Source organism: Chryseobacterium viscerum (assembly GCF_002899945.2).
GTDB classification, from domain to species: Bacteria; Bacteroidota; Bacteroidia; order Flavobacteriales; family Weeksellaceae; genus Chryseobacterium; species Chryseobacterium viscerum.
This window is the reverse complement of sequence record NZ_PPEG02000011.1, coordinates 91,407-206,749: the sequence shown is the minus strand read 5'-3', so window position 1 is coordinate 206,749 and position 115,343 is coordinate 91,407. Positions and strand designations below refer to the sequence as shown.

The following is a 115,343-nucleotide window of genomic DNA, read 5'->3' as shown; positions in this document are numbered from 1 at the left end:
CCGGTTACTTTTACCGTCCATTTTTCCTTAGCATTCGGCTCAAGCTTATCTCTGAAAGTTACCGTTTCAATTTTTAAAGGTTTTTCTGTGTCTTTTATTTTTAAAGAAACAGATTCTGTATTCACATCATTGAATGCTACCAGCTGAAACTGAAGGTTCAGATCTGATACACTTTTATCTTTAGGAATTTCAGCGGTATATTCTAATATTCCTTTTTTCATCTGATGAACTTCTGAAACAGTTTTTCCGGATCCATCCTGTACAAAAACATTGACCAACGCATCAGGAACTGCAGAAAACACATAGACTTTCGCCTTTTCTCCTCTTGACACTTCTTCTTTTGGAGCAATCACAGTAAGGAAAGTTTTTTGAGTAGGTTGTAAAGCTGTTTTATCCCAAACACTGAAATACTGAGAAGTTTTGATGGTATCTTTTCCTTCTATATTGAAAAGTTCCAGCTGATAATCTCCTGTTTCCAGTTTTCCTAAATCAAGATTGGTCGAAAGCTGAGTATTGTCAGTAGATGGCTGTTCTTGTCTTTCAACCAGTACTTTTTCCGTTTTCCAGTTTTTGATCTCATCATTTTTATCAAAAAGATCGTGTGGAAATTTGCTGATAAATTCTTCTTTTGAATATTTCGGAAGATTCTGAACATCAGATTTGAAATTATCTCTGAAAATCCTGTCTGAAGCGGTCAGTTTTGATAGTTTAACCTGATATGGCTTTTTAAGATTCTGTTCGTTATAGTTTTTAGTTTCTACCTTTAATTTTACATTTTCGTCTGTAAAAATATTGCTGATATTTTCTGCCTGAATATAATGAGAAACCGAAGCCACTTTCAATTGGGTATCCGCTGTCTGCGTTTCACCATTGATGTCTGTAACGGATGCATTGATGGCATAATTATCAATCTGTATTCCTTCCAGTTTTTCATCTTTTTTAAGCTCCAGACGGATAACAAACTCTCCTTTCTCATTGGTTTTTGCTTCTCCAAGAATTGAGTTTTCATTATCATTATTCTGTGGATACCAGCTGAAGTATCTCCATCTGATATTCTGTTTCTTGATTTCATAGTTCACTGTGCTATTGTTCAGTGGAACTCCGGAGAACATCACAGCTTTTCCTTTCAGTTCTATAGTCTGTCCGTATTTGTACTCCTCTTTTACAGGATCAAAAGTGACTTCAAACTTAGGTCTTTTGTATTCTTCTACTTTGAAATTTTTATATCCCTGGCTTTCTCCGTCTATTCTCAGATAAAAATTACCATTCAGCTTTCCTTTTGGAAGGATGAAACTTCCATGATAAGAACCAAATTCGTTGGTAGTGAGCTCCTGTGAAGAAACCTCTTCACTATTGGTATTTAATAAAGTTATTTTTTGTTTTAATCCAGAAAGAACTCCTTCAACTTCCTTATCGATTCTTGTATTAATAACTTTAAAATAAACAGTCTGTCCAGGACGATATATCCCTCTGTCTATGAAAATCTGAGCGGTTGAGCGGGTCTGTTTATTAGGATTATAGTCATCAGCATATCCTCTGTTTCCATACACCTGCATGATCTGGAAATCATTCGTCTTCGGCTGCTGGATCAGGAAAGTTCTGTAATACTCTTTACTTTCGGTTGATGGGAACTTAAATACTCCATTTTCATTGGTTTTACCTTCAATTTTAGTTAATGTCTTATTGGAAACAAATTCATAAAATCTAAGACCTTCATTGGCTGAAGGTTTACCATTTTCACTATTCACTAATTTCAACTCGTCTGCAAGAGGTTTTCTGTCTGTTTTAGACTGGTAGATGATCTTGTTTCCTGAAACCAAAAAGTAAAAATTCTGTCTGGAGTCGGTATCTTTCATATCAGCTCCAGCAACAGTAAATTCTGCTGCATAAGCTCCTGAAGGAAGTGGTTTCACCTCCAATGAAGTTTTATGGTTCTGATAATCCTTAGGGTCCGGAAGCTGGAAGGTTTCTTTCCTTACCAGATTCTTTTTCAGTTTTCCAAAGGTATTGGAATAAGAGTTCTCAGCATATTGAAGCAATGAAGTAAAATCGTCTTTCACTTCATAAATATTCAGGGTAAATTCTGATACATTCTGATATTCTGCCACAAAATGAATTGGCAGGTTATTCTGAGTCTGAGATTCGTATTTGAGAGTCAGATAAGGATTGACAATCTGAGCTTCTTTGCTTTTGATATTCTCGAGGAAAAGAGATTTTGGATATTCACTTTTAGCCTGAGCTGCCAGTGCAATAGCTTCTTTAGGTTTCTTCTGGGCAACAAGTTCATCCATAATATCACCCATGATCATCACTTTATAATCCCCTTCTACATTAGATTTCAAGAGATTTTGAAGCTGCTGAAGTTTATCTTTGCAATGATTGAAATTACAATTCTCAGTCAACTTTTCCTTCATGAAATACAGCTTTGAATTTCCGCTGTTCTGGTCGATCAGTTCATCATAGATGGCATTGACTATCGTATGGTTTGTTGCCAGCTCATTCTTGGTGAAAATATTGTTTTCAGATAAAAATGCTACTTTCTTTATTGCATACCAATCTGCCAATGTTGGAAAATAGGCTATGTCACTCGTTCCAGAAAATATATTCTTATACTTTTCCAGGGAAATCTTTTTCATTTCAGGCTTCTCCTGATCAAGTTCCTGGAAGTTTTTAGTCAAATAGTTTTTAAAATCAAGCTTACTCCAGGTTTCAATCTGTGAAACATCCTGAGAGTTGACATTGGTTCTTCCGTTTATTTTCCATGAGTTCTGGTCGTAATAATCCATGAAAAAACCATTCAGTAAGACTTTGTATACCAGTTTGCCTTCTCCGTTCACTTTCCCTTCTGCATCCTTAAGTTTTTTGAAAAATTGGGAAGCAGAATTGTTCTGGTCATCATCCACAGTTTGGTTTACAATACTGAACTCAGCTTTCAGAGATCGGATCAGTTCGAAGGCATTATTTTCTTTCATGGCTTGTTTTTGTATGTCTAAAATAATGGGAAGATTAGATTTATAAGCTCCTTTCGTACTGTTTTTAGCAATTTTTTTCCATTGGGTATCGTAGTATTTCTGTGCGGATACCGTTGAAAAGCTTAGCATTACAAGCAAAAGCAGAAAAATCTTGGAAAATCTTTTCATATATATTAATTTTGATAAATGAACATCTTAAAAATACTCAAAAAAACCATCATAGACAGCCAGATTTATGTCTCCCTTATGGGAACTCTTTTTGCAGTATTTTTCATGACAGAGCAAAACACATTCCGTTTCCCTACTTTTGCCCTTATTTTCATCACTTATTTCAGTGGTTATCTGTATACTAAATATCAATATACCAAGCATTTTTTCAAAATACTGGTTGTGAATGCACTCGCAGGAATCACCTGTGCTCTCCTGATCATTTATAATCATAATGAAATAAGACTATTGAAATGGTTCATCATTGTGGTGCTGGGATTACTTTACAACAGCTTTTTCCTTGATGTTTATATCCGAAAAATCCCTTTATTGAAAGTTTTTTATGTAGGATTGGTATGGGCTCTGGTCAATTGCTGGCTCACTCTGCCGGAATTCAGTATTCCAATTTTTCTGATCAGTTTTTTCTTTATCACGGCACTTGTCCTTCCTTTTGATATTCGGGATATGAATAGTGACACCGTAAAAACCTTTCCCATGCTGATAGGGGTACAAAATACCAAATATATTGCGTATGCCCTTGTTTTCATCAGCTGTATTATCGCTACCTTCTATCTTGAATTACATTATGCTTTGGCTTTTTTTATGGCAAGCATTACAACTTATATTTTCATCTATTTCTCTGATAACAAAAGAGATGACACTTATTATTCATTCGGGGTGGAAACTTGTTCGGCACTTCCTTTTTTATTTTTACTAATAATGGAGTATTTTTGACGAATGATTATCAAGAAGCTTTCCCTCTACAATTTCAAAAACCACTCAGAGAAAAAATTTGAATTTTCGCCACAGATAAATTGTTTTGTGGGAAATAACGGTGTGGGAAAGACTAATCTCCTGGACGCGCTGCATTATTTATCCGTAGGAAAAAGCTTCCTGGGAAATACTGATCTTAACAATATAAAAACAGAGGAAGATTTCTTCACCATTGATGCAGAAATTCAAAATGAGGACAGCGAAGACATCATTAGAATTACCCAGCCCAAGGAAGCTAAAAAGGTGATCAAGAAGAATGATAAAAGCTATGACAGGCTTGCGGACCATATCGGTTATCTTCCGAGTGTGATGATTTCTCCCTATGATTCCAATCTTATTTCAGATTCTGGGGAAAGTAGACGAAAGTTTCTGGATTCTATGATCTCTCAAACGGATTCAGAATATCTTTTTGACCTCATCCAATATCAGAAGACCATTCAGCAGCGAAATGCTTTGCTGAAATATTTTGCCAAAAACAGAACGTGGGATAGAGATTCACTGGAAATCTATGATGAGCCTATAACCCGATTCGGAACCAAAATTTTTAAGAAAAGAAAAGAGTTTGTAGAGCAGCTAAACCCTATTGTTCAGAATTTCTATGAGATTATTTCCGGTGGAAAAGAAACGGTATCTGTTATTTATGAATCTCATCTGCTGGAAGATTCTTTTGAAAAGCTTTTAAAAGATAGTATTGAAAGAGACCGCATGCTGACTTATACTTCAAAAGGAATTCATAAGGATGATCTGCTTTTTGAGATGGATCATGTTCTGATCAAAAAGATCGGGTCTCAGGGACAGCAAAAATCCTTTCTTATTTCGCTTAAACTTGCCCAAATGAGCCTTGTGAAGGAGTTAACAAAAAAGACCCCTATCCTATTGCTTGATGATATTTTTGATAAACTTGATGATACAAGAGTTTCACAATTGATAGAACTAGTAAATAAAGAAAGCTTCGGACAGATTTTCATTACGGATACTCACAGAGAACGTACGGAAAGCGTGGTGAAGAAAATCAATGAGGAAAGTATAATTTTTGAAGTTTAATGGTATAGAGGTACGAGATTCGGGTTTTTGAAATACGGGATGCTAAGTGTGGGATACGAGGTATGAGATGCGAGCTTTGGTATAAAGTGACCAATCATTTTCTTTATCATCAAAATGTTTTTTTATCTTAACTTACTCTCCTAAAACACAAATGATATGAGTTATAGAAATCTGGATATCTACAAAATAGCTTTTGAATTATTCTTGAAAACCCATAAAGCTTCCCTGCTTCTTCCTAAATATGAACTATTTGAATTAGGCAGCCAATTAAGAAGGTCTTCTGACTCAGTAATTACAAATATTGTTGAAGGCTACGGAAGATCATCCTATAAAAATGATTACATTCGCTTCCTGATTTACAGTCATGCAAGCAATGATGAAACAATTAATCATTTGGAAAAAATTATGATATTATATCCTAATTTTATCTCAGAATTTGAAACATTAAGAAATGAATACAACACATTAGGTGGAAAGCTCAATATTTATAAAAAATGGGTCATAGAAAATTGGAATAAAAATAAATTACAATAAAACTCAAAATACACAACCCAAAAACCTGATCCCGAAGCATGTAACTCGAGAATCTCGAAACTCCCAACCCCGAATCACGCACCCCGAAACCCAACTATGAAGAAGAAAAAACGTGAATATCAATCCTCTGAACTGGTAAAATCTTTTGCCAGAATCTATGGTTTTGAACATAAGCTTGTTGCTTTTGACATTAAAGATTTTCTTGAAGAGTATCTTGATGAAAGCCTTTTCAAGGAAATAAGAAGTGTCAATATTGAAAAAGAATGTATTATTATCAAAATTGATTCTCCTCTGCTGAAACATGATTTTAAAATGCGTAAAAGCTTTTATCTCAAAAAGTTTCAGGATAAATTCGGAGCGGAAAAATTTAAAGACCTTCAGATTTTATAGTAATTATAAGGTTAAATTCATATAAAATAATTCACCATCGGTGAAATTATTTAAATTATATCGAGTTTAATCTGTATCTTTAATACTCATTAAACAAACTATTTTTTACTATGAAAAAGATACTTACATCAAAGAAATTATCCCGAAAAAGTTTAAAAGCAGTGCAAGGTTCAGGTGGTCGAATGACATGCTGTGCGTTAAGCTGTCAGAACCTAAATGAATGTGGTTTTTGGGAGCAGCTTCCTGCAGAATGTCCGGAGCTTCCTTATTGTGTTTAAAAATAAATATCTATAGAAAAATGCTACCCTCGGGTAGCATTTTTTATTTTAAATACGATTAATGTTCTTCTGATTTATTAGAAATGGTACTGCTCATCAAATCATCTGCTTTTTTATCCAGTCCTGAGCTTAGTGGCAGGAAGAATTTCAGCGGATGCTTCGCAAAGTATCTGAAAATTTCTTTATAGATCTCACTTACCTGTCCGAAATTCATCTTTCTGGATCTGAATGCCAGAAACATCGATAAACTGAAACTTACCAGGAAGTTAAAGAAACCTATCAGGAATACAGTTATAAAAGACATCCAGAACGTATAGGAATCTACTGAAAAATCTTTCCCATACAGTCCCAATGCAAAGTTACCTGCCGCAAAGGTAATGTGTCTAATATCCAGATCCAGTCCAAAAAACATTCCTACCGGAGCTGTTGCTCCCAGAAAAACACCAAACCAGAAATTGGAAATGATTCCCGGCCAGTTTTTAGCATAATATTTTGAAAGCCCTTTCGCAAATTTTTTCCCAAAGAAGCTTCTTATCGAAAGGTTTTTAGCAATTCTTTCAGGAATCTGATAAAACACAGAATTGTTTCCGATATTCCCCGAAATAATTCCGGAAATGAAAAGATAGAACCCTGCAATACTTGCATGCAGAATTGCTTTTGATTTAAAAGGATCCAGATCTTTTAATAATTTATCAGAACGTTCTACGGCAAGGTTTTGTGAGAAAAATACATCCAGCCCGTAAATGATGGCGAGTGCTATCGGAAAGGCAAGCAATACATTTCCTACAAAGGCAATGAACTGACTTCTGAATAATTTAGAAACTAAATGGGCAAAATCCGTATTATTTCTTTTGGCATTTCCTTCTTCAGATAATACTTTTGTCATCGTAGCAGCCGTCATAGCCGGCTGTTTTGTAGCAAGAGTAAACCCCATCAGATAGATCATCACGAATCCCATCGCGTAGTTCATGGAATACAGAAAGGCATGTGAAAAATCACTCCCAGGAATGTATCCATATAACATTTTCAGAACACAAAGTGCTCCTACAATTATTCCACCACCACTCGCTTTGTAGAACATGGTCATATATTCTTTCCTTGTAGAAGTAATATAGTGGGTTCCGGCTTCTGCGGTATGATTGGTAATAAGATGGGAAATCAGCCTCGTACTGTCGTTGATGAGATCTGAAATATTATTTTTATGAGATTTATAATTTAGAATATTAAAGATCAACTGCTTAGACTTTATCAGAACGTCCTCGTCGGTATCAATAACCAAGAGCTGAACAATCTCATATATTCTTTCGGTCTGCTGACGAATCTTTAACAGGGACTGATTGATCTTTCCGGAAATACCATATTTGGCTGAGTTTTTAAAAGCAATATTAACGAACTCCTGGCATTGTTCTGCATAGATTTTTATCTGCTTATATCTGCTGTCCTTAGAATGCAGCTGCATTTCAGGATCTTTTACCAGATCTTCAGCTAATGTTTCCAGCTCATTCTGAAGGGCTAGAAACGGATTGTGTAAATTCCTGTACTGTGGAGCCATTCTCACCACTTCCACTTCCATAGCCATCCCTGTAACCCTCCATGAAAGGATATTCATAGAGAAAATAAGCTCTTTTTTCACGTTGGGCCGGATAATAAAATCCGAAGCACCTAGCATGTTTAAAAACTCATCAATCTCATTTTCAGGAAGATTGTGAAGATATTTTAAATCCTTATTGGGTCTAAGACTGACATTATCAATCATATACCACACCGTTTTTTCATTTTCAACGGGTGGTAAAACCTTGTTCAGAATTCTTTTTTTAAGTTCCGGAAAGAAGGCATTTTCTGAAAGAATATTAGCTTCCGTCAGTGAAAGATTGAATGGTCTTCCCCTAAAAATATTGTGAATATAATGTTTAAAGTTCTCGGCAAAATTAGGATTGCTTCTGAAAAAATTGAGCACATCTGTAAAGTCTGCTTCTTTGATCGTCTCTAAAAACTCTGCAAAGGGTTCTAAAGAAAGGGTTTCATTCTTAAAAGAAAAATATTTTTTAAGAACTGACTCAAAGTTTGTGCTGGAATTAAAGAATTTCATTAGTACAAAGATACTATTTCAAACTCACATTCCTCATCTGTCTCATAATCCAATTATGTTTCTTTCTCAAATAGGGAGATGGATTTTTAGGATCATATTTCTTTGGATTAGGCAATACAGCAGCAATCCAGGCTGCATCTGAAGCACTTAGATCTTTAGATGGTTTTCCAAAATAATATTGCGCAGCGGCTTCTACCCCAAATACTCCCTGCCCCATTTCAATGGAATTCAGGTATCTTTCAAGGATAATATCTTTGCTCCACACTTTTTCGATGATAAAAGTATAGACTGCTTCCAGTCCTTTTCTCACCCAGCTTCTTCCCTGCCAAAGAAAAACATTTTTAGCAGTCTGCTGGGAAATCGTGCTTCCCCCTCTTACTTTTTTGCCTTTCTCATTATATTTCATGGCTTTTTCGATGGCTGTATAATCGAAACCGTCATGATCAAAGAATTTCTGATCTTCAGAGGCTATCACAGCCTTTTTCACATTGCTTCCCATCTCGTCATAGGAAATATAATCTCTGTGTAGTTTTCCGTATTCAAAAAGCCCTCCTATCTGGGTAATCGTTATAGGAGGATTAAAAAATCTACCCCATATAATAAAAACAACATTCAGAACAAGAACGATGAAGATAAGCTGTTTAATTTTTTTCCACATAATCTATAAAAAGGAAAGGCAAAAATAAGCAAATAGTATGAGTTACTGCAATTCTTTCATATAAGTAAGCTGATAATCGGGTAAAAGCTCTGGATGGAAGATCTTAATGTAATCTTTAAGGATCAAATCTGCTCTTACCACGCCACTTTCGAAGAAATCATTCGCTTTCAGCTTCTCTTTTCCTGCAATAGTGTATATTTTTCCTTTATTGAAGACATCAAGCTTCCCATAGAAAGGATTCATGCCCAGCATTTCTTTTTTGGAAGTATGGCTTCCTGCATTCACCCAATACTGAACACCCCCTGCTTTTGCATAGACTTCCTCAAAGCTCATTGTCAAAGCTTTTTCATCTTTATTATCCTTCATGATATAATTGGCATTGGCATCAGAAATATAATGAGCAACGGAAGTATTTCCACCCGGAAGATACCACACATCTCCATACATTTCATTAGCCAGGACAACCGGTTTTTCTTTTGCTGTTGAAGCCAGTTTTTTCAGCTCACTATAGTTTTTCTCAACTTCCTGATATTTAGCTTCTGCCTCTTTTTCTTTTCCTAAAAATTCTCCAAAAAGTTTGATATAAGCCGTTTTTTCTAATGGCTGCTGTTCCATATATTCATCCAGGAATATAACCTGAATTCCGTTATTTTTCAACAGTTCATAAGTATTGTCAAAACTGGCAATATGATTGGTAAAAATAGCATCCGGTTTCATGGAGATGATCTTTTCCACATCATATTTCTGCTCGCTTCCTACATTCTGGATTTTCCCTTCTTTAAGCAGACTCAGTATTTTTTCCGAATAAATATATTCCGGACTTGAAACCCCTATGATCAAATTTTCCGCTCCCAACTCTGAAATATACCCAGCCATACTTGCATTCAGCAGAATTATTTTCTTAAAAGGAGTTTGATTTTGCTTAAAATTATAAGTGAAATTCCCGGATTTTAGCTCCAAGACTCCATCATGTTCCTTAAATTGGGTACGACCTGAGATATTTGTCCAATCTGAGGACGAAATTTTTGATTCTCTTTTACAGGCTATTAGCGAAAATACCGTAAATAAAAGTAAAATTTTCTGTTTCATCTTTCAAAGAACGGAAAAAAGTGCTATATTTGCAAACCTTTAAACAACAAGGTAACACAAGGCCTCGTGGCGCAACTGAATAGCGCATCTGATTACGGCTCAGAAGGTTACAGGTTTGAATCCTGTCGAGGTCACAAGACCGACATTTGAAGTTTTTTCACTTCTTTGTCGGTTTTTTTTATTTCCTAACTCTTTGTTAATCAAGGCGATATTGCCAGCTAAACTGTTGATTTTTGTGGTTTGAAAATACTCACCGTCGAAAGTTAACTTTTCAGGATATATCAAACCAACAATTGCGCGCTTGTCAATTGTACTTGCGTTATTATATCTTTCAGAGATGTTGACAATGGCATTTAATGCTTGAGTCATCTTCTTCTCAATATCATCAGTATGACCAGAATTTTTTAATGAATTTAATTTAAAGTTGATATCTTCAATTTCCACTTTATACTTCATTTTAATTCTCTTAAAATCTTCTTCATCCAATTTATCTTCAAGATACATATCTCTTGCTTTGTCAATTCTTCCTTCAATAGCATTAAGTTTATTTTGCAAAACCTTTCTCTCATCATTTAGACCATTTGAAGCTATTGAAAAGTTCTGTTCTAAAATTGTTTTCAATATTTTCTCAGCACCGATGCTGAATCTAAATTTTGATAATTCTTCGACAAAAAGATCATTAACTATTTCAGAATTATGCCTGAAACCACATGAGGTTGTACAATGGTAATAATAGTAATGCTTGCTTCTTCCCTTAGCACTACTGGCAGTAAGAGTTTTATTGCATTGTGGGCATAATAGTAATCCCCTCAAAGGATAACGTTCTTCATTTATTATCCTTCCTGCTGGTAAGAAAGCATCCTTATTACTTTTACGATGAAGAACCCTTTGAACTTTCATGAAAAGTTCTTCAGAGATCAGTGCTTCATGTTTTCCTTCAACAATTTTTTCCTCCTCATCGTTATATGCCTTTAGAAATAATTTTCCGCAGTACGCTATATTTCTCAAACCATCCATAAATGAATTTTTCGTCAGCTTTCTGCCTTCTCTCCTGTTCATTTCTTTTAAAATAACTGCTGTAGGCAGATGTCCTTTCGCCACCTGCTTAAAGGCCCATATCATGTTTGTTGCTTCAGGTTCTTTAACCGCTACATACTTACGGCCGTCCTGTGTACATCTGTTAATATAGCCATATGGAGCGATACCCATCATTCTACCCTCTTTAATCGCTCTTCTCATCCCATACGTCACATTCAATGCTCTCCTGTCATTTTCCACCTCAGGCGTTGATAAATATATTGCTAACAAAAGTTTATTTTCGGGTACACGTAAATCTAACGGTTGTTCAATAGCCTGAGGCGTAATACACAATTTATTAAGGTTGGATATCATCTGATAAGCCTCACTGGTATTACGGCTAAATCGATCCCATTTTGTGAAAAATAAGAATTTGTTTTGTCTAGAACCTCTTCCTTTTCTAATACTAAAAAGGTATTTTTTCCATTCAGGCCTCTCAAAAGTTTTGGCAGAATGATCTTCATAAATAATTTTGTCAATCGTTATGTTCAGAGAAGAACAATGTTTGCGTAAACGCTCTTCCTGATCACGTTGTGAATACCCTTTATCTGCTTGTTCGTCAGTTGACACGCGAATATATAAATCAGCAACTTTCATAATTTTTTATTTAAAAGTGAAATAAGAGAACCTTTACAAGAATAGAATAATGTAAGATTTAAATACTTTGTAGTCACTAAAGTACGAATTAATCTTCAGGTGATAAAAACTCCTTGATGGTAATTTTAACGAGTGTATGAAAAAATAGTAAAATTTCAGCAGCCTCGTCGTCTGAAACGATAGTGCCTGAATCCTTTAGCATTTTTATAGCTACATTTAATGGCAATTCTTGAAATTTCATAACCGACTCCAACTCAAATTTATTTGAGCTTTCAGTAATCGGATATTTTATTATTTCCCTTTTAGCCATTGTTAATCTTTACTACCTGAAATCTTTTAAACTCAATTTCAACTTACTACTATCACTGATGATTTATTAGTTTAAGAAATAGAATTGTCGGTGCTATTATTCAATAAAAATCTATAATATTTTTGAATAAAACTATATGGATTTGGTGCGGGAGGCTATTCAAGAGTAATCTAGATTATTAAAAATAGATAAACACTGATTTTGGGCTAAAAAGTATTTGTTTGGATTAAATAGTGAACGAATTGTGTTGTAACTATGTATTTATTTTAATCTTTTAAAATAGCTGCATTTAAGGCTAGGAGAAAGTGTTCTACAATCTGATATCATCTTAATTCCAAAAAGATTAGATAACAACGCGTTTTCTAATCTTTTGTAGTGGATAGCATGAACCTCATCATAGAAGTCTTTGCAAGTAAAATCTGCTCGGCAAGTAATCATTTTTGGTAAGACCTAACTATATTAGCTAATCAAAGGACAACTCAAAAATTATTAAAAACTTAGTTAACTTTTATCGCCTTTTACCTAAATATGAATTTTCATAATTTTCGCCTTCTCTCATTATATTTAAATAATTCAATAAATTCTCAGGTTTAGAAGATGTAATTGAAGCTTCATTATCTAATTTGAAAATCATTTTGTTTTCGGCTGCTCGTTCTGATTTGAAGTCAGTCTTCGAGTTGTTGGAATTATTCTGTTTTTCAATTTTATATTTTGCTATTAGATTCTCTTTCGTTTCGGGTAGTTCTTCCAACTTTTTATCCATTTCAGAAATCTTCTCTTCAGCAGCTTTAGTTTGCTTCGCAATTTCGGCAACATTAACCCCTTTTGCAGCGAGATTTTCAATTACTTCTTGAACTTGAGTTTTATGCAGATCGATTGTTTTTTGATAAGATTGCAATTGGGTTGCCCAATATTCAGAATTTCCATCGCCACTTTTTGAATAGCCTTCAATTCTATTATATGAATGCTCAGCTTTGGTCACCAGTTCCTTCACTTTCAAGAAGTCTTCATACTTTCTCAAAACAAAAGCACTATCGGCCAAATGTTTATTTTTCTCACTTTCAATCCTTTTTTTTATCAATTCGATTTCAATATTGGCTCTGGTTTCCGGATTTGTAATGATAGACGTTTTAAGCTCTTGTGTACTGATATCCGAAATATCCAAAACATCGGCTCCTTTTTTCATCGCTTCTAAATATCTGGCCTGTTTGGATTGCAGTTTTTGAAGCATAAAAACATCAATACTGTCATTCGTCAGCATAAAATTGATTCTCACATTTTCGTTTTTATTTCCTTGCCTCCACGCCCGTCCTTCCACCTGTCGCAAAGAAGTGAAATTGTAGGGTAATGTTAGCATATATACATCCGTTGTATTCTCCTGAAGGTTCATTCCTTCCTGAATGGCTTCACTACCAATAACTACTTTTATTTTTCCTTCATTAAAATCATTTTGAACAGCAATTCTTTGATTTTTACTGGTAGCTCCGGTAATAATTCCGATTTCTTCGGGTTTGTAACCAATTTCTGAAATGAGATATTCTTTTAATTTCGGAAATTGAGCTACCGCCAATTCAGAATAAATGATTTGTCCGGATTCTGGAAGATCTTTTTTATTCTGATAAATTAAATCCATCGTCTGTTTCAGCTTCGGAGAATTTTCTACAAATTCTTTTAGAGAAGGCTCTTCATCATCATAATATGGTGATAGATACGGCGAAATCGCAATTAATCTTGCATTAAGAATATGCGTTAGAATTGCTCCTTTTTCTGTTTCACTAAAATTTTCATTGAGTAAGTCATATTGTTCTTTTTTCAGATCATTCTGCTCAATTTTATACTCTTTGTTGATTTTGTTGGGACGAATCAATTCAGGATTATCTTCTTCTCCTTTTATATCAATGAATTCCGAAAGTAATTGCTGAAACAGCGAATTGTTTTTAAATCTCCGGACATTGGCTTTAAACTTCACATCTCCTTTTGCGTCAATTTCCATATCATTATCCGCTTCCATAAAGGTCTCGAAGAATGTATTAACGTTGAAATATCCCGATTCTTCCAAACGTTTATTTGCTATTAAAGAAAGAATGGAATAATATTCCAAAGGCTTGTTGGTAAAGGGTGTTGCGGAAAGTAGTGTTACATTTCTGCCATCATTTTTGTCTTGAATGTATTGCGCAGCCATCCATGTATTGATTCCTAATTTGGAGGTCTGTTGGTTTTGGCTTCTAAAATCTGAAGCAAATCTTCGGTCTTCAATTTTTACTTTTCCTACTATATGATTCGCATTGTGAACTTCATCGTAAGTCAAATGGTCGAATCCAAAATCTTCCCAATCATAGATCTTTCCACGCTTCATTTTTCCCTCAATCTCCTTTTCTTTCTGAAGTTCAATTTGGATGTCCCTTTCCGTATTGGTAACACCTTTCAGTTCGCTTGTAGAGATGTAGCTGAATTTTGAAGAAAGTTCTTCGGTTATTTCTGATGAAAACCCGATATTATTAAAACCTTCATAAGTAACGATCGTAATTTCTCCGTCTTTGTTGTCAAATTTTGAAAGATCATAATCTTTCCCCAAATTCCCTAAAACATTAACTTTAGCATTGGGAACGGTTTCAAAAATCGTTTCCAACCATTGTTTCAAAATACTGTCATTCGGGACAACAATGATTGGTCTTTTCGCATTTCCTCTCTCCATTGCTTCGTGCATTGAAAGGATTCCTGATAATGTTTTGCCAAAACCCACTTCGTGCGCTAAGAGGCCTACTCCTTTTGTAGTTTGTCTTCCGATTCCAGCTTTCTGAACTTCGGTCAAACGCAATTCCTGACCTTTAAAATGCAGATAGATTCTTGAAAACAATGGGAATTTAGAATAATCCGGAACGTGGATGTTATTGTAATTGCGGTTAAAATCTTTTACGAAACGAGTTCTAATATCATCGGAAAGTTCTTCCCTAACAAACTTGTAGAACAAGTCATTCGCAGCAGCTTTTCGTCTTTCTCTAACTAAAGCATTCCGCTCTTTATCGCTTCCTGTAACCGTTTCGTTATCTACAAAGCTTCGCACTTCCCAAGCTGAAGAACCCGCAAACGCTTCACTTGACAAAGTGCCTACAAAATCTTTGAATCTTTCGGCAAGATTGTAATCTACGATAACTGATTCGGTACGTTTTGTAACTTGATTATATTGGTCTTTTTCTACTTGACCTAACTCAAATTTGTGTACGAATTCGTGATTCGGGCTGATATAAATCTCATCCAGCGATTTCGTTTTTGGTAATGCTTTTTCTAGTAATGCTTTTTGTTTTTCGTATTGGTTTTCTGTTCCACCAACTGAATTCTTATCTGCGAAATCTCGCTCTAACTGTTCTAATTTTGCATAAACATTTCCTTCAGTGTAATAAAAATCGTGAACCCAGTTTCCATTAATGAAGTTCGCAAATTGATAATGCTTTCCAAGATTATTTAATATGCCGTGATAAGAGGTATCTCTGAATGCTTCAATTTGTTCTTTGGTAATATCAGAGCTATTTTGCAAGGAAGTATTGACAATTTCATCCTGTTTGGAGAACTGATATTTTAAAATACCTTTCTTTAGTCCCGGTTTTGTTTGAAGTTCATATTCCTTCCCGACTCTCGTATTGTGAATGGAAATTATTCTATCACTTTTTTCAATAAGATCCTTTAATTTTTCCTCCGAAAACGATGTTGGCTTTGTGATTAGATCTTCGCGTAGTTTTTGATACTTGCTAATTTCATTCGTAATTGCGGGAGATTTAAACTTGATGTTATTGAGTTTAGAAAGTACCAATTCAATTTTTTCTTGAATTTCCGTTACATTTACTTTATTTTTATTTTGGTTTTCAATCCTAGCAGAATCTTCGATTTCTGCATTTCCTTTTTGGGTTACAGGAACTTTGTTTTCAACTTTAGGTTCTTCCTCTAAAAACATATCTTCAAACAGATTTCCGATCCGCTGGGTTTCTTTCCTATTTTTAAACTGTTCAATCTTAAATAAAGCTTCATCTAAATTTCCGTGGATATAGTTTTCCAAACGCCCGAAACGGTTGGTTTTCTTTTGAGTTTCCCCCAAGATTCTTGCTGGGTTATTATCGAAATAATTAGAGATATCAGAAGAGATATTTTGAGTGTTTTTTCTTAGAATGATAATGTCGGTTCCTATTTGTGTTCCTGCAAAAGCACCGTTGGGCAAGCGGAAACCTTCCAAAATATTGGCATTTTTCAAATTGCTTTGTCGGTTGAGCCAACCTGATGGAAGAACCATAGCCAAAACGCCGTTGGGTTTCAAAGAATCTAATGACCGTTTAACAAAATAATCTTCATACTTTGAAATTTTCGGTTCTTCGCCCAATCCTTTGTAAAATCCCCGATGTTCGCCATAAGGCGGATTCCCAATGACCAAATCATACTTTTCTGAAAAATCTTTTGAGTCTTTTCTATTACCTCGATCATCAATAAATTCAGTTTCAAACGAACGAAGATTAATGTCAGCTTCGGGATGTAAAAGTTTAGCAATTTTTGCTGTGGTTTCGTTGATTTCAAAACCTGTAATTTTAGAATTTACAGATAATTCGTTAGTGGCATAGATGAAATTCCCAGTTCCTACGCTGGGTTCTAAAACCGAAATTTCATTGAGGGTTTTGAAATGGTCTTTGATTAAATTGCGGACTGCATCAACAATTTTATCCTGAGTATAATATTCATCTAAAATTCCTCGTCCTTCTTTAGCGGTTCCGCCACTTTGGAATTGGTTGCAGATCTCTTTTAAATCATCGGTAATTTTAAGGCTTTCTTTGAGATTAACCTTGTGATTTTCGGAAACAAAACAAGCTGCGGAAACCACTTCTGCAACTTGATCATTGGTCATTTTTTGACCTTTATATTTTGAAATTAAAGTATCTAATTCTACATTGTTTGTAGAATTTCCACTTATCTCGGAAGGTCTTCCTTCTGTAATTCTTCCATCGGATCTTCCTCTATCGGATACAATTCTCCCGGATACGATTCCGCCCAACGAATGTTCTCTTCCCTCATTTTTTTCATCATCGTTCTGTTGTGAGTCGCCATAGGATCCTCTTCCTCGGTCTCGTTTTCCCAAATTGCTCCGCTCTGTGCCTGCAAGTCCATTTCCAGCATTGTTGCTGCCCAATGCTTGTCCGCTTCCGTAACTTCCGTTTTGCCCGGATTGGATCTTAGGGCTAAGTTCTCCAGTGTTGTATTCAAGTGTTCCGTTTCCCACTTGCTGAGAATCGGATGTTGTTCCGGATTCAATTGCATTGCTTTCATTTTCAGAAATTTTTGGTTCAACTAAATTAGTATTTTTATCTTGACGATTGAGTTTATTGTCTAAATATTCGCTTAGGTCTTGATTCCCATTTTCAGAGATTTTATACAACGGACGAACGTCTTTGATATTTTTGCCATTAAATTCTGTAAGAATTTTTCTGGTTATTTCATTTCCCGTTCTATCCCCGGTAAGACAAAGAAACATTTTACCATCATAATTCTGGTATCTATTTACAAACTTTTTGGTATTTGAACCTGAATTGAGGGTAATCAATGTTCTATTATTGACTTGCTTGCTCAATTGAAGAAGCTCCAAGAATGAAAGCGTATCCTTACTGTTTGTGAAAACAATAAGTTCATTTTTATTTCCTTCAACTACAGAAATGTCATCATTTATCTCATAAAAAAAATCTTCATCTTTCACTTTTTTCTGTTTTTTATGAAGTGGTTAAATTCAAAAATTTCTTTGGCTTCACTGTCCCAGTTTTTTCTTGATATTAATTGAAGAGTCACGAATATGTCCGTCTTTTTATTGTAAGAATCAATCCTTTCTAGCCTTCCGTGGTAGTCCTTTTCCGCGTGTTTGTAAATAGAGTACGGTAAAATAGTATCCGTTGGATAAATGTAAAACCGGGTGTACATCCAAGGTGAGTTGATTTCAAATCGTTTGTATTTTTTCTTAAACAAAACCGTATCACTCAGATTTTTTCTGTTTCTATAATTGGGGATTTTTTCCTGAGAAAACAATGTTCCTCCTTTTTTCTTTTCAACCGAAACCGGCTTTTGTTTCTTTATGATGTCTGACAGAATAATTTTGCCGGGATTTTCATTTTCAATGGTATAGCACAATGAATCTTTAATGAAATAAATCTGTTGGGTTATTTCGGGAGCAACAGCATCCGGAATCCTTTCTATAATGGAATCTCCTGAATAACTAAGGCTTGACAAATGAAAACTTTGGATGTTGTTCAGATTTTTGGAAACATGAAAATAGACATTGGAGACAACATCGATTCCTCCTTTTTCGGATTTGATTTCTTTGCGGCAGGAAGTGCTTACAAAAAGAAAAAATAGACCGGGTAGTATTAAAATTTTTTTCATAAAAATAGAGTTTAAAAAAGCGGCAGCCTAATTAATTTGACTTACCGCTGGGAAATAAATGATTGGTTGTACGTGTTATCTATCGTTTAATACTTTGTTCCTTCACGTTATTTTTTTCGTGCTTGTTGTCTTGTTCCAAACCTTCTAAAGGCTTGTTGATATTGATTCTGTTCATATCCTGATCGTAAAGGCTTAGATTTTTATATTGAGGATTCAGAACTGCTTTACCTTCTATCACTTTATCATCCAATTCAAATTTTACCTTGACAATATTTCCTTTTTCCAAAGATTTTATGGTACTTTCCTTCCATTCAGGCTTATCGAATATCAGCTTGGATTTTTCTACGATCTGAGCCGTATCAACACCATAATTTTTGTAAAAATTCTGGAAATTATAATTTCCTTTTTCAGTTTTGGGTTCGCTAAAATTCAGTTTAGCAAATGCAGGTTCTATTTTTTCTGTTTTCGGATTGTGAAATTCTATTTTTACTGTACGCCCTTCTAAAAGATTGACTGCTTCTTTGGCAGTAAACGTATTTACCCTGTTAACCGGGAAATTATGAGATAAAATGTCTCCATTTTCTTTCGTTAGTTTAGCATTATAAAAATTCATAAAGACACTCCCATTTTCTAACTTATTAAATTTTAATGTGAATTCCATTTCATTTCCGGGCATCGTTTTGTCGGAAGTTGTTTTAATTTCAAACTCCTTCTCGGGAGCATTAATTCCATTTTCTAAATCTTTGTGCAGTTGTTCGCCTTCTCCGAAACCTAGATATTTTAATTGGAGTTTCGGATACTGAGCTGGATCATATTCGTTTTGTGTTTCCATAATGTTTGGGTTTTGATTGTTAATAATTAATTTAAGTTCATTTATTTCTCTGTCAATGAAAGCCATGCTATTCAAATCATCATTCTCTTGCTGTGCTTTAAACTCTTCTTCCTTTAAGTGTAATAAATGTTCTAATGCTTCAATGGGCAGCTTTATCAATTCATCTCTATTATAACCCTCAATTGTATTTTCTATATGAGGATTATTGATAATAAAAGCAGGTATTTTTTCAGAAATCAGTTTCTTAAGCTCATTAAAAAGAATTGCATTTTGTTCTTTACTAATATGGTTTTGTGTGAATTTTTCTTGTTCAGCACGAGATGAGGTAAATTTGATTTTAGAAGATTTATAATCAAAAATTTTCATAAAATCCTTTTCTTTATTTGTGAAAATTCTTTCACCATCTTGGAAAAAATTTTCAGGTGAAGAGTTTTTCATTTCGAATACAAAATCCTTATAAGCCTTCGTTCTCGGAACTATATTCTTATCAAACCAGGTAAGATTATCTTCCATTTTACTTACCTTCTAAACTTTCTTGATTTCTCCAGTTCTTCATCTTGCTCCTGGTCATCGTCTCTTCTTTGATTGGCATTCTGATACACATCCGGGTCGTTCACATTCAGTTGAATGTCGGAATCATCTGCTTTGGAGATTTGTTTGTGGTTGGTCGCTATGCTGTTTACGGTATTGATCTCTCTGGCAACGATGCTGAGATCATTCGTAATCTCCTTGGCTATTTCAGGATACTGGTCTATCTTGTCCAAAAGATAACTTTTCAGTTTCAGCAATTCATTTTTATAACGATTCAGCTCTTCTGTATCCTTTTTATCAGCAATGATGGCAGTAAGCTCCGTAGCGTTTTTGATGAAGTCAAACTCAACAACTTTGCTGGTTTCTTTGTCGAAAATGAAAGCTTTTTTTTCAAGCGCTGAAAACTCCGGCGACAGCTTGTCAGAGACCTTTTGAATATCGGTATATTCAACTCTGTTCATACTGTTGGTAAGAATTTCCGGTAGTTTTTTATCTCGCTCTAAAAAGATGACCTTCAGTTTGGTTTTATTGTCAGTTAGTTGAAAAGTCGCCCTGTTTTTGTCGTGGTCTGCAACGATGGTATATCCTTGCAGAAATTTCTGAACATCATCTGCATTCAGTTTTTTAGAGAATGACAGATCTTCATTGATAATTCCGTATTTTTTCAGTTCGTCCGTTGGTAATGTATTAGTGTTCATACTGGTTTGCTATTAAATTGTTTACTTTTATAAGGTCATTTAAAAAATGAGAAGGATTGATGTTTTGTCCGAATTCTTTTACCGAAAAATGCAGATGTGGTCCAGTGGAGTTTCCGGTATTCCCACTTTTTGCGATGATAAATCCGGCTTTTACAATTTCTCCAGCTCGATAATATATTTCTGAGAGATGTAGGTAAGAGGTTTCGAAACGGTCAAAATGTTTTACCTTTATAAAATTTCCACCGCCTTTAGAATCCCAGCCTGTTGCAGTAACAATTCCGTCCAAAACGGAATACACATTTTCGAATCTGGCTTTTAAGTCAATCCCATTATGCATTTTTTTTGTTCCGAAAATAGGATTTGTTCTTGTTGCATAAGAAGAGGTGACTGTAATTTTGTTATTGAGAGGCATCACGATTTTTGAAAAATATGCCGCCGGTTCATCAACAAAATCATACGTTGTGGAAGGTTTCTGTCTTTTTGAAGTCTGTTTTGTTTCTTCTACTCTATTGTGTGCTTGCAGCAGCAAAGAATCTTTGAGTTTTTCAAACTCATTTCTCTGTACTTCTTTTACACTTTTATAATCTTTAATCATCATTTTCAAAGAATCGGTTTGACTTATTAAATCTGATTTTGTGGTCATATTTAAAAGCTCTTTCCAAGATTTTCTATTCCTTTTTTGGTTGAGCGGTTCTTCGATATTAGATTTTTCAGAAGCTTTTTGATTTTCAGATTTTTTTGGCACTGCTGGTCTAAGTGTATTAAACTGTGCAAATGATAGGTAACTGAACAATAACAGCATCAAAGTAAATGTGTATTTTGATTGTATTTTTTTCATTTTATGCAGCGTTGATATTATCATTCACAATGAGTTCCACTTCTTTGTTGATCTTTCTAAAGTTGGTCATCAGCACTTCTTCTTTGCGGTTAGCTCCTTTTTTATCTACAAAAGAGTAATAAGTGGGCATTTTAACATAGTTTTTTTCTTCTTCCTCAATCGCTTTCATGTCTAAATTGATTTTACCGCTAACCGCAGAAGTTTTATATTCCTCAGCATCGTTTTCTTCTCCCTGCGCTATCATTCCAACCATTTCTCCGGTTTTCAAGGCTGCTATTTTACCTGCCGGAATCATATTGTCCATCTTTTCATTGATACTGGTGGTCGTTCCTTGCTGTGAAATGGATTGGGAATAAGATTTTTGTTTTATTTTTCCAAATAATTTTTCCAACCAATCCAATGTATTTTTGTCTCTAGCAGATCCTGAAAGAATATTTCCAACAATGGCAGAAATCGTATCAGCAACTTCTTTTTTATAGAACTGTCTGAGCTGCGGAATTTCCTGTAGTCCAAGCATAACAGCAACTTTATTGCTTCTTGCAGTAGCCACGATGTTATCAATTTTATGAATATAAATCGTTGGGAATTCATCAGCGATAATTCCTCCGGGTAAATTGTGTTTGGAATTGATCAATCTTAAAGTCCTGTTTAAAACCGAAGAATACAATGCAGAATTAATATCCTGTGTTCCCGGGTCTGATGCCAGAATAATGATGGAAGGATTATCTCTGTCAGTTATCTTCAATTCCACTTCATCGCCTGAAAACACCCAGAAACTTTCTTTAGTAGCCAATCTTGAAAGAAAAATTTTCAAGGTTCCGATTTGTCCTTCCAATTGGTCAAAAGCCTTATTGTCATAAGCCGTTTTGAAAGGTGAAAGCAAAGAGAAAATTTCTTCATTGGTAAAAAGAGTATCGAAAATTTCTTTGTAACTCCTGTTCATAAAGGAAAGAATGTGGGGCAGATCAGAATATTTTCCGTTTTCGAATGTTGCAAAAAAATAAATGCAGGACGACAGGAAATTTATCGCAGATTGGGTAAAGAAGGCTTCAGAACCACCTCCGGAACTGGAACCACCTTTTTGCAAAGATGAAACCATCGATTCTGCCATTTCCTGGGCTTCTGCTAAAGTTTGAATGTACTTTTTATGAAATGGATTTACTCTTTTTGATTTTTCCACCTCGTTCAGATTAATGACGTGGAAATTGTAATGATAATCTGATTCTTTACTTTTTTTCAACAAATAATGATAGTATGCAATCTGTGCCAAATCCGGAAACTTAAAATCATAAATACAAAGACAGAAATCTTTTGATATCATCTGTCTTATAGCAGGATTGATGACTCCGAAAGATTTTCCGCTTCCCGGTGTTCCGATGACCATTGTTCCCCTAAAGGGATTTATGTTCATCCAACCTTTATTGCTCTTGTTTTTGTAACGGAACAAATATGGGATATTGATTGTAACATCTGATGTTACCAATTCCTGATTTTGATCGAAAGATTCTTCCTCTACATTCCATCGGTCTTTTCCCATTTTCTGCTGCATCAGTTTTGAAATACTGTCTGCACCCATTTGAAGAATAACGGCTCCCAAAAAAGAAAGAACAGCATAAATTATCTGATAGAGATTTAAGCTGGGAAATACTTTCGGAAGTTTAGCATTTCCTGCCTCATTTTGCCAAACCAATGAAGAGAAAATCATCAGCAATCCCAATATCATAGGAGCAATAATCTCTTTATTAATATTAAGGTCTTTCTTTTTCTTGGCTTTTGTTCCGACAGCCACTAATCCGATTAGAATTAATGTTGCAAATTTGGCATTGATAGGTGGGTAAATAAAACTCAGCTTTGAAAAATTTTTCAACAAGTTGGATATTACCGGAACATCAGCATTAAAGTAGAAAAGCGAAGCACAATCGAGTGCAACGACTGCATAAACTGCTTTTTGTAAAAAGCCATAGATCTTGATTTGATGTTGTTGTTCTTGCATTATGAATAATTTTCGAAATATTGATTTAGTAATTTGTGTTCTTCTAATAGGTTACTGTGCAGCTTTTTTTGCTGTTCCTGCAATTTTTTCTGCTGTTCCTGTATTTCAATAAGATTGGAATTCAACAGATTCAATTGATTAATTAGTTCATTTGCTCTTTTTTCGACACTTTCGATAATGTATAAGCGACCTGCCTCTTCAGATATTTTCTCATACCAATCTTTAAGATTTAATAGCCTTTCATAGTCATTGATGAGCACTTTTCGCTTTTTATCGAAAATGATTATCATAACAGACTGGTAGGTAAATATTATTAGAATGAGTGCGAAGCACAGTATAATTGAAGAATTTTCCATTGTATTAATAATTAGAAGGTATCAGCTTTAAGAATTTCAGAATAGTTCACCTTCATTTCAATGGCGCGTCCAGAGAGTTGCTCTTCAATGAGACGAATCATCATTACTTTGCTATTTGGATAAGTGAATTTTTTGAAAACATAGATGTTCCTGAAATTTTTCCTGAAGTGTTTTTGAGGATTGAGTTCTAAAATGGGAGTCAGATCTACACTTTGGTTATTGGTTGCTTTGTGGATTTTCTTGTCTTCTAATGAGAATTTCAAATCCTCAATATCATAGCTCAGATTAGAATTGTTTTTGATAGTCATATCCAAAAAGATGTAATCGCTTATCACATATACATTATTGAGCTGAAAGCTGAGTTTTAAATTTTTCTCTTCTCTAATTGGATTTTTCTCAGATTTTTTTTGAATAATATCCATCGCAAATTTTCGCAGTTCAAGATTTGAGAAAACCATTTTATCAAATTCTATGGGCTGCATTGCTTCAGGCTGAATGTGGATGTTTGTAATCGTATTGAGATTGTCTTGATTTCTGTAAACGACTTTGTATTGAGCGATGAAAGACTGCGCAACAACGGTTATCACTCCGATTTTATCTCCATTAAAAAAAACGGAAGGTGTTTTGATTTTTCCTTTCTCATCAGAATCAGGATTGTCTGTGATCTTTATTCTGGCAATATTGGTAGCAGGCAAATCTCCAGTTAGTTTTTCTGTTGACAAATCGACATATTGAATTGGTTCCGGTGAAATAATATGAAGGTTGATACCTTCAGTAATTTCAATCTCCGGTAAATCGGAAATAATTTGTTCTTTGCTTGCAGTTTGCGCAGTGAGTAAGTTTGCTGCGAAAATTAAAAGGGTGTATAATAAAGTTTTCATTGTTTTATTTTTTTTGTCGGTTTTGTGAATCTTGCAATTGTTTTTCATCGATTAAAAAGACATAAGAATTGAATTTCAATTTTGCTTTGTTCTCTTTGATCAGGTTGGCAATAGATTTGGATGTTGATGTAAACAGGCTGGATCCAATGCTTGAGAAAAATCCTTTTCCGCCCATATCCATCTGAGTTCCTTGTACCGAGTTACTTCCCATTTCCCTCACCATATCTCTGAAAACACTTTGTGGAACATACAATCCCTTCATACCGTCAACATCATAAATCGAAAGATTGACAGGATAGATTTCTCCTTTCGTAAAGACCGATACAATGCTGAGATCGACCCGTTGCATTGAAAATCCTGAGATCTGCCCATACAATATCGAACCCTTTCCTATTTTTTTGTTTCCAACAAAGATGTCTTCCAACAAGCGGAACCTGATCCTGCTTCCTAAAAATCCTTTGTTGTTTTCGTCAATGACCGCTTTGATAAAACTATTTTCCTTTTCCTTATAGAAAGCATTAAAACTGCTGTTGATTCCGGCTTTGCTCACATTGAAAGTTGAATTGAGAAAATCTTCCATTTTGTCCTTGTTAGATTTCAATCTCTGTTCTGCTGCGAGTTTATTTTGGTATTCAGGATCACGGGATTTTTCTAAAGAATCCATTACCAGCATCTGCTCTTTCAGATATTTTACAGGATCTGGTTGGGCGGACTGAGGTTTTTCTTTTTGTGTATCAGAGTATTTGTTATTTTCATTTCCATACGATTTTTCATTTAGCATTTTGATGATCTCTGAAGACCTTTTATAATCTTTATCATCTTCTTGCTGTTGATTGGGATTGTAATATGAAGATTGATCTCTTTTTGCCTGATATCTATTCTGTCTTCCGTTGACCGCTTTTAATGAATCTATTTTTCTTTTTTGGTCTAATGATAATTGATCATCATAGCTTAGTAAACTGTCTGATTCCTTATCCAAACCTCCAAGCATTGTTCGGTTATCCTCTTTTTTAAAGAATTCATCGTAAGCATCGTTTTTGGTCATAATAGAATCCTGCGTTTCACCTAATGAAAGAGACAGTTCTTTGGGCTTATCCTTTGCAGAAGCATCTTCCTTCATAAACTGCGCTCCCACATAGCCGAAAAGAAAAAGAAACGGCAAAGCCAAAAGTGGCAAAACATATTTTTTTTCTTTAAAATTTATTTTTTTCATTTATTCTTGATTTTTATATAAATTGCCTCCGGTGCTACCGGCCATTTTTTAATTTTTGGTATTGGTTAAACAGGTAGTCGATTCGTAAGCTGTCTTGTTTTTGTAAAGAATTTTGGTCTCTTTTTACTTTTAAAGACTTGAGTTCATTCACTATTTTTTCCATTTTTTTATCATTGTTGACGGGCAAATCTTGACTCGTCTTATTGTTTGAATAAAGAACCGGAGGTCTTATTTTAAATGTTGTTTCGGAAGGGAAAAAGATACCTTGAATGAGAGACCCTATAAATGAAACCGACAGTAGAATCATTGAATACATGAAGAATTTCTTTGGATTTTGAACTGCCCACTGAAGCCATTTCTGACACTTTTGTTTTAATGTCGTATTCATTTTAGTAAGAGTTTTTGTTTTGATTGGATAGTTCTTCGTTATTGATGATTCGCCAGTTTTTAAGAATCACACCGTGAGGATTGTTGGGACTTCTAATGATGTCTTCAAAGAAACCTTCGGTGATGAGCTTTCTGGTAATGACAGAAGATTTTCTTGTGATCATTTGTTTCCCAAAAAAATGAAATTTCTTCTGTTCCATATTGAGTGCAATAGAATCGGTATGGATACTGACCATCGAACTGGACGCAATGATCTGATTGTAAAAACCTTTTTCCTTTAAGTTGGTATATTCTTTTTTTCCGCTGTCATCGATTAAGTATAATGACTTTTGGATATTATCCTTGATATAGGTATCATCTGGTGCGAGCGTGAAAAACAATCGGTGGAAAAGTTCTATTTGCGCTTTGTATTCAACAGGTCGATTCAGTAGTACGTCCGTTTGCTTGGCAAGAACCGGAACACCATTGTCTAAAATGTAAATTGATTTTCTGGAATCCTCGATCATTCTGTACGCAAAGAAAAATCCGGCAATGACAATGAAAACGGCAAAAACAATGGTTGAGATTGAAATGACCTTGTTGATTTTAATTCTTTGTTCTATATTTTTGATAAGCATTTTGTTTTGGTATTTTTTTGAGGTTATTTTCCATTTTTCATCGCTCCTTGAACTCTTCCCGATGCTGACCCTGCAGCTGCATTTTTTGCTGTGGCAGCTGCTACAGATGCACCACCTGTTTTAGCTGCCAATATTGCTGTCTTTGCACTGCTTGCCATTTTTCCTGCTGCACTTTTCATTTTGGTCATCGCCCCCGCCCCTCCAGCTGAAACAATACTGTCTGCAATTGTAGGGGTCATTAAAACTCCGATTCCAGTAACAACATAGGCAACACAGGTAAAGAGCTGGTTGTAGATCATTCCGGAATTTGAAACGTAAACCATTAAAGCATCTAAATTGGTAATCGTTCCGTTGGATAATAGGGTGTCATACCTTTCGATCTCCATTGTATAGCCCGATGCGATCAATTGCTGGCCGATATTGATGATGGTGTAGGCAACAAAAGTGTACAGATTGATATTGATGAACTTTGAAACCCAACTGTATAATGAATTTTCAAATCCTGGAATCAATGCCATTCCAACAGCTATCGGACCCAGAATAATTAAAATGTACGCCCATATTTTTTGGATGAAGAATATAAGATAGACACAAACCCGAAGGATGGAAAGGCAGCAAAATTCAATGAGTTCTGCTACTAATTTTTGCATTTGGAATTCCATTCTGATCGACCATTCTTTGATGGGCTGAATGAGTTTATCCAATCCCTCGCTGATGTCAAACCAAGAATCATCTGCGTCTTCAGTGGTATTTTCAATAACTTCCTGCTTGGCATCTTCTTCAGCTTTCAATTTGATGACTGCATCCAATAATTGCTGCTGCTTCTTAAATCTTTCGACCCTTAAGTCGTTGACTTCCGATTCTATTTCGCTGAAAATTGAGATTCCAGGTTCGGCAATGGCCTCAAATGGCGCCTGAATCATACTGACAAATCCACTCCAGTAAACAAGGGTAAATCCTATAAGAATTGGTTTCAGCATCGGTGTGATTTCCCATTCTCTATCTCCGGCTGCCATTTGCCAACCCATGTACCCGAGGTACATTAGAGCACCTAAACCGCCTATTGCTTTTCCAACCAAAGCAGAACCGGCAGCACTATCTTGTACACTGTTGTCTAATTTGGTAAAAACCTCCATAAACCATTTTTCAAAAGCGCCATCTCCTTTTAAAAATTGGAGTAGATTACTGTAATCGCCGTCTGTCTGGGCGAAACCCATTATAGGTAACAGAATTGCTAATAAGCAAAAAGTTAATGTTATCGTTTTATTCATTTTTAAAATCGGTGTTTATAGTGATTCATTATATTTTGAACTATTTGCTGGTCTGATGCAGGTGTCCACGCAGGTGGCAAAGCATAATTTGAATGGTTTTTCAGAATATTCTTGTAATCTGTAAGAAGTGTTGTCTTGTTGTTGTGCTTCCTTAATTCCGTTACAAATTTTCTCCATTTGATAAGGGTTTCGTGGTACATAATGAACCGTTTGCCTCTTGGCATATCCATACTTCTCGACATCGAATATTTTTCTTTGATGAGATCAAGTTCTTCCTGAAGTCTTTTTAATGTTCCTGTTGAGCTGAGCGTTTCAAAGGTTTGCTGGTCTTTCAGTCGCCACTCGATAAAATTTTGTGGTATATCAGGGAACTCGGTAATGGGTCTTAGCATTCGTTTGTAATACAAAAGCCAAAGAGGATCGGCATCAACAGTAGCGGACGTCCAATGGGCAAAATCCTGAACACTTCTTTTATGAATGGTATCTGAAGCTGCCTTTATTTTTTTTGCTTCTTCCTCCTGAAACTTCAATTGAGCGAATCTCTGATTTTGCACTCCGGTAGGTTTTAATGGTCGAATATCTTCACCGTCTTTATAATCCCTGTTGATCTTTGGAGCCCATATGCCCCAGACTGTTGCGTAGGCGAAATTGGTTTGGATTCCCAAAAAATATTTTGGATATGGTCTCCAATCTCCCCAATCTTGAAAGACCATTCTTTTATGTTGAGCAACAATGGAAGGGTCATTCAATCTCTTTACACTCAATTGTCCAAACACAGTGACTGCAATCAAGAGGAACTGAAATAGGCTAATTTTTTTTAGTAGATTTTTCATGATTTTTCAATTAAAGATGTGGTTGTATTTAGTAATGATATCGCCAACAATAGCTTTGTCGATATTGATGTAATTGCGGAGAACAGGAACCTGATACAGATAAAGGATTTTCTTGGCATTCTCTAACCGTAAATTGATGTACAGAATATTTCCGTTGATATTTCTGACACGGGTAAACATCTTTTCAATAAGCATTTCCCTATCCATAGCATCCATCAGAAAATCTTTGTCTTCATTGAGAATATCCTGGGTAACTTCCTGCTGAAGCTTCATTGTTTGCTTACCTATTTCAACATAATATTTTGAAATGAGTACGGAATATTCAGGATGTTGTGCGGATAGATCCAGCATTTTATTGGAGTTCGTCACTATTTTACCTAAATATTGATAGAGATAAATAAGTTTCTTGCTCTGGGTCAAGGCTGAATTAACATTTTTCAGTTGTTGATAGATATACTCCTGAATGGCTATGATCTGCGTTATTTTATTATTAATGTCATCATAGAGTTCTTTTTGCTTTTCATAGGAATCCAAAAAAGTTTGCTCACTTCCTAATCGAACACCGTGATTTACGGTGATCTGCGAAAGGAGTTTATCATTAATGACTATTTGCTGGCTTTTTACTGATGCAACAGAGAAGAATAAAACTCCGGAAAGAAATATTTTTTTCATTTTAGAAAGATTTGATGTTATCCATTATGCTTTCAACTACTTGCTTATCCCTATTGACATAATATTGAAAGGCTCTTTTGTTACGTTTTACTTTGGCTTTAATATCCCTTATCTTCAAAAGCATATGTGTGGAATTCTTGCTCAATGTTTTTACTTCGCCCAAAGCATAATCTAATAATACTTTACGTTCTGATTTTTCCATTTGATTGATGGCTCCGTAAGACAAAATGATCCCGGTTACCAGCCGTGTTACCATTTGCAGATCATCAACAAACTGAACCTGAGAAGGCAAAACGGCTATAATGGAATAGGGAGCATCGTTTATTTCATTGATAATAGCAGTCTGATTGTTTGTTATTTTGGTTATTTCCCTGCTCATTGCTATTCCGGTTGGTATCGCTTGAAGGGCAAATGAAACAATTCGCAATCTGTCCTGTATTTTGGTTACCTTGTCTTTGAATTGGTTCCATTGGGTTCTATTGGCTGTTTCTACGGTAGCATTGGCAATTTGCTTTTGCCGCATTTCTTTTTGTCGGTCATGTTCTTTCATCGTGGCATTAATTTCTATATCCATCATCGGAAATGAAACATTTTCCTTTTGCCATGCAGGGGTAGAACCACCACCGGAAGATGTCAACAGTAAATAAGCGGTCGGAATCAATAAGCTAAGAAGGACCTTCCTTTTGCCCCCACATAGTCGGCGAATCTCATTTTTCGATTTCATCATAGAAAAATTTAAAAATGCCGTCTGTACCTGTTCATTATATTTTCAACAATAGCTTTGTCGGTATTGATGTAGGCTGCAAATGGATTAATGGAATTCCAGAATCCTAATCGGTTCGCTTTTTCCAGTCTTAATTTAATCGCCAAAAGCCACAATTTCAGATTTTTCACATTACCGGAAATATTATGAAGAATTTTGTATCGGTCTCCTGCGGTAGCCAAATTCAGTTCCCCGGATGCGAGAATGTCAGAAACATCGGTCACGATCTTTAGACTTTGCTCATACGTTTTTTGTGAAGCTTTCACCCCAAAAATGGCATACTCAGGATGTTCTGATGCTAGTTGTACTACTTGTGAGGAATAAGCATAACATTTATTGAGTTCAGAGTAGATTTCCTGTGCCTGAATTCCATTTTGTAAAGTGCCGGAAACTTCTTTTAAACCTTTCAAAATTTTATTTTGAATGTCATTGGCTGCTACCATCTGGATTCCAACCCAGGTTTGTGCGTCCTTTAGTTTTGAAGTTTCTTCAATGACTTCATTCTGTTTGGCTTTTAGATTTTCAGAATAGAGAATCATAGCCGCCGTTACCGTTGGGTCGATGTAGGTATTTTGTGAATAGAGGAAACTTCCAAAGCCCAAAAATAAAATGCTATACTTTTTCATATTGCTGTTTATTTATTAATTCAGAAAAATTGATTTGACGGTCTTCTAATTCCTGTGAGATCATTTTGAAAACATTCTTCCCTTTGTGTTCTTTTTTCATCATTCTGTAAAAGGAATTGATTTTATCATCCAATGGATTTTGATATAAGTTCACGAGTGACACTAAGTTTTCGAGACTGTCTTCAAAGGTTTTGAGATCACCAACTATTTTGCGTAGTGCTTCATCATAGTCACCGTAACGGTGAAAATAATACTCCATTGCTGATTTCTCCGGTTTTTCTGTGGTATAGGTGAGATATTGCTCCAATGAAACCTCATTTCCATAGACTTCTCCTTTTGAACCTCTCTTTAAATAGAATTCTTTAAATCGGCTTCTCCCGAATTTGTTGTTGAGATTGTTGATGGTAAAAATCTTGTTTTGCTCTACTTTATTGAGCGATAGCAATGAAGCGATTTTATCAAAGTTGTCTTTGAACTTCGTCTGGTCAAGCAATATAAAAGTGTCCGAATTATTGATGATGGAATCTTTAACCACTGCATTTCCAATAATATCATCCAGCTCCTGCGTTACCACAACTGCTTCTCCCCAAAATTTCCTCACCGTTTTATATAAATAAAGAATGTATCCACCCATCAATTTACTAGCAATGGCCTTCCACGCTTCTTCGATTATTAAGGCTTTTCTGCGGTCTTTTCTGAGTCTCATTTTCTGAATAAAAGTGTCCATAATAATGAGCGTTACTATCGGAAACAATTTGGGATTGTCCTTTACGTTATCAATTTCAAAAACAATGAAAGATTCATCGAACAGCGTATTATCTGCATTTTCATTTAAAGTCGTTCCGTACCTTCCGCCTTTGTAAAAATCTTTCAGCACAAATAAAAAGGTGCGCAGATTGAATTCCTTCTCTATGATGTTGTGTTTTTTATTATTCAGGTAAATAGGAAGAAATTGATCGCAATAATCATAAAACCCATTGAAGGAAAGTTCTGTTACAACCAGCTTTTCTTCCAGTTCTTTTATTTTTCTGATAATGGCCTTTCTAAAGGATTCATTCCATTCTTCAGCTGATCTGGGTTGCCTGATGATGTCATTCGATTTGATTAAAATCAACTGCGTGTCATTGTATATTTTCCTTCTTTCTTCATCGTTCAGCGTATCATACGCTTCATAGACTTTATAGAAATTTTCGCTTTCATATTCCGGGTTATTGATGTTCTTATCGGGATGATAAAATTTCAACAATTTTCTTCCCGCTTCTTTTATTTCATCGGAACTGGCATCGAAAGTAATTCCCAAAATGTCATAGTAAGTATGCTGTCCTTTGGCTTCATTCTCATATTCAGAAAAAAGATCATCTTCGTGAATGTTATATTTACTCAGAAAGAGAATGAGTTCTTCAGAAGTTTTATTTTCATACCACTGTGTTCCCGAATTGAAATATTGATGGTAATATGACATCAACACATTATCTAAAATGGATTTTTGTGTTGATGACATCGTAGAATCCGGACCTTGCCAGATCAGGAAGATCAGGTTGGTCAAAAATTCGATTTTTTCTATATTAAATTCTTTCTTATCCATCAGAAAAGGATTCATAGTAATCGGCTTTTCTTCAGTGTATTGGATGTATCTTCCTCTCTTATATTTGCAGGTTCCCGAATAGGAATCTCCTGTATCAACAATGACCACATCATAATTGTAGGTCAAATACTGCTCGATAATATTGTTCATTAAAAAACTCTTGCCTGACCCACTAGGTCCGAGAACGAACTTATTTCTGTTATTAATTCTTCCTATTTTCATCGGTAAATCCGAAGGATCTACTTTTAGTGGAACGCCTTGTCTGTCTGTAAATCTCAGGTAGAAATTGGATTCTTCATTGACGGGGTAACTTTCTTTAAAAAAAAAACACAAGGCCGCTTCGCTTGTCGTCATAAATAAATCGTATTCCCTCAGTTCTGTTCCATTGCCGGGAATCGCTGACCGATAGAGTTCCAACTGGTTGTAGGCATTTTTAGAAACAATAATTCCTTTCGTGAAAAGCTTGTTTTCAATCATCGACTGAATGCTTTCCATTTTCTCCAGTGTGTGTGCTGAAAAAAGGATGGAAAAATGGGCATTCACAACGAGCTGTCCGTCAATGGCTATGTTATGAAGCAGGGTCTGAATTTCATCTGCTATAATAGCGTTGGATGGAGAATTGTTGGCTGCTCCTTCGTGCTTTTTCTTCTTTTTATCCAGCTCCCTTTGCTGTTGTGCCTGAAGCGGAATCGTAATGATCTGGTTATAGACAATCGTTTCGTAGTCTTCCAGTTCATTAATAAAACTAAAATTATCAACCGCCGTTTCAGCTGCCGCACCTTTACCGCCGAGAACAGAATAAGGTTCTATTTCTGAAGGCAGATCAATATTTTGTACATCCACGTAAGAGATGTTCTTCACGAATCGATTCCCAATCTGTAAAAATTCGTTGGTGCTTTTGATATTATCAAATGTTGGAGAGTCGGTAAACTGCATCGACAGAACTCCGGAAATAAAATATTCAAAATCTTTCTCAAACATAAATTGCGGTTCGCAGTCATTCTGCTTCAAAAGCATCAATACTTTCTGGCACTTATCCCTTAATTCTTTGTAGCTTTTATCCGAAAAATGATAATGCTTCATTTTCTTTTTCAGCTTATCATCTACAATATCAGTAAAGAGAAGTACGGTCTCAATAGTTTTGAAAAGTCTGCCGTCAAAATGCTGCGAATATTTTTGTTGGAGAAACTGATTGGACTGCTCTGCAATGTATTTTTTCTTAGAAAAAATATCGAGCTTCTGAACAATTCTTCCTTCTCCAATGATCGACACCACCTGATTTAACACCGTGTGGAAATTGAGATAGCTGTCAGGATCAGCCGAATATTGTTCGACAATATTTTTTATTTTGATCCCGATAATAGGGTTTCCGTATTGTCCGAAAAGAACATCAAAATCCCAATTGAAATCCTTTCCATAATCATAGCCGATAAATGGAATGCCAAATGCTTGTTTTTTTGTTTGTGCCATTCTTTAGAAGTTTATTACTGTCTAACCTTTTTGGAAAAATTAAAATCTGATTGAAATTTTTGGTTTTGTCATACAAACCATATTTGTCTTGTCTTTTGAAGATGAAATACACACCTCCTGCAGTGACTGCAAGACCCAACAAAGAGCCTAATAGACCGAACTTCGAGAGTATCAATGCTGAAATGACTCCGCCTCCGATGACGCCGACTGCGTAAAAGATGTATTTTCCTTTGAGTCCGAAGAAAACAAGAGGCTTTTTCAGCCCCTTGTAGAGATAGAATCCCATATTAAGCAAAGAATGCAGTTACAAATTCTGGAACGACAATCAAGAAGATCATTGCTCCTCCATAACCAAGGATCTCTTTGTTGACGTCCTGGTCACCATTCGTCCATTTATTATACACTCGGAGACCTCCGATGAAACCGACCAATCCTCCGACTGCTTTCAAGATCAGCTTGACCGGATCCCAATAATCAGTGATATCACTTGCTGCATTGGAAATAGCGGTTGCACCACCTTGGGCAAATGCGGGAGTTATCGCCATAATCGCCAAGGCCAGGGTTAGAACTTTTTTTGTTGTCGTGTTTTTTGTGAAAAAATTTTTCATCATAATTCAAAAATTTATAAAGGGTTAATAATCAATTGTGTGTTAAATTTTGGGCATAGAAGTCCCGGACAACGGATGGAAATCCGCTGTTAAGTCTAATAATCAGTACGTTAGATTTTGCTTAAGTTGGCTAACTACATAATGGATTGATAAACTTTGTATCCGTCGTAGTTCGCAACCATTTGAACTAGGGTCTCAGAAAGATTAAGCATCGCCTTCCAATCTTTTATTCTGGAAGTTTCCTGGTCTGCGTTGACTGTGATTGGGTTTTCGCTAATTACTTCGTTAGGTTTCTGATTTTCCTTTTCGATTGGTATTTTTTCCTTTTGTTCAAAATACGCTTCGCTTGATTCGGTTTTTTCAGGATAAGGTTGGTTTTCAATTTCGGTAAAATCCTTTTGTAATGGATTTTCAAATTCATCCAGATCCTGTTCAGATTCAAATATTTCCCTCAAATACTCCAGATTCTGTCTTTCTTCATTTGATTCAGTGATATCAGAATAGATTGGATTTTTATTAAAGGATTTAGGAGTGTTGAGATTTTCTACATCTTCAATCCCCACAGTTTTAGTAACATCTTCGTACTGCTCGGAAATTTCGGACAAGGAAAATTCCTCCGTTTCTTCTTTATAGGTTGCTATTTCTTTTTTGAGGAACAGGTCGTATAAAATATTACCGGCATAATATATCAAGTAAACAGCCAGAATAGTAAGTGAAATTTTTATCATTTTTTATTGATTTATTTATCAGTCAATCGTTGTCATTTGTTGGTATTGAATCTTTGATTTTTTCCTTCTTTTTTAATCACTCGTATTTTGATTTTTGAGGTTTCATTGATATATTTTATAAGTTCATCGAATGTATGTTCTACTGCATATTTTTGCTTGCCTATAAGACTTCTGGTATTAATAGTTTGTAGGCAGTTTCTTTTGAATACCGGACTTGGCAGCAGCATCCCATATTTTGCGAGCTCAATGTCCATTGCTTCCTGATTCAGATATTTGTAGCCTTTATCATACTTCGAACGGATAAATATTCTTTCGGCCTCACTTTCCAGTAGTCCCAACATATTGATGAAGACCAAAGTCGATTTTACAGAAACATCGGAATATTCAAAAGGTGTTATGATAAAATCGCTGTATATCAACAGATCACTATATTTTGCATCGAGCGTTCCCGCTAAATCAAAGAGGTTGATCTCATCGCTTTCTTTCAGATTAATGAGGGTTTCAAAGTCTGAAAATGGTTGTTCATCTTCTTCACCGATAATTTCAACATCATACAGCTTGGGAATGTCCAATAGCTCATCTTCTTTCCATTTATGATAGAATGATTTCTGATAATCAAAATCGAAGACATTGATTTTCCTATCTGATACTGCGGAAATGTAATTGGCAAAAGCGACGGCTAATGTCGTTTTTCCGGTTCCTCCTTTTTGTGTGGCAAATGTGATGATCATTTGTATTGTTGTTAGTTGATGGTTGACAGTTGATGATTTTTAGTTTTTTTATATTTAATTGGAAGCCGAACTTCGGCCAACCATCAACTCTATCTTCTTTTTTTTCTTCTTTTTTTGAGTTCGTTTTCAGCTGGGTCTTTTGCAGTTCCCGAACTTTTCGTCCATTCAAATAACATTTCGTTGACAGCTTTGCTTAATTCTGTTTTTTCTTTACTTTCATTATTTTCTGCTCGGATTTCATTCGCTTGAATTGGATTCAGAAATCTTTGATATTCCTTTTCTCCGATTAATGATTGTAGCGCTCCGATATAATGGAACCGCGTATGAACCGCATACATCTTTCCGTCCTCTCCTTTGGTAATTGAAATATTTTTTTCATCATTTGTGTTTTTGTTATTTCTAATAAAGTCCTTTACTTCAAACTGGACTTTTCGGTAGGTTTCCAAATCTTTCTTCCCTCGATTTTCAAAAAGCATAAAGTCCTTGATCTGTGTTTCCGGATTATTCTTCTTAAAAAATTCAAGCAGGATCTTTTTTGTTTCCTGGCTGCGAATATTATAATCCTTCAGGATTTCAAAAGTCTTCTTATCAAGCTTATCAGAAGTAAATTCAAACACCTCGTTCATTTTCATAATATCACTTCCTTTGTATACTTTTTCTGTTTTATGGTCGATTACGGTGTAGCCAAAAGGATTTTTATCGTCTTTTTGATGAAAAACAATATCGATCCCGAAAACATCTTTCAGCTTTTTTTGGAGCTCGCTTTCAAAGGCAATCTTCATATTTGAATCATTTTCTCGTAATTTTTCTTTTGGAAGCATAGATTCTTGATGTCTTTTATCTTCAACTTTAAAAACCTTATTGGAATACAATTCTTTGTATTTGTTTACTATGGCTTTGATCTGTTTTGCCCTTTTATCGTTTTTACTGTTATCAAAAACAATCTGATTTCCTGAAAGTTTTTGCTGTATTACCCCATTTTTAAAAATGTTAAAAGAATTTTCATCATTTGTGTTTTTGCCTATCTTATATCCATTTCTATTGAGTAGAGTTTCCAACTGATTAAGCGAACTTATTTTGTAGCTCAGCAGTTTTTCCAGTTCCTCTTCCTGTTTCAGACCATACAATTTTTCCATTGTAATGCTTAATGCTTTTTGTGCTTTAAGCCTTTCATAACTGTCATTGATCTTCTTTCCGGTCTGTTTATCAACTCTGGTAGAAACAATGTGTATGTGATTATTATCTGTATCCTTATGAAAAACCACGATAAATGGTTGCATTCCATATCCCATCTCTTCCATAAAATTTTCCGCCACTTTGGTCAATTCATCTTTGCTATGATTCTGAAACTTGGTTGAAATAACAGCGTGCAATTGCGGCTTTTTTACCTTCTCATTTTTTGATACTGATTTTAAATAATCCCTAACTTGCTGTTGATTGCTAGACTCATTAATGAACGAAGGAAAATTTTTCATCAACATCAATTCTCCTTTCCCATTCTCTACTTTTTTATCATTGTACTTTACGCCGTGGAAATCAGATCCAGATGAACCTAAAATTTTAATGATCATCAGCAATCAACGAATAGATTTTATAGAAAATTTCATTCTGTTGTACTTTTAAATTAGCTATTTCATTGAGCTGAATTGAAAAATAACTGAGTTCCTTTTCGCTGATAAACTTTTGCCCATTTGCTATTTTTGCAACTTGATTGACGTTGTTTTCAATCTTCCTGAAGATGTTGTCCTGCTTTTCAATGAACTGTAATATTGTTTTTCTTTCATCGTCAAAAATCCTGCTCTCAACTGAATCGATGATTAAAGTTGTTAAAGAAATTTTCTTTGTAAGACAGAGCTTTTTCCATTTTTCTTTACGACATTTTTGAATTCTTATGAAAATGCGGACTTCTTTTTCCATGGCACTTAAAAATGTTTTTACGGTAAATATGGTTTTACCCAATTCGAATAGCCTTGAACTTCTCCATAAGTGTAGTACGATGTGGACATGGCTGTTAACGAACTTTGAGGAATTTGAATAGCGTAGTTCTCAAGCAATGCAGGAAAAAATTGTGTTGAATTTTCTGTATGAAGTAGTACTACCTGATTTGGAATATAACCTATGTCACTGTATATGTCTGGAATATTTATAAAAGCATTACCGGTTATGGGATATGAATCATTTGACCTGTATATCTGAAACCTCACATTAACGACTCCATTAACTTTTCTGAATAGTACATATCCTTTTAAACCTCCGAAGTTTTTGGTACCGATTGTATAGTTTTTAGAAGATGTCAGATAAGCATTAGTATTTCCCCAATAATTTACCGGGATCGACCAATTGGACGTCGATGTAATTCCTGCGGTACTGTTATGGTCAAATGATAAGAAAATTACATATTCAACAGGTTGTTTTTCTTTTGAAAAATCTCTCCATGACATCCCATCAAAGAAATATAATCCAGATTCTACAATATATGCAACTTGTACTGAGTGAGTAGTCGGTGGAGACGTCACAAATACTATAGCTCCTTTTTTAGCATAGGAATACGTTTTTAAAGCGAGTTGGTTTCCTGTAATCTTTGGGGGAATTATACCGTCATAATGATTGATATCATTTGGTTTTCCCACGACCTCTAAAGTTGTTTCTGGAGTCTGGGTATTGATGCCGACCTGTCCCTCCATTGATATAGTGAATAACATCAACATTAAATAAATGAATCTTCTCATTTGTATTTTGATTAAAATTTCTGGGACAAAATTGAGTCATAAAACCCTCTAAAACAATAGCAACCAAAGGGTTTGGTCTAAAAACTAACAGTTTGGATTAAGCTGGAAATATTGAAGATTAAAAACGAATGATTTGGGTGAATCTGGAATCTTAATAAGAATTCTGATAAAAATAAAAAACAAGTTCCGCAGTTTTTTCACCCCTTTTGCAAAAAGGCAAGATCGTCTTTGTAGTAAAACTTGAAAAGTTTGTGCGTACAAAGACACATCTTGCAAAATAAAGTATTCAAATTTCATAGGTTTGAAAATTTCTATTTAGTAACATTTATTGCATAAAAAAAGATGCTTTAAAAGATAAAAAACAAAACAGTCGGACAAATTCTCGTAGTTGTATCTATTTTACACAGGTTAATATTATGGTTGTAACATATTGCACAGATGCATCCATCGACCTGTAGCTATTTTGCTCATCCTTTAGAATATAAGAGCATTCTATATATCATTATAACTTGTACTCATTTTACACAGGTCTTATGATTACCTTTAGTTATTTTACACACCTTAGCAAATTAATACGGTAGATTTTAAACAGGTTCAGATTGATGATGTAGAAATTGTTCTGTTTATAAATACTTTTATATTCTTTAAAACTACGAAGCCATTCTCTCATAAGAATTTCTTAATAATATTTTGAAATTAAAAAGACCAATAAAAAAATAAATCCGCAAGCTCTTTTCAAAAACATATAGGGAATTGAGAAGGCAATGATTTTTGAAATGTGCTTGCTCCGCTTTGGCAAAAATGCGATTTCGACCATAGGAAGAAATTGCATTTTTGCCGCCCGATTTTTGTCAGTCGACTTTGATCGGTTGGGATTGAAATGTTTTTAAATTGAGAAAAAAACCTTTGTTTTCAATAAATCCATTACGAAATAAACTCCACAGCAAAGATGATCCCATTTGAGCTAAAGTTGAATTGATGTACAAGTCCTGTCTTTCCAAAGCTTCCGCAAGACTGCAGCTTGGTGTATCATCTTGAGATTCTGAAATTTTCAGTAAATCACCGAATTCATCCGTTATGAACGGCAGACTTTCTACAGTGTCAAATTTTTCTGAATCAGGTTGCTTTATTTTACCAATTGTAGAAAGCAAAACCTGTCCCGACTGCTGACTGTTCCCGAAGTCTATCCAGTATCTGCCTTTACTTCTATAATAGCCTCCGAATTCTTTTAATTCGTTAAGGATTTCAGAAATGTTGAAGCGTGACTGTACACTATCAACACAGGAAATATAGATGATGGACTGCTTATTTCTATCAAAACCTCCTAAAATGTCTTTTTCAAAATTGCTTGTTTCAGCCTTCCAATTAGTCCCAAAAAATCTATTAGTCCTGTTAATCAAGGCGGTTGATTTGTATAATCCGGATTCACTTTCTGCAAACAATTGTCTCCCGAAATTAGCAGGTGTCACAACATCACGATCCCATAACCTCACCCAAAGACCAGGATGACCGAGTTCTGTCAAAGCTTGATTCATTCTTGCCAACGCAATCAGAACCTGAGAACCTGTACCACCAGCACCAATAAGATTTACGGTCACAGGATTTGGTGGATCAAGTAATTGGTTATCGATAAAATGAGCTTTTGGCTTTTGTATATTTATCATTGCAGGATATTTTTTAAAGTAAGATTTGTATCAATTAAAACATTTATGGGAAAAGGTTCGTTCGATTCAATCAGTCTCTTCCAGATATTAACGCAATTTCCTTTAACAGGATTATGATTCAGCATCAGATGGCTGAAATAAGAGTTAAAAAAGCAGTTCTCCCAATTCTCAATAAATTCTTCCAATGAGGCTGAGTTTTTTATCCTTGTTTCCACTGTGCCCATACAGACATTTCCATTTTGATAGACATTGAAAAATGGCGCAAAAAAAACATTAGTCTTTTCATCGGGTCTTTCATCTGACACCAAAGCGAAAATCTTCAATCCCTGTTTGTTGGCAATCCAAAGCAAAGGCGGAACATTTGCTTTACCGTTTGGAATTTCTAAATTTTCTACGAAAAAAAGTTCTTTTTGCTGTGCTTTGGTAAACCACACCACTTTACCTTTATCAGAGGAATCTATATAAAGAATGTTAGAGGACAATATTTTTTGGGGTTTCAAAAAGCTTCTTTCCTCATTACTTCTTACCGTTAGCATTTTAGAAAGTCTATTTGCTTCCCTCACTGATAATGGATGTGCATTGGAAAGATTTCCATTCTTATCCATATCGAAACTTTCTACATAAATATCAGAAGTAGAATTATCTGCCTGATAAAATATGAGTGCTGATTTTGGATGATAAAGGATTCCAAAATTGCCTGTCACATCATTAGATTGATTCATATTTTCCATTTTCTAATTCATTTGTTTATCCCAAAATATTTATCAGATCTGTCACTAGTTTAAAAAGACGATCTTCAAAATCAAGGCTGACATTATCGAGTGGTTTTCCATTAAAGGTTTTAATAATGGTGGGTTCCTGTAGTTCGCCATATTCATTAAATTCGTTATTGACACCATCAATAAGGTTTTGATAGATTGACCCGCAGTCATTGGCAAAAAAAGAAATGTATTTGTCCATTGTTATGACTTTCTCTTCATCATCCTCACTATCATAAAAAGTTTCTTTCTTTGACAGATTATTAAAATGGGCATTTCTGAAAATGCTTTCATTGGGATAATCAGAGTAAAGTTCGTAGGTGCTTTCTGCAATCTGAAAACATTTTCTTTCAAAATCATCAGTTGGCTTGAATGTGTTTATTCTCTCCATAAAAATTTCTAAATTTTTATTATTCGAAATTTTCTGCTCCATATAATCACCTATCATTTCAGCTTGCAGTAATTCTTTTCGGATAATGTGATTTTCATCTATTTCCTCATCATCATTTAGCCAATCGGAAAGTATTTCATAATTCCAATATAAATAAGAACCCTGTTGTCGGTAGTAAGGAATGTTGGCATTTCTGAACAGGTAGCAACAAACTGATAAAAGTAATTGTGCTGAGTTTTTTCTTCTTTTGTTTTTCAATAAATGATAAAGTGGAATTACAGGAATATAGAAAAGTGTGGTCGAAGTATTGTACCGTTCTTCGCTGATCAAGTAGGTTTCATCATTATCCTGCACCAATTGAAGGCTATTGAAATGAGGTTTGTTTTCTCTCAACATTTTAGCGGTATGCCATATGGAAAGTGATATATTATAAGGATATTTAAAATTCACGACAGGTAACGGATCAATGTTGTAGTGCTTTGTTAGCTGATTAAGGGATTTAAAAAAATCCCTTTCAATCGTTTTAGCATTCCTACTACTTTCACAAACCTCTATATTCTCATTATCCATTATTTTTGGTAAAAATCTTATTTTCAAAAAACCATTGGAAGATGTGATAGCGGAACTGACTGCCGTTTGTCCTTCCGAATCTCGGAACTGTCCTTTTCCTGCTTCATCCATTCTGAAAATGCTCCTAACTGTTGAAACAGTTTTTTTTGTTCTCTGTCTTCGGATGGTTTTAATTTTCCCGAAATAATTTCTTTTGACATTATTCATTTTGTTAAATTAATTGTTAATACTACCCTTTTGTACCCATCACACTTTCAAAATGATATTGGATGAAATCCTTTACTATTTTAGGTGCTGATACTTTTGCGGTAGTTAAAATCGGGTAAGCATTGCTGTAAAAATTCATTACAGCTTCGACACTCCATTTAGGTTCGGGGTCGGTTAGTTTTATTTCCTGTCCATTATCATTGATGATAAAGACTCTCTCTAATTGTGTTGCCAGTAACATTGATATACATTTTTAAAGTTAAGTTTGAGAATGATCTCCTGAAAAAAGGCTTGGGGCAAAATGTTTTTCATACTCGTCCTGTTTCTTTTGAATGATTTCAGCATATTCCGGAAATTCAGAAGCTTTCGGAAGTGCTGACCAAGCCTCTTTATATTTTTCCTCTTTTTCAAATTCCTCAGCTTTCAGCAAAGCATCTTTATACTTTTTATCCTTGGCATCCTTCTCCTTTTTCACTTTCTCGGCTTTTTCTTTTTCCATAACCGATTTCTTTTTAGCTTCTTCAAGTTGTTTCATAAAAGCTTCCATATCCACCATTAGTCCCGAAACAGTTTGTAACGGTGTTGTTACCGTTTCAAAAAAACCATTGTCTAATTCTTCTGCTGTTCCTCTGAGATTAAGAGGAGGAATTGACTTTCTTGCTTCGTCACCGCATTGCTCATTATTGAGCAATACGGAAAGAACGAAACTGTTTTCTGTGCTTTCTCGTAGGATAATCTGTAGATCCCCTTTGAGATTAAGCTTAGCAATCTGCCTGAAAAAATTGGTCTGCATAATTTTGTTTTATATGATTATCAAGTCAGTTCATTCAATGAAAATTCGCAAGTCCAGAATTCATCCCCTAAATTCTTTTCAAAGCAACTGTAAACGGCATTACCATTACTGAAAACCTGCATCTGATAACTGGACATTTTAAAATCAATGCCTTTCAGCATTTTCAATTCTTCTGTATTAGTTTCAATAAAAAGTGTATTATTTTCTGAAAGCCATTGTTGAATCTGGAATTGATTTTCATCGGAGTAGCGAAAAAAATCGACCGATTCATCTTTGTAATTGAGCCATTTAAAGGAATCATCATTTTTAAACGGGGTCACTGCAATCATCCTTTCTTTTTGTCTGACACGCCATTGAACGGCTGTATGAATGATCGCAAAATCACATAGTTCACATTCATTGAAAGCCTTTACTAAAAGATAATCGGTTGGTACGTTTGATATTTTCATTCTGTTGGTATTATAGGTTTGTTATTAAAATGGCAGATCATCATCATTTTCTCCCTCTGTAACAATTGCTTTCTTTTGTTTCGGATCATTTGTTACAACAGTTTCTGTTTTTTGACCACCACCGTGCAATTTGATGTTTGAAGTATGGAAATTGAGACCCGACTTAATTTCTCCGTCCTTTCCGATCCACGCATTGGAACTCACTCTTCCTGTTAATTCAACCAATGTTCCTTTGGTAAGGATGTTTGCCACCTTTGGACTGATCCAATAGGAGCAATTGTAGTAGGTTGCCTGTTCTACACGTTCACCTTGTTTGTTCTTATAGCTTTCATTGATTGCTACTGAGAAATTCACTACTTTTTTGTCACCTTTCAAAGTGTTGATCTCTGCGTTTTTTGTAATTCTGCCTACGATGTTCATAATGTTTGATTTAAAATGTTAATAATTATTTTTTGTTGATTGATAAATTTCGATTTGATTGATTTGGTTTCGAGGACACTCGGTTTTTTTCTTTTTTTGCTTATATCCAATTGGAAAAGCATAATTTTTATTTGTTTTATTTTATTTGTTTTTCCGTTGATGTCAAAGAGAGTCTGTTATTTAATTGATTCGTATAACTGAGGTTCCGGCTTTTTCTTTGCCGATGATCATAGGAAAGTATCAGACACACAAAACCCCAACGCTTCAAATTTTTTGAGGGGTTGGGGCTAGAAATATTTTTGTCCGAAGGATTCAGGAGTGTCTGAAAAAATTATTGGAGCTTGTGGAAAGAATTTTCACAGAAACCCAAAAATATTTTTTTGAGTGAATGATGCTGTCCTACATTTGCATTAGTAAAAAGCAAGACATCAGTTCGAATTGACTAAAACAGGCAAAACGACATTTCAGAAATCTCAAAAATTCAACATCAGAACAGATGCTTTTATGGAAAGTTTAAAAAATTAAATTCCTGAATTACATATAAACAGATTTGTTTATATTTTTATATATAGCAATATCTTTAAACTTAAAGGACAATGTTCTTTAACCAGTACAGATTATGGAATTGCTATAATATAACAAGAAATATAAACAAGACAGATTTCGACTGATAGACAAGATCCTTCATACATTTCAATCTTTTTTTAAGTACATTTATTATGTTTAAATTTTACTTTTTCGCTTTTATAGTATTTAACCAATTTTGATAAATTGGATACCACACTCTGTCGCTATTGGATCCGTTAGTCAGTATAACAATTCCGTTTTTAGTTGGAAGATCCAAAAAGAATGCAGCGCACCATCCGACATTCTCGCCGGTATGACCAATGGTTCGAAAACCTTCATAATTCATAAAACGATATCCTAGACCACTCTCGCCTTCAGTTGACTTGGGTAGAACTTGTGTTTCCATCAGCATTATTGTTTCAGGTTTCAAAACTCGGTTTAACTGTTTCGAATTTCTTGTTATTGATAATTCAGCAAAATGACCCAGATCACCAATAGTAGTTTGAAGTCCTGCTGCTGCCTTTTCTGTGAAGATTTTATTCTTGGCAGGATTCCCTTGATCGTCGTAAGGTATTGCTGAGTTCAACATCATTTCTGGTGTCCATTCGTAACTGGTATTGGTCATTCCAAGCGGCAGAAAAACATTTTGTTTCATATAAAGTCCAAAATCCTGTTTAGTTTCCTCTTCTAAGAGTAGTTGTGCCAGTGTATAGCCCCCTCCTGAATAATCCCATTTTGTTCCAGGTTCACTATTTAAGTGTACGGTTTCACCATTTCGCTTGGTTTTACCGTTCAGGGATTCTTCCAAGGTAAGAAGTCCGGTTCCCTGATCTGATCCGCCATAACCGTGAACAGAAAGTCCTGCGGTATGGCTGAGAATCCTTCTTAATGTTACTTTTGACCTATCGAATTCTGATTGGGGTAAATGCCATCGGGTTAGATATTTTTCAACAGGGTCATCAAGTTTCACAAAATCTTTTTCCGTCAATTGCATAAAGCCCCACGAAGAAACAAGCTTTGAAACAGAACCAATGTTGAAAATCGTTTCCGCAGCTACAGGTTTTTTACATGCCAGATCAGCGTAACCAATCGATTGAATCCAGGCGACCTTCCCATCCCGAATTACCGCTACTGCAACTCCCGGAACATTATTTTTCACAGTAACTTCTTCAGCTGTTTTTTCAATTTCCAGGTACAGAGTATCTGTTAAATAAGAAGTCGAATTGTGGTTTGATATATGTGCAGTTGAACAGGAAAACATCATTCCATATAAATAATCAGCACGGAATTTAACAAACTGTTTTGTAGTTGATTTTTGTTAATCATAATTTTTGTTTTCTGCTAAGGCCTATCAATAGTAATTTAGATCAACGCTCAAAAGTCAAAATAACATTGACTTCCGATCAAAGTTATAGTAATCTTGAACCTCTTTAAAAAAAAATCAAAAAATATTTTGATAACCTATAATTTATGAAATGAAATATTGAAAATGAAATGAAAAAAAATTGAATATAGTGAGTATAAAAATGGTACTTACATTTATAATTTTTTGATATAAATTGTTTTCAGCCGAATAAAATATAAACAAATTTGTTTATATTTGTTATATGAAATCACTGTTAAAATATAAAGGAATACATCCGGGAATAGTACTTGAGCGGGAGCTTGAAAAACGATCGCTTAAAAAGCGCCCTTTTGCTTTATCTATCGGTGAATCTGCACAGGCAATCAATAATATAACCAAAGGAAAAAGAAAGATTCCTGTTCCACTGGCATTAAAAATCGAAAAAGAACTTGAGCTTGAAGAAGGGAGCATCGTTATCCTGCAAAGTTATTATGACATCAAACTTGAAAAGGAAAAAATAAAGGATACACCGAATCTTTCCATACTTCGAAAATCTTTATTTTGGGATACTGATATTAATAGGATCGATTGGAACAGACAGCATAAAGCAGTAATACATCGAATATTTGAGCGCGGAAATGATGAGGAAAGAAGCGAAATCATTCGTTTTTATGGGAAAACAAAGGTAGAGACAGCGTTAAATACAAAAACAACATTACCAATGAAGCTGCACAAAAAATCATAATATTAGATATGTATTATAACACCGTCAACGATTTACTGAAAAACAGTTTGAAAACTCTAATGGCTTCAGAGGTTTTTTCAGATTTCAGACTTGTAGGAGGTACTTCATTGAGTCTTCAGATCGGACACCGAATGTCTGTTGATATTGATCTGTTCAGCGATGTTCCTTATGGCAGTATCAATTTTGCAGAAATTGAAAGTTTTCTAAAAGCCAATTTTGCCTATGTTGATGGTTTTTCCGATCTACAGCCCGCAATGGGAAAATCATATCTGATTGGAACAGATAAGGACAACACCGTAAAAATTGATATTTACTACACAGATACCTTTATCAGATCTGAGAAGACAGAAGATGGAATAAGATTGTCAACTATCGAAGAGATCATTGCTATGAAAGTAGATGTCGTACAAAGAGGTGGACGTAAGAAAGACTTTTGGGATTTGCACGAGTTCCTTTCGGAATATGGCATTGATAAAATGTTGGAGCTTCACGAGGAACGCTACCCGTATTCTCACGACAAAGATTTGATCTTGAAAAATTTTATTGACTTCAGCTTTGCAGATGATGATTTTGACCCTATCTGCCTACAAGGAAAATACTGGGAATTTATTAAAGAAGATATTGAAGAGGCTGTCAACAAATATCTCAATTCATAATTTTCTTAATAATTACAGAACCATTCATTCAAATCCTTAAAGCCCAGATACAGCAAAGAACAATCTTCCACATTTTTATAATTCTTTTGAATATTTTCTTTAAGTGTTTTCCCATTAGGATCATTATCCAGAAAGAGAGAAATTTTATGATAACTCTTCAACTCGTTCTCAACTTTGAAGAACATTGCAGTGGAGTTTAAGATAAGGTAATCGGCAGTTTCATTTCTAAAATCCTTAATGGTTAAATACGTTAGAAAGTCGAAAAATCCTTCAAAGACTAACACTTCAGAGAGAGCGTTCAAATCATTCTTTATCAAAGTGACATCTTTACTTCCAAGGCACAATTTGGCGTATTTATTTCGCACCTCCACTCCACCTGAATTGTTAAAAAGACCAATTCCGAAATATTTTTTACCATTCATTTCATAATGGATCTCTTTCACCATATCCTTCTGATCTAAAACTTTTCGGGATTGCAAGTATTGAATAAGCGCAGCGTGCCTGATTTCACTTACCATCAGTATGTGATAGCTTGAAGTTTGTAATAATTTCCCATCAACCTGATCTTCCAGAAGAGAAAAATTAAATCTTTGCAGATATTTCAGGGCTTCAGTAACAGAGCACTTGTTGATGATCTGAACAATTGAAATTACATCATAGCTCTTCCCTGTCCCGAAATCAAACGCTTTATTTTTAACAAAGTCAACCGACAAGCTGGGCATTTTTTCTTCTCTGTCCAAAGCAAAATAGAAAGCCGTTTTCCTGTTTTCCTTCACAGGAAAAAGATTGAAAGATTCCATTAGCAATCTGATACTAACTTTTTCTTTTATTTTTTCGCAATTCATTTTTTTTTCTTTTAAAGCAATTTTTTCTTCATTATACTTTTAGATAAAAAAAAGACTTTTTATTCTTTTAAATATCCTTTTAATGTTGAGCCGGATCACCTTATAGAAGGGATTTTGCAAATGTTTTCGAATGAGCGCAATTCCGAAGTAGAGACGACTGCAATTCCGAAAATTAAATGAGTGCAAGTCCGAAAAACCTCTTGTTTTGGAATGAGCGCAAATCCGAATTGAATCTTCGCCATTCAATCATTATTAAAAAAGACCATACATTACAAAGTTTTTCAATTTCAAAAGAGCGCAATTCCGAAAACTCAGTCATAAAATTTCGCATTTTAACTATCCTTTAACTTCAGCGACCGCAATTCCGAATAATGGATGAGTGCAATTCCGAAATGCAGATGAGTGCAATTCCGAATTCAGATAATAACAGGATAACCGTTCGGGAGCAAAGCCCCCATTTTCGTTTTCATATATAGCATAATGATGATGTCCTGCATTTCATTCAAAAAGACTTTCCCTTGGAAATCCGTAGATTTCATTCCCTTTAATCTGTTTATTCGGATAAAGTCTTTGAATGATTTCTCGATCAGTTCCCGGGTCTGCGTGATATTTCTGTACTGATAAGAAAACTGCGTCATTTCCTGCTCCTGCAGGCCGTATCTTTTTCTAAAATATCTTAATCTTCGGGTAACTTCAAGCTGCTCCCTATTATTTGATGACAGATCTATATCTGCAATCTTTCTTGTCTGATAAGGAGCTATAAATATCAAATCACCTTTATACCTATAATTGAACGACAGATTATTGTATTGGTCAAGGCTCAATCTCGCAGGTTTTAAAAACTTGAAACAAAAATCATTGGCTGTTTTATAGTTAACTCCGAATTTCCTGTTTAATGTAGATAGTTTTACAGCTGTCCCGTTTTCCGGAATCTTCGATAGCCAGATGGCGAAAATAATATGTTTGTTGTTGCGGATATTATAGACCAGATTGTACAACACATAGTTGTACTCCGGAATAACCATTAATTTTTTCAGCCAATAGCTGCTAATTAAGAACGAAGTATATCCTCTGTGATCATAACTTGGAACTGAGATAAGTCCTCCGAAGGTCTTGATCTCTTTTCCTTTTGAATTTATGGACTTGTACCAGCTCATTTTGAACCTTGCGAGAAATTCGTAAGCATCTATTACCTGCTTACTTGAACCACTGGGAGAAATTTTATTATTTCTGATCTTCATCGAAGCAAATATGTTGTTGTCGGTTTCGAACTCTTCGTCAAACAAAGACAACTGTTTCGGACGGTCCTCCGGACGAAACTGCTCACTGCTGATAATGGAAATTATATTAAATATAACACGAAGTGCATTTATTGGGATATCTGCAGCTTCCTGATCTTCAAAAATGAAATCATCTACAAAATGATTCCCTAATCTAATTCTTTCGGGAATTGTATCATTTTTACTTTCAAATTCCTTTCGGATCAACCTTAAATGCTTTTCCGGAAATGCCATAATTAATTTCAATTTTATTTAGAATATTGTTCTCCTTTTTAGTGTTTTAAACTTAAATTTCAGATCACCTCTATTTTTTCACTTTTGAGCGTTTTTGATACATCAGAGAGGCTGTAGTATTTATCGATTCCTTCACCTTTAAAAACCCTTTTCTCAACTATAGCAAAATTTGAGATCTTTACTTTTTCAATCCCTTTGTATTCGGCAGGAATACCACCGATGGTCACTTTTTGACCCGGTTTTAAATCTGATATTTTCATCATTTTAGATTTATAATTATGTCATACAATTAGTGATCTTCACTTTTCCCCGAATTAGGACGCTTAATTTTTGGAATGGAATCGATCGAAAGCTGATCATTTTGCGGTTTATTTTTCATAAAAGGCAAAATGCCCTTCAATGAATGCCGCCAGTTGGAAATAGATCTACCAGAGCCATTTTTCCATCCGCTTGCTGCCCAGCTATCAAATCTTTCTCTGATGTAAGGATCTAACGAACTTTCATACATTTCCAACGTTTTGGCATATGCAATGAAACTGTCAAAATCCGGTATTTTGAAATTTTTTTCAATTGAATCTTGCAGTGATGAATTGTTATTTTGTGTATCAGCAATTTCAGGAGGGCTTAACGTCTGCAAAGTGACCTGCGGCAGACATCCGATCCCTTCCGCTTCTTTAAACAAAGGTATTTTTTCAACGTCCGATTTCCTGATCTTATTAATTTTAGAGATCTGTAAATTGTAATTTAACAACAATCTGTAAGAGCAGGGAACTCCATTTTTAGTCTGAAATTCAATTAATCCTAAATCGCGAAGTTTTTCTTTAGTAGACTTTACTGTTTTCCTTGTTAATCTAAGATCATTACTTACAACGACATCAGAAAGTACAAAAACATACCCGTCATTCTCTTCTGCTGTTTTCAATAAGTACAGATACATTGCAATAGCCGTGGAACCAACATTTACGGTATGATTGAATCTCCAAAACCTTTCAATAAGTTCAAGATAGTACATCGATTATTTTTTTCCGAACAGTGCTAAGACCTTTTCTTTATCAATGATGATGATGTTTCCGTTTTGAATAATCGCATTATCTAATATTCCAGAAGATTTCACCTCTGAAGCTTTTGAAACGGAACATCCCAGAATCTTGGCTAAACCTTTCAGGCCGTATTCATATTTCTTTTCAGTATTCAGGTTTTTTAAAATCTCCAGAAATTCAGCAACTGTCAGCTGCCATATCGGTGTTTTCGGATCTATATCTTTCATTTGATTTTATTTTTAATCATTTTTTAAATTCAGAAATCCATTCCGAGCAGCTGCCTGCCGGCATTTCATCGTTCTTTCACTATTCAATTATATATTGTTGAAGTCCACTTCGGCTACGATGGCTGATGCCATTTGTGGTTGATTTTCTTTTACAAATTTTCAAAATCAACCAAAATATATTTCGGTAGTTCTTCGGTACTACCGAAAGAGTCATCTGTACACTCTATGGATAGGGAGTTTGGAATGAAGGTTAATTGTTATTTTCATTTAATCCATTTAAAAATCGGCGAAAAAACATTTTAGAGATCGGTATAATGAAACAATTTATTGAATGATCGTAAAAGATTTTACAAATCGGGTGTTTTCTTCCTCAAAACTCAGTTCATGATGTACTACCGGAGATAACATAAAACGAATTTAAGTCCCTATTACGAAACTGCAACCACCCTATTCTGTTGTTAAAAACAGTATCAAGCCTGAAATATCTTTCATAGCGTATTTGTATAGATTTATTTTAAGAATAATTACATAGAATATCTTTCGGTAGTTTCTCGTACTACCGAAAGATATTTTTGCCACAATGAATCCAATACATCGGATTAATAACAGATTTTATGATGTTTAAAAAACAAAATAATGCCCATAAAAATCACTTATCTGAATACTGAACCATCAAAATATCAGCTATCCAAATCATCCAGATGTTGATTTAAATTTTGTTGAAGCAATGTTAAAAATTTAGATCGGTCTGTTTTTCTTAATCTAATTTCAGCCAAAGTTTTGTGATAATTGCCCAGATTAATATTAAATGAATTTTCAAACCATCTGAAGACCTCCGCCAGGTCGGAATGACCGCCATTAAAACAATTGCTTTGATGTAGGGCATACAGTAATTCAGTTAAAGCTACTTTAGGAGCGGTCCATTGAAGATTTCTGATCTGACTTATGGATGTCTCTTTAGAATTGTCTGAATTGATTTTGTTCGTTAAGTACTGATCAAGAAGATCGTTAGCCATGATCTGAGAAACTATGTGATCGTGAGAGGTGGAAAATTCCTCGTCATAGCTGTATAATTCAGGACTTAGTTTTAATTTAAAATCGAATTTAAAACGAACAAAGTATTTCTTATCCAGAAAAGTTGATTTCCTGCGGTAGTAATTAATAAAATCCTTTTGTTCATTATAGAAAAACAGAAGATGGCTTCTTTCGCTTTCATAATAGGAGCTCAAAGCAGTTGGGTCGGCAAAAGGTTTGGACGCCTCTATGGACAGAAGTTTTGAATAGTAGATGTAAATGGCCACAAACTGTGGCTTTGTATTTTTAAAAAAGTAAATCTCTTCACTCCAGTCCACAAACTGATATTGCCTTAATAGAACTTTCAGCTGCCTTATTACAGCATCGGTTTCCATCAAGATCTCTTCAGCACGGCTGATCATATCGTTATCACTTCTGCTGATATGGTCGATATTTGTCATAAGGGCACTCCATAGCTGATCAACTTTCTTTTTAAAATGTTGTCCATTCATACGTATCATTTTTTTTGTAACGTAAAAATCGGACAAAAAATAAAAGTCAGGTATTTTCCTGCTCTTCCAACCGCTTTCTTACAAAATCTGCCGGCCGGATTCCGTTTATTTGTAAGAAGTGATTTGAAAAAACATTTCTGTTCTTCATTCCACACTCCGCGGTCAAAGTATCCATGCTGTATTGCAGAAACACTTTGTTGTCCATCAGCTGTTTGGTAATGTATTGTATCCTTAAGATTTTTAAATATTGGGTAAAGGACATTTTCATATGTTCATTCAATACAGATGAAAGTTCGGATCGGTGACTTTTTATCAGCCGGGCAACGTCCGGCAATTTGAGCTCTTTGTCGAGAAACTGCTTCTTTTCCTCAAAGATCTTGAGATTTTTTAAAATTTCCTTCACTCTCTCATCATTGTGGGTGCTTTTAACAGAATCCAAGTTAATTTCAACAATTTCCGTATTTGTTTCATCCTCATTTCTTAATTTTTCTAAGAGTTCTTCATATTTGATGGTAAGAAGCTTTTCCTTTTGTCTGGAACGGATGACGAAGAAATAGAAAGCCAATAGCCCACCTGCAAGGATTAAACTCAGAAAAGTACTTCCATATTTATGTTTTCTGACAAGCCTGTCACGGCTTTCATTTAATCTGTCAATCTGATATTCTCTTAACATCTTCGTAGACAGCACTGCGAAATCCGAAGTGATCACTGAATCCGCTCTAAGTAATTTATTGGTGTAGTATAGCTGAAGCCTGTCATCCCCTTTCTGTTTCGCATATTGGATCAGGTATTTATAATTATTAACCACTTCTGGTGTAACGAAATTAAACTTATTGAGTATCGAATCTACTTTTTTGAAATATACCAGTGCTTTGTCACGCTTACCATTTGTAAAATTCAGTTTTCCAAGATAAAAATCAACACCTGCCAATGCTGCAAAATCCTCCTCTTCCTGCAGAATCTTTTCAGCTGTCTTCAAATATCTCTCAGCTTCAGCAGACTTTCCTTTCCTGAGGCTTTGTATACCCTTTGCTTTTTGAAAATATGCAAACTCCTGGGCAAATTCCTCCGTATTTTTAACCCTTTTAATCCCGACGATTATCAAAGAATCTTCACGCCGGTAAGATTTCAGATTCCTATAACAGGTACTGAGCCTGTAAATACTGTTAAGGTATCCGTGCTCATTATTCGATCTGATATTCGGATGTTCTTCGTCGGAGATATTTTTTTCATAGTAAGAAGCGGTTTCCTTAAAATGCAGTGCAGCCTCCTGGTAATAGCCAAGATAACATCGTACTATTCCCAAATGATACAATATTTTGTTGTATAGATAAAGATCGTCAGTATTCTTTGCAGTTTTAAAAGCTGTAAGATATTCATTAAGAGCTTTACGGTAATCTCTCTTATTGTAATAATAAATAATTCCTCTTTTAAGGTATGCCATAGCAGTCAGATCTGCATCTCTCATCTGTAGCGCAACAGAGACAGCACTGTCTGCATATTTTATTTTTCTGTCAACAGAGCCTGTATAATATGCTGCTTCATCATAACCTGCTATTAACTGAGAAGATCGCTGTTCTTTTTTAGCTTTAGCAATATACATACTGACAAAAACCATAGCCCGCTCGTCATTTTCCTCATAAGCATCGAAAATTTCATCCAATTGAGAATAGGTATACTTTTCTGCATACTGACTTTTAAGATGGCAGAATGTAAGAATTAGTAGTGATAATAGAAGTTTATTGAAGATTTTCATAGTAATGTTATATCAAATTTAAAAAAAATGTTTCCATAATACCATCCCTTTAAAGCTGACCAAACTCGACACAATACAAATGACTATTTATCAATACAATACACTTTAAAACAGTGGTGATAAAAGATCTTTTATCACGTACTGAAAGATATTTCGTTACCACTATTCCTTTTTTTATCACTGCACCACTTCTAATTTTGAAACAGGAATTCCAATAAAAACCCGGCCGGGATAACTTTTAAAAATCATTAAATAATATGAAAAAGTATATCTCATTTTTAAGTTTAATTGCAGCAATTGCACTGCAATCATGTGATCGCTCAGACCTGGTTTCAAGCTCTGAAAATGAACATCTGACAAAAAAGGAAATTACTGTTGAAAGATCATACGGCAGATCTGAAAACATACCTGAAGCGGAAAGCTCTTCTAACAATAAGATAGAAACAGGGGAAGATGAAAAGCCACGTAAGGACAAGTCTCATTGGCGCGTTCAGAACGATACTGTACGCTGATGGATATAATAAACGATGATCCTGATAAGAATAATCTTAAAAGCAGAGCGCTTTCACATAAAATTATTATTGAGTCAGGAAAGAAATGTTCAGTGAGTGGAGAATGGGAAACCCAGGGTTCAATTTCGACAATTGTATACGTATCAAAAGGAGAACTAATGCCCCTGTACTGTGGGAAGAAAGTAAAATGGATTTTAATCATGAACGGATAAATAAAAAACCATGAATGCCACCAAGACAAGATTTGTAGAAACCGTCAGCTATTTTTTCATACTGCTGTTCTGTTATGCCAGCATCAGTAAGATCATGGACTTTGAAAATTTCCAGGTTCAGATTGCACAGTCGCCTATTTTCAGTTCAGTTGCGGGCTTAATTTCTTATGGAGTGCTCATCGTAGAATTGTTGGTTTCCATTCTGCTTATTTTTGAACGAAGCAGAATGATCGGTTTGTACGCTTCACTTTTTCTGATGGTTTCATTTACCATATACATATATGTCATTCTTAACTACAGTGACAATGTGCCTTGCTCTTGCGGTGGGATATTGGAACAGATGGGATGGAGAACCCATCTCATCTTTAATGTTGCAACAGTCATACTTTCTTCAGCTGCCATTGTTTTGTACAGCAGTATAAAAAACAAAAATATCATTACATCAGGTTTGTTACAAGTATCCTTATCGGCTTTTAGTATTGCAATGATCATCATATTGTACCATCGTTCAGATTATATGATTAAGAAGGAAAATCATTTTGTAAGAAAATTTCTTCAACATCCGGTGACGGAAGAAAAGCGGTATGATCTCCAGGTCAATTCTTACTATTTCGCAGGCTCAACGAAGGACTCTGTGTATTTGGGAAATTACACCACTCCTTTTACCCTGATATCAATGGATACAGGACTTAATGAAATGAATGAAAAAAAGATTATACCGGACCGTTATGATTTCAGTTTTAAGAGGGCTATGTTACAGGTCAATGCACCCTATTATTATCTTTATGACGGCACTGTTCCTGTCATTTACAGAGGTTCGTTGGGAAATGAAAAGGTACGTACGTTAAGTAAATCACAAGCCTACTTCAGTCAGCTGATCAATTGGAATCAGGGTTCTTTCATTTTCAGCACTTACTATGCGCCTTTGAAGAAGCAGTCTCTAGGTGTATTACGACCAGAGAAAAAGAATCATCTTCAGTTAAAACCTGATCTTTTACAAAAGTCCAAGGACGGTGTTTTTGAGACGGATGGACAGATGCATCTTGATAGTGATAATCAAAGTCTGGTCTATGTTCACTACAACAAAAATCAGTTTTTGGTTCTCGATAAAGACCTGAATATAAAAGGTGATTTTAAAACTATTGATACCATAAGCCAGCCTCAAATCGATGTTGCTGAGTTAAGCGGAGGAAGAAGAAAAATGAATAAGCCTCCACTTAAGGTAAATGTTACATCCACAGTAAAATATGGTTTACTGTTCAACCAATCTAATTTAATGGGCAGATATGAGAACAGCAAGAATTGGGAAAATAACGCTGTAATCGATGTCTATTCCATTGCTGAGCAAAATTATCTAGGCAGTTTTTATATTTCAAAACCTAAAGAAACTAAAAAAATACAATTGGAAATCGAAGGAGATCACCTTTTTGTATTAGTCGGAAATGAAATCATCAGGTATCGTTTTGCGCAGAACCTTACCACGCATTTCATTAAAGGGGAAAGCCGAAAACCCTGACCAAGAGTAGGCACCAATAACAAATTTCAACCATTATGAAAAATTTCAGAAAAATCGCATTGCCCGTAGCAATCCTATTGATGGGAGCCGGAAGTGCGTATGCTACAACAGCATTTAAAACAACAGCTGCAGAAATGCAGGGATACCGTTTTGATCCCGCAGCACCTGTAGGAGAAAAATGTATCCTTACGGAGAAGAGATGCTCCGATACTGGTGATGAAGTTTGTACCTATAGTGATGTCTCCGGAACACATAACCTGTCCCAGAACATTGACGGTACTTCTTGCGGAAATCAATTGTTTGAGATCCAGTAATTTTTTAAAAGTGAAGGATGCTATAAAGCATCCTTCATTTGTTTATCGATCCAGGGAACGTCCTGTTTATCCTGTAAAAAGTAATCAAACCAGTCAAGAGCTCTGAGTGTAAAATCTCTTTGAGCCTTCTTCGTTCCCAATGAGTGGCCTTCACCAGTATAGAATAGAGCAACGACGGGTTTCCTGTATTTTCTTAATGCATTGTAAAACGATCTTGTTTCTTCGGTCTGAATATTCTGATCGTGAGTACCGGTCCATAAAAGCATCGGTGCTTTGACCTTTGATGCGTGGTATAAGGGATTGTTATCAAAGTATTTCTGCTTGTTGTTTTCAAAAGTATCAAACATCCTAAATTGTCCTTCTTCAATTCTATAGTAATCGGGAGATTTAAAATTATAATTGTATGCATAGTATAGATGAATTAGATCTGCGACAGATGCGCCCGAGATGTATGCCGCAAAGCGATCGCTTTGTGTTGCAATAAAATTAGTCTCGTAACCTCCAAATGACTGTCCCATCAGACCCACTCTTTTCATATCTGCCTGTTCAACCTTCTGCAACTCATCCAAAGCATTGTTTATACAGTACAATGCCGACCGAACAGGACCCGCTTCACCATAGTTGATGTCAGGCAGCAAAACAAGATACCCAGATTCAAGTAAAAACCTAACATTGACCTCCTTTGTGTTTTTGAATGTCGGTATTACATACTTATTGGTAATCTGATCCAGTTTTTCATAAATGGACAATATTACAGGATACTTTCTTTGTGCATCAAAATCTGATGGTAAAAATAGTGTAGCCCTCAGATCTTCATTATTAACCCCTTTATAGTGCAATATTTTTTTAGAAATTAAACCTGCTTTATGATCTTCTGTATTAGTAGAAAATATTTTTTTAGCAGGAGACGATCGATCTTTTGACATCAATACCGGTGTTTTGTTATAATTTTCTGCTGTCCACACAAAAGCTTTACCATCTTCACTGGCCTTAAAAAATTGTATTCTATCGGTTGTTTCCGGAATCACCTCTATCTTCTTATTCGTATCAACAGCAAAATATGTTGAACTAATACTATTCTCATTGGAGGCCAGCATCAAAATATTCTTACGGTCAACGTACTGATGCATTCTTCTTAGTCCAGCCTCTGTTGACTTCCTTACTTTGTTCAATATCTCAATATTGTCATATTCAACAGACAAAAGCTTTTTGTTTTTCAGGTTGGATAGGTTCTGCTCCCACAAATCACCTTTGGAGCACCAGAGAATAGTTCCTGTCGAAGAAAAATAGGGCTCTGCATAGCCAGGCATATCAATTCTCCTTTCCATCAGTGTATCAGTATTGAAAATTCTCCAATGGTTCTGTGAATAGAACAAAATATTTTTTCCCTCTTTGTCAAAGTACATATATCCACCATCTTTGCCCAACAAAAGATCTTCACCTGTTTTGGAATTCCATAAATGCATTTCATCTTCGTTCACTCTATGGAAACCGTCCTTTACATCGACCTTGTTCCTGTCGATCTTTACCCTTAGAAAAATATTCGATTGTCCCAATGAAGTGTAATCGGTAAAATTGGGATCAAGGATAACTGCCAGATTTTCCTTTGGATACCACAAGACATGGGTAATGACCCTTTCATTGTAAATATATTCCCCGAGATCCTTCTTGTTGCCATACCATATACTGACCAATTCATCATTCAGTGGAAGTTTTTTGCTAAGTCTTAGTAGTACCGCATCACGATCAGAGGAACTGTTAATGGTCAAGTGATCATAATCCATAATTGCAGGGTCATTTAATTCGATGCTTGTCAGATCTTTCCTAACATAAAATGTCTTCAATGCTTTTGGTGTTGATACCCCCACAATATATTCCCCTTTTTGTCCTTTGAAAGCTGCCATAGTATAAACTTCATGAACTGATGACCAGATGGTAGTGCAGAACTTTCCATCTCCACTCACTTTTAGAAGATTCTTTTTTCCGCCTTCGTTTTGGAAAACAATCAGTTCATCTTCAGTATTCTGCCATCTTATCACCGAGCCGATCTGCTGTCGGACTGAAAAGTCCCTGTCCAGGATTTCCAGCTGGTTATTCCTTGTACCGTCATAATGGATCAAAAGCTGTCCTGATTCAAGAAATTCTATATTTTTGACATGCTGAATTTCCAATTCTTTTTGAGAAGGCAGTTCAATCTTGGTCAATGTATTTCCGGACAGAAGCAAAAGAATATCTTTGCTTATAAAAAAAAGCTTTGAAACATTTTTTTTACTAAGCTTTCTCTGCGGGTTTTGTGTATCTGAGATTGTAAAAGTAGTTTCAGTGTTTTCATCTGCTGTTGCCACAAAAGCATATCTTCCATTTGGTGATATTCCTGCCATCAAGGTTTTGTCGGCTCCTTTAGCTAGTTTTTCCAGTGCTGGTCTCGGAGATTGTGCATTGAGCATAACGGACGATCTCAAAAAGAAGATTCCGAGTGCAAAAAGCAAACTGTAGATGATCTTGCAGAGTATGTTAATTATTGAGTTGTTCATTAGTATCCAGCATTTTGAGGATTAAGATTAGTGTTAAGAACCAATTCTTTCTGAGGCAGAGGCCAGTTGGATTGATAGCTCTTCCAATTTGGTTTCAAGGTCACAAGCTGATCCAGCATCCCCCAGCGTTTGAGATCAAAAAACCTGATTCCGTGTTCAGCAAAGAATTCCCTTCTCTTTTCTTCCTGCATCTGATTTCTGGCATCACTTACTGTCAAGGAAGTACTTAACAATGGCAATCCTGCTCTTTGTCTTGACCTGTTGATCATAAGAACAGCTTCTGCACTCCTGTTCTGTTCCAGTAATATTTCCGCCTGCATCAGGTACACTTCGTCCAATCTGAAAATGATCGAATATTCTGTCGGATTATTAACCCCGATATTTTTATACTTCGATGATCTGTAATTGGTCTGCTGACCGAAAGGCACAGCTGTGACGTAATGCTGTCTCCTGAGATCGGCTGAAGGGAAAGAGCTCAACAGAGCGTTGCTTAGTGTGAAAGATGTGGGAGCTCCGGTAAAATTATATAACGATGCTTCCTTTGTGGCGTCATTGTTATTTTTAGGTTTAAGCTGCCAAAGAATATGGGAACCATTTTTCTGGAAAACCTTTGTGATATCATTTTGATACGTGTATTGAGAACTCTGTATAATCGTCCCGCAGAGAACTTCAGCCTCATTCCATTTTTTCAGAAGCATCTTCATTTTGGCCAATGCCATATATCCTGCAAATTTATTAGGATAGATCCTCTCCACATTCCTGTAGGATGCGGGCAGGAGGTTCACAGCTTCTGACAGGTCGGTTTCAATCCTGAGGAGCAATGCATCTTTAGGCATCCTGCTAAGTTGACTGTTCAATACATAATCTGTAGTGTCCGTATAAGGTATTTCATCAAAGATCCCGTAAAGATTGAGATAGATCAGTGACCTGACGAAAAGCGCCTCCCCTCTGATCCTGTCTTTGGCAGCACCTGAAAGTGATTTGGAATTATTCACCCCTTCGATGATACTGTTGGCAATATAGATCTGCTGGTAAGCATACATCCAAAAAGATGTTACAGCAGTATTGGTCGGAATCTGCTGATTGTTGAAAAGATCCAGTGCCCCGTTGGAAGAACTTGTATAAACACAGCTCAGGTCGTCAGTATAAGTTCCGAGCAAAGCTCCCATACCGTCTATACCGCCTGAGAACATCGAATTGGTCCAAATCCCTGAATAGAGACCTGCCAATGCAGCTTCAGCGGTCTGCTCGTCCTCGAACACCAACTGAGAAGAAATCTGATTGGAAGGAAAATCGGTCTCGATGAATTTCTCACACGAAAAATTCATCAATAAAGATGAAGCTGCAAAGCCTGCTGCTATTATATATTTTATTTTTGTTTTCATAATTTTTACTATAGAATGTTATTAGGCCGTTCGAAAAAACAGACATTAAAAGATGATCTGAAAACCTAGTGAATAGGTCTTCAACGGTGGTAGGTAGCCAGTTAAAGCAAACTCAGGGTCTAATCCAAAATACTTCGTGATCGTCAAAAGATTCTGCCCCTGCACATAGATCATTGCCTCTTTTATCCCAAACTCACGTACAGGAATACTGTAATTGAGCTGTATATTTTTCAGTCTGATAAAAGAAGTGTCGCCGATGGCAGCAGTTGAATTCTGAAAGAATGAATGTGCCGAAGTCTTTGCAGCAACACTTCCCGAACTATATGGCATATAAGTTCCCGAAGGATTCGAAGCAGACCAAACATCCAAAACCTCCACAGGCTGGTTGTTCATCGAACCCGGAATTACCATCTGCCTGTTGTAGTTCCAGTTTCTCTGCTTTACAAAATACCAGAGGAAAGATGCTGACCAGGGACCATAGCTCAAGTTATTCGACCATCCCCCAAAGAACTGCATACCGATCCTTTCAATAACCTTATTGTCATCCGGTGACGATATCTTCCCGTCATTGTTAAAATCAGTGAACTGATACACGCCCGTAGCCGGATTGATGCCTTCAAACTGATAGACCTTGACAAGAGTTGTCGGATATCCGATCACATACTGATTCGCATATGTGGAGCCTTCAAGATTAGGGAATTCCAGAAGCTTGCTGTTGGGAATGGAAATATTAAAAGACGTATCATATCTGAACTTTGAATTTCTAAACACCTGCACAGAGGTTTCAAGCTCCCATCCCGTATTCTGTACTTTTGCAGGAAGGTTGGACTGTATGCTCGGAAAGCCTGTCGTTGCCGGCAGAGGGATTCCTACCAACTGATTCGATGAGGTGTTTTCATAATAGGCAACAGACAGATTCCATCTGTTCTTAAAAAATGAAAATTCCGCAGCCACTTCTTTCTTCAAAGTCTTCTCCCAGCTAAAGTTCGGGTTGTACAATCTCGAAGGATTAAGTCCTGTGATGTTATTATAAATATTGGTTGAGACGGTGTAAGTATCCAGATATTGGTAATCCCCTATCCTGTCATTTCCTGAAGTCCCGATGCTTCCCCTGATCTTGGCAAGGCTCAGCCATGACATATTTTTCATCCAGGATTCTTCCGAGACCAGCCACGCCGCACCGACCGCACCAAAATTCCCGAAACGGTTGTTAGGTCCGAAACGGCTCGAACCATCCCTTCTCCCTGTCACATTGACAATATATCGCTTCAGATATTTATAGTTCAGCCTTGCAAAGACAGCCGTATAGTTATACTGGTTATTGACCTGATCACCGATCACCTTTGTTTTGGCAGCCGCAATATTTCTTATCAGTGCATTGCTTTCAAAGCCATAGCCCTGTAAGGTTCCTGACTTGGTCTCAGACTGCTGCAAAGTTGCTCCGACCAGCATTTCGACACTGTGGTCATTCCACGAATAATCTCCGACAATCTGCGGTTCAAGGATGTACGAAAAGCTAGAACTATTATTTTTGGAAGAATTGGAATTCGCACTGGTCAGCCCGGATGACGGATTGTACATCGTATGTGGTTTCAGGGAATATTCCTCAAAATTATTATACGTCATTCCTCCATTGAATTTCAGGGAAACAAACGGAAACAGCTTGTAAGCGATCTGTGTTCCTGTATTGATAAAACTTGACGAGTTCAGATACTCACTTACAAAAGATGCCACCGGATTGGTAAATGTGCTGTTCTCCCAGTTCAGAGAGCCATCAGCATTATAAAGTGCGGGCGCATTAGGGCTCAAAGTCAGACTCCTTTTGGTCAGGTCATCATTCACCACATTGTTATCCTGAAAGGAAACGGTATTGGTCAGATTGACCTCCAGTTTTCTGTCAGGACTCCTATAACTAAAATTCCCAGTCAGGTTATTGGTCTTATATTGGAAACCAGCAGGATAAACAGTAGACTGCTCCTGATGTCCGTAACTGATGAGGTAAGAGGTATTGTCAGAACCACCGCTCAATGACAGCTGAACCACCGATGCATCAGAATTATTCCCAATCAGTTCCTTCTGCCAGTCAGTCTCACGTTCCTGACTCCAGGTATTGAGGTCATAGGCGATTGCAGGAATAGCAATCCCGTCATTCTGAAAAGCCTGTCTCCGCATCCCGAGGTACTCGGATGTATTCATCATCTTTAGACGGTTAGCTACCTTACTGATGGAATAGGAAGTATTGAGCTTCAGCTCAGACCTACCCTTTTTTCCCTTTTTAGTCGTCACAATAATGACCCCGTTAGCTCCCCTACTACCGTAAATAGCCGTTGCGTCAGCATCTTTCAATACCTCGAAACTTTCGATGTCATTAGGATTGATCGCATTCAAAGGACTGATCGATGAGTATGGTAGTATGGCCGCACTATAAACAGAAGGTGTTTCAGAAAGAATCGGTATGCCGTCAATAATATACAAAGGCTCATTCCCTTCACGACGGATACTATTCTTCCCCCTGATCTGAATATCAAATCCACCTCCCGGTGTTCCTGAATTCTGGGTAATCGAAACCCCGCTCATCCTACCCTGCGCTGAAGCAAGTACATTGGTGACAGGCTGGTTCTCAATATCCTTAGCAGAGACCTTAGCAATACTCCCCGTTCTCTCCTTATCCCGAACCTTATAATACCCTGCATTAAGAACTACCTCCTCTATTGCTTTTTCATTTTCACTCCCTTTCCGATTCTCGTTTTCACTACCACTACCATTCTCATTACCCAATGAGACATCAACAGATACCCTATCTCCTAAAGAAACTTTTCGGTCAGGATAATCAGGATGCTTAAAGACAAGGACAGGATTCTCAACTGACACCTGAACCCTATAGATACCTGAACTATTAGTAGTAGCAACCGTATCACTACCCTCCTGAAATATACTTACCCCTGAAATGGGTTTATTATTAGTATTATCTGTAACAGTGCCTGTGATCACACGCATCTGCCCTATTGCTACGCCGGAGGCGAGCAAGGTGAAGCCAAAAGCCAATTGAATATGACTCAGGCTGCAAAAGTTTTTTTTCATACTTTTGATGAAGGTTTAATTCGTTAAACTCGGGCTCTCTTCTGCACTACGTACACTCCAATATACTAATGGTGCTGGGAGGGCTTTCTTTTTCTATGGTTAGTTCTATTTTACACTCTCTAAAAAAATCAACTTTTTTTTGTCTCAATAATTATTCGATAATGCTCGGTAGGAAGCCTCATTAATGAAATAGCAAAACCTCCTGCCCCAGCACATCTTAAAAAATTAATATGAATGAAAATTGTGTCCCGTGTAAGCTTTAAAGCCGCAATGAGTTGTACACCCCATTGTATCGTGCAGTCTGATACTATATTATTTAGAAAGCAGCTTAGGGTGTAGAGATGATATCGGACAACATTGGAAAAAAACAGCGTGGGACTCTACATATCCGATTTGGGGTACTGGCATACCTTGTACACAGATAAGAGAGCCCACGCCGAAGCGTGAGCCTTCTACTTATCCTCTCGTGTACTAAAAAGTGCCAGTTTTCAAATCGAGACTCTAAGCGAATAGCTTCTATAATTTTTTGAAGTATCGCAAAATTACATTTTAGGCGTAATTTTTACAAATATAACAAGATTTATTATTCGATACAAATTTGTATCGAATAATTTGTTGATTTTTTGCAACTTTTACTAAATGCAAAATTACAGTGACAAGGAAATAGACCTTCTAGCATTACAAATAGGATGCTTGATTAAACTCGAAAGACTAAAGAAGGATCTTTCGCAGGAGGATATTGGCTTGTTGATTGGTTCTAATGCAACAATGATTGGGCGAGTCGAACGTGCAGAAACTTCAACTAGCTGGCAAAACTCGCTGAAGATTTGTCAAGCTGTCGATCTAAATAGCGAATCTCTATTTCAATTAAAATCTTTGGATGAAAATCTGATAATTGTGGAAAATTGTTTTAAGCTGGAAAAGAAACTAACAATAGAAAAGCAAGAGTATTATAAATCTTTAAAAAAGCTTTTTAGAGAGAAATACAAAAATTTAAAATAGATTATAAGTTTTGTAGGAATTTCTGATAAATTTATTCGGACTTTAAAAAGCTTGTTAATCCAATTATTCTATTACCTGTAGAATCATAAATAACTTCCACATTAAAACTGTACAATTTGTACAGAGCAAATTTTACATCATTTCTTATCGAAGAATCAATAAATTCTCCTTCGCGAAAAACCAAGTCATATCGTTCACTTTCCGATAACTGAGTGAATTCGTAAAAAGATAATTCTTTCATTCTTATTTTCCAATTTCTTTATAGTATCGTGCTGAACATTGCTCTAATACCTCTTCTGTTTCTTTATAAACCTTTGTTGGTTAGATAGAGGCTTATAGAAAGAACTATAATACTTATAGTTACGATAACGCTGTAGATTCTTAATGTTTTCATCTTTGTGTTTTTGTAAATCTACTAATAATTAGGTAAGCATAAAAAAATTGTATTAGTAGTTAAAAAAAATATAAAAATACTATATGAATACGTAGAGCTTTTAAGTTAAACTATATGTTTAGCGATTCTCATTTAATTTGAGTTTTCATGGTTATTAGTTTTAAGTCCCCGAGATATTCGAGGATTTTTTGGTTGTATTATCTCTTAGAACATTTTTTTATTAGGTATTAAAAAAAACCGAAATAAAGTAGTGTTAGGTAAACTCCGAAGTAAGCTTCATTGCTTTGGCTTCACATATCTCGTTTGACATAGTTTTTTTTCCAATAACAAAAAAAAAATTTTTACTTGAGATTTTTACTTACATACAGACTCCATTATGGTTTTCCTCATTTTTCTTTCAATTGCATTTTGTATATTTGACAGTTTAGTCAATTTTTGAAAAATAATAACACAGTATGAGCTTATTTACGCACATAAAAAAGATACTTGAGCAGGACGACAACTATGCAAAAAATGGTATAGTATTTAAAAATAAAGTTATTGAAGCAGCTTTAAAACTAGATTCTACTTTGCTTACAATTTTATTGAAAGATGAAAAGTCAAAATCTACTTTCTTTGAAGAAGTGGAAGGTTTTTTAGTTTTTGATAAAATAAAATTTCAAAAATTTGTTTCCAACAAAGAGTTTCTTCCTGACAGTTTTACAGCATTTAGGAATAAAATTGGTCTTACAACCAATGGAGAATACCTTACAGAAGCCAAGGAAGTAGTATTAGATTTTCCTTACAAAGATTGTGTTTTAGAAGGTGGTCAGACGAAGGAAGACCAAAAACGTCAAGAAATTTTCTGGAATACTACTTTAGCACCTGATGAAATCGATCGTCTTTTTGAACCTAAAGTCTTAACCAATTGGAAAAAGTTTGATAAAGATGGTGAACATGGGGTAACAAACATTTCTTTAGAAGACAATTTGATTATAAAAGGAAATAACCTTATCGCTTTACACTCTTTGAACAAAGTCTATAGAGGGAAAATAAAACTAATTTACATAGATCCACCCTATAATACAGGAAAGGACGGTTTTAGATATAATGACAGTTTCAATCATTCTGCTTGGTTGACCTTTATGAAAAATCGTTTAGAAGTTGCAAAGGAATTACTTTCAACTGACGGGGTAATTTTTATTTCAATAGATATCAATGAGCAAGCATATCTAAAGGTATTATGTGATGAAATTTTCACAAGAGACAATTTTGTTGGTGAGATAATCTGGGAAACCGCAACTGATAATAACCCTACTCAAATTTCAATTGAGCATGAGTACGTTTTATGCTATGCGAAAAATAAAAATAAACTATCAAAATGGAAGATTACTTCAGACAAGGCACAAATCATAGTTAACAAGTATAAAGACCTTAAAAGTGAATTAAATAATGACTATCAGTTAATTGAAAAAAGGTTGCGTTTATGGATCAATAGCCTAAAAAAAAGTAATGAAATAGACTTGTCTGGAGTATCTCATTATAATTATGTAGATGAAAAAGGTGTTTTTTATCCAGGAAACTCAGCAAATACAAAACCTGGCGGATATAATTTTGATATCTTACACCCAATTACAAATAAAGTTTGCAAAAAACCGGAAAATGGATATAGATGGCCGTATGAAACTTTTGTAGAAGCTGATAAGAATAATGAGGTTTTATGGCCTGATGATGAATTAGGCATTCCGAAAATAAAGAAAAGAATTGAGACAGCCACCGAATTATTAAAAGGCTACTTTTATGAGGACAACAGAAAATCAACGAAGGCTTTAACAAAAGTGATGGGAAAAAAAGTATTTGACAACCCAAAATCAATAAACTTATTGCAGAAGATAATTAAGTTTTCTACTACTGAAAATGATATTATTTTAGATTTTTTTGCAGGTAGCGGCTCAACTGCGGAAGCTGTTTCTAATGTTAATGATGAACTTTCAAGTAATAGAAAATTCATTTTGATTGAACAGATGGATTACATAAACGACGTAACTATAAAAAGAATTCAAAATACTACAAATAGTTCGTTTGTTTCGACTGAATTGCAACGGCTTAATTTGATTATCATGGAAAAAATATCTGTCGCTCGTGACTTTACTGAAATCAATTCAATTTTAACTAATTCAACTTTTTTGCAATATTTAAAATATCAACTTTCAAATAACTTCCTTGATGAACTACAAGAAATTTCTAATGAAAATTTTGAAGAGGTAAAAAAAACTGCAATAGAGTGTTTAGACATTAATATGATGTATATTCCACTTAGCGAAAGCTCTAATAGCGATTTTAGTATTTCAGAGAAAGATATTTTAATGAGTAATAAATTTTACGATCAATAATGAGAATTTCAAATTTACGGAAAGAATCCTCCGAAAGAAGTGATGATTTTAATTGGGCAAAGAAAGGTCTTCTTGCAAGTGAAAATTTTTATTTTGAGAGTATTGAAGGTTGTAATCAAAATAATGTAAATGTTGTAACACATATACTTGAAAGAGCTAGAGTTGATATTGACACAACTTTAGACCAAAATACTGAAGATGTATATAATTTAATAATTAATCTTGAGGGTGAAGATCATATTTTAAGAAAGGTAAATTTTGCAAATTGTTTTTCCGCAAATCTCAACTATGTTCTATATTGTGATGAATCGGAAACTGTTTTATTATATGAATTCACTTCACCTAATAAATTGACTCATCTTAATACTTTCAATAGCTATTCAGAATTTTCTCATTGGATTGCCAGTATCAAAGGCTGGAAATCCTCAAAGGCATATAGAGAATCTCCTGATTTGCCAAATTTTGACAAAAAATTAAGAGCCGCTGGAACCGCATGGCCAACTAATATTGATTGTTTTTTTTGTGATTTAGAAAATAACCCAATTGGTATTATTGAATTTCAAAATGCTAAAAATACAGGAGTTCTTGAACACTGCAACAATGATTATTTATTGTGTAAAATGAGCTACTTAAATCAGTGGGGATATACTAATTATCATGATGATATACGTCGTTGGACTTCACAAGAAATACTACGAGTCCAATCAGACTTACGATTTATTATCATTACGTGGTCTCAAAACAGTAATGATTTTCAAATTAAAGAATTGGAAAAGGTTTCAATACCCTTTTTTCCTCTAAAAAATGGTAAAATGGATTGGGATTACCAAAATCGATATAAAGCTGTAATGAATAAATATGTAAATCAGAACAAACCAGAAAATTTACATAATGAGATTTCGAAAAATGGTAAAACTTACAACTTGATTAAAGAAGATAATCGTATTGTTCAAACAGTGAATGAACCTCCACTTTCTTATGGTAATAAAACTTTTCCTTCACTATACTATGTAAGAAAGGAAAAAGTTAGCAATAATAGAGAAGTATTATTACAATACTTTAATAATATAGTTAGATAAATGATGCAAAATCTTAACACGCTTATATCATCCGCAATATCTTTAGGTTTTATAAAACTAGAACCTGAAATTTTTGTTGCTAACAACCTTAATCCAAAATTTGGGTTAAGACCTTATCAAATTGAGGCTTTTGCAAGGTTTAATTACTATACGTCCGAATATCCAAATAAGAAAAGTCCTATTCAGTTGCTTTTTCACATGGCTACAGGTAGTGGTAAAACATTGGTAATGGCAGGTATTATTTTAGACTTATACAAAAAGGGATATAGTAATTTTATTTTCTTTGTAAATAGTACAAGCATTATTGAGAAGACTAAAGATAATTTCTTAAACTCTTCTTCTTCAAAATATCTTTTTAATGATGTTATTTCTATTGATGGACATAATGTCAATATCGTAGAAGTAGAAAATTTTGAAGCCGTAAATAAGGAAGATATTAATATAGTTTTCACAACTGTTCAAGGTCTTCACACAAAGCTTAATACACCTCGCGAAAACTCAATTACTTATGAGGATTTTGAGGATAAAAAAGTAGTGCTTATTTCAGATGAGGCACACCATATTAACGCAGATACCAAAAAAGGTAAATTATCAAAAGACGAAACCGAAGATATCATTAGTTGGGAAAGTACAGTTAATAAAATATTCAAAACCAATTCAGATAATTATTTATTAGAGTTTACAGCTACTACCGATTTAGACAATGCTAATATCAAAGAGAAGTATGAAGATAAGCTGATATTTGATTATCCTCTTAAGCAATTCCGTATAGATAAATACTCAAAGGAAGTTCAATTATTACAAGCAGATTTAGAACCTTTTGAAAGAGCTTTACAAGCGGTTATTTTAAGCCAACACAGAAGGAAAATATTCGAAGATTTTAAGAAATCAATAAAGCCTGTGATATTACTAAAATCTAAAACGATAAGTGAAAGTACTTCTTTCTTCCAGGAATTTGTTAATCGTATAAAATCTTTAAAAGAATCAGATATAGAGTTTATTAAAAATAAAAACGAAAAAGGTATTTTCAAAAAAATATTTCAATATTTCGATGAAAAAAAAATCACCTTAGAAAATCTAATTATTGAGATTAAAGAAGAATTTAGCGTAGACAAATGTATTTCTGTTAATAGTAAAAATGATAGTGATGAAAAGCAGCTTATTATTAATAGTTTAGAAGATAAAACTAATGAATATCGTGTTGTTTTTGCTGTAGATAAGTTAAACGAAGGATGGGACGTACTTAATTTGTTTGACATAGTTCGTCTTTACAATACAAGAGATAGCGATCATAAAGCAGGAAAAATAGGTAAAACTACAATGTCCGAAGCTCAATTAATTGGTCGTGGTGCCAGATATTGCCCTTTCCAATTAGATGACACTCAACCGTTATTTCAACGTAAATATGATGATAACATAAATCATCCTTTACGTGTATGTGAAGAATTATATTATCATTCTGCACATAATCCAAAATATATCTCAGAAATCAATAAAGCTTTAGAAGAAATAGGCTTAAAAGCACCAAAAATGGTGCAGAGAGAACTGAAACTTAAAGAGCGTTTTAAAGAGACAGATTTCTATAAATCAGGACTTATTTATATTAATGATAGAGTACCTTATGATAGATCAGACGTTTTGGAACTTCCAAAAGAGTTACGAACTAAAATTTTCAGAATTAAGTTCAGTACTGGTTATATTTCTACATCAAGAATATTTGAAACGGAGAATTCTCAAAATAATATAAGATCCACCAAAATATATACTATTGATAGTTTTGGAGAGCCGGTTATTAAAAAAGCTATCAACCGATTACCTTTCTATAGATTTAATAATCTACAAAGATATTTTCCGAAATTGCAATCAATAACAGAATTTATAAATTCTTCGAGCTTTTTAAAAGATATTAAAATTGAAATTGACGGTGGACAGGACCTTGTTGATAATCCACATAAAGAAGTACAACTAAAATCTATTATTTCAATTTTACAAGAAATTTCAGAATATATTTCTAACGGATTTATTGAGTTTAAAGGGAGTACCGAATTTAAGTCTAAGAATATTTCATATGTTTTTGAAGATAAAACGCTTAACTATAGTGTTAATGAATCAGGAGATAGCGAATACGGTAAACCTCAAACAAACTCTTCTGAAACAAACATTTATATAGACCTTTCACAAGAAGATTGGTATGCTTATAATGATAATTTTGGTACATCAGAAGAAAAATATTTAGTAAAGTTTATCCGTCAGGCATACCAAGCTCTAAAAAATAAATACAATGACATTTACTTATTAAGAAACGAAAATCATTTCAAATTGTACAATTTCGAAGATGGTAAAGCTTTCGAACCCGATTTTGTATTGTTTATGAAAGAATCTGAACAAACCAAACCAATAGTGTTTCAAGCGTTTATTGAGCCAAAGGGTGATAATTTACTTTTAACAGACCAGTGGAAACAAGATTTTCTAATGCAGATTGAACAAAAGGCTAAAATCCTTGAAATATATTCCAACAAAGAATATCGCTTAATTGGTTTACCATTCTATAACGAAGATAATTTAAAACACAATTTCGATACAGTATTTTGGGATAAATTTTAAATAAAATCTCTGTTCATTACTGTAAACACAAATTATTAATATGAAAGAAAAGCAAATTCTTTTTGATAAATTATATGAAGAAAGAAACTCAGATATAAAAGTATTATCAAACCAGATTATAAGGGGATTTGGATTTCTGCAATATAAAAATATCCAGGAGAAGCACATTTTATAAATGAATTGTTACAAAATACTGATGATTGTAATGCAAACTAAGGTAACATTTGAAATCACAGAAAATTGATATTAAATTTGATTTAGACAGATAAAAGATGCATTACAAACTAACGGAAGAAATTATAAGTCTAAGTGATTCTAACGATTGGGATTTTGCAAAATTGGAATGGAGTTTTGAATTTGCATATTATGCAGAAGAACTTCAAAAATGTCTTTGTGGTCACTATCCTATTAAAAATATTTGCGTTATTAAAAATCGTAAAAATTCTTCCGTTACAGAAGTAGGTAATTGTTGCATAAATAAATTTTTAGGAATAGATGATGGTAATAAAATCTTTTCTTCAATAAAAAAATTGAAAGACGATATTAAAGCCAGTATGAACGCCGAAGTTATAGAATACATATACGGAAAGAAAGGAATTTCAGATTTTGACTATAAATTTTATAAGTCTATCTATCGGAGGAGGATAATGTCTGCCAAACAATGGGATATAAAAAAGAGAATAAATCAACAGTTCCTGAATTTTACCAGTTACGAGACAAATTCTCATTTTAATAAAATCAATCTTGTACTCAAATGGGCTCAAAACAATACTTCATTTGACCCAGATTTTGTTCAATCACTTAAAGCATCCTGTCAAAGAAAAGGAAGATTGACTGAGAAGCAGTTAGAATCTTTGAATAAAATAATTAGCGCTTTCAAAATTAAATAATTTGTTATATTGTTCTATGTTTAATTTCCTTGCATAACCAGACACCATATTTTTTCCATTGTTCATAAAAAACAATCCACTCAGAAATCCAAGGAATCATTTCGTACAAATCTATTTTTTTTAAGATAGGCTGATCTATAAATGGATGATAAAGGCACAAGGATAAATCTGAATACAAATGAATATCATCATTGTATTTAATAGGTTTATTATTTACGAATATTCTCTCGTATCTAATTGAATTAAAAGGAGAAAAAGAGAATACAATGGAATAATTCTTATTTCCAACTGTCAAAAATCCCTTACCTACTAGTGATTTGGTTTTCGTATCAATATGTAAGTGTACCCAATCAAAGTATTTTTCCACTAATGCTTTCTGAACGAGAAGAAAGGAATACCAATTCTTTTGATTATCCTTTCTAATATTACCCTCCAAAATTGTGATGAGATCCATTTTTAATTCCTTCATTAACATTAATATTTCCTCTTGAGTTGGTAAATGCAGAACCGCTAACAATTAACCCACTTGCTTTTGAAAGTGCATCATTTGAAGACTTAGAAAATGCTACTACTTGTGCATTAAGAGCCTTTTTATAAATTCCTTCTCCAAATAATTGTATGTAGTCCTCCTTACTAGTTTCAAAGGAAAATTTTAGGTTTTGCCACTTGGTGTGAAAATCAGAAATAAAGCTATTGAATGCTTTGTAATGTTCGTCAGTCCAAGAATCAGTAAAATCTTCTTCAATGTTTACAGGATTAAAAACTTTGAATCTACGCCCTCCAATGACAGCATCATTATAATTTCCTTTTATTCGACCAACAACATTATCGATTGTTTCGAAAATTGAACTTTCAGATTGATATAATTGCGCCAAAAGTGTAGTAATGACTATACTTGACACTCTGTACTGTTTTCCTTCAAAATAAATATCCCTATATCTTTTCAATAATTGAACAGCTCTTTGCAACGGTGTTTTTAGATATATCTCTTGTGGTAATTGCTCAGTTTCTACTTGAGCTTTCATCAATGCTTCAAAATTCATTTTCAGCATAGGTTCTTTCACTGAGTTGGCTGAGATTAAAAACCAACTAGAAAACTCTTTAGGATTACCCGTTGACCAATTTTTTAATGCTTTTTCTGGAATCTTTATGATGTTTTTCTCAAAAGAATTTGGCATACAAGCTGGTAAAATATCCATATGGAAATCGCTTTTATAATTAAGTCTAACACATCTTTTCTTTTTTTCCATAATAGATTTGTAGTAGCCGTCTTTTTCCAATGCTTTAACTAATGCATTGTATATCTCTTCAGGACTATGATTATAATACGGGTCGTATATATGAAGAACAACATCCAGATCAAAATCTTCATCATTAATCGGTTTGACAGTCGTGCCTATACGCTTTGATCCTTGTGCATATATTTCAATCACCAAGTGATCAAAAAAATCATTGTCTTTCCTCAGAACTTCAGCAACTGCATTATAGGCAGTCTCCATCCTATCCAATCTTGTTTTATCTAGTTGCAGCTCTTGTGCAATTCTTGCTAACAGTTCTTCACGCTGAAGAACATAATCTTTAAAAATGTCAATCATATTAAAATTCTTTGTTAATTAATAATTTAGTGTGTCTTCCAATTCTGGCAATTTGTCTTTTATTTTCGACTAACCTCAGTTGTTCAATGTCATCACAACTAACTATTGCAAAACCATCAGAAAGATGGTTTTTCTGTTGTGCCAATTCTATCAAAGCTCGTTTTTGCTCTTCATTTGGAATCAATTCAAAAACATCAAAAATTAAAATTTCGTAACAGCTAAAAAAGTCGCTCCACAAAAGATTTTTTGAAAATCTTCGTATTTGTTTATATTGGATATGATGAAAAATGGAAGTATCAAGAATACCTGTATCAATAAGCTCCTTTCTAAATTCTCGTTCTGGGTTTAATTCTCTTTCATTTCCAGATTCGAACCAATCTAAGACATCTATACAGTGTTTACCCTGCACCATAAATCTTAAATCAGAGGAACTCTTTTCATCAACATCTAGCCCATTTTTAGAATTGTCAGGTTTATAGCCCCATTTATTGAACAAACTATCATCTCCAAAGCGTTTGTAAGCTCCGCCTACAGGTTGAAGCTGATTTTCTATCCTTCTATTTAGGACTAATAAATACTGGTTCGTATCAGGAATTTTAATTTTATATAAACCACTGATAGAAAACCGAATATCCATATTTTTATACTTCAAATGCTTAGTTTTAAAGTATAATTGCAAGTAATTCCTATTTTCCCAGATTATAGTTGCTCCTTTGGATAAAAGAGGTTTTACCGCAGCTATTAATGTTGGTATTATTCCTGCCATATATTTTTTTTAATTGGTTAAACTACAAGCATCTTTATTATCAGATGCTTGTAATTGATTCAAAGGGATTATTTTTCTTTTCTAATTCCTTTGAAAGGGGTGTTGCTAGATGTCTTAACATCCATAAACCTACCCGTATTAGCATCACGTTTTACCCAAGAATCGATTTTGGGATTGTAGGTTTGTGAACGGTCTCTAACCGCCCCGTTTCTGTGACCATCGCCATTTGGTGGATTTGTTGCCATTGTTGAAACAATTTAATTAATTCCTCTAATCTTTATCGGTGTAAAGGATTTACCTCCAGACACAAACTGTATCTAAAGTATAAAGTCAAAAGCGTGACATTGTAATTTATTTTTGTAATTTGTCACGGATTTTTATTTAACACTTAAGTAAATGACAATAGACGAAATTGAAGACACATTATTAGTCATTTCTGAAAAACTGAATGATGAACAACCTGCTATAAATGCTTTTACGAAGCTGTATAAGAGCTATAGTAAATTTTTATGTTCGGTTATTTCGAGGGGATTAAAAAACAGTGGTATTTATGACGAACAAATTTTGAACACGGTTATCAATAATACATTTTATAAAATTTATGATAATCCCCTAATTTTTTCGTTTCCTGAGAATGCAACAGGTGATAGGTTTTTCAAAGCTTGGCTTGCAACTGTTGCTAAGAATGAGTTAAAAAGATTACTGGAGGAATATTATGGTAAATCTATTTATCTTGAAAACGTAAAGGAGGAAACAATCATAGAAAGTGAAGAGATTTCGGACGACATTTTTAAAAGCGTGAATCTGAAAACAATGGATGAAGCATTAAATTTGCTATCTGAAAGGGATAGACATATACTTTTAACATTATATATGTATTATGATGAAGGAAAGAAAACGCCATCTGACGTTTTAAAAACTTTATCTGAAATGTATAATACTACAAATGTTAATATTAGAAAGATCAAGGAAAGAAGTGAGAAGAAAATAAAAGATTATTTCACAAAAAACACTCAGTTAAAACCTTTAAAAAATGACTAGCAAAAAAAGAATAATTGATATATTTCAATCTAAGGGTTTGCTTTTTCCAGAAACAGAAAAAGAAATTGAGCAATTTGAACTACTCAATCCAATAGATGACGAATGTCCTTCTGATTGGGACACACCAGAAGAAATCATTAAAAGAGGTATTCAAAAATTGAATAATATCAATTTAGAACATACTGAAGATTTAGATTCTGAAGCTGAAAAACTAAAAATGGTTGCAAGAAAAGGAAGTGTTCTTCCTCAACATATTATTGATCGTATGAAAGGAAATCATAAAAAAGATGATAAATAATACTCCGTTAAATGACATTAAAGAACTTGCCGAATATATAGCGTTACAATATACTGAAGTAATAACTCCGATTAATATAATTGCCGAAAATGAAAGACTAATATTAATCTATGATAAATATGAAAAAGGAACATTTGATGGAATGACCGTATATTCAAACAAAAAATTTTATATTCATTTAAATACTGATTGTGGAAATTTTAAAGACAAAGCTAGAGGGCGATTTACATTAGCTCACGAACTTGGTCATTATTTTATTGATGCACACCGAGTAGGATTAATAAAGGGGATATTAGTGCCCCATCCATCAATTACTAACAAGAAACAGTTTGATTCCATTGAAAGAGAAGCTGATTACTTTGCATCTTGTATTCTTATGCCGGAATCTAGATTTAAAAATGATATTTTAAGAAAAAAATTTAGTTTTAATGTGATTAAAGATTTAGCCGATAAATATATCGTTAGTCTAACAGCTTGCGCAATTAGGTTTGCACAGATTGGCAATCATCCTATTATGATTATTTATGCTGAAGATGAGATTATTAAATGGAAAATTGTAAGTGATGATTTTCCTTTTAAATGGTTATTAAATGATAGAAAAGTACCTGAAAATACCGTTATGGGTGAGTATTTTTCAAAATCCAATGTACGAGATATTTATAAAACAGAAAAAGTGTGGGCGATGGATTGGTTTAACGATATAAAAGATTATGATATAAACAGGTCTTTTTATGAACATTGTATTCCACATAAAAATAAAGCTTTAAGTATAGTTTGGGAAGATTAGAATTTGTAAAAAACTAGGATATAGAAATAGTAATATATGTACTACAATTTCAATAAATTTCCGCAACCTTTTTTCAAAAACATAGAAAAGCCCTACCCGGCAATGTTTTAGAAATGGGGTTGCTCCAAACTCTTCAAAAATGCGTTTCCGACCACAAGGAGGAATTGCATTTTTGCCGCCCAACTTTCCCCAGCCTTACTGTTTTTAAAACCCAAACAAAGCAACCTGCAAAGTCAATCGACCTTGCAGGTTAAAAAAAAACATATTCATAGTTGTTTACTTGCTTCCTCTTGATTCTCGAAACATCGTAACACTTCCTATTTCTTCTTCTGATTCTTAAATGAAAACACAATCTCCCCTATTGACTTATCAAATCGAATATAACCCTGATAGGTCTTGCCTTTTCTGCTCTCCAACCCCTTGATATAAGCAATCTCTCCTGCCTTCAACTTATCCATCTGCCATTGACGAAGCTTAATCCCTCTGAAATGTGAAGGAACTTCCCTTTCAGAATGATTCACTTCGCTAAAACCAGAACTTCTCAACTTATTCTCAAACAAAAACTCCACCCATTGTCTATCCGCATTGAACTGCACCGTTGCAGAAAAGAGTGTTCCTTTCTTCGACAACATATTTTCAATAAACAAAGGTTTCCCATCACGAAGCACCTGCTTCTGTTCCAAATCCAATCTCACCCCGCAAAGAAGATCGGGAATCCTTACAAATTCCATTCTCAAAGAGATCAGCTCATTGGTCAGCCTGTCCAAACTTATCAATGACGGAATTATCTCTCCTGTAACCGCATCAATAAGATCCACCACTCTGCCCATATTCCCAGAATTTAAAAGATTGACCCTATCCTCTTTTGTAAACTTGTGACCATTGAACTTCTTTCTAAAATCCACTTTCTTAAGAACAAGATGCACCTTAACAATCAATTCTCCATCATCATCGATCCGCAACTGTAGGCGTGCATCAATCTGACTTACCGCTTCCCCATCATTAACAAGTATCGGAATCAACATCGGTGTCTTATACCCTTTCAACAGAGCATCCAACGAACCTGTTTCTTCCAACTTTTCCCTATCAAGACCTAATTCAACCATCCTGTCCCACGGAACATCATCGATCTGATAGCGGTATTGAGAACTTCTATTACTATTAACTGACCCGTTATTAAAACCCTTCTTCAAAACAGAAGGCTTCTTTTCATTGGTTTTCTTATTTCTGATCGCATTGACCACTTCAATAGAAACTTCGACCGCTTTCAGATCCTGTCTTTCAAAATCTGATAAACAATTAATATATTCCTGTAAATTGACAGCTGTATCGTGCGCCTCAAATTCCCTCACTTTAAAAAATGAATATTCAGAGGGATCTTTGAGCTGATGGTAAAAATCTGAATAGAAGTCCGTAAAAGAATCCTCCGCCGAATCGATCCTCATGACGGAATGAATATTGGTATGGTTCGGCTGAACGTCTATAAGATTTCCGTTGTGTTCAATACCCTGTACAATTCCGATAGAATTGTTACTGTAACGAAGTACCAATAAAGTACTCACCTCTGAAATTGCTGTATGATTTCCTATTTTGTTCATGATCTTGATTTTAGATATTATTTGATCCTATTATTTTTTGATTGCTTATTATTTTACTATTCAGATCATCCCATCATCCGCAAATGAGAAATGAGAATCCGAAGTCAGGATCACATGATCCAGCAAATTCATACTTAAAATCTTTGCAGCCTCTTTGATCTGTGCCGTCATCTTAATATCACAACCAGAAGGTTTCAAATTTCCCGAAGGATGGTTATGAGAAACAATGATCCCCGAAGCATTGCAAAGAAGTGCCGCCTGCATAACTATGCGCACATCTACCAATGTCGAAGAAATGCCGCATTCTGATATTTTCTTAATTCCCAAAACTTTATTAGCCTGATTCAGATACAATGCAAAGAAAGATTCCCTGTAGTCCATTTGTTCCGCATCAAAATGTTCCCTGAAAACATCCACTGCATCTACCGATGACGATATAGACCTTTCACAATTCCCCTTTCTTGAATAGCTCAATTTAATTTCGTCCACAATGTTGAATTTCATAATTTCCTGCTCCGAGTACGGCGGAGACCTGTTTTTCCCGCACTTACATTTAAAAAACCTGTAGATTCTGTAAATTGCAGATTGAAGGAAACTTTGACTTTTTCTATCTTTTACCTGATTGTTTCATTTGATGAAATGCTTATGATGACATCTTCTAAAATGATTTTCACTATCATCATATGAGATGATTTATACCAAAAGAATAATAAGGATCAAAATTTCAATGAACTGCATTTGCATCTTGTGAGGTTTCTGACTTTTTCTATGCGGATCACCATTCAGGCAGGCACAAGGAAAACTGTAATCAATTCCTTGAAAACAATAAGAAAGAACATTGATAAAGCTTGAAATATTTTTGCGGAGGGTTTGTAATCTCTGATTACGGATACCCAAAAAGATTTTTTTCCGCAGAGACAACGGAATATATTTGCTATAGAAAATCGGATGACCTCATGAACAATGTTGTATCTGGAAATTTGATTATAAAATATTCAGATAATAAATTTTACAAAAGATTTCCCAGTCATTAGACATGAAAATTCATTGCCATTTGTTTTTGATGAATGCTACGAGACCACATTTTTCTTTTGGAAAAGAAGAAACAACATTATATCATTCAAGAATTACATTACGGATCATAAAGGGAACAAGAACATGCAGCTTCTTGAAGATTGCATGGTTTGTAAACTTAACACAAAAGACTTGGAAGCCTATTTTCTAAAAAATTGTAAAGGTTTGGATCTTATTCAAAGTTTTTTAATCAAATATAAAAAGTAAAATAAGAGGAAAATGATTAGATTTAAGGTTATTTATAAAACGCTTTTATTGAAAGTTATAATGAGAAAAATTGGATTAAAGGATACAAATCTAAAGCTGATAGGTAGATTTTATGATCTACGTATTCTAGCTTCGTTCGTAATAGTATATATGGTGGTGTACTTCTTCCCCTTCAAATTTGTTCCGGATTATTTTCATATCGCAGAAATCGAAAACTTCAGAACTTTTATCTGGAGTTTATTTTCGGTAACACTGGGATTTTCAGGCCTTATACTCACCCTGCTTCTTTTAAGTTTTAACCTGCATCTTAAAAGCACCAAGCGTCACACTCTTGAGTTTATTTTCGAGAACGTTTATTTAAAGGTGCTTTTTTCAAGCTTTCTGGCAATTGTGCTTCTTCAGCTTATCTCATTTTGTGCTGTTCATCAAAACAATCGCAATGAAGTTGTTGCAGTGATGTACCTGCTCTTTTTACTTACCGCCTCTTATATTATCATTCAGCTCCCACTGGCTATTATAGGGCTTAAGTATTCCACATCCATCCAAAAGCTTGATAAAGTAGCCAAGCAAATAGATCAAAAAGATGTAACTGCATTACTAAACAGGAGGGGCATTACCGATGATATACCAATCGAGAAACTTGAAAGTAATAAGCTCATTGTATTGAAAGACATTGGTGTTAATGCGATTAAAGACAATGACTGGATATTACCCCAAAAAATCCTGGGCAATATCTTCGGATTGATCAGTTCCAGCCTCGAAGAGGAATGTCCGATAGTGGATCTGGAAGATAGCATATTAGTCAATTTGTGGATGTACAGGCACTTTCAACGCACTGCACTTAAAAATTCAGACGACATTACCATGAATGTGATTATGGGTCGTATCTTTTTAATATATAAATTTCTGATTTCCAAAAAAGTCTATAATATTTATTTGTTCGGTCAGCTTGACAATTTTGTAAAGGATGCAATGATCAGCATTATTCAATCCAGGGATTTTAGTGAGATAAGAACATATTTCACACGGGAATATACAGAAATGATGGCCGATAGTATCCGTTCTTTGAATTTTGACGATGATGCTTTGCCAACGAGCACATATATTTTTCAAAATGTAGACAAGGAGGTAAATTATCCGTCCTCTTCAGATTACTACCAGTTCTGGCATTACCTTTTAAACACACAATTTGATACACTGAAAGAAGTGCTGGAATTTGCAATGGTGCAAAAGGATAACAGAACATTTGCAAATTATCATTGGCAGATTAGGAGCCTACTTAATAAAGTCGCATCGGCTAATGAATTAACAGAATCTCAGAAGAGGGAATACATTAATGACATCCTGTATAGAATCAGAAGACTAGAATCCACGGCATTGGAACTCAAATTAATTGATGAAATTGAAGTGATAAGCCATTTAGAAATTGAAAAATGGGCCATTAATGGATGGTATGAACTGTTTCGCTCGGGAATGTATGCCCAGGCATCGACTATACGGTATCTTATTAAATCAGGATTACCCTACAATCATTCTCTTGGTGAATTCTTTCAGCTTGGTCGTAGGATTACCGCGGATACAGGCACTATCAAAACTGCTATCAGATCCGAAATTTTAGAATATATTATTGAAACAGGACTGAAAATTTATAACAATGCTGGAGAATCAAAACGATTGAAGTATGACATCCAGTACCAGTTGAATTGGTTATTCAAAAATTTTCTTTTGGTCGATGAAAAATCTCTGGAAATTGTTGAAAAATATAAAGAAAAGATAGAAGATGCAACTGCCGGATTTGATTATTATCAGGTACCTGAATCTTAGTTAAATGAGAAAAGCTACGGTAAATTTTGCAAATATTGCAGCCATAATTAAACAGAACAATATATGAGCGGTGTAATGGAACAAGCTGAGCGCTTCTGGGCTTTAGGCCTAAATTCGGTACCGGATAAACAAGTATGCAACAAGCACATCAATGAATATGCAATCAGAAATTTCATCCGGCGGACGGCTGAAGACGGGACATGTGATTATTGCGGAAGAGAAACGAAAGTTATAGAACTCGAAGACGTGATGATATTCATTATGGAAACTGTATATAACTTTTATTCTGACCCAGCGGAATTCATGTCCTACAATGGGAGGGAAGGAGGATATCTGGGAAAACTTTATGATGCGAATGAAATTTTGCAGGAACACTTCAACCTCGATATCCCAGAGCTGACACTCTTTAATGATGTCTTTGGTTCTATTGACCTTGGAAAAGAATGGGGAGATGAATTTGATTACCGTGATAGCCCGGCAGATACTTTAAAATTTAGCTGGGATTACTTTAAGGATGTTGTACAACATCGGTCACGATATTATTTCGGTATGGCAAAAGACTTGAACTCTATCGACTATAAGCTTATGCCTGAGGAAATTCTTTCTGAAATAGGAAAGAATATTAAAAAATACCACCTTATAAGAACACTACCGGTTAATACTTTATTTTATCGCTGTAGACAGCATAAAAGAGCAGATCTGTCCGTCAATTCTGCTGAAGGAATGACATCGCCACCTGAGCTATTTGCTATTCAGCCAAACAGGATGAGCCCGGCGGGAATTTCTATGTTTTACGGTGCATTCGAGGAAGAAACTGCAATTGCAGAAACTGTGCAATTTGAAAACAAGCAAAACAAGTTCTACACAACTGTTATTTTTAATACGAAGCGGGAACTAACCGTTATAGATCTTTCAGCATTGCCGAAAGTTCCAAGTCCCTTTGACATCAGGAAACGTAAACATTATTATCCTCTTATCTTTCTTAACAATTTTGTTAGGGACCTTGCAAAACCTCTACAAGACAAAAATCTGGTGCATATTGATTATGTTCCAACCCAAGTTATTACCGAATATTTTCGCTTTCCTTTTTCTGATAGATTGCCTGAAGGACAGAGGATAGACGGTATTATCTATCCCTCTTCAAGGAACGGGAAGAATGCCTGCGTTCTTTTCTTTGATAATGAAGAAAGTTTGGAAGTGCTTGATTTTGATTTATCATCCATTACTAAGAAAAAGATCTAAACTTGATATAATGTAATACTGAAATTTCGTTGTGCCTTTTTCCTGTTGAAAAGTGTTAAAAAGTCAAATCCGTCTGATATTTCGGTGCATTAATGGTATTAAACTTGAAAAGCTTAAAAGCTAACCAGTTAGTTATTTTCATTCAAAAACCCCTTGCGTGACAATTGGGATGTATCGGGAATATTTTAAGTAGATTCCGTAGAATTTATTTGGTATTTTTGTTATAATAATGCAGTAAGTTGATATGCATTATTATAAAAAACTATAACTATGAAATATTTTACCTTCGATCCATTTGGTAATGAATCTTTAACTGTAACATTCAGGTGTGATAAGTGTGGCACCGAAGTTATAAGTGATGAAATCGTTATTCCATCGCCAAACTACGCTGCTGAATCTGCAACTGATAGCCAAACTCAAGAAGAGGGCTACGCCATTTGTGACAATTGTCACAAGCAATTTGATGTTGATATTTTTTCCACCTACGCTGGTGGCGATGGGAGTATTAGTGAACTAAATGAAGATCATGTTGTTGAAGTTACCGAATATGCACAGCCTTATTACGAAGAACAGTACGAAGCAATCTCTAGTAATACCCTTTTCTTGCAAACGTTCAAGAATGAAATTGTCGGTCTGCAAGAACTTAATGAACTTAAAATTGATAATCTTTCTGCCCATAGAACTTTAAAAAGGCAAATATTTGTTGGAGTCATTGCATCTATGGAAACATACCTATCAGATGCTTTTATTAACACCACTCTGAAGTCAAAAGAATGTACGAAAAAATTCGTCAGCACATTTCGTGAATTTAAAGATAGATCCTTCTCACTGAATGAGCTTTACGACTATCACGAAAAAATTGAGACTATATGCAAGCAGGCTATGCTTGATGTAATTTATCATAATCTACCAAAGATTAAAGGTATGTATAAAGACACGTTAGGGATTGATATTGGAAATATTGGAACCCCATATAAAGCGGTCCTCATCCGGCATGACCTAGTTCATAGAAATGGAAAAACAAAAGATGGTAATGAAGTTATCATCGATAAAATAATTATTGACAATTTAATTAACGACATCAGAACCTTCATTGAACAAGTTGATGAAAAAATTGACGCTTTAAATGACGGTTTACCTTTTTAATATGTAACATCTTATTAATATTTCTTGTTTTCAAAAAGGTAAAATCTCTCCATATACCAAAACTAATAATGATTCAACATAAACTAAAACTTTCAACAGATTTTGAAAATATACTGAGAGATTGTGAGGAAGTTTGGATAGCAGCTGCAATGATTTCAGATACTGGGTTTGAGTTCATTCAACAGCATATTAATCCATCTGCAAAACAAAATTATTTAGTGGGAATTGGATTACCTACCTCACCTAAGGTGCTACAATCGCTAAAAGATTTAGATGAGAATGGTTATTTTGAAAGCAGAATTTATCATAAGCCAGATCGGTTATTTCATCCGAAAGTATATTTGTTTAAAAGTAATGGGAAAATTACTGCCTATGTTGGATCAGGTAATTGCACCTACGGAGGCTTTGATAAAAATGTAGAGGTTAGTATTAAGACGGACGACAATAATGTTTGCGAAAATCTAGTACAGTGGTTTAAAACCTCGTTTAAGTTCTCCATATTAATAACTGATGATTTTCTAGAAAATTACAGAATGATTTACAAGAATCGCATCGTAAGAATGAAAGACGAAAAAAAAGAATTACAGATTTTATTCCCTGAAAACTATGGTTCTAATCTTGATCAAATGGACTTCATTAATCAATATTTTAAAAGAGAGCATTATGCAGCTTTTGAAGGCACAAAGCCTTGGAATACTTCTATTGCAGTAAATAAAGAAAGAGAAAAAGTAAGAAGCTTACTCTATAAACTTAACGATAAGTTAATTCCAATTTTCAGAAGCAAAAATTGGGATTTAAGTCAGCATTATCATTTTGATGATATTGTTTCAAATGCTGTTCATGGTCTTAGGACATCTCCAGAGCTAAGAGCACTCTGGCTTCATTATGGTCGTGATAAAAAAGAAATTAAGAACTATGGTGATGATCAAACACCATTAGACTATATACGCTTGCAGGTCATCGTACATAAAGATAGTGTCGGTATTTGGAACAGGGTTGGAAAAAACAACGGTAGCAAGATTGACCGAAAAAATCTTAAAGACAACCTACTTAAAGATCCAGACTACCGTAAAAAATTGTTTGAAATTTTTATGACATTAGATGATGATTATTACATATCATTAAATGATGAAGTATTATATATATCCGACATCTTTGATGAAGCACAGCTTACAGCCTTTCTTTTGCAAGATGACTATAAACACTACTTTACTATAGGAATAGATTTTTCACCAGATGACACTAGGTTATCCAAAGAAAACATAATTTCTACAATCATTCAAAATTTTGAATTATTGTTGCCAACCTATGAAATGATTAAACACGAAATGCCAGTTTAGTACTGCTAAAAATTAGTTAAGCAGCAGTATTTCATTAAGGTATTCTATTCAATATTAATCTATACTTATCCCTATTTTTTAAAAAGTGATTTTTAATCTTAAGAATGGTAAGTTGCGAGGTCTTTGGATTAGAGCAACAAGCTGCTAACTTCTGATGGTAAACATCTGATGTGCAAATGACCATACGGTCATAGTCGTAAAATTCTAATCCATATGAAGATATTCCGATAAAATCAGGAAGCTGCAGAGTTATCAGTCTCTTGATCTGATTTTCGCTTGACCACCAGGCAAACTGATCCATTCGTACATCAATGAGATAATCATCAAAAGATTTCCCTTCTTCCTTTCCTACCCCGCTATTTGCCTTCAGGGTTGAAAATTTAATATCTACCTTCTCTTCTTCCGGTAATGGTTCTGTAATTGAAACGTGAATTAAGCCAACCAGCGGAAAACCATCTTCTGCTAAACCCAATACCTGCGTGACGCCTAATGAATTTGCATTTCTACCAGGATTCTTTCTCGTAGGACGAACAATCTTGATCTCGTAAACTGAAGTTCTTTCAAAATAGATTTTTGTTTTAGTGAAAGGAATTATAATCACATCAATATCCCCCGGCTTCCTATTTTTTTCCAATTTAAGCTCATCCCTAAGAATTGTTTTCGTTACATAGAAACCTTCATAATCAAAATAAGCCTTCTGATCAGGATAAAAAATCCCACTTAAAAAAGACCTTAAATTAGATTTCTCACGATTATTATTCCAGTTTAAAAGGAGATCAATGACCTCATTTTCAGTTAAAGCATTATAGATTCTTTTAACGTTAAATAATGGATTGTCATTGTTTTTCATGTTTTGAGTGTTTGAAGCATTATTTCTATTTAAATTTAATTAATTTCTTGAAATATTCTTTTGCATTAATTACAGATATGGCAGTTAGGTGGTTACTTTTATTTGTAAATTAGTAGTAATTCAGAAATCATTTTAAACGAAGCTATGGCATTAATTGATACTTACAGAAATTCAAAGATTAGCAAGCAAAACGAGCGTGCTAAACTCATCTCCGATAAATCTTATGCCTTGTTTTCTTATTCTTAGTCAGATTTGATGTAAACCAAATTTATTAGTTGAAAAGTAATTAACTTTTATGTTTACGGAAAACCGTAAAATGCATCGAAACTTTACATGTATATTTGAAAACATGCACTAATCAAATGTATTTTACACATTTTGATGCAATTACACTTAACATATCAATTTATTTGAATAGATATGTTTATTTTAGTGATACAAAAAACTAACAATTACATGAAAATAAGCGCTTTTAAAATTAAGGGATTTCGATCGTTTGGCTCCTCAAACGTGATCATTCCTATTAACGAACATTTAATTGGTTTTGTAGGTCTTAATAGTTCAGGCAAAACAACTACACTTGAAGCATTGAGAAAACTATTTGGTCAATCTTTAGCTGATCGAGAACTCACAAGAAAAGATTTTCATGTAGGCAAAGACGAAAAGGTTGACGAAATAACTGAAAGAGAACTTTCTATCGAAGCAAGAATAGATTTTTCCGATGATGAAAAAGATTCTATCGCTCATTTCTTCAGTAATATGGTTGTGGACGATGAAGGTGAAAATCCTTACATAAGGATCCGATTAGAGGCAAGTTGGACAAAATCTGATCTTATACCTGATGGGGAAATTGAAACCAAGACCTATTTCATAAAAGTTCCGGAGGGTGAAAAGGAATCAGATGAGAATAAACCCATCTATCCAAGTCATTTTAAAAGTCTGATACAAATTATGTATGTTCCCGCAATCAGAAGACCGGCGGAACAACTAAAGTTTGCTTCAGGTAGCATTTTATTTAGAGTCTTAAAAAAGATCAAATGGGATGATGCCTTCAAGGCGAAATTTGATGAGAAAATAGAGGAAATAAATACTGAATTTAAAGGGTTACCGGAATTCAATACCGTTCAAACTTCAATCACAGGATTTTGGCAACAGTTTCACAAAGACAATCGCTATAAGGATGCTACCCTTTCATTTGGCGGAAGTGATTTCGATTCAATCCTAAAAAAATTAGAAATATCTTTTAGTCCAACGGGTGTTCACCAGCCTTATAAAATTGATGAACTAGGCGAAGGATATAGATCTCTATTCTATTTAACTCTTGTATGTGCTTTGTTAGATATTGAGGAAAAACTGGCTGATGAAGAGGATAAAGAAAATATTGGAATTAACCGTCCGCTTTTGACAATTTTAGCTATTGAAGAACCGGAGAATCACATTGCACCCCAACTATTAGGAAGAGTGATAAAAATTCTTAAAACAATTGCAGGACAGGAAAACTCTCAGGTGTTTCTCTCTTCACATACTCCTGCAATCGTCAAAAGATTAAATCCTGAAAGCATCCTGCATTTCAGGATCACTGAAAAATATGAAACCGAGGTAAATGAAATATTGCTTCCTGAAAAAACGGATGAGGCCTACAAATATGTTAAAGAAGCAGTACACAATTATCCTGAATTATACTTTGCTAAACTTGTAGTTATTGGAGAAGGTGACAGTGAAGAAGTGATCTTCAATAGACTAATGGAAGTAATGGATGTTGATTTTGATGATAACATAATAACTTTTGCTCCATTAGGTCATCGCTTTGTAAATCATATCTGGAAATTGCTCGAGACTCTACATATACCATATATAACCCTACTCGATCTTGATCTGGAAAGAGAAGGTGGTGGCTGGGGAAGGATTAAATATGCGCTAAAGCAATTGATTAAGATTGGAATAGATAAGAAAAAACTATTAGGATCCATTTCTGACAAAGACTTAAATGCAATGCACACCTGGGATTTTTATGATTCACAAAATGCTAAATTTTTATTTGAATGGATAAAATTTTTGAAAAAATACAATATTTTTTATTCTACTCCTCTTGATTTGGACTTTTTAATGCTGACACATTATCCTGAATTTTACAAAAAAGCAATTCCTAAAAATGGTGGTCCACAAATTCCTGATCCAGAGAAAGAGGCAGAAAAATTCGAAGAGAAAGTTGAAACGGCTATTCACGGAACACTTAAATCCAGCAAAGCAACTGCAGTAACATACACCGAAGATGAGAAGAAATTGATGATTTGGTATAATTATCATTTCTTAGGCAGAGGAAAGCCTACAACTCATATTCAGGTTTTGTCATCGATGACCAATGAAGATATAAAAGATAATCTACCTGAAGTTTTCATTGAAATATTTGAAAGGATTTCTACTCTTATAAAAGCTGAAGAATAAAATGAAACCAATCAAAAACGATGAGTGGATACCTACCGATGGTCTGGAGCTTGAAGAAAATGCCTTTGATGTAGCTATTACTACTGAAAATAATTTGGTTGTTGCAGGTCCCGGAGCAGGAAAAACAGAGTTGCTAGCTCAAAAAGCATGTTTTTTATTGCAGACAAATACCTGCAAATTTCCACATAAAATATTGGCTATTAGTTTTAAGAGAGATGCTGCTTATAATTTGAAGGAAAGAGTAACACTACGATGTGGTGAAGAATTGGCAAAAAGGTTTGATTCCCTGACTTTTGATTCGTTTGCTAAACAATTGTTCGACAGATTTAATCAGGCTGTTCCAACTTACTATAAGATTAACTCGGAATATGCTGTTATATTGGATGATCGTACAATTTTAGACTATTACAAAGCAGAGGACATTACATATTTTAACAGTGTACCAACAGCCGAGATACTCAGTCTTCATCACAACACATTCCCGCATACAAAGTTAAATCATGGTGAAGATGTACGAAACAGGGTTTGGAAAACAATGATCCGGCAATCAAAATTATCATTCAAAATGATCATGCGATTAGCTGAATATATAATCAAAATAAATCCAAAAATTAGAGAGTATTTACAAACAACCTACCATTTTGTTTTTTTGGATGAATTTCAAGATACTACAGAAATTCAATATGATTTCTTTAAAAGTTGTTTTTTAGATAGTACCACTAAATTTACTGCTGTCGGCGATGATAAACAAAGGATTATGATGTGGGCTGGCGCGCAGGAATCTATATTTGAAGATTTCATTGCAGATACTACTGCGGAACGCATTCCACTTACAATGAACTTTCGATGTGCGCCAAGATTAGTAATGTTGCTGAACCATTTAACCGAAAAACTATTGCAGAAAAGTGATCTTGCAACACCTTCTAAAAAATGGCATCCTGAACAAGGTGAGTGTTCCGTCTGGGTTTTTGAAAATCCCAATTTAGAAAAACAGATACTTTTTACTGAGGTACAAAAATGGATCGATGAAGAAAAGATTAATCCTCGGAACATTTGCATTTTAGTAAAGCAACAATTAGATCAATATGCTGGCGAATTAATTAAGTATTTTAATGAAAATGGTGTAAAAGCGAGAGATGAGAATAAATTACAGGATCTTTTAATACAAGAAGTATCAGTTTACGTCATTAATGTTTTATATGTTATTTTCAAAAAAAGATCCATCGAGGAAAAGGCAAAAGCCTTTAGTTTCTTAAGTCAACTGCATACAGAATTGGAAGATCATCAATTATTAAGGTTGGAAATCTCATTTTCGAATTTTGTAAAGCAAATGAATAACAATTACAATGTAGACGAAACTAATGAAGTGGTAATCAAAAAGCTTTTTGAAGAGGTAGTAAATTTTGCGGGTAAAGATCGCATCAGGGCATCATTTTCCTCGTTAAGAAATAGTGATTTTTTAGATGATGTTTTACAAAATCTGGAAAATGAGTTTATAAAAAATTGTCAGGAATCAAATGATATTGTTTTGGCTTTAGACATGCTGGTCGGCAAAGATACCATTCCTGTTATGACCATACATAAAAGCAAAGGTTTGGAATATCACACCGTAATATTCATCGGATTAGAAGATGGGGCATTTTGGTCATTCGAACGCCAACCTGACGAAGATAAATGTGCATTCTTTGTTGCATTGTCACGAGCCAAAGAACGAGTTGTATTTACATTTAGCAAGCAGAGGACGGGACGTTTCGGCTTACAGAGACAAAGTACAAGCAAAATAAAAATTATTTTGGAAGAATTAATACGTTCAGGAATAGTGGTTATAGCAGAAAGAAATGATTAGTTCCAGATAGTTATGATACAAACTTTTCCAGTGTATGTCAATTCAAACTATAACTTCGAAAAATTAATAAAAATAAAGTTTTAATGTGGATAAAAGAAATGCCAAAAGCATTAGGAGAATCAGAATCGATCAATGTGAATTTCCTTTACAAAAAAAATAAAATATATGTGTCAGACAATCATCTGGCTGCTGCCTGGTGCTGGTTGCAAGAGATTGATGTTCTTCAAAAATATACTTTTGTTCATATTGACAGACATTATGATTTGATCGATCAACCAGAAGAAACTGAAGCGAATATTGTAGACAGAAACATAGATTTTCAAAGACTGAACTTTGAAGAATATTGTGGTTTAAAGCAGGAAATGGAAGGTCATCCTGATCTGGTAGTCAAACTATTTAGGTGGGATAATTATATCCACCATATCGATAACTTGTATCCGACATTATTTGACAAAAAATACTTTATCACAAAAAAAGCAGGTTCGAAAACTGAGTTCGTGGAGATTGAATATGATATAGAGCATTTTCTGAGAGAATTTAAACATTGGATTGAGTATCCTAAAAATGGATGTATCGTCAATCTCGATCTCGATTATTTCTTTGCCAGCGTAGGCGGACCTCAAATCCAGCTGTATTCTGATGAGGCAATTAAAAAAGTTGCAGAGGAGATCAAAAAGAGAATGACTGAGATTGATGTTTTAACAATAGCACTTAGTCCCGAATGTTGTGGCGGGTGGGAAAATTCTTTTAAAATTTTAAAGATTTTCAATGAGATTTTGGAGTTGGAACTTGATGAAATCATTGACAATAATTCTCTTTAATTGTAGACTTCTTTTTTTTAATACTTAATCAATGAATGAAACAGAGATCACTATAACAATCAATAGAAAATCAGATTTAGATCTTATCAAACAAAAAATAATCGATAGCAATATTCAATTTCCAGTTTATATTTTAGAATTTGAAAATCATTATCGTATCGCGTTTACAAGTGATTATGGAGAGTGGGAATTGGAAACCGCTATTTTGAGTTGTTTTCCTCAATATGAATTTATTGGTCATCCAGGAACGGGAAGAAAAGAAATTAGACTTGAATTATCAAGGTATGAATCCGAATTTGCAACTGATGGTTGGGGAGGAAGAAATGAAAATCCTGTTAACGAAACTAAATATCTTGTAAAAAAAACCATCAAGAATGATAACCCTGTTAGGTTCAGTCAGAAAATAACCGTTTTATTTGATGACCAAGAGTTCTTTTATCAAACTAACATCATTGATGGCATCAACAAGCGTACGGAAGAGAGAGGATTCGTACTCCTCAATAACTTTAGAGAACCTGTGGAGAAGGAAAACTCCGAAATATTGCAAGATAGAATGTATAAGTCACCGATGGAGGCTTTCGATTTTGGATTTTACAAGATACAGGACATAGCACAGGAAGATTTCAAAATTTTTAAAACCAACAAAAAGAAGAAAATTACAGAAATACAAAGAGTTCCAAGAAAAATAGTCAGAGATTTTATTAATGCATGCAATTCAGGAGATACCGAAGACCTGACAAAAAATCTTCATCCAGATTTGGACTTTGAACAAAAGAATGGATGGAAGACCATCTTTGAATGCTCTGGGATTTCAGACTTCGTAGAATATAGTCAATCAGAAGAACAGAAGCTTTGTAAACAAAATCTTAAAATAAGATCAAAATGGGATATTAAACTACCTTATTTAACGATAGGTGTCAAGAATAATCGTTTTACCGATAATGATGAAGATCACTTCAAAAACCTTTGGTACAGGAATGTTGATTTTACAGTAGTGGAAGGTAAGATTACAAAAATTGTTTTAAAAGAATAAATTTTATATACATCTACAACAATCTCAGTTAATTTCGACCAAAAACATATTTTCTATAGCTTTAATGTGTTAAGATTTATTTTAAAATTAGTTTAATATATTTATGGTAAACTAAAGACCAATGTATAATAGTGTCCAAAACCTTAAATCCCAAGCCGTCTACATCGATGGCAAAGACAGAACTGATGAGATAGAATCCTATTCTTTGGAAGGGAATAAGTGTGTGGTGATTTACAAGAGTAATGATAAGTCTTATACCTATCATCAAAGCAAGATCAGGATTGTGAAGTCTGCTGTTCAAAGTGAGAAAGCAGGAAGTATTTTCAGTTACTTGAAAGAAATTGCTCAAACGATCGGGCTTAAAACAGAAGAGGGAAATAATATACTCGCCGACAGCTACTCCAAAATATCTTTTATTCCTGAAAGCTCAATTCTGTCGAGTTATCTTAATGGAACTCAGCCTCAGAAAGATTTGGCAACCTCTCCTTTTGAAATCTTTCCTTTTGGTTTTAATCTTAGCCAAAAAGATGGAGTTAATGAAGCTTTTTCAAATCCTTTAAGTGTCATTGAAGGACCTCCGGGAACCGGAAAAACACAGACCATTCTCAACATCATTGCGAATGCGGTGATGAATAATCAAACGGTAGCAATAGTTTCAAGCAACAATTCTGCAACTAAGAATGTTTTTGAAAAGCTGGAGAAGAATGGCATTTCTTTCATAGCAGCACTTTTAGGAAACTCACAAAATAAAAAAGAATTCATTGAATCCCAGACTGATATCCCAGACTTATCAAGTTGGAGATTATCTGATGATATGACTCTTTCACTCAATGAAGCCAATAAACTACTATTCGTACAGCTTTCAGAAAAACTTGAACTTAAAAATGAATTGGCTTCTCTGAAACTGGAAATTGAAAATATAGAAAAAGAATACCACCATTTCACCAGCTCCAATCCTATATTTGCAGATGTCCGTTTTAAAAAGAATGTCAGTTCTGATCAACTGCTCTCGCTTTGGATCACTATTGAAAACTATGAGCAGTCAGGCAAAAAATTGAACTGGTGGCGTAAACTGACCTTTCCTTTTCTTTATGGGGTAAGAGATAAAAATTTTTATGAATTTTCTTATCCGGAATTAATCAGATTGGTGCAGTCAAAATATTACACCACAAAAATCTCAGAACTTAAGCTAAGAAAACGTGAGTTAGAAGCCGTGCTAAAAGATTTTTCTTTTAATGAGAAAATGAAGGAATATACGGATATTTCGATGCAGTTGTTTAAAAGCAAACTATGTGAAAGGTATAATGATAATCAACGTTCCGAATATATTGCAAGAGATATTCGTTTCAGATCAGCTGAATTTATCCTAGACTATCCCATCATCATGAGTACAACTTATTCGCTGAGAAGAAGTCTCGCTGAAAACGTAGTCTATGATTTTGTGATCATTGATGAGTCTTCGCAAGTAGATCTGGCAACGGGAGTCTTAGCTCTGTCGTGCGCCAAAAGAGCGGTGATTGTTGGAGATTTAAAGCAGCTTCCCAATGTGGTCGATGCTCAAACGGCACATAAGACAGATTCCATTTTTCAGACATATAATCTTCCTGAAGCATACCGTTATTCAAATCACAGTTTGCTATCATCGGTAACAGAACTGTTTCCCGATATTCCCAAGACGCTTTTAAAAGAACATTACCGCTGTCATCCTCAGATTATTGATTTCTGTAACCGGAAATTTTACAATAATCAGTTGATTATCTTATCTGAAGCAAAGACGGACAGAAATCCTTTGGTTGTTTATAAGACCGTAGCTGGTAATCACGCACGAGACAGAATGAATCAGCGACAGATTGATGTTATTTTGCACGAAATTATTCCTCAGCAAAGTCTTCAGGCAGTAGATTTGGGAATCGTAACTCCTTATCGTAATCAGACATCGGCTTTGCAAAATACGTTTGTAGGAACCGATATTAAAGCGGACACAGTAGATAAATTTCAGGGAAGGGAAAATGATGTAATCATTCTTTCTACGGTGGATAATGAAATATCAGATTTCACCGATCATCCCAACCGTTTGAATGTTGCTGTCTCAAGAGCAAAAGATCAGCTGATTCTGGTCGTTAACGGGAATGAAAGCGAAAAAGACAATAATATATCTGACCTGATAAAGTACATAGATTATCATAACTTCGACATTGTCAACAGTGAGCTCAACTCTATTTTCGATTATTTGTACAAAGGATATGAAGAGAAACGAAGAGCTCTGCTATCAGCCCAAGAGAAGAAATCTGTTTTCGATAGTGAGAATTTAATGTATGGATTGATTAAGGAAGTTTTGTCTCTGGGTGAATTTAACAAATACGATGTGGTGCTTCATTTTCCTTTAAGAAATCTTCTTTTGGATTTTAAGAAGCTTTCAGAGGAAGAACAGCGTTATGCCACACATCACGCCGCGCATCTTGATTTTGTAATCTACAACAAACTTGGAAAAAATCCTGTATTAGCGATAGAAGTAGACGGTTATGAGTATCATAGAGAAGAAAGCCGACAAGGTGAAAGGGATTCTATGAAAACTGTTATTTTAGAAAAATATAATATTCCTTTAATGAGATTTTCAACGACCGGAAGCGGAGAGAAGGAAAAACTGATTGCCAGATTAAATCAATTATAAGACGGAAACAAATAAATTAATTCTTTTTTTTACAATATTTGATAAAATTTCAACTGTTTTTATTTATAATTTATTGAATTAAGTTATCTAAATATCTGCAAATTATCTTCACAAAACCAAACATTATCAGTTATTAAATAAAATACAATGAAAACAAATGAAAGAATTAATGAACTAAAGGAATTAAAAAAGATAGCCAATAACTATCTTGAAAAGTACAAGGATTTAAGATTCGACAAAAATAAAAGATGGATAGGAAAAAAAAGTGAAATATCCATCGAACAGCTTAAAGAGATTATCCAAAAAATAAATCATGATCGACATCCTGATCAAGTTGAATTATATTGTAATCTAAAGTCAAAATTTGAAGATGGCAACATTAGTACACAGGAATTGTCTGAATTTTTCAATGTAACATTGATGCAAATCCAAACTGGATCTATAATATTTGATATTGCGAGATTATCCCCCGAATCAAATTTATTACTTGACATTGCATGGTTGACGGATGGGTATGTGAAAGATTACATTGATATCTATCTTAAAAGAAAAGACATTTCCATTCTTGAAAAGTTTCTTCCCTCTAAAATTACCGAGATAACTGATAGGATATTGCCTGTTCTGAAGTGTGACAAGGAATTTCGAGAAATCATTTCGGTTATTGAGGTTGCTGTAGAGTCATCAAATAATAATAGTTTCATCACAAGTAATATTCTTTTTATTACAGCATGTGAAAGCCTGGTTAGACTTTTGTCAAGAAGAATTTACCAAAATCAAAACCCAAGTTTAAATGATGATGAAATAAATGAATATATCTACAACAAATTTACTTCATTAGAAAGTTTAATAACAAAAGGCAAATGGCTTAGTGACTTCCCTATTAAGTTTTCAGAAGCATTAGTACATTATAAAGACGTCAACGATAATTCCCTTAATCAACTTCGTAAAAAACATAAGACGCATGTATCTGCACAAAAAAGAATTGAAAAAAGATTGTCAAAATTTAATAAAGACACAATCACCGAATCTGAGATTTCTGATTTGGTCGAAAATTTAAAAAATGATTCTAGTGAATTGATGACAGATGAAGATAAAGAAATCAAGATTAATTTATCTGTGATGTTGAATTTTCTTGTTAGAAAATATAAGGATGACAGAAATCAAATAATTCATGGAAATTTCAAGGACTATAATTTGAAGTGGAAGAATTACATAAATGTAGCGGCAATTGTAAAAATATTTGATGTATTTACAGAGTATGAGAAATTCTACAATTCTAAAAAAAATAATGCATAAATACTGTTTTATTCTTATTTTTGAAAATATGACTAAAAACCACTAATGAAAACTCTAATTGAAAGTATTTATGAAATTATAAAAGATTATCGCACTCATGATGGAATACAGATAACTCCAGATAAAATTTTAAAATGGAGCGAACAGTTTGGTGACGATGGTGGACTTGTTTTAAATGAGCTCAATAATATTTTACCATTTGTCTACATTTCAAGAGATACTGCAAAGGAATATATCTTTAGTCATATTGAAGTGTATTTAAAATTGTTTGGATATGATAATGTTTCTCAGTTCTTAATGGATACGGAATTTTTAAATGTTCAACCATCCTACAAAAGTCAACCCGCCATTTTAAAACTATTAGGGGAAGTTTTAGAGGAAAAATATTCTCTTTCGTACGAAGATTATATCACTTTTCCTAAGAGACATTTTATATATAGATGACATTTTAGCATCCGGAAGTACTATCGGCAGAGATGTCATCAACTTCTTAAATAAAGAAGATGACCAACAGAAAAAAAACCACGAAAAATTGGCTGCTAATGAAATCACACTAAGTGTAAGTGTTTTTTGCTTACACTCATGGGGGCGGGCTTTTCAAGAATACAGAATCACCAAGACATTTAGCGATAAAGTCAGCAGAAAAATCAATTGGTATTTGAATTATGAAATTGAGAATCATGCAAAATACTCTGATCAAAAGTTTAACGTAGCAAAGCCTGTTAAAGGAAACAATACCAAAATCAACAGCTACTTAGAGAATCTTAGTGCAGACAAGCACGAGGATTATGCCTATAGAAGAATAAATACTCCTGTCAACGAGACATTTTTCACCAACTCCGAAAACCGGATTAGATATGAAAATATAATTACTGAAAAAGGGATTGATATTATTGAAATGATTGCGGGTGAAGTCAAGCCTAATCTCAGACCGTTAGGTCTTATAAATCCGGCATATAAGATATTTGGGTTAGGAACTCACTTTTTTACATGGCGAAATATTCCAAATAATTGTCCGTTAGTATATTGGTGGCAAGTTCCAGGTCACGATTGGATACCTTTATTTCCTGTGGCTAATAGAGGATAATGAAAAAATGTTTAAATTAGCACTATGAATCCGAGCATTAGAGAATATAATACAAGAGAAATTATAACTTTTGCTAAAACTGAAAATAAATTTGGAGGCCTTTCTAATATGGCTCCCGGCTATTCTCTGTTCATTAACGAAGTTAATATCCAAAGTTCAGAAATTCTTTATCAAGCATGCAGATTTCCATTATTTCCAATGATTCAGAAGGAAATTATTGAAACAAAAAATCCAATGGATGCAAAATCCGTAAGTAGGAAATACCAGCAGTTTAGCAGACAGGATTGGGATAGCGTAAAGTTTAAGGTGATGAAATGGTGTCTAGAAGTTAAATTGATTCAAAACTTTGATACTTTTTCGGAATTACTACTAAGTACGGGTGAAAAAACAATAGTTGAATTTTCTAAAAAAGATACTATATGGGGAGCTTCACCTTTAAACCCTTCTATATTGAAAGGAAAAAATGCATTGGGAAGACTTTTGATGGAATTAAGAGAAAAAGTCAAATCAAATATGATTACTAAAGAAACAGTAATCCTTGAGCCACAAATCAAAGCATTTCTACTGTATGATAATCCAATAAAAGAAATCCACAACGATAATTATTTTATTGATGATCTTGATGATATCTACGCATATTAAGGATTTGTGTTAGTGTGATTTATACCTCTGTAGTTTCTAAAAGCATTGCCATACCCTATCATAAAAGCCGACCTACTAAAATTCATCAAGATAAATCGCGATGCAATTGCAACAAATCGAGGATTTTACTATCAGTATTTACATGTTGTTTTGAAATGGCTGCATCACTATCTTAATAGTATTGAAGACGACATTAAAACCGAAGTTGAGGACGATATCACAGAGATAGGTGACCAACTAGTTTTTACGCAGATCAAATGCTATTCCTCAGTTTTCAGTTTTAAGTCACCCGAGATAAAGAAGTCAATATTTAATTTCTTCAGCTTATATCTCGAGCATTCGAACAGTGCAACACCAGTACTTTTTCAATTTATTACAAATACCAAAATTTCAGAAAGTGAGCAATTGCTACAAAGATGGGTTACAGAGCAAGAAAATATTGAAGAAGAAACCCTTCAGCAATGCGGAACGCTCGTGTCTGAGATTTTATTTTCACAGATCAATTCCAAGACTCAGAAATCTTTAGCAAAAAAAACAATTTCGGATGATCAGAAAAAAGCCTTAGAAAACAACTTATCTTTATTTCAGAGCTTACTCGATGATCAGAATTTGATCTGTGATTTTGTGACTAAAATAAAATGGGATTTCAAAGAAGTACCTACCGAAGAAGCAATTGATCAAATAATTGTTGATATCAATAATTATTTAGATCATCCTATTTTTGAAAAAAGACCTAAAAAAATACTCTTCGATGTTCTTCTAAGTGAGATCTATCGTATATCTCAGTTACCCGATCCTAACAAAAGAAAAGTTAACAAACGCATTTTAGATGGCCTACTGAAATCGAATGATGATGAAATGGTGCATTACATTGATTTACGTTTTGCCCAATTGTTTCATTCACGAGTTGACAATTTGGAAAAAGATGTCTCTGTAATAAAGGAAAAGGTCGATGGTCTAATAGATATCCAAAAACTACATGGAGAAAAACTTGAAGAGATAAGTGGCAAGAAGCTGATTCCACAATTGATAACCACTATCCCTTTCATTAATTCGTCAATGATCATTGGACGGGAAACCTTGATTGCTGATCTTCAGGACCTTCTCAATGATAACAAACATGTCAGTGTGAATGGCAATGGGGGAATGGGGAAATCTTCCCTTTTAAAACTCTATGTCTCAAAATATGTTCAGGATTATGATCACATCATTTGGATCAATGTTGAAACAGGCCTGGTAAGTACTTTGAATTTTCACGAGCAATTAGCCGTAAATCTCGATTTACCTGCTTTAAATCCCGATGAATTCTCAGCCAGGTTTGGTCTAATAATAAACAAACTGAATCAGATTTCAGGTAATAATTTGCTAATTGTTGATAGCTACGATAGTACCGAAGCCGAAATGGCAGATTTACAGTGTTTAGCGAATTGGAAAATGATCATTGGTACGAGATTACGACTGGAGAACGTAAAAACTTTAACCATAAAAAAATTAAGTTTTGAGGAATCTAAGGCGATTTACCGCAATTTCGAAGATGGTGCTGATAGTACTGACGAGCAATTTAAATCTCTATTTAAATATGTAGAATATAATACTTTGGTCATTGGCTTAGTCGCCAAAACAATTAAATATAGTTTTGATCTTACTTTGGATATTATGCTGGATCATTTTGAACAGCTAAGCCTGGATGATGACAACCTCAATATAGACATTCCCAATGATGGTGGACAATCACTCAATATTTTAAAGATTTTAAATCAGACATTTAACCTGAGCAAAATTGAACCTGCCGAAGCGTATTATTTGACCTTTTTCGCAATGCTGCCTTTGGAGGATGTACAGTTTAATGATCTTGTTGATTGGTTTGGAGAAGAACACAAGTCTGAAAGCAGAACAAATCTAACGAATGCGATTAATAGATTGCATGCTAAAGGCTTAATTGAACGAGAGGGCACGCAAATTACAATGCATAAGGTCTTGAGGGATTCTATCATCTATCAGGAGCGCACAAAGGAGCTGCCATTTTTAAACCAACTTAACAATGTCTGGTGTCTTTTAAAGGTGTTAAAAAAAGGTGCTGATCAGGATCTTAGCTTTGCTTTAAGATTTTTAAAGTTTGGAGAAGCAATACTTAATGTGATCGATGAACCATATCGCAGAACCATTTATCAACCTTTGTTACAATTGGAGAACGAAGTTTTGAATATTTATAACTGGCTGGGGAAAGATCATATAACCGATAAGTGGACGAGCTTATTTGAAAGAGCAGAAAATCATCTGGAGCCCACTGACCCACTTCTTGGATTAATAGCCAATAATTACGGGATCGCTCTTGCAGCTGACGGTCATATGGATCAGGCTTTTGAACATTTTGAGCAGTCGGTGTCAATCTTAAGTCTTCATGAAGAGCACCTGCCAAAATTGTTCATATCCATTTGTAATCTCTGCAATTTGTTTATTCAGCAACGAAAGATGGATCGGTTCACAGAATGTTTTGAGAATCTTGAGCATTTAAGACAGAAATATAATATTTATGATGATTTTTCAATGTCCATTCAATGTCAAGTTTTGGCATTAGCCAATTATGAGGTATTAAATTTTCCTGAAGCCATTAAACTTTTCAAACTTGCGATTACTCTGCATAATGAACTACCGGAAGAAAATAGAAATGACGCTTTTTTAATGCACTATTACACCAAACTTGGAGAAGCATTTTGTTTTAACGGGGAATTGGAAAATGCACATGTCGCTGCCCTCATCGCACTTAATATTTTTTTTGATCTGAATGTTAGAATATTGGGTTATCCACATCCAATCTTTAATTTAATGTACACCGTAGCACATACACAAGACGACCAAGAGCTCATGGAAAAAATAAAAAAAATGAAAGAAAAGTATAACGACTGAGATAAGATATTTTTTAAATATTGAAAATCAGATACTACTGAATTATTTAGCTATCTCAGCACATTAAATCTTAATCAAGTATTTTCTATCAATAATTTATAGTTTTTAACCTCAGATTTCCAAAAATATCAGTCGTACCCTCTCTTTTCAATTACATTAAAAAAAATTACAGCTAGAAATAATTGCAATTTGACACAATAAATTGCAGCGAGCTTTCGTGTTTTTGTAGAAATTTCACATAACATCATATTATTAGAATTTAAAGTCATCGACTACAGGTTAATTGGTGAAGAAATGATAATTAGTCTTGTTCCCGACCGCTACGAATCAAAGAGAACTTGCGGAAAACATTATTCATTAAAAAAAACATCAGGGATCTAAAAACGATATTATTATTCTAAATCTTTGCAACCTTTTTTCAAAAACATAGCAAAGTCCTACCCGGCAATGTTTTTGAAATGGGGTTGCTCCAAACTCGGCAAAAATGCGTTTCCGACCACAGGGAGGAATTGCATTTTTGCCGCCCGACTTTTATCAGCCATTTCCATCTAAAACCCAAACAAAGCAACCTGCAAAGTCAATCGACCTAGCAGGTTATAAAAATAATTTCTAATTTACTTATTGCCTCTTTTCAGTTCCTCAAAACAATTTCACGACTCACCTATTTCTTTTTCGGATTCTTAAAAGAAAACACAATTCTCCCTATCATCTTATCAAAACTCATATAGCCCTGATAAGCCCTCCCTTTTCTACTCTCCAGCCCCTTTATATAAGCCCACTCCCCTGCCTTCAACTTATCCATCTGCCATTGACGAAGCTTGACCCCTCTGAAATGTGAAGGAACTTCTCTTTCAGAATGGTTCACTTCGTTAAAACCAGAACTTCTAAACTTATTCTCAAACAAAAACTCCACCCATTGCCTATCCGCATTGAATTGTACCATCGCAGAAAACATTGTCCCCTTCTTCGATACCATATTTTCTATAAACAACGGTTTCCCCTCACGAAGCAACTGCTTCTGCCCCAAATCCAATCTCAAACCGCAAAGCATATCAGGAATCCGTACAAATTCTATCCTCAAAGAAATCAACTCATTGGTCAGCCTGTCCAAACTTATCAGTGAAGAAATTATCTCTCCTGTAACTGTATCAGTAAGATCCACCACTCTCCCCATATTCCCAGAAGTCAAAAGATTGACCCTATCCTCTTTTGTAAACTTATGACCCATAAACTTCTTTCTGAAATCCACCCTCTTACAAACCCTATGAACCTTCACAATCAATTCTCCATCTTCGTCAATGCGCAACTGTAACCGTGCATCAATCTGACTTACCGCTTCCCCATCATTAAAAAGTATCGGAATCAACATTGGTGTTTTATAGCCTTTCAACAAAGAATCCAACGCCCCTATCTCTTCTAATTTTTCCTTGTCAAGACCTAATTCAGTCATCGTGTCCCAAGGAACATCCTCGATCTGATAGCGGTATTGAGAACTACTATTACTAGTAACTGACCCGTTATTAAAACCCTTCTTCAAAACAGAAGGCTCATTTTCAATGGTTTTCTTATATCTGATCGCATTGACCGCTTCAATAGAAACCTCAACCGCTTTCAGATCTTGTCTCTCAACCTCCGATAAACAATCAATGTATTCTTGTAAATCTAAAGCTGTATCGTGCGCCTCGAATTCCCTCACCTTAAAAAATGAATATTCGGAGGGATCTTTCAGCTGATGGTAAAAATCCGAATAGAAGTCCGTAAAAGAATCCTCCGCCGAATCAATCCGAATGATTGTATCTACCTTATTGCAGTCAGGCTGAACGTCTATAAGATTTCCGTTGTTTTCGATTCCCTGTACAATTCCGATAGAATTGCTACTGTGACGAAGTACCAATAAGTACTTACCTCTGAAATTGCCGTGTAATTTCCTATTTTGTTCATGATGATGACTTTATATATTATTTGATGCTATTATTTTTTTGTTTGCTTATTATTTTACTACTCAGATCATCGCATTATCCGCAAATGAAAAATGAGAATCCGACGTTAAAATCATGTGATCAAGCAATGCTATATCGAGTGTTTTTGCCGCATCTTTGATTTTGGCGGTCATTTTAATATCGGCGGATGAAGGCTTCAGATTCCCCGAAGGATGATTATGCGAAACGATGATCCCCGAGGCATTGCAAAGGAGAGCCGCCTGCATAATAATTCGAACATCTACCAATGTGGACGAAATGCCGCATTCCGATATTTTCTTAATTCCCAATACTTTATTAGCCTGATTCAGATACAGCGCAAAAAACGATTCCCTGTAATCCATTTCCTCCGCATCAAAATGCGCCCTGAAAACATCCACTGCATCGACCGATGACGATATAGACCTTTCACAATTCCCCTTTCTTGAGTAGCTCAATTTAATTTCGTTCACAATATTGAATTTCATATTTCCTGCTCCGAGTACGGCGGAGACCTGTTTTTCCCGCACTTACATTAAAACCTGTGAATTGCAGTTTGAAGGAAACTTTGACTTTTTTTCTATTCTTTTATTAATCGTATTATCTGATAAATTGATTTATACTAACAGCTGACGAATTGGTTTATAAAAAATTTGATTAATCTGTTTATACTAACATCGATGAGATGATTTATACCAACATCTGATTAGATGATTTATACCAAGAGAATAAATAAGGATCAAAATTTCAATGAACTGCATTTGCATCTTGTGAGGTTTCTGACTTTTTCTATGCGGATCACCATTCAGGCAGGCACAAGGAAAACTGTAATCAATTCCTTGAAAACAATAAGAAAGAGCATTGATGAAAGCTTGAAATATTTTTTGCGGAGGTTCTGGGATCTCCGATCCCGGATACCCAAAAAGATTTTTTTCAGCAGTGACCACGGAATATATTTGCTATAGAAAATCAGGTAGCCTCATAGGAAATTGAACATTGTTGTAATCTGATTTGCTTATGATCGCTTCAATAAAAAATGATGCGATAGATCTGCAGAAATGGTAAACTGTGTAAAATAGAATTGTAAATCATCTATAAAATGGTTCTGAATCATCAAAATATTTACTAAACAAGGCTAACAATTCAAATATTTAATTATCGAAAAATGTCTTTTCATTCTTATATTTGACGCTTTAAAATCCAGTAATAACCGTATCTATAAATTAAACTATATATGATTTTCATTTTCAAAAAGACATTGGCTGCAATTGTATTATTTTCCTGTACTGTCTCAGTTTTCTGTCAGTCGGACAGCATTGATGTGTTTATCCAAAATCAAATGCAGAAACGCAAAATTCCGGGATTGGAATTAGCCATTGTGAGACACGGTAAAATCATAAAAACAGGATATTACGGATTGGCGAATATTCAGGATTCTATCTCTGTAAGCAGTAAATCTGTATTTACCATTAATTCCATTACCAAAGCGTTTGTGGGTGTTGCTATTTTACAATTGGTAGAAGAAGGAAAATTAAAACTGAATTCGCCTATCTCAGAATACCTTACTGATATTCCGGAAACCTGGAAATCGGTGAAAGTTCAGCAATTGTTGTCTCACACATCCGGAATTCCTGACCTTGTGGATGAAGAGGAAGCTGTAATGATCGCTGATAATTTTGATACGGCCTGGAAAAAAGTAATCGCTATGCCTAGTGATTTCAAAGCTGGAGAGGAATTCAGATACAATCAAACCAATTACTACTTGCTTGGTCTGATCATCAATAAGCTGAGTGGAATGTCTTTTCAAGAATTCATCACCAAAGGACAACTTCAAAAAGTGGGCATGCCAATGACTATCCGATCTGGTTTCGGGGCAACGAAAGAATTGGTTCCCAATGCGGCTAACAGCTATCAGTTTTCAAAAGGTAAACTCAACAATATGTTCTTCTCCTTTCCTCCGGCATTACAAACGGCAGCGGGAATGAGTTCCACAGCCAACGAACTAGCCAAATGGATCATCGCATTGCAGAATATGGAATTACTAAAGCAAAAATCCAGTTTAGAAGCACTTTGGAAACCTGATGTATTGAATGACGGGAAAACAGGTGGATTCAGCAGGCTTCTCAACGGCTATGCGGCTGGCTGGCCAACCATAGACAGAGAAGAACATCCGGCATTGGCTCCTGTTGGCGGAGGAAGAGCAGCTGTATTTGTGTATCCAAAAGATGATCTTTCTATTATCGTGCTGACCAATTTGTCTGGTGGAACTCCTGATGTATTTATCGATGAATTGGCAGGATTGTTTATTCCTGATATGAAAGAGGCCAACGGTTTTGGAATGTCACCTTCAGCAAAATCATTGAAAATGGTTTTAGACAAAAACGGGTATAAAAATGCCAGCGAAACAGCGAAAAAATTAAAATCAAAAAATAAGGATTTTACATTGACGGAAAACGAGGTCAACAACTGGGGGTACAAAATGATTTCTCAAAAAAGGCTAGCAGATGCTTTGGAATTATTTAAATTAAATGTTTCACTGTATCCTTCAAGCGCTAATGCCTATGACAGCTTGGGAGAGACATATCTGGAACTTGAAAATTATGATCTTGCACTTAAAAATTACGAAAAGACCTTAAAACTAGATCCACAAAATAAAAATGTGCAGGAAATAATCAAAAAACTGAAGTCAAAGCATTAACTATTTTTATAATAGATTACTATCAAAGCTATATCTTCAGCTAATTATAACCAAAAAGAATCCTGATTCCGGATACCCAAAAATATTTTTTTCCGCAATGACAACGGAATATATTTGCTATAGAAAATCAGGTAGCCTCATATGGAATCATTGTCGTTGAAATAAGACCTGTTTATGAAAAGTCAATAAAAAGAATGTTGTGGAGGTTTTAAAAGTAAAGAATTGGTTCAATATCAGATGGAGAATTGGATTATAAAAATGTCATCTTAAACGAAAATCAAAAAAAGTACATCAAGGAAATTGAAAGTAGAAATCATACTGCTGCTACCTTGTTCATTTGTAGAAATGAATATGACGAGCCTAAAAGTTATCTGCAATTAAAAGCAAAAACTCAAAAAGAATTAATCACAAATTTCTATATTTGTCGTCTGTTATATTAATTCAACATATTATCTGCGTCTTTCTTAAAAAGACAATCTCGACAAAACTAGTAATTTGCACATAGAAATCTTTCTGTTTTTTGTGCACAGATAATCATATCCAGTTATTTCATCAAATTTTAAACAAAAACAATTGATCACGAATCTATTGATTATCACTTTTGCTATGTGTTTAACATTTCAATAAGTGATGAAAATACCAGGATTAAAAATGAAAAGCAAACAGTTAATAGACAGAAATATAGAAGTTTTTTATAATAAAGCATCAGAAGAGACCAGACTCGAGAAAGGAATGGGCATATTTGAATTTGAAAGAATTAAGTCACTCATAGAAAAACATATTCATTCATCATCTTCAAAAATAATCGATATTGGAGGTGGTACGGGAAAGTACTCGGAATGGCTTGCAAATAAAGGACATCAGGTTCATTTGGTAGAACCCGTTTCTAAACACATAAAAATTGCTCAAAACAGAGCTAGTAAATTAAAAAATAAGTTTTCTGTTCACTTGGGCGAATCGAAAAACTTAGATTTTCAAAATGATTTTGCAGACCTGATCATTTTACACGGATCTCTCTATCATCTTCAAAAAGAAGAAGACAGAGAATTAGCTATCAAAGAGGCGAAACGGGTTCTAAAAAATGACGGAATCATTTTGGGATTTGCAATTAACTATACTGCATCAACCTTGGCAGGACTTCTAAATGGTCTCATTCACAAAAAAACATTTTTCCAAATGTGCAAGAAGGAATTAACAACAGGAATTCATAATCCTCCGGATGATTTTCCCTGGCTTTTAGCTGAAGCATATTATCACAGACCAGAACAGCTAAAAGATGAGTTTATGAAACAGGAATTAACCTATCTAAATACTTATGCAGTTGAAGGTATGGCTTGGTTGGACAAGGATTACTTTGCCAATATGTTGAATGACGAAAAGAAAAAAACATTGCTAGAACTTATACAAGTCACAGAAAACGACAGTTATCTTTTACCATTTAGCCCACATATGATGATCGCAGTAAAAAAACAAACGAATTATGGAAAATAAAGATAGATACTACAACGCTTTAATAAAAAATAATGGTCAGCTAAATGAAATTGACCTTGGAGAAAAATTTGGTCTTGACGAAAATGCAACCAGAGAAATAATTGTACAGCTTCTAACCGAACATAAAATTGAATATAAAGAAGATAGAGCTTGTAATTACCGTTTTATGAACACCCGGAAAATGAAAAATAAACGCCGGTAACATTTATATAAGCGTAATGCGGGCTGATTGTCCAAAATTGAGTATTTTGGCTTTCAGTAAGTTAGTGACGGAAAGTAAATCGTTTCGAAATCCTGTACTACGCTTAAATTTTGCCGTTAGCGGCAATGCTACAAAACGAAACGAATGGACGAAATAATTCAAAATTAGACAAATATTCATCACTATTAAGACCTGAATATTATTGGGAACTTAACGAACCTTTGGATGACTCTCAATTAGACTTAATGAGATAAATATCAGTAAAATTGAATGATAAATCCTGGGATCTTTATATGTAATAAAACAATGCAGTCAGTTGTCTGTAGTTAAAGATTCTCTATTTTTAAAGTCACCTTAAAAAATTCTTATGAAGAATATTTCTTCACTATTTGTCATCCTCACAATCATTTCTTGTTCAACCAAAACTACTATGAAAAGTGATTTTGATTATAAAAAAAATTGAACAATTATCTGACTCTATTCAAATTGAAAATATTACCGTCAAAAACTTATTTAAATATCAAATATTAGCTAATCAGTCCACAGTTTTTGACTCAATGATAATAGACAGAAATGTATACAAGCCTCATCAAAAATTATGGGACAGTTGCTACGGTATGATTTTCGGTGATGTGAATGGGAAAAAATTCAACAATTCCCCTGGAACGATCAAATGGAACAGAACATTACTTTCCGAAAACAAAGAAGATTTAATCAAAAAAAACAAAACTAATAACAGACATCAATTTAAACAAATTGATTAAGAAAAACCTGAGAAAATTCAGTAAGTTGGTTCCCTACTAATCAAAGGCGAAATTAAGTTTAATTTTTACGCCAATCACAGGTATATGCTTTGGAGGTTGCAATGCTGAATAGTTTGCTCTTGAAATAAACAATCCCGGGGTTGATACTGAGTATACGCTCAATAAAGGATTACCCCATGAATTCAACCATCTGGCTTATGAAAAATTTAGAAACTCTGATCCAGACACAGAAATCAGCATCAAGCCAGACGATCGACGAGGGTTTTGCCTGTTATCACCTACTTTTTTTTCGACAGAAAGGTCAAACAACATGACGCAGCAACAATGGGGCTGGTATATCACAAATGAGAAAGAAATATTCAATAAAGTAAAAGGTTTCATTTCGGGTACTTCCGGTAACAATCCGCTGCTACGGAACGATAAAGGTAAATTGTTTCCCGAAGTACCAAAGACCCTGAATTATTGGTTGGGATTTAGAATTATCACAAAGTAAAAGTATTGCGACCATCATTGCTGAACATTAGGCATTACATGAAATATCAATATCCAGACAAATTCAAATTACTTTATAGGTCATAAAGTTCCTTTATTTTGAAATACGCTTAGACCTTCGATTTTGTCATTGATGATCTTATATACGATCTCAACTGAAAAACTTGACAGCTCATACAATACAAACCTTAGTCCATCTTTCGAGGTTTCACTGATGACTTTTCCCTCGGACAAAGCCAATTCGCATTGAGATTGAGTTGGCATATTTTTAAAATCGTAGTACGAAATAGACATATAACTAATTTTTAATTTTACTGTTTTATGATATTATAGTTTACTGATCAAGCGGAAAGTTAGGTTGATATGTTGCTTCATGGGTATAGTAGATTTGGCGATCCGGTGTTCCCAGTTTTCCTGAAGATCACCCTTCATAATAAGGAGTGCACCATTAGGAAGTGGCAGGCTGTATTTGCTTTGATGGTGGTCTTTCTTCCTAAAATCAAAGTTTCTGGTCTGTCCAATGCAGATGGATGCAATAACAGGACACTTATGCCAACTTTTTAAAAACTTCAGAAGAGTTTCTCGTGAAGAATCAAAGTAAATAGATTCAGAAAACGTAAACCCTTTATTTGAGAAAGCTTACATTAATAATATTTAACTAATACCTTTCCTCTCAAAACCAATTTTTAACCTACATCTGTAGAATTTAAAATAATGTTCTTTTTCCATTTTGCTACTGTGTTGCGGCTTAAATTGAAATGCTGAGCTAACTGCGTATTGTTGAGTTTGTGTTTTTGCCCATACTGTAACATTTCTATGATCACATTTCTATCATACGCCCTATATTTCTGATTTTCCTTGCCGGGATCTTGGGTAACTTTTCCAAAGATTATTTTATTGAGTGAAATAATGTCCAACACCGATAATCTATTTTTTCTCAATATAATCTCACAGTCTGTTTTTAAATTCGGATCTTTTTTTTCAATCATATCATTAAAGATATTATGGTAATCAGGCATCATGATTTATGTCTTTTTTTTATCTAAAACAGAATTGATGACGTCTTGCAGTAAAGTTCGTTGGTTCTTGCTGATCCCTTGAAGACGATAACAGAACATTTTGAATTTTTTCCTTTTATTAACGGTAATTTTAAAAAAACTCATCATCATCGAGTTCTCTAATTGAATGTCATAAATTTCTGTTATAGGGAGTTCCAATACCGGCTGACGGTGTTTGATCAATATCGGGTGGTAATATTTTATGACCAATATATATTCTGTGATCTCTATATTAATAGTTCTTAGTAATAAGAATCTCCAAAACAATAGTAATAAAATAACTCCACGATTAATATAAAGTAACAGAATTTGAATCTCAAGCATGATCATACCCAAAAGAAATACAATATATAAAACAATCAGTATAATCATTAATACTACAGTTTTATCGATATTGTTCTTATTATCTATTTTCATCATTTTATTTTAATGAATTCTTTACCATTAAAGAACCAAGACCATTGAGTACTATAAAAAATTTTGTGTCTTTAAATTTAACTGTTAGTTTCTAAAAAGCGTGCTTTGATCTTGGTATTATATATTTGATATTTTAAAGTTCCTCGGTACAAAGGCAACTCACCAGCTTTTGTATCATTCGATTATCAAGTTATTTTCTTTCACTAATGATCTTTTGGCAAGTGATAATGTCTTCTAAATCATATTTGATACTTGAAGGGATATTATTTAAGTTTTCTTCGACCTTTAATATTAGGTCTTTCAACGGTTCTTTATTCATTTTGATCATTTAATGATTGGGATGTTCTGTTTTTTGCAATCCATTTGTAGAGTGTTGTTTTTGGAATTTTATATCTCTCAATCACTTGATTCTTTGTCATTTCATTAGATTTTATACGACCCAAAATAAATTCTATAATTTCTACCGTGTAAATATTTTTCCGAAACTCCGGCAACACTGATTGGACACCAGAAGGTTTGGGATCTGTCTTAGTGGCTGGAGCATACAATATAAGATGCTGAGAATATAACCTGAAAAGGTCGTACTCTAAAAGTTTGCTCCATTTCAATAATATGATTGAATCAAGGCTTTCGCAAGAATACATATCTTCCACTTCTTTGTCGGAAATCTTGAAAAAATTACAGATACGAGACATTTCTAAATTGCGCTCTGCAACTTTGACCTTGATAAGTTTTCCTACGTTAATATTTTTGAAATTCATCGATAAAAATTCTTATTTACTGCTGATTATCATTCTCTATCTATTACAATATGTAAATCAGTTCTTCATGAGGAGATAATTTCTGCAAAGAATATTGTTGGTCGCAGTACTAACATTCCATTGCTATAAACTATACACTAATTTATTTTTCTAATAAAATACTCCTACTCAAAGATCTCCTTCTTTAATATTGTGATCCTCATTAATTAATTTTTGCGGTTGAAATCTGTGTGTATATAATATTCTTATGGTTAATAAGAATACTAATCTAGATTTTTAAAAACCAAATGATAGAGAAGCAAGCTTTTATGGTAACTCTTGAAAATATCATGATTTTCAGGGAATGGTATATACCATTTTAGTCTATTTGGAGATAAAATCCTTTTTATATTTTTTTCTATATTAACCACTAATCAAGTCTCGAGGAATCCATTAGATCAAAATAAAATTATGGTACAGGTGACTAAGTAGCTGCACAGACTGACAATCCATTAAAATCAAATGCTTGCGTAGGTAAGTAGTTGATTGATCCCTGGAAACAATAATTACCTATGTGTGCACCGTTATCGTTGCTTAAATCTTGATTGCATTAATATATGAAATTGCTTATGGACGATTATGAGGTATATTCCTTTTATTATCTCGATAATCAAATTTTATAATTTCAGATTCTTGTCTTTTTCTTATTTCAGATGATGCTTTATCCATATCGCTTTCGTGCTGCTGATTACCATAATTGTAATTTTTGGTAGAGCTACATTGTGTAAATAAAAAAAAATTAGTTAAAATAATGAACTTTAGGATTTGTTTTTCATAGGTCTTTGTATCCATTTTAATAATTTTAATAATTAATTATTATAAACTACCGATCTTCTAATAAATACCAGTAGTAACTAATAAAAAAATATAATAACCTGAGTAAGTTTAAGATTAAACGAAGGAACTTAAATAACTCCTTTAAATCTAATTATAATATCTAAGCAAAAACAATCTTAAACAAACTCAGGTATTGTAAGCATGAGGATTTTAACTGCTAAAATTATCCTCAAACTATCTATAGTTTCGTTAATCCAAAAGTAAAACCTTTTGTGCCTTGTTCTATTGAGCCATTAATACTAATAGCGTCTAGAGCACCTCCTAGCAAAGTACCATTTGCTGCTACAGGTCTAAATGTAACCATCCGCAGCCTGTCATTGGTTTGTAATTGAGTTACAACAGTCGGTAGAATACAAAAAACTCTGAAGTTATTAAAATTTGGCGGGATTAAGGAAACTGTTCGTGTGCCAGAAATTGTTGTCCATGTTACTCCACCATCTGAAGATTTTTCTACATTAAAAACCTGAAAAATATTTAAATTTGATGAAGTAGTGACTGCTGTTCCTAAGGATGCATTGAGTTGATAAAATCCATTTTGTTTTATGGTAACATATCCTGCGTTTACTGTAGCGTCCATTGTATTCAATTGAATATTATCATTTATAGGACCAAATCTAATCACGATATGATTTCCGTTATTAAAATCGCTAAGCAAGTTATTATTTGAAGTGGTAAAAACATTTATTGCATCTATATATAAAGTTTTAGGTCCTCCTTCTTTTAAAGTGCCTAACACGCCATTTCCACCTATAAACAATGGTTTCGCATCAAGCTCAGCTAGTTCAGGAGTACTTCCGATCCGTACCTTACCTTCTATGTCAAGCTTTTCTGATGGTACAACCGTGCCAACTCCTAGATTTCCTGATCCACTAAAAATAGTATTAAATCCGGCAGTATCTATGTGAGCATCTTTTATTAAAGTTCCGCCAAGCTGTATATTATTACCTGTTTTTGTAAGCCCATTGTCTGCATTTACTGAAGGCGCAGAAGACACTTTTACCCAAACACCACCATCGAAATAATAATATCCTTCGGCTGTAACATTTATCGTTTTTGCCGTTGGTAATGCAACTCCCGAAGTTACATACACTATAGTTCCCGTTTGTTCTGCATTATATAAGCTATCCTTACTCGAAAGACTATTCCCTGAGATTCTTGGCGCGATTATGCCATCTATTTTAGTTAGATCCGCAGGAGTTCCCATTATATCCAGAGTAGCTTTGGGAGCATCTGTGTTAATTCCCACTTGAGCAAATGAAATTGTAGAAATCAACACAAAAATTGTGGATATTTTTTTTCCCATTTTTTATAATTTTATTGTTTACTCTAAATAAACTACTGATCTTTCAATATACAAGATCAGTAGTAACTAATAAAAAAAATATAATAACCTGAGTAAGTTTAAGATCAAACGAAGGAACATAAGTAACTCCTTCAAATCTAATTTTAATTTCTAAGCAATAACAATCTTAAACAAACTCAGGTTCTATAAGCGTATTGTATGAGGATTTTAACTGCTAAAAAATCATCCTCACACAACTTATAGTTTTGTTAACCCTAATGAATATCCTTTAGTGCCTTGAGCGGATACACCATTAATTTTAAATGAAGTTACAGCCTGACCGAGTACAACACCAGAAGCACTCTTAGGTCTAAATGTTACCAAGCGAATCCTGTCATTTGCCTGTAGTTGAGTTACAATTGTTGCGAGAACAGAATATAAACTAACATTACTGAAGTTTTCCGGAATCGACTCCCTAACTCGCGTCCCGGAAATAGGAGTCCAAGTTGTTCCATTATCTGAAGATTTTTCCACGTTAAAAGATTGGAAAATATCCAGGTCACTTTCTGCTTCAATTACTGTAGTTAGTGATGCTGTGATCTGATAAAATCCAGAATCAGATATCATAACTGATTCTTGGTTTACCGTAGCATTTAATGTATTCAATCGAACATGAGAGGAGGAATCAAAATGAACCAAAATATCTGCTCCTGTATTAAATGCATTAGCTTCATTTGCAGAATTAGTAGTAACATTGGTTGCATCCAAAAATAAAGTTTTAGGTCCTGACTGATTAGAAGAAGACATCTTTACCCAAACAGAACCATCGAAGTAATAATATCCTACCGTTGTCACATTTACAGTTTTAGCTGTCGGTACCACTACTCCCGAAGTTACATATACAATAGTTCCGGTTTGTGCAGTGGTATAAAGCGCATCTTTATTTGCAAGATTATTTCCTGAGATTCTTGGTGCTATGATACCATCTACTTTCGTGAGATCTGTAGGATCTCCTACTACATCAAATGTTGATTGGGGAGTTTTTGTATTGATTCCCACTTGAGCAAATGAAATCGCAGAAATAAACAAAAAAATTGAAAATATACTTCTTTTCATAATTTAATAATTTAAATTTATAAGGCTGTCGCGCGTACAATAAAACTATCAATGTTACTGTTTCCGCCAAAATTCACTGTAAATGTTCCCAATCCCTGTGTATTTGCTACTGAGCCTGCAATAGCCGCAGATCCGACAAGACGCACCGTATACACACCGGGAGAAAGAACCATTGATGCTGATGAGTTCATAATGAATGCACCTTGTAGATTACTTCCAGTGGTTGGACCTCCTAATCTAACGGGTATGGCAGATTCTGCGAAATTAGCACCAACAGAAATACTACTGGAGGCAGGCACCGAGGTAAAATCACAATAGATCTTGACTCTTTTTGTCTTTTCATTGCTTTCATTAATAAGATTAGGAAATGAGTACCCGCAACTATATATGATATTGACTAGTGATCTTGCGGTCACAGTAAAAGTGTAAGTACTCACAGTAACATCACTTAAAGGAACACTTTCAGTAGCCGTAGCGGTTGCTCCAGCAATATTATCTATACCGTAATTACCTACAAGTTCAGGTTCTTGAGAAGGAAGTGTTCTTAGAGTACCATTGCTATCTGCTACCACTTTTTTTACTACCAGGTTTTCACCAGATAAAGAATTTATACCTCTAACTCTCACATTGCCATTTACATCTAGGTTTTCTGATGGGTCTATAATTCCTAAACCAAAATTCCCGTTATCCAACAAAACTGCTCTATAAGGATTTATTCCTGACCCTGCAAATGAAGCAATCCAGTTACCAGCTGTTTTATTTTTAACAATTAGAGTGGCACCATCATCATAAGCAGCAGCTAAATTTAGCCTGCCTCTAAGGTATGTATCACCATCTACATCAAGCTTCTTTGTAGGAACAACACCAAGTCCCAGATTTCCTGCTCCACTAAATGTAGTATTGAAACCAGCAGTAGCTATGTCTGTATTTTTAAGTAGTGTGCCTCCTAATTGTACATTGTTTCCAGTTTTTGTTAAACCGTTGTCACTTGTAACAGTTGACTGTACTGATGATAAAGGAACTTTTTTTGCAACACCTGTATTATCCAATACCATTACTCGATCATTCGTATCAAGACTTGCATTTTCTGGTACTTGTCTGAATCTCACATTGCCATTTACATCTAGGTTTTCTGATGGGTCTATAATTCCTAAACCAAAATTCCCGTTATCCAACAAAACTGCTCTATAAGGATTTATTCCTGACCCTGCAAATGAAGCAATCCAGTTACCAGCTGTTTTATTTTTAACAATTAGAGTGGCACCATCATCATAAGCAGCAGCTAAATTTAGCCTGCCTCTAAGGTATGTATCACCATCTACATCAAGCTTCTTTGTAGGAACAACACCAAGTCCCAGATTTCCTGCTCCACTAAATGTAGTATTGAAACCAGCAGTAGCTATGTCTGTATTTTTAAGTAGTGTGCCTCCTAATTGTACATTGTTTCCAGTTTTTGTTAAACCGTTGTCACTTGTAACAGTTGACTGTACTGATGATAAAGGAACTTTTTTTGCAACACCTGTATTATCCAATACCATTACTCGATCATTCGTATCAA

General features: G+C 34.5%; 99 protein-coding genes, 1 tRNA gene and 2 pseudogenes (1 of these 102 only partly in view). 37 read left to right on the top strand and 65 right to left on the bottom strand.

Going from position 1 to position 115,343, the window contains the following annotated elements:
• Window positions 1-3,140 carry the 5' portion of an alpha-2-macroglobulin family protein gene (locus tag C1634_RS23395; protein ID WP_109739226.1) on the bottom strand. It extends 2,776 nt beyond the left edge of the window, so the window shows 3,140 of its 5,916 coding nt (coding positions 1-3,140); it begins with the start codon at window positions 3,138-3,140; its stop codon lies off the left edge, out of view.
• An 18-nt stretch (window positions 3,141-3,158) separates the two neighbouring features.
• Here C1634_RS23395 and C1634_RS23390 point away from each other — a divergent pair, with 18 nt between their 5' ends.
• The 5 genes from C1634_RS23390 (at window position 3,159) to C1634_RS26350 (ending at window position 6,199) form a co-directional block, all read left to right on the top strand.
• The gene (locus C1634_RS23390) at window positions 3,159-3,914 is read left to right on the top strand and encodes a UbiA prenyltransferase family protein (protein ID WP_109739225.1); all 756 of its coding nucleotides are present in this window, start codon (window positions 3,159-3,161) and stop codon (window positions 3,912-3,914) included.
• 3 nt (window positions 3,915-3,917) lie between these two features.
• Window positions 3,918-4,997: a DNA replication/repair protein RecF gene (gene recF, locus C1634_RS23385; RefSeq protein ID WP_103233799.1), complete on the top strand. Its 1,080-nt coding sequence runs from the start codon at window positions 3,918-3,920 to the stop codon at window positions 4,995-4,997.
• A 156-nt stretch (window positions 4,998-5,153) separates the two neighbouring features.
• Window positions 5,154-5,531 (top strand): four helix bundle protein, encoded by a 378-nt coding sequence (locus C1634_RS23380; protein WP_103233800.1) that lies wholly within the window; start codon window positions 5,154-5,156, stop codon window positions 5,529-5,531.
• A 96-nt stretch (window positions 5,532-5,627) separates the two neighbouring features.
• Window positions 5,628-5,921 carry a hypothetical protein gene (locus tag C1634_RS23375; protein ID WP_103233801.1) on the top strand — a complete coding sequence of 98 codons (294 nt, stop codon included), beginning with the start codon at window positions 5,628-5,630 and terminating at the stop codon, window positions 5,919-5,921.
• Window positions 5,922-6,031: 110 nt separating this feature from the next.
• A complete protein-coding gene (locus C1634_RS26350) occupies window positions 6,032-6,199 on the top strand; it encodes a hypothetical protein (RefSeq protein ID WP_153816320.1) in 168 nt (55 codons plus the stop codon).
• 58 nt (window positions 6,200-6,257) lie between these two features.
• Here C1634_RS26350 and C1634_RS23370 read toward each other — a convergent pair whose 3' ends face one another.
• From C1634_RS23370 to C1634_RS23360, 3 genes are read right to left on the bottom strand one after another with little or no spacing between them, the layout of a single operon-like run.
• The gene (locus C1634_RS23370) at window positions 6,258-8,288 is read right to left on the bottom strand and encodes a recombinase (RefSeq protein WP_109739224.1); all 2,031 of its coding nucleotides are present in this window, start codon (window positions 8,286-8,288) and stop codon (window positions 6,258-6,260) included.
• A gap of 13 nt (window positions 8,289-8,301) precedes the next feature.
• The gene (mtgA, locus tag C1634_RS23365; RefSeq protein ID WP_109739223.1) at window positions 8,302-8,946 is read right to left on the bottom strand and encodes a monofunctional biosynthetic peptidoglycan transglycosylase; all 645 of its coding nucleotides are present in this window, start codon (window positions 8,944-8,946) and stop codon (window positions 8,302-8,304) included.
• Window positions 8,947-8,988: 42 nt separating this feature from the next.
• On the bottom strand, window positions 8,989-10,035 hold the full coding sequence (locus C1634_RS23360; protein ID WP_165835389.1) for an ABC transporter substrate-binding protein: 1,047 nt from the start codon (window positions 10,033-10,035) through the stop codon (window positions 8,989-8,991).
• Window positions 10,036-10,095: 60 nt separating this feature from the next.
• On the opposite strand from C1634_RS23360, the gene C1634_RS23355 reads away from it, so the two are divergent.
• Window positions 10,096-10,169, top strand: a tRNA-Arg gene (locus C1634_RS23355).
• Here C1634_RS23355 and C1634_RS23350 read toward each other — a convergent pair.
• The 33 genes from C1634_RS23350 to C1634_RS23180 all read right to left on the bottom strand — a co-directional run bounded on the left by C1634_RS23350 (window position 10,135) and on the right by C1634_RS23180 (window position 45,869).
• A complete protein-coding gene (locus tag C1634_RS23350; protein WP_109739222.1) occupies window positions 10,135-11,709 on the bottom strand; it encodes a recombinase family protein in 1,575 nt (524 codons plus the stop codon). The two genes, C1634_RS23355 and C1634_RS23350, sit on opposite strands and share 35 nt — an antisense overlap.
• Before the next feature lie 88 nt (window positions 11,710-11,797).
• Window positions 11,798-12,019: a hypothetical protein gene (locus C1634_RS23345; RefSeq protein WP_028123493.1), complete on the bottom strand. Its 222-nt coding sequence runs from the start codon at window positions 12,017-12,019 to the stop codon at window positions 11,798-11,800.
• Window positions 12,020-12,527: 508 nt separating this feature from the next.
• The gene (locus C1634_RS23340) at window positions 12,528-17,747 is read right to left on the bottom strand and encodes a helicase-related protein (protein ID WP_109739221.1); all 5,220 of its coding nucleotides are present in this window, start codon (window positions 17,745-17,747) and stop codon (window positions 12,528-12,530) included.
• On the bottom strand, window positions 17,744-18,424 hold the full coding sequence (locus C1634_RS23335) for a hypothetical protein (protein WP_109739220.1): 681 nt from the start codon (window positions 18,422-18,424) through the stop codon (window positions 17,744-17,746). The genes C1634_RS23340 and C1634_RS23335 overlap by 4 nt, the downstream gene beginning before the upstream one ends.
• A gap of 79 nt (window positions 18,425-18,503) precedes the next feature.
• A complete protein-coding gene (locus C1634_RS23330; protein ID WP_109739219.1) occupies window positions 18,504-19,769 on the bottom strand; it encodes a hypothetical protein in 1,266 nt (421 codons plus the stop codon).
• Window positions 19,770-19,774: 5 nt separating this feature from the next.
• Window positions 19,775-20,485 (bottom strand): hypothetical protein, encoded by a 711-nt coding sequence (locus C1634_RS23325; RefSeq protein WP_109739218.1) that lies wholly within the window; start codon window positions 20,483-20,485, stop codon window positions 19,775-19,777.
• Window positions 20,475-21,323, bottom strand: a complete 849-nt coding sequence (locus tag C1634_RS23320) for a M23 family metallopeptidase (protein WP_109739217.1) — start codon at window positions 21,321-21,323, stop codon at window positions 20,475-20,477. Before C1634_RS23320 ends, C1634_RS23325 begins: the two co-directional genes overlap by 11 nt.
• A 1-nt stretch (window position 21,324) precedes the next feature.
• Complete coding sequence (locus C1634_RS23315) at window positions 21,325-23,316, bottom strand: type IV secretory system conjugative DNA transfer family protein (protein WP_109739216.1); 1,992 nt, start codon at window positions 23,314-23,316, stop codon at window positions 21,325-21,327.
• The gene (locus C1634_RS23310) at window positions 23,316-23,606 is read right to left on the bottom strand and encodes a hypothetical protein (protein WP_109739215.1); all 291 of its coding nucleotides are present in this window, start codon (window positions 23,604-23,606) and stop codon (window positions 23,316-23,318) included. Before C1634_RS23310 ends, C1634_RS23315 begins: the two co-directional genes overlap by 1 nt.
• 77 nt (window positions 23,607-23,683) lie before the next feature.
• Window positions 23,684-24,553 (bottom strand): DUF4138 domain-containing protein, encoded by an 870-nt coding sequence (locus C1634_RS23305; protein WP_109739244.1) that lies wholly within the window; start codon window positions 24,551-24,553, stop codon window positions 23,684-23,686.
• 4 nt (window positions 24,554-24,557) lie between these two features.
• Window positions 24,558-25,766 (bottom strand): conjugative transposon protein TraM, encoded by a 1,209-nt coding sequence (traM, locus tag C1634_RS23300; RefSeq protein ID WP_109739214.1) that lies wholly within the window; start codon window positions 25,764-25,766, stop codon window positions 24,558-24,560.
• Between the two features lie 34 nt (window positions 25,767-25,800).
• Window positions 25,801-26,154: a hypothetical protein gene (locus C1634_RS23295; protein WP_109739213.1), complete on the bottom strand. Its 354-nt coding sequence runs from the start codon at window positions 26,152-26,154 to the stop codon at window positions 25,801-25,803.
• Between the two features lies 1 nt (window position 26,155).
• Window positions 26,156-26,770: a conjugative transposon protein TraK gene (gene traK, locus C1634_RS23290; RefSeq protein ID WP_028123303.1), complete on the bottom strand. Its 615-nt coding sequence runs from the start codon at window positions 26,768-26,770 to the stop codon at window positions 26,156-26,158.
• A 23-nt stretch (window positions 26,771-26,793) separates the two neighbouring features.
• A complete protein-coding gene (locus C1634_RS23285) occupies window positions 26,794-28,041 on the bottom strand; it encodes a hypothetical protein (protein WP_109739212.1) in 1,248 nt (415 codons plus the stop codon).
• Between the two features lie 2 nt (window positions 28,042-28,043).
• Window positions 28,044-28,874, bottom strand: a complete 831-nt coding sequence (locus C1634_RS23280) for a hypothetical protein (protein ID WP_109739211.1) — start codon at window positions 28,872-28,874, stop codon at window positions 28,044-28,046.
• 6 nt (window positions 28,875-28,880) lie between these two features.
• The gene (locus tag C1634_RS23275; RefSeq protein WP_103234298.1) at window positions 28,881-29,546 is read right to left on the bottom strand and encodes a hypothetical protein; all 666 of its coding nucleotides are present in this window, start codon (window positions 29,544-29,546) and stop codon (window positions 28,881-28,883) included.
• A gap of 1 nt (window position 29,547) precedes the next feature.
• The gene (locus C1634_RS23270) at window positions 29,548-30,273 is read right to left on the bottom strand and encodes a hypothetical protein (RefSeq protein WP_228410144.1); all 726 of its coding nucleotides are present in this window, start codon (window positions 30,271-30,273) and stop codon (window positions 29,548-29,550) included.
• An 8-nt stretch (window positions 30,274-30,281) separates the two neighbouring features.
• The gene (locus tag C1634_RS23265; RefSeq protein ID WP_103234300.1) at window positions 30,282-30,935 is read right to left on the bottom strand and encodes a hypothetical protein; all 654 of its coding nucleotides are present in this window, start codon (window positions 30,933-30,935) and stop codon (window positions 30,282-30,284) included.
• Window positions 30,922-33,990 (bottom strand): TraG family conjugative transposon ATPase, encoded by a 3,069-nt coding sequence (locus C1634_RS23260; protein WP_103234301.1) that lies wholly within the window; start codon window positions 33,988-33,990, stop codon window positions 30,922-30,924. Before C1634_RS23260 ends, C1634_RS23265 begins: the two co-directional genes overlap by 14 nt.
• A gap of 287 nt (window positions 33,991-34,277) precedes the next feature.
• Window positions 34,278-34,598, bottom strand: coding sequence for a DUF4134 domain-containing protein (locus C1634_RS23250; RefSeq protein ID WP_394337113.1), 321 nt, complete (start codon window positions 34,596-34,598; stop codon window positions 34,278-34,280).
• 134 nt (window positions 34,599-34,732) lie between these two features.
• A complete protein-coding gene (locus tag C1634_RS23245; RefSeq protein WP_103234304.1) occupies window positions 34,733-35,326 on the bottom strand; it encodes a hypothetical protein in 594 nt (197 codons plus the stop codon).
• Window positions 35,327-35,358: 32 nt separating this feature from the next.
• Window positions 35,359-36,057, bottom strand: a complete 699-nt coding sequence (locus C1634_RS23240; protein ID WP_109739210.1) for a ParA family protein — start codon at window positions 36,055-36,057, stop codon at window positions 35,359-35,361.
• An 89-nt stretch (window positions 36,058-36,146) separates the two neighbouring features.
• A complete protein-coding gene (locus C1634_RS23235; protein ID WP_109739209.1) occupies window positions 36,147-37,628 on the bottom strand; it encodes a relaxase/mobilization nuclease domain-containing protein in 1,482 nt (493 codons plus the stop codon).
• A complete protein-coding gene (locus tag C1634_RS23230) occupies window positions 37,618-37,974 on the bottom strand; it encodes a hypothetical protein (RefSeq protein ID WP_109739208.1) in 357 nt (118 codons plus the stop codon). Before C1634_RS23230 ends, C1634_RS23235 begins: the two co-directional genes overlap by 11 nt.
• A 17-nt stretch (window positions 37,975-37,991) precedes the next feature.
• A complete protein-coding gene (locus C1634_RS23225) occupies window positions 37,992-38,741 on the bottom strand; it encodes a hypothetical protein (protein WP_103233692.1) in 750 nt (249 codons plus the stop codon).
• An 896-nt stretch (window positions 38,742-39,637) separates the two neighbouring features.
• On the bottom strand, window positions 39,638-40,447 hold the full coding sequence (locus tag C1634_RS23220) for a PRTRC system ThiF family protein (protein ID WP_103233694.1): 810 nt from the start codon (window positions 40,445-40,447) through the stop codon (window positions 39,638-39,640).
• Window positions 40,447-41,172: a PRTRC system protein B gene (locus tag C1634_RS23215; protein WP_103233693.1), complete on the bottom strand. Its 726-nt coding sequence runs from the start codon at window positions 41,170-41,172 to the stop codon at window positions 40,447-40,449. Before C1634_RS23215 ends, C1634_RS23220 begins: the two co-directional genes overlap by 1 nt.
• Window positions 41,173-41,197: 25 nt before the next feature.
• Window positions 41,198-42,376, bottom strand: coding sequence for a hypothetical protein (locus C1634_RS23210; protein WP_103233691.1), 1,179 nt, complete (start codon window positions 42,374-42,376; stop codon window positions 41,198-41,200).
• A gap of 22 nt (window positions 42,377-42,398) precedes the next feature.
• Window positions 42,399-42,617, bottom strand: a complete 219-nt coding sequence (locus C1634_RS23205) for a PRTRC system protein C (RefSeq protein WP_103233690.1) — start codon at window positions 42,615-42,617, stop codon at window positions 42,399-42,401.
• A gap of 18 nt (window positions 42,618-42,635) precedes the next feature.
• Entirely contained in the window at window positions 42,636-43,169 is a 534-nt protein-coding gene (locus tag C1634_RS23200) for a PRTRC system protein E (RefSeq protein ID WP_103233689.1), read from the bottom strand.
• 20 nt (window positions 43,170-43,189) lie between these two features.
• Window positions 43,190-43,618 carry a hypothetical protein gene (locus tag C1634_RS23195; protein ID WP_103233688.1) on the bottom strand — a complete coding sequence of 143 codons (429 nt, stop codon included), beginning with the start codon at window positions 43,616-43,618 and terminating at the stop codon, window positions 43,190-43,192.
• A gap of 24 nt (window positions 43,619-43,642) precedes the next feature.
• Entirely contained in the window at window positions 43,643-44,038 is a 396-nt protein-coding gene (locus tag C1634_RS23190) for a single-stranded DNA-binding protein (protein WP_103233687.1), read from the bottom strand.
• Window positions 44,039-44,768: 730 nt separating this feature from the next.
• Window positions 44,769-45,869 (bottom strand): serine hydrolase domain-containing protein, encoded by a 1,101-nt coding sequence (locus tag C1634_RS23180; protein ID WP_103233686.1) that lies wholly within the window; start codon window positions 45,867-45,869, stop codon window positions 44,769-44,771.
• 343 nt (window positions 45,870-46,212) lie between these two features.
• Between C1634_RS23180 and C1634_RS23175 the strand changes: the two genes are divergently transcribed.
• Both C1634_RS23175 and C1634_RS23170 read left to right on the top strand, forming a co-directional pair.
• Window positions 46,213-46,695, top strand: a complete 483-nt coding sequence (locus C1634_RS23175; RefSeq protein ID WP_103233685.1) for a helix-turn-helix transcriptional regulator — start codon at window positions 46,213-46,215, stop codon at window positions 46,693-46,695.
• An 8-nt stretch (window positions 46,696-46,703) separates the two neighbouring features.
• On the top strand, window positions 46,704-47,351 hold the full coding sequence (locus C1634_RS23170) for a nucleotidyl transferase AbiEii/AbiGii toxin family protein (protein ID WP_103233684.1): 648 nt from the start codon (window positions 46,704-46,706) through the stop codon (window positions 47,349-47,351).
• Between the two features lie 5 nt (window positions 47,352-47,356).
• Here C1634_RS23170 and C1634_RS23165 read toward each other — a convergent pair whose 3' ends face one another.
• The 7 genes from C1634_RS23165 to C1634_RS23135 form a co-directional block, all read right to left on the bottom strand.
• Window positions 47,357-48,196 carry a toprim domain-containing protein gene (locus tag C1634_RS23165; RefSeq protein ID WP_103233683.1) on the bottom strand — a complete coding sequence of 280 codons (840 nt, stop codon included), beginning with the start codon at window positions 48,194-48,196 and terminating at the stop codon, window positions 47,357-47,359.
• 416 nt (window positions 48,197-48,612) lie between these two features.
• On the bottom strand, window positions 48,613-49,710 hold the full coding sequence (locus C1634_RS23160; RefSeq protein WP_103233682.1) for a hypothetical protein: 1,098 nt from the start codon (window positions 49,708-49,710) through the stop codon (window positions 48,613-48,615).
• Between the two features lie 59 nt (window positions 49,711-49,769).
• Window positions 49,770-49,970 carry a hypothetical protein gene (locus C1634_RS23155; RefSeq protein WP_123921557.1) on the bottom strand — a complete coding sequence of 67 codons (201 nt, stop codon included), beginning with the start codon at window positions 49,968-49,970 and terminating at the stop codon, window positions 49,770-49,772.
• 29 nt (window positions 49,971-49,999) lie between these two features.
• The gene (locus C1634_RS23150; protein ID WP_109739207.1) at window positions 50,000-50,722 is read right to left on the bottom strand and encodes a hypothetical protein; all 723 of its coding nucleotides are present in this window, start codon (window positions 50,720-50,722) and stop codon (window positions 50,000-50,002) included.
• 3 nt (window positions 50,723-50,725) lie between these two features.
• Window positions 50,726-50,977 (bottom strand): DUF3853 family protein, encoded by a 252-nt coding sequence (locus C1634_RS23145; RefSeq protein ID WP_056015115.1) that lies wholly within the window; start codon window positions 50,975-50,977, stop codon window positions 50,726-50,728.
• 680 nt (window positions 50,978-51,657) lie between these two features.
• Entirely contained in the window at window positions 51,658-52,503 is an 846-nt protein-coding gene (locus tag C1634_RS23140) for an RteC domain-containing protein (RefSeq protein ID WP_103231681.1), read from the bottom strand.
• Between the two features lie 46 nt (window positions 52,504-52,549).
• Window positions 52,550-54,259, bottom strand: coding sequence for a helix-turn-helix domain-containing protein (locus C1634_RS23135; RefSeq protein ID WP_103231682.1), 1,710 nt, complete (start codon window positions 54,257-54,259; stop codon window positions 52,550-52,552).
• Window positions 54,260-54,516: 257 nt separating this feature from the next.
• Between C1634_RS23135 and C1634_RS23130 the strand changes: the two genes are divergently transcribed.
• Genes C1634_RS23130 through C1634_RS23115 form a run of 4 tightly spaced genes read left to right on the top strand, consistent with a single transcriptional unit; the run spans window position 54,517 to window position 56,813 of the window.
• The gene (locus tag C1634_RS23130; RefSeq protein WP_103231683.1) at window positions 54,517-54,771 is read left to right on the top strand and encodes a hypothetical protein; all 255 of its coding nucleotides are present in this window, start codon (window positions 54,517-54,519) and stop codon (window positions 54,769-54,771) included.
• A complete protein-coding gene (locus C1634_RS23125; protein WP_103231684.1) occupies window positions 54,771-54,983 on the top strand; it encodes a hypothetical protein in 213 nt (70 codons plus the stop codon). The genes C1634_RS23130 and C1634_RS23125 overlap by 1 nt, the downstream gene beginning before the upstream one ends.
• Window positions 54,984-54,993: 10 nt before the next feature.
• Window positions 54,994-56,499, top strand: a complete 1,506-nt coding sequence (locus C1634_RS23120) for a DoxX family protein (RefSeq protein ID WP_103231685.1) — start codon at window positions 54,994-54,996, stop codon at window positions 56,497-56,499.
• 35 nt (window positions 56,500-56,534) lie between these two features.
• Window positions 56,535-56,813, top strand: a complete 279-nt coding sequence (locus C1634_RS23115; RefSeq protein WP_103231686.1) for a DUF6520 family protein — start codon at window positions 56,535-56,537, stop codon at window positions 56,811-56,813.
• A 20-nt stretch (window positions 56,814-56,833) separates the two neighbouring features.
• On the opposite strand, the gene C1634_RS23110 is transcribed toward C1634_RS23115, so the two are convergent.
• Genes C1634_RS23110 through C1634_RS23100 form a run of 3 tightly spaced genes read right to left on the bottom strand, consistent with a single transcriptional unit; the run spans window position 56,834 to window position 63,813 of the window.
• On the bottom strand, window positions 56,834-59,347 hold the full coding sequence (locus C1634_RS23110) for an alpha/beta hydrolase family protein (protein WP_103231687.1): 2,514 nt from the start codon (window positions 59,345-59,347) through the stop codon (window positions 56,834-56,836).
• Window positions 59,347-60,732 (bottom strand): RagB/SusD family nutrient uptake outer membrane protein, encoded by a 1,386-nt coding sequence (locus C1634_RS23105; RefSeq protein ID WP_103231688.1) that lies wholly within the window; start codon window positions 60,730-60,732, stop codon window positions 59,347-59,349. The genes C1634_RS23110 and C1634_RS23105 overlap by 1 nt, the downstream gene beginning before the upstream one ends.
• Before the next feature lie 45 nt (window positions 60,733-60,777).
• On the bottom strand, window positions 60,778-63,813 hold the full coding sequence (locus C1634_RS23100; protein WP_103231689.1) for a SusC/RagA family TonB-linked outer membrane protein: 3,036 nt from the start codon (window positions 63,811-63,813) through the stop codon (window positions 60,778-60,780).
• A 639-nt stretch (window positions 63,814-64,452) separates the two neighbouring features.
• On the opposite strand from C1634_RS23100, the gene C1634_RS23095 reads away from it, so the two are divergent.
• From C1634_RS23095 to C1634_RS23070, 5 genes are all read left to right on the top strand, one after another.
• Complete coding sequence (locus C1634_RS23095) at window positions 64,453-64,815, top strand: helix-turn-helix transcriptional regulator (protein WP_103231690.1); 363 nt, start codon at window positions 64,453-64,455, stop codon at window positions 64,813-64,815.
• Window positions 64,816-65,664: 849 nt separating this feature from the next.
• Window positions 65,665-67,581 (top strand): DNA methyltransferase, encoded by a 1,917-nt coding sequence (locus C1634_RS23085; RefSeq protein WP_109739206.1) that lies wholly within the window; start codon window positions 65,665-65,667, stop codon window positions 67,579-67,581.
• Window positions 67,581-68,660, top strand: a complete 1,080-nt coding sequence (locus C1634_RS23080) for a hypothetical protein (protein ID WP_103234948.1) — start codon at window positions 67,581-67,583, stop codon at window positions 68,658-68,660. The genes C1634_RS23085 and C1634_RS23080 overlap by 1 nt, the downstream gene beginning before the upstream one ends.
• Window positions 68,661-71,264, top strand: coding sequence for a DEAD/DEAH box helicase family protein (locus C1634_RS23075; protein WP_109739205.1), 2,604 nt, complete (start codon window positions 68,661-68,663; stop codon window positions 71,262-71,264). It abuts the gene before it with no gap.
• A 272-nt stretch (window positions 71,265-71,536) separates the two neighbouring features.
• The gene (locus C1634_RS23070) at window positions 71,537-72,154 is read left to right on the top strand and encodes a hypothetical protein (protein WP_109739204.1); all 618 of its coding nucleotides are present in this window, start codon (window positions 71,537-71,539) and stop codon (window positions 72,152-72,154) included.
• Window positions 72,155-72,158: 4 nt separating this feature from the next.
• Here C1634_RS23070 and C1634_RS23065 read toward each other — a convergent pair whose 3' ends face one another.
• From C1634_RS23065 to C1634_RS26165, 4 genes are all read right to left on the bottom strand, one after another.
• The gene (locus C1634_RS23065; protein ID WP_109739203.1) at window positions 72,159-72,623 is read right to left on the bottom strand and encodes a hypothetical protein; all 465 of its coding nucleotides are present in this window, start codon (window positions 72,621-72,623) and stop codon (window positions 72,159-72,161) included.
• Window positions 72,580-73,749, bottom strand: a complete 1,170-nt coding sequence (locus C1634_RS23060) for a nucleotidyltransferase domain-containing protein (RefSeq protein ID WP_109739202.1) — start codon at window positions 73,747-73,749, stop codon at window positions 72,580-72,582. Before C1634_RS23060 ends, C1634_RS23065 begins: the two co-directional genes overlap by 44 nt.
• 1 nt (window position 73,750) lies before the next feature.
• Complete coding sequence (locus C1634_RS23055; RefSeq protein WP_109739201.1) at window positions 73,751-74,515, bottom strand: SMODS-associated NUDIX domain-containing protein; 765 nt, start codon at window positions 74,513-74,515, stop codon at window positions 73,751-73,753.
• 68 nt (window positions 74,516-74,583) lie between these two features.
• Window positions 74,584-74,760, bottom strand: a complete 177-nt coding sequence (locus C1634_RS26165; RefSeq protein ID WP_165835388.1) for a hypothetical protein — start codon at window positions 74,758-74,760, stop codon at window positions 74,584-74,586.
• 151 nt (window positions 74,761-74,911) lie between these two features.
• Here C1634_RS26165 and C1634_RS23050 point away from each other — a divergent pair, with 151 nt between their 5' ends.
• The 3 genes from C1634_RS23050 to C1634_RS23040 are packed head-to-tail and all read left to right on the top strand — an operon-like array spanning window position 74,912 to window position 76,641.
• Window positions 74,912-75,556 (top strand): sigma-70 family RNA polymerase sigma factor, encoded by a 645-nt coding sequence (locus C1634_RS23050; RefSeq protein WP_103235406.1) that lies wholly within the window; start codon window positions 74,912-74,914, stop codon window positions 75,554-75,556.
• Window positions 75,549-75,854 carry a hypothetical protein gene (locus tag C1634_RS23045; RefSeq protein WP_103235405.1) on the top strand — a complete coding sequence of 102 codons (306 nt, stop codon included), beginning with the start codon at window positions 75,549-75,551 and terminating at the stop codon, window positions 75,852-75,854. The genes C1634_RS23050 and C1634_RS23045 overlap by 8 nt, the downstream gene beginning before the upstream one ends.
• On the top strand, window positions 75,844-76,641 hold the full coding sequence (locus C1634_RS23040; protein WP_109739200.1) for an ImmA/IrrE family metallo-endopeptidase: 798 nt from the start codon (window positions 75,844-75,846) through the stop codon (window positions 76,639-76,641). The genes C1634_RS23045 and C1634_RS23040 overlap by 11 nt, the downstream gene beginning before the upstream one ends.
• A gap of 317 nt (window positions 76,642-76,958) precedes the next feature.
• Here the strand turns inward: C1634_RS23040 and C1634_RS23035 are convergent, their stop codons facing one another.
• Together C1634_RS23035 and C1634_RS23030 are read right to left on the bottom strand one after the other, a co-directional pair.
• Window positions 76,959-78,239 carry a DUF3945 domain-containing protein gene (locus tag C1634_RS23035; protein WP_103235605.1) on the bottom strand — a complete coding sequence of 427 codons (1,281 nt, stop codon included), beginning with the start codon at window positions 78,237-78,239 and terminating at the stop codon, window positions 76,959-76,961.
• Between the two features lie 60 nt (window positions 78,240-78,299).
• Complete coding sequence (locus C1634_RS23030; RefSeq protein ID WP_103235606.1) at window positions 78,300-78,743, bottom strand: JAB domain-containing protein; 444 nt, start codon at window positions 78,741-78,743, stop codon at window positions 78,300-78,302.
• Window positions 78,744-79,580: 837 nt separating this feature from the next.
• On the opposite strand from C1634_RS23030, the gene C1634_RS23015 reads away from it, so the two are divergent.
• The 4 genes from C1634_RS23015 (at window position 79,581) to C1634_RS23000 (ending at window position 85,072) form a co-directional block, all read left to right on the top strand.
• Entirely contained in the window at window positions 79,581-81,344 is a 1,764-nt protein-coding gene (locus tag C1634_RS23015; protein ID WP_109739198.1) for a hypothetical protein, read from the top strand.
• Window positions 81,345-81,407: 63 nt separating this feature from the next.
• Window positions 81,408-82,586 (top strand): HEPN-associated N-terminal domain-containing protein, encoded by a 1,179-nt coding sequence (locus C1634_RS23010; RefSeq protein WP_103234294.1) that lies wholly within the window; start codon window positions 81,408-81,410, stop codon window positions 82,584-82,586.
• Window positions 82,587-82,856: 270 nt separating this feature from the next.
• On the top strand, window positions 82,857-83,732 hold the full coding sequence (locus C1634_RS23005) for a hypothetical protein (protein ID WP_109739197.1): 876 nt from the start codon (window positions 82,857-82,859) through the stop codon (window positions 83,730-83,732).
• Window positions 83,733-83,800: 68 nt separating this feature from the next.
• Window positions 83,801-85,072, top strand: coding sequence for a phospholipase D family protein (locus C1634_RS23000; protein ID WP_103234291.1), 1,272 nt, complete (start codon window positions 83,801-83,803; stop codon window positions 85,070-85,072).
• Between the two features lie 34 nt (window positions 85,073-85,106).
• On the opposite strand, the gene C1634_RS22995 is transcribed toward C1634_RS23000, so the two are convergent.
• Window positions 85,107-85,922, bottom strand: coding sequence for a hypothetical protein (locus C1634_RS22995; RefSeq protein ID WP_103234290.1), 816 nt, complete (start codon window positions 85,920-85,922; stop codon window positions 85,107-85,109).
• A gap of 456 nt (window positions 85,923-86,378) precedes the next feature.
• Here C1634_RS22995 and C1634_RS22990 point away from each other — a divergent pair, with 456 nt between their 5' ends.
• From C1634_RS22990 to C1634_RS22945, 9 genes and pseudogenes are all read left to right on the top strand, one after another.
• The gene (locus tag C1634_RS22990) at window positions 86,379-88,367 is read left to right on the top strand and encodes an AAA family ATPase (RefSeq protein WP_109739196.1); all 1,989 of its coding nucleotides are present in this window, start codon (window positions 86,379-86,381) and stop codon (window positions 88,365-88,367) included.
• 1 nt (window position 88,368) lies between these two features.
• A complete protein-coding gene (locus C1634_RS22985; protein WP_109739195.1) occupies window positions 88,369-90,213 on the top strand; it encodes a UvrD-helicase domain-containing protein in 1,845 nt (614 codons plus the stop codon).
• A gap of 83 nt (window positions 90,214-90,296) precedes the next feature.
• Window positions 90,297-91,034 carry a peptide arginase family protein gene (locus C1634_RS22980; protein ID WP_109739194.1) on the top strand — a complete coding sequence of 246 codons (738 nt, stop codon included), beginning with the start codon at window positions 90,297-90,299 and terminating at the stop codon, window positions 91,032-91,034.
• 31 nt (window positions 91,035-91,065) lie between these two features.
• A complete protein-coding gene (locus C1634_RS22975) occupies window positions 91,066-92,067 on the top strand; it encodes a hypothetical protein (RefSeq protein WP_109739193.1) in 1,002 nt (333 codons plus the stop codon).
• A 121-nt stretch (window positions 92,068-92,188) separates the two neighbouring features.
• Entirely contained in the window at window positions 92,189-94,738 is a 2,550-nt protein-coding gene (locus C1634_RS22970) for an AAA domain-containing protein (RefSeq protein WP_109739192.1), read from the top strand.
• 147 nt (window positions 94,739-94,885) lie between these two features.
• Window positions 94,886-96,034 (top strand): hypothetical protein, encoded by a 1,149-nt coding sequence (locus C1634_RS22965; RefSeq protein ID WP_109739191.1) that lies wholly within the window; start codon window positions 94,886-94,888, stop codon window positions 96,032-96,034.
• Between the two features lie 45 nt (window positions 96,035-96,079).
• Window positions 96,080-97,121: pseudogene (locus tag C1634_RS26605) on the top strand (phosphoribosyltransferase-like protein).
• Between the two features lie 24 nt (window positions 97,122-97,145).
• Complete coding sequence (locus C1634_RS22950; RefSeq protein ID WP_109739189.1) at window positions 97,146-97,763, top strand: NADAR family protein; 618 nt, start codon at window positions 97,146-97,148, stop codon at window positions 97,761-97,763.
• Window positions 97,764-97,808: 45 nt separating this feature from the next.
• Window positions 97,809-100,670, top strand: a complete 2,862-nt coding sequence (locus tag C1634_RS22945; RefSeq protein WP_109739188.1) for an ATP-binding protein — start codon at window positions 97,809-97,811, stop codon at window positions 100,668-100,670.
• Window positions 100,671-101,331: 661 nt separating this feature from the next.
• On the opposite strand, the gene C1634_RS22940 is transcribed toward C1634_RS22945, so the two are convergent.
• Together C1634_RS22940 and C1634_RS22935 are read right to left on the bottom strand one after the other, a co-directional pair.
• Window positions 101,332-102,564: a DUF3945 domain-containing protein gene (locus tag C1634_RS22940; protein ID WP_109739187.1), complete on the bottom strand. Its 1,233-nt coding sequence runs from the start codon at window positions 102,562-102,564 to the stop codon at window positions 101,332-101,334.
• A 108-nt stretch (window positions 102,565-102,672) separates the two neighbouring features.
• Window positions 102,673-103,116, bottom strand: coding sequence for a JAB domain-containing protein (locus C1634_RS22935; RefSeq protein ID WP_103232683.1), 444 nt, complete (start codon window positions 103,114-103,116; stop codon window positions 102,673-102,675).
• A gap of 746 nt (window positions 103,117-103,862) precedes the next feature.
• Here C1634_RS22935 and C1634_RS22925 point away from each other — a divergent pair.
• From C1634_RS22925 to C1634_RS25825, 4 genes are all read left to right on the top strand, one after another.
• Window positions 103,863-105,326 carry a serine hydrolase gene (locus tag C1634_RS22925; RefSeq protein ID WP_109739186.1) on the top strand — a complete coding sequence of 488 codons (1,464 nt, stop codon included), beginning with the start codon at window positions 103,863-103,865 and terminating at the stop codon, window positions 105,324-105,326.
• A gap of 630 nt (window positions 105,327-105,956) precedes the next feature.
• On the top strand, window positions 105,957-106,817 hold the full coding sequence (locus tag C1634_RS22920; RefSeq protein WP_228410142.1) for a class I SAM-dependent methyltransferase: 861 nt from the start codon (window positions 105,957-105,959) through the stop codon (window positions 106,815-106,817).
• Window positions 106,807-107,019 carry a hypothetical protein gene (locus C1634_RS22915; RefSeq protein ID WP_109739185.1) on the top strand — a complete coding sequence of 71 codons (213 nt, stop codon included), beginning with the start codon at window positions 106,807-106,809 and terminating at the stop codon, window positions 107,017-107,019. Before C1634_RS22920 ends, C1634_RS22915 begins: the two co-directional genes overlap by 11 nt.
• A 557-nt stretch (window positions 107,020-107,576) precedes the next feature.
• Window positions 107,577-107,783, top strand: a complete 207-nt coding sequence (locus tag C1634_RS25825) for a hypothetical protein (protein WP_123921555.1) — start codon at window positions 107,577-107,579, stop codon at window positions 107,781-107,783.
• A 573-nt stretch (window positions 107,784-108,356) separates the two neighbouring features.
• Here the strand turns inward: C1634_RS25825 and C1634_RS22900 are convergent.
• The 9 genes and pseudogenes from C1634_RS22900 to C1634_RS22860 all read right to left on the bottom strand — a co-directional run.
• Entirely contained in the window at window positions 108,357-108,569 is a 213-nt protein-coding gene (locus C1634_RS22900; protein ID WP_123921553.1) for a hypothetical protein, read from the bottom strand.
• 33 nt (window positions 108,570-108,602) lie between these two features.
• Window positions 108,603-108,812 carry an alpha-ketoglutarate-dependent dioxygenase AlkB gene (locus tag C1634_RS22895; protein ID WP_262509925.1) on the bottom strand — a complete coding sequence of 70 codons (210 nt, stop codon included), beginning with the start codon at window positions 108,810-108,812 and terminating at the stop codon, window positions 108,603-108,605.
• Window positions 108,813-108,961: 149 nt separating this feature from the next.
• Entirely contained in the window at window positions 108,962-109,297 is a 336-nt protein-coding gene (locus C1634_RS22890) for a transposase (protein WP_103232677.1), read from the bottom strand.
• A 3-nt stretch (window positions 109,298-109,300) separates the two neighbouring features.
• Complete coding sequence (locus C1634_RS22885) at window positions 109,301-109,753, bottom strand: hypothetical protein (protein WP_103232678.1); 453 nt, start codon at window positions 109,751-109,753, stop codon at window positions 109,301-109,303.
• A gap of 308 nt (window positions 109,754-110,061) precedes the next feature.
• Window positions 110,062-110,511, bottom strand: coding sequence for a transposase (locus C1634_RS22880; protein ID WP_103232679.1), 450 nt, complete (start codon window positions 110,509-110,511; stop codon window positions 110,062-110,064).
• A 606-nt stretch (window positions 110,512-111,117) separates the two neighbouring features.
• A complete protein-coding gene (locus C1634_RS22875; protein WP_103232680.1) occupies window positions 111,118-111,342 on the bottom strand; it encodes a hypothetical protein in 225 nt (74 codons plus the stop codon).
• 223 nt (window positions 111,343-111,565) lie between these two features.
• Window positions 111,566-112,690, bottom strand: a complete 1,125-nt coding sequence (locus C1634_RS22870; RefSeq protein WP_103232681.1) for a hypothetical protein — start codon at window positions 112,688-112,690, stop codon at window positions 111,566-111,568.
• A 237-nt stretch (window positions 112,691-112,927) separates the two neighbouring features.
• The gene (locus tag C1634_RS22865; protein WP_123921551.1) at window positions 112,928-113,728 is read right to left on the bottom strand and encodes a hypothetical protein; all 801 of its coding nucleotides are present in this window, start codon (window positions 113,726-113,728) and stop codon (window positions 112,928-112,930) included.
• A 74-nt stretch (window positions 113,729-113,802) separates the two neighbouring features.
• A pseudogene (locus C1634_RS22860) lies at window positions 113,803-115,343 on the bottom strand (hypothetical protein); the annotation flags it as partial.

Excerpts from the sequence above, each read along its gene's own strand:
- C1634_RS23390 (WP_109739225.1), top strand. The coding sequence starts at position 3,159 with ATGAACATCTTAAAAATACTCAAAAAAACCATCATAGACAGCCAGATT.
- recF (WP_103233799.1), top strand. The coding sequence starts at position 3,918 with ATGATTATCAAGAAGCTTTCCCTCTACAATTTCAAAAACCACTCAGAG.
- C1634_RS23380 (WP_103233800.1), top strand. The coding sequence starts at position 5,154 with ATGAGTTATAGAAATCTGGATATCTACAAAATAGCTTTTGAATTATTC.
- C1634_RS23375 (WP_103233801.1), top strand. The coding sequence starts at position 5,628 with ATGAAGAAGAAAAAACGTGAATATCAATCCTCTGAACTGGTAAAATCT.
- C1634_RS26350 (WP_153816320.1), top strand. The coding sequence starts at position 6,032 with ATGAAAAAGATACTTACATCAAAGAAATTATCCCGAAAAAGTTTAAAA.
- C1634_RS23370 (WP_109739224.1), bottom strand. The coding sequence starts at position 8,288 with ATGAAATTCTTTAATTCCAGCACAAACTTTGAGTCAGTTCTTAAAAAA.
- mtgA (WP_109739223.1), bottom strand. The coding sequence starts at position 8,946 with ATGTGGAAAAAAATTAAACAGCTTATCTTCATCGTTCTTGTTCTGAAT.
- C1634_RS23360 (WP_165835389.1), bottom strand. The coding sequence starts at position 10,035 with ATGAAACAGAAAATTTTACTTTTATTTACGGTATTTTCGCTAATAGCC.
- C1634_RS23350 (WP_109739222.1), bottom strand. The coding sequence starts at position 11,709 with ATGAAAGTTGCTGATTTATATATTCGCGTGTCAACTGACGAACAAGCA.
- C1634_RS23345 (WP_028123493.1), bottom strand. The coding sequence starts at position 12,019 with ATGGCTAAAAGGGAAATAATAAAATATCCGATTACTGAAAGCTCAAAT.
- C1634_RS23335 (WP_109739220.1), bottom strand. The coding sequence starts at position 18,424 with ATGAAAAAAATTTTAATACTACCCGGTCTATTTTTTCTTTTTGTAAGC.
- C1634_RS23330 (WP_109739219.1), bottom strand. The coding sequence starts at position 19,769 with ATGGAAGATAATCTTACCTGGTTTGATAAGAATATAGTTCCGAGAACG.
- C1634_RS23325 (WP_109739218.1), bottom strand. The coding sequence starts at position 20,485 with ATGAACACTAATACATTACCAACGGACGAACTGAAAAAATACGGAATT.
- C1634_RS23320 (WP_109739217.1), bottom strand. The coding sequence starts at position 21,323 with ATGAAAAAAATACAATCAAAATACACATTTACTTTGATGCTGTTATTG.
- C1634_RS23315 (WP_109739216.1), bottom strand. The coding sequence starts at position 23,316 with ATGCAAGAACAACAACATCAAATCAAGATCTATGGCTTTTTACAAAAA.
- C1634_RS23310 (WP_109739215.1), bottom strand. The coding sequence starts at position 23,606 with ATGATAATCATTTTCGATAAAAAGCGAAAAGTGCTCATCAATGACTAT.
- C1634_RS23305 (WP_109739244.1), bottom strand. The coding sequence starts at position 24,553 with ATGAAAACTTTATTATACACCCTTTTAATTTTCGCAGCAAACTTACTC.
- traM (WP_109739214.1), bottom strand. The coding sequence starts at position 25,766 with ATGAAAAAAATAAATTTTAAAGAAAAAAAATATGTTTTGCCACTTTTG.
- C1634_RS23295 (WP_109739213.1), bottom strand. The coding sequence starts at position 26,154 with ATGAATACGACATTAAAACAAAAGTGTCAGAAATGGCTTCAGTGGGCA.
- traK (WP_028123303.1), bottom strand. The coding sequence starts at position 26,770 with ATGCTTATCAAAAATATAGAACAAAGAATTAAAATCAACAAGGTCATT.
- C1634_RS23285 (WP_109739212.1), bottom strand. The coding sequence starts at position 28,041 with ATGAATAAAACGATAACATTAACTTTTTGCTTATTAGCAATTCTGTTA.
- C1634_RS23280 (WP_109739211.1), bottom strand. The coding sequence starts at position 28,874 with ATGAAAAATCTACTAAAAAAAATTAGCCTATTTCAGTTCCTCTTGATT.
- C1634_RS23275 (WP_103234298.1), bottom strand. The coding sequence starts at position 29,546 with ATGAAAAAAATATTTCTTTCCGGAGTTTTATTCTTCTCTGTTGCATCA.
- C1634_RS23270 (WP_228410144.1), bottom strand. The coding sequence starts at position 30,273 with ATGATGAAATCGAAAAATGAGATTCGCCGACTATGTGGGGGCAAAAGG.
- C1634_RS23265 (WP_103234300.1), bottom strand. The coding sequence starts at position 30,935 with ATGAAAAAGTATAGCATTTTATTTTTGGGCTTTGGAAGTTTCCTCTAT.
- C1634_RS23260 (WP_103234301.1), bottom strand. The coding sequence starts at position 33,990 with ATGGCACAAACAAAAAAACAAGCATTTGGCATTCCATTTATCGGCTAT.
- C1634_RS23250 (WP_394337113.1), bottom strand. The coding sequence starts at position 34,598 with ATGAAAAATTTTTTCACAAAAAACACGACAACAAAAAAAGTTCTAACC.
- C1634_RS23245 (WP_103234304.1), bottom strand. The coding sequence starts at position 35,326 with ATGATAAAAATTTCACTTACTATTCTGGCTGTTTACTTGATATATTAT.
- C1634_RS23240 (WP_109739210.1), bottom strand. The coding sequence starts at position 36,057 with ATGATCATCACATTTGCCACACAAAAAGGAGGAACCGGAAAAACGACA.
- C1634_RS23235 (WP_109739209.1), bottom strand. The coding sequence starts at position 37,628 with ATGATCATTAAAATTTTAGGTTCATCTGGATCTGATTTCCACGGCGTA.
- C1634_RS23230 (WP_109739208.1), bottom strand. The coding sequence starts at position 37,974 with ATGGAAAAAGAAGTCCGCATTTTCATAAGAATTCAAAAATGTCGTAAA.
- C1634_RS23225 (WP_103233692.1), bottom strand. The coding sequence starts at position 38,741 with ATGGAGGGACAGGTCGGCATCAATACCCAGACTCCAGAAACAACTTTA.
- C1634_RS23215 (WP_103233693.1), bottom strand. The coding sequence starts at position 41,172 with ATGAATCAATCTAATGATGTGACAGGCAATTTTGGAATCCTTTATCAT.
- C1634_RS23210 (WP_103233691.1), bottom strand. The coding sequence starts at position 42,376 with ATGAATAATGTCAAAAGAAATTATTTCGGGAAAATTAAAACCATCCGA.
- C1634_RS23205 (WP_103233690.1), bottom strand. The coding sequence starts at position 42,617 with ATGTTACTGGCAACACAATTAGAGAGAGTCTTTATCATCAATGATAAT.
- C1634_RS23200 (WP_103233689.1), bottom strand. The coding sequence starts at position 43,169 with ATGCAGACCAATTTTTTCAGGCAGATTGCTAAGCTTAATCTCAAAGGG.
- C1634_RS23195 (WP_103233688.1), bottom strand. The coding sequence starts at position 43,618 with ATGAAAATATCAAACGTACCAACCGATTATCTTTTAGTAAAGGCTTTC.
- C1634_RS23190 (WP_103233687.1), bottom strand. The coding sequence starts at position 44,038 with ATGAACATCGTAGGCAGAATTACAAAAAACGCAGAGATCAACACTTTG.
- C1634_RS23180 (WP_103233686.1), bottom strand. The coding sequence starts at position 45,869 with ATGATGTTTTCCTGTTCAACTGCACATATATCAAACCACAATTCGACT.
- C1634_RS23175 (WP_103233685.1), top strand. The coding sequence starts at position 46,213 with ATGAAATCACTGTTAAAATATAAAGGAATACATCCGGGAATAGTACTT.
- C1634_RS23170 (WP_103233684.1), top strand. The coding sequence starts at position 46,704 with ATGTATTATAACACCGTCAACGATTTACTGAAAAACAGTTTGAAAACT.
- C1634_RS23165 (WP_103233683.1), bottom strand. The coding sequence starts at position 48,196 with ATGAATTGCGAAAAAATAAAAGAAAAAGTTAGTATCAGATTGCTAATG.
- C1634_RS23160 (WP_103233682.1), bottom strand. The coding sequence starts at position 49,710 with ATGGCATTTCCGGAAAAGCATTTAAGGTTGATCCGAAAGGAATTTGAA.
- C1634_RS23155 (WP_123921557.1), bottom strand. The coding sequence starts at position 49,970 with ATGAAAATATCAGATTTAAAACCGGGTCAAAAAGTGACCATCGGTGGT.
- C1634_RS23150 (WP_109739207.1), bottom strand. The coding sequence starts at position 50,722 with ATGTACTATCTTGAACTTATTGAAAGGTTTTGGAGATTCAATCATACC.
- C1634_RS23145 (WP_056015115.1), bottom strand. The coding sequence starts at position 50,977 with ATGAAAGATATAGATCCGAAAACACCGATATGGCAGCTGACAGTTGCT.
- C1634_RS23140 (WP_103231681.1), bottom strand. The coding sequence starts at position 52,503 with ATGAATGGACAACATTTTAAAAAGAAAGTTGATCAGCTATGGAGTGCC.
- C1634_RS23135 (WP_103231682.1), bottom strand. The coding sequence starts at position 54,259 with ATGAAAATCTTCAATAAACTTCTATTATCACTACTAATTCTTACATTC.
- C1634_RS23130 (WP_103231683.1), top strand. The coding sequence starts at position 54,517 with ATGAAAAAGTATATCTCATTTTTAAGTTTAATTGCAGCAATTGCACTG.
- C1634_RS23125 (WP_103231684.1), top strand. The coding sequence starts at position 54,771 with ATGGATATAATAAACGATGATCCTGATAAGAATAATCTTAAAAGCAGA.
- C1634_RS23120 (WP_103231685.1), top strand. The coding sequence starts at position 54,994 with ATGAATGCCACCAAGACAAGATTTGTAGAAACCGTCAGCTATTTTTTC.
- C1634_RS23115 (WP_103231686.1), top strand. The coding sequence starts at position 56,535 with ATGAAAAATTTCAGAAAAATCGCATTGCCCGTAGCAATCCTATTGATG.
- C1634_RS23110 (WP_103231687.1), bottom strand. The coding sequence starts at position 59,347 with ATGAACAACTCAATAATTAACATACTCTGCAAGATCATCTACAGTTTG.
- C1634_RS23105 (WP_103231688.1), bottom strand. The coding sequence starts at position 60,732 with ATGAAAACAAAAATAAAATATATAATAGCAGCAGGCTTTGCAGCTTCA.
- C1634_RS23100 (WP_103231689.1), bottom strand. The coding sequence starts at position 63,813 with ATGAAAAAAAACTTTTGCAGCCTGAGTCATATTCAATTGGCTTTTGGC.
- C1634_RS23095 (WP_103231690.1), top strand. The coding sequence starts at position 64,453 with ATGCAAAATTACAGTGACAAGGAAATAGACCTTCTAGCATTACAAATA.
- C1634_RS23085 (WP_109739206.1), top strand. The coding sequence starts at position 65,665 with ATGAGCTTATTTACGCACATAAAAAAGATACTTGAGCAGGACGACAAC.
- C1634_RS23080 (WP_103234948.1), top strand. The coding sequence starts at position 67,581 with ATGAGAATTTCAAATTTACGGAAAGAATCCTCCGAAAGAAGTGATGAT.
- C1634_RS23075 (WP_109739205.1), top strand. The coding sequence starts at position 68,661 with ATGATGCAAAATCTTAACACGCTTATATCATCCGCAATATCTTTAGGT.
- C1634_RS23070 (WP_109739204.1), top strand. The coding sequence starts at position 71,537 with ATGCATTACAAACTAACGGAAGAAATTATAAGTCTAAGTGATTCTAAC.
- C1634_RS23065 (WP_109739203.1), bottom strand. The coding sequence starts at position 72,623 with ATGAAGGAATTAAAAATGGATCTCATCACAATTTTGGAGGGTAATATT.
- C1634_RS23060 (WP_109739202.1), bottom strand. The coding sequence starts at position 73,749 with ATGATTGACATTTTTAAAGATTATGTTCTTCAGCGTGAAGAACTGTTA.
- C1634_RS23055 (WP_109739201.1), bottom strand. The coding sequence starts at position 74,515 with ATGGCAGGAATAATACCAACATTAATAGCTGCGGTAAAACCTCTTTTA.
- C1634_RS26165 (WP_165835388.1), bottom strand. The coding sequence starts at position 74,760 with ATGGCAACAAATCCACCAAATGGCGATGGTCACAGAAACGGGGCGGTT.
- C1634_RS23050 (WP_103235406.1), top strand. The coding sequence starts at position 74,912 with ATGACAATAGACGAAATTGAAGACACATTATTAGTCATTTCTGAAAAA.
- C1634_RS23045 (WP_103235405.1), top strand. The coding sequence starts at position 75,549 with ATGACTAGCAAAAAAAGAATAATTGATATATTTCAATCTAAGGGTTTG.
- C1634_RS23040 (WP_109739200.1), top strand. The coding sequence starts at position 75,844 with ATGATAAATAATACTCCGTTAAATGACATTAAAGAACTTGCCGAATAT.
- C1634_RS23035 (WP_103235605.1), bottom strand. The coding sequence starts at position 78,239 with ATGAACAAAATAGGAAATCATACAGCAATTTCAGAGGTGAGTACTTTA.
- C1634_RS23030 (WP_103235606.1), bottom strand. The coding sequence starts at position 78,743 with ATGAAATTCAACATTGTGGACGAAATTAAATTGAGCTATTCAAGAAAG.
- C1634_RS23015 (WP_109739198.1), top strand. The coding sequence starts at position 79,581 with ATGAGAAAAATTGGATTAAAGGATACAAATCTAAAGCTGATAGGTAGA.
- C1634_RS23010 (WP_103234294.1), top strand. The coding sequence starts at position 81,408 with ATGAGCGGTGTAATGGAACAAGCTGAGCGCTTCTGGGCTTTAGGCCTA.
- C1634_RS23005 (WP_109739197.1), top strand. The coding sequence starts at position 82,857 with ATGAAATATTTTACCTTCGATCCATTTGGTAATGAATCTTTAACTGTA.
- C1634_RS23000 (WP_103234291.1), top strand. The coding sequence starts at position 83,801 with ATGATTCAACATAAACTAAAACTTTCAACAGATTTTGAAAATATACTG.
- C1634_RS22995 (WP_103234290.1), bottom strand. The coding sequence starts at position 85,922 with ATGAAAAACAATGACAATCCATTATTTAACGTTAAAAGAATCTATAAT.
- C1634_RS22990 (WP_109739196.1), top strand. The coding sequence starts at position 86,379 with ATGAAAATAAGCGCTTTTAAAATTAAGGGATTTCGATCGTTTGGCTCC.
- C1634_RS22985 (WP_109739195.1), top strand. The coding sequence starts at position 88,369 with ATGAAACCAATCAAAAACGATGAGTGGATACCTACCGATGGTCTGGAG.
- C1634_RS22980 (WP_109739194.1), top strand. The coding sequence starts at position 90,297 with ATGTGGATAAAAGAAATGCCAAAAGCATTAGGAGAATCAGAATCGATC.
- C1634_RS22975 (WP_109739193.1), top strand. The coding sequence starts at position 91,066 with ATGAATGAAACAGAGATCACTATAACAATCAATAGAAAATCAGATTTA.
- C1634_RS22970 (WP_109739192.1), top strand. The coding sequence starts at position 92,189 with ATGTATAATAGTGTCCAAAACCTTAAATCCCAAGCCGTCTACATCGAT.
- C1634_RS22965 (WP_109739191.1), top strand. The coding sequence starts at position 94,886 with ATGAAAACAAATGAAAGAATTAATGAACTAAAGGAATTAAAAAAGATA.
- C1634_RS22950 (WP_109739189.1), top strand. The coding sequence starts at position 97,146 with ATGAATCCGAGCATTAGAGAATATAATACAAGAGAAATTATAACTTTT.
- C1634_RS22935 (WP_103232683.1), bottom strand. The coding sequence starts at position 103,116 with ATGAAATTCAATATTGTGAACGAAATTAAATTGAGCTACTCAAGAAAG.
- C1634_RS22925 (WP_109739186.1), top strand. The coding sequence starts at position 103,863 with ATGATTTTCATTTTCAAAAAGACATTGGCTGCAATTGTATTATTTTCC.
- C1634_RS22920 (WP_228410142.1), top strand. The coding sequence starts at position 105,957 with ATGAAAATACCAGGATTAAAAATGAAAAGCAAACAGTTAATAGACAGA.
- C1634_RS22915 (WP_109739185.1), top strand. The coding sequence starts at position 106,807 with ATGGAAAATAAAGATAGATACTACAACGCTTTAATAAAAAATAATGGT.
- C1634_RS25825 (WP_123921555.1), top strand. The coding sequence starts at position 107,577 with ATGATAATAGACAGAAATGTATACAAGCCTCATCAAAAATTATGGGAC.
- C1634_RS22900 (WP_123921553.1), bottom strand. The coding sequence starts at position 108,569 with ATGTCTATTTCGTACTACGATTTTAAAAATATGCCAACTCAATCTCAA.
- C1634_RS22890 (WP_103232677.1), bottom strand. The coding sequence starts at position 109,297 with ATGATGCCTGATTACCATAATATCTTTAATGATATGATTGAAAAAAAA.
- C1634_RS22885 (WP_103232678.1), bottom strand. The coding sequence starts at position 109,753 with ATGATGAAAATAGATAATAAGAACAATATCGATAAAACTGTAGTATTA.
- C1634_RS22880 (WP_103232679.1), bottom strand. The coding sequence starts at position 110,511 with ATGAATTTCAAAAATATTAACGTAGGAAAACTTATCAAGGTCAAAGTT.
- C1634_RS22875 (WP_103232680.1), bottom strand. The coding sequence starts at position 111,342 with ATGGATACAAAGACCTATGAAAAACAAATCCTAAAGTTCATTATTTTA.
- C1634_RS22870 (WP_103232681.1), bottom strand. The coding sequence starts at position 112,690 with ATGGGAAAAAAAATATCCACAATTTTTGTGTTGATTTCTACAATTTCA.